This is a genomic window from Arthrobacter ipis, from assembly GCF_014694315.1.
GTDB lineage: Bacteria > Actinomycetota > Actinomycetes > Actinomycetales > Micrococcaceae > Arthrobacter > Arthrobacter ipis.
Genome location: NZ_JAAOXD010000003.1, coordinates 356,222 through 468,377, shown reverse-complemented (window position 1 = coordinate 468,377; position 112,156 = coordinate 356,222). Strand labels below are relative to the sequence as shown.

Annotated in this window: 114 protein-coding genes, 1 tRNA gene, 1 pseudogene and 1 riboswitch (1 of these 117 only partly in view); of the genes and pseudogenes, 70 read left to right on the top strand and 46 right to left on the bottom strand. The window is 66.7% G+C overall.

What is annotated here, in order from left to right; all coding sequences use genetic code 11:
- The 4 genes from G9E11_RS09225 to G9E11_RS09210 form a co-directional block, all read left to right on the top strand.
- On the top strand, positions 1–336 hold the end of the coding sequence (locus G9E11_RS09225; RefSeq protein WP_311764328.1) for an acyltransferase family protein. It extends 1,725 nt beyond the left edge of the window; 336 of the gene's 2,061 nt are visible here — the last part of the coding sequence; its start codon lies beyond the left edge, outside the window; the stop codon is at positions 334–336.
- A 165-nt stretch (positions 337–501) separates the two neighbouring features.
- Positions 502–2,013: an IMP dehydrogenase gene (gene guaB / locus G9E11_RS09220; protein ID WP_190604970.1), complete on the top strand. Its 1,512-nt coding sequence runs from the start codon at positions 502–504 to the stop codon at positions 2,011–2,013.
- 78 nt (positions 2,014–2,091) lie between these two features.
- Positions 2,092–2,340 carry a hypothetical protein gene (locus G9E11_RS09215; RefSeq protein WP_190604968.1) on the top strand — a complete coding sequence of 83 codons (249 nt, stop codon included), beginning with the start codon at positions 2,092–2,094 and terminating at the stop codon, positions 2,338–2,340.
- A gap of 37 nt (positions 2,341–2,377) precedes the next feature.
- Positions 2,378–4,237 carry an ABC transporter ATP-binding protein gene (locus tag G9E11_RS09210; protein WP_190604966.1) on the top strand — a complete coding sequence of 620 codons (1,860 nt, stop codon included), beginning with the start codon at positions 2,378–2,380 and terminating at the stop codon, positions 4,235–4,237.
- Between the two features lie 18 nt (positions 4,238–4,255).
- Here the strand turns inward: G9E11_RS09210 and G9E11_RS09205 are convergent, their stop codons facing one another.
- From G9E11_RS09205 to G9E11_RS09190, 4 genes are all read right to left on the bottom strand, one after another.
- A complete protein-coding gene (locus G9E11_RS09205) occupies positions 4,256–4,762 on the bottom strand; it encodes a hypothetical protein (RefSeq protein ID WP_190604964.1) in 507 nt (168 codons plus the stop codon).
- A complete protein-coding gene (locus G9E11_RS09200) occupies positions 4,759–5,409 on the bottom strand; it encodes a hypothetical protein (RefSeq protein ID WP_190604962.1) in 651 nt (216 codons plus the stop codon). Before G9E11_RS09200 ends, G9E11_RS09205 begins: the two co-directional genes overlap by 4 nt.
- Positions 5,410–5,461: 52 nt before the next feature.
- On the bottom strand, positions 5,462–6,388 hold the full coding sequence (locus G9E11_RS09195) for a WXG100 family type VII secretion target (protein ID WP_190604960.1): 927 nt from the start codon (positions 6,386–6,388) through the stop codon (positions 5,462–5,464).
- Between the two features lie 69 nt (positions 6,389–6,457).
- Complete coding sequence (locus G9E11_RS09190; RefSeq protein WP_190604958.1) at positions 6,458–7,102, bottom strand: hypothetical protein; 645 nt, start codon at positions 7,100–7,102, stop codon at positions 6,458–6,460.
- A 31-nt stretch (positions 7,103–7,133) separates the two neighbouring features.
- Here G9E11_RS09190 and G9E11_RS09185 point away from each other — a divergent pair, with 31 nt between their 5' ends.
- The 8 genes from G9E11_RS09185 (at position 7,134) to G9E11_RS09150 (ending at position 18,270) form a co-directional block, all read left to right on the top strand.
- Positions 7,134–8,270, top strand: a complete 1,137-nt coding sequence (locus tag G9E11_RS09185) for a GuaB3 family IMP dehydrogenase-related protein (protein WP_190604956.1) — start codon at positions 7,134–7,136, stop codon at positions 8,268–8,270.
- Positions 8,271–8,367: 97 nt separating this feature from the next.
- Positions 8,368–10,119, top strand: a complete 1,752-nt coding sequence (locus G9E11_RS09180; RefSeq protein ID WP_190604954.1) for a glycerol-3-phosphate dehydrogenase/oxidase — start codon at positions 8,368–8,370, stop codon at positions 10,117–10,119.
- A 50-nt stretch (positions 10,120–10,169) separates the two neighbouring features.
- On the top strand, positions 10,170–10,658 hold the full coding sequence (locus G9E11_RS09175) for a PTS sugar transporter subunit IIA (RefSeq protein ID WP_190604952.1): 489 nt from the start codon (positions 10,170–10,172) through the stop codon (positions 10,656–10,658).
- Positions 10,659–10,731: 73 nt separating this feature from the next.
- Entirely contained in the window at positions 10,732–11,595 is an 864-nt protein-coding gene (locus G9E11_RS09170; protein ID WP_190604950.1) for an SURF1 family protein, read from the top strand.
- Positions 11,592–12,092 (top strand): DUF3817 domain-containing protein, encoded by a 501-nt coding sequence (locus G9E11_RS09165; protein ID WP_190604948.1) that lies wholly within the window; start codon positions 11,592–11,594, stop codon positions 12,090–12,092. The genes G9E11_RS09170 and G9E11_RS09165 overlap by 4 nt, the downstream gene beginning before the upstream one ends.
- A 69-nt stretch (positions 12,093–12,161) precedes the next feature.
- Positions 12,162–13,751 (top strand): glutamine-hydrolyzing GMP synthase, encoded by a 1,590-nt coding sequence (gene guaA, locus G9E11_RS09160; protein ID WP_190604946.1) that lies wholly within the window; start codon positions 12,162–12,164, stop codon positions 13,749–13,751.
- A 158-nt stretch (positions 13,752–13,909) separates the two neighbouring features.
- Positions 13,910–18,040 (top strand): AAA family ATPase, encoded by a 4,131-nt coding sequence (locus G9E11_RS09155; protein WP_194717991.1) that lies wholly within the window; start codon positions 13,910–13,912, stop codon positions 18,038–18,040.
- Positions 18,037–18,270 carry a hypothetical protein gene (locus G9E11_RS09150; protein ID WP_190604942.1) on the top strand — a complete coding sequence of 78 codons (234 nt, stop codon included), beginning with the start codon at positions 18,037–18,039 and terminating at the stop codon, positions 18,268–18,270. Before G9E11_RS09155 ends, G9E11_RS09150 begins: the two co-directional genes overlap by 4 nt.
- A 72-nt stretch (positions 18,271–18,342) precedes the next feature.
- Here the strand turns inward: G9E11_RS09150 and cpaB are convergent, their stop codons facing one another.
- The 3 genes from cpaB to G9E11_RS09135 all read right to left on the bottom strand — a co-directional run bounded on the left by cpaB (position 18,343) and on the right by G9E11_RS09135 (position 20,342).
- Complete coding sequence (gene cpaB, locus G9E11_RS09145; protein WP_246468880.1) at positions 18,343–18,936, bottom strand: Flp pilus assembly protein CpaB; 594 nt, start codon at positions 18,934–18,936, stop codon at positions 18,343–18,345.
- A gap of 360 nt (positions 18,937–19,296) precedes the next feature.
- The gene (locus tag G9E11_RS09140; protein WP_102973764.1) at positions 19,297–19,584 is read right to left on the bottom strand and encodes an FmdB family zinc ribbon protein; all 288 of its coding nucleotides are present in this window, start codon (positions 19,582–19,584) and stop codon (positions 19,297–19,299) included.
- 146 nt (positions 19,585–19,730) lie between these two features.
- Positions 19,731–20,342: a 5-formyltetrahydrofolate cyclo-ligase gene (locus G9E11_RS09135; RefSeq protein WP_190604938.1), complete on the bottom strand. Its 612-nt coding sequence runs from the start codon at positions 20,340–20,342 to the stop codon at positions 19,731–19,733.
- Positions 20,343–20,429: 87 nt separating this feature from the next.
- Here G9E11_RS09135 and galU point away from each other — a divergent pair, with 87 nt between their 5' ends.
- From galU to G9E11_RS21070, 8 genes and pseudogenes are all read left to right on the top strand, one after another.
- Entirely contained in the window at positions 20,430–21,335 is a 906-nt protein-coding gene (galU, locus tag G9E11_RS09130) for a UTP--glucose-1-phosphate uridylyltransferase GalU (protein ID WP_190604935.1), read from the top strand.
- A 5-nt stretch (positions 21,336–21,340) separates the two neighbouring features.
- Positions 21,341–21,961: a GNAT family N-acetyltransferase gene (locus G9E11_RS09125; RefSeq protein WP_190604933.1), complete on the top strand. Its 621-nt coding sequence runs from the start codon at positions 21,341–21,343 to the stop codon at positions 21,959–21,961.
- 126 nt (positions 21,962–22,087) lie between these two features.
- A complete protein-coding gene (locus G9E11_RS09120; RefSeq protein ID WP_190604932.1) occupies positions 22,088–23,077 on the top strand; it encodes a hypothetical protein in 990 nt (329 codons plus the stop codon).
- 33 nt (positions 23,078–23,110) lie between these two features.
- On the top strand, positions 23,111–23,911 hold the full coding sequence (locus G9E11_RS09115) for an SDR family oxidoreductase (protein ID WP_190604930.1): 801 nt from the start codon (positions 23,111–23,113) through the stop codon (positions 23,909–23,911).
- 44 nt (positions 23,912–23,955) lie between these two features.
- A tRNA-Ala gene (locus tag G9E11_RS09110) sits at positions 23,956–24,028 on the top strand.
- 203 nt (positions 24,029–24,231) lie between these two features.
- The gene (locus G9E11_RS09105; RefSeq protein ID WP_190604929.1) at positions 24,232–24,429 is read left to right on the top strand and encodes a helix-turn-helix transcriptional regulator; all 198 of its coding nucleotides are present in this window, start codon (positions 24,232–24,234) and stop codon (positions 24,427–24,429) included.
- A 93-nt stretch (positions 24,430–24,522) separates the two neighbouring features.
- Positions 24,523–24,699, top strand: a pseudogene (locus tag G9E11_RS21075) (HipA N-terminal domain-containing protein); the annotation flags it as partial.
- Between the two features lie 100 nt (positions 24,700–24,799).
- Positions 24,800–25,039 carry a HipA domain-containing protein gene (locus tag G9E11_RS21070; RefSeq protein WP_246468834.1) on the top strand — a complete coding sequence of 80 codons (240 nt, stop codon included), beginning with the start codon at positions 24,800–24,802 and terminating at the stop codon, positions 25,037–25,039.
- A 357-nt stretch (positions 25,040–25,396) separates the two neighbouring features.
- Here the strand turns inward: G9E11_RS21070 and G9E11_RS09095 are convergent, their stop codons facing one another.
- The 6 genes from G9E11_RS09095 to G9E11_RS09070 form a co-directional block, all read right to left on the bottom strand.
- Positions 25,397–25,798 (bottom strand): Hpt domain-containing protein, encoded by a 402-nt coding sequence (locus G9E11_RS09095; RefSeq protein ID WP_190604927.1) that lies wholly within the window; start codon positions 25,796–25,798, stop codon positions 25,397–25,399.
- A gap of 632 nt (positions 25,799–26,430) precedes the next feature.
- Positions 26,431–26,772, bottom strand: coding sequence for a hypothetical protein (locus G9E11_RS09090; protein WP_102973772.1), 342 nt, complete (start codon positions 26,770–26,772; stop codon positions 26,431–26,433).
- A gap of 75 nt (positions 26,773–26,847) precedes the next feature.
- The gene (zapE, locus tag G9E11_RS09085; protein WP_190604925.1) at positions 26,848–27,354 is read right to left on the bottom strand and encodes an AFG1/ZapE family ATPase; all 507 of its coding nucleotides are present in this window, start codon (positions 27,352–27,354) and stop codon (positions 26,848–26,850) included.
- Complete coding sequence (gene corA, locus G9E11_RS09080) at positions 27,354–28,349, bottom strand: magnesium/cobalt transporter CorA (RefSeq protein WP_190604923.1); 996 nt, start codon at positions 28,347–28,349, stop codon at positions 27,354–27,356. The genes zapE and corA overlap by 1 nt, the downstream gene beginning before the upstream one ends.
- A 25-nt stretch (positions 28,350–28,374) precedes the next feature.
- On the bottom strand, positions 28,375–28,800 hold the full coding sequence (locus G9E11_RS09075; RefSeq protein ID WP_190604921.1) for a DUF1761 domain-containing protein: 426 nt from the start codon (positions 28,798–28,800) through the stop codon (positions 28,375–28,377).
- A 9-nt stretch (positions 28,801–28,809) separates the two neighbouring features.
- Positions 28,810–29,316, bottom strand: coding sequence for an Lrp/AsnC family transcriptional regulator (locus G9E11_RS09070; RefSeq protein ID WP_190604919.1), 507 nt, complete (start codon positions 29,314–29,316; stop codon positions 28,810–28,812).
- 156 nt (positions 29,317–29,472) lie between these two features.
- Here G9E11_RS09070 and G9E11_RS09065 point away from each other — a divergent pair, with 156 nt between their 5' ends.
- The 3 genes from G9E11_RS09065 (at position 29,473) to G9E11_RS09055 (ending at position 31,804) form a co-directional block, all read left to right on the top strand.
- Positions 29,473–30,708 (top strand): MFS transporter, encoded by a 1,236-nt coding sequence (locus tag G9E11_RS09065; protein WP_190604917.1) that lies wholly within the window; start codon positions 29,473–29,475, stop codon positions 30,706–30,708.
- 134 nt (positions 30,709–30,842) lie between these two features.
- On the top strand, positions 30,843–31,571 hold the full coding sequence (locus G9E11_RS09060; protein WP_190604915.1) for an ArsR/SmtB family transcription factor: 729 nt from the start codon (positions 30,843–30,845) through the stop codon (positions 31,569–31,571).
- Entirely contained in the window at positions 31,568–31,804 is a 237-nt protein-coding gene (locus G9E11_RS09055) for a 2-nitropropane dioxygenase (protein ID WP_190604913.1), read from the top strand. Before G9E11_RS09060 ends, G9E11_RS09055 begins: the two co-directional genes overlap by 4 nt.
- Positions 31,805–31,852: 48 nt before the next feature.
- Here G9E11_RS09055 and G9E11_RS09050 read toward each other — a convergent pair whose 3' ends face one another.
- Complete coding sequence (locus tag G9E11_RS09050; RefSeq protein ID WP_190604910.1) at positions 31,853–32,362, bottom strand: Lrp/AsnC family transcriptional regulator; 510 nt, start codon at positions 32,360–32,362, stop codon at positions 31,853–31,855.
- Between the two features lie 118 nt (positions 32,363–32,480).
- Positions 32,481–33,761 carry an MFS transporter gene (locus tag G9E11_RS09045; RefSeq protein ID WP_246468832.1) on the bottom strand — a complete coding sequence of 427 codons (1,281 nt, stop codon included), beginning with the start codon at positions 33,759–33,761 and terminating at the stop codon, positions 32,481–32,483.
- Between the two features lie 90 nt (positions 33,762–33,851).
- Here G9E11_RS09045 and G9E11_RS09040 point away from each other — a divergent pair, with 90 nt between their 5' ends.
- Entirely contained in the window at positions 33,852–34,838 is a 987-nt protein-coding gene (locus G9E11_RS09040) for a LysR substrate-binding domain-containing protein (RefSeq protein ID WP_190604908.1), read from the top strand.
- Positions 34,839–34,879: 41 nt separating this feature from the next.
- Here G9E11_RS09040 and G9E11_RS09035 read toward each other — a convergent pair whose 3' ends face one another.
- On the bottom strand, positions 34,880–35,911 hold the full coding sequence (locus G9E11_RS09035; protein WP_190604906.1) for a nitronate monooxygenase: 1,032 nt from the start codon (positions 35,909–35,911) through the stop codon (positions 34,880–34,882).
- 135 nt (positions 35,912–36,046) lie between these two features.
- Here G9E11_RS09035 and G9E11_RS09030 point away from each other — a divergent pair, with 135 nt between their 5' ends.
- Entirely contained in the window at positions 36,047–36,979 is a 933-nt protein-coding gene (locus tag G9E11_RS09030) for an N-acetylglucosamine kinase (protein WP_194718068.1), read from the top strand.
- 36 nt (positions 36,980–37,015) lie between these two features.
- On the opposite strand, the gene G9E11_RS09025 is transcribed toward G9E11_RS09030, so the two are convergent.
- A complete protein-coding gene (locus G9E11_RS09025; RefSeq protein WP_190604902.1) occupies positions 37,016–38,062 on the bottom strand; it encodes a pirin family protein in 1,047 nt (348 codons plus the stop codon).
- A 56-nt stretch (positions 38,063–38,118) separates the two neighbouring features.
- Here G9E11_RS09025 and G9E11_RS09020 point away from each other — a divergent pair, with 56 nt between their 5' ends.
- The 8 genes from G9E11_RS09020 (at position 38,119) to G9E11_RS08985 (ending at position 46,065) form a co-directional block, all read left to right on the top strand.
- On the top strand, positions 38,119–38,580 hold the full coding sequence (locus G9E11_RS09020) for an NUDIX hydrolase (protein ID WP_190604900.1): 462 nt from the start codon (positions 38,119–38,121) through the stop codon (positions 38,578–38,580).
- A gap of 379 nt (positions 38,581–38,959) precedes the next feature.
- Entirely contained in the window at positions 38,960–40,021 is a 1,062-nt protein-coding gene (rsgA, locus tag G9E11_RS09015; RefSeq protein WP_190605931.1) for a ribosome small subunit-dependent GTPase A, read from the top strand.
- Between the two features lie 268 nt (positions 40,022–40,289).
- On the top strand, positions 40,290–41,378 hold the full coding sequence (locus G9E11_RS09010; protein ID WP_284691171.1) for an ABC transporter ATP-binding protein: 1,089 nt from the start codon (positions 40,290–40,292) through the stop codon (positions 41,376–41,378).
- The gene (locus G9E11_RS09005; protein ID WP_190604898.1) at positions 41,378–42,091 is read left to right on the top strand and encodes an ABC transporter permease; all 714 of its coding nucleotides are present in this window, start codon (positions 41,378–41,380) and stop codon (positions 42,089–42,091) included. The genes G9E11_RS09010 and G9E11_RS09005 overlap by 1 nt, the downstream gene beginning before the upstream one ends.
- Positions 42,088–42,831 carry an ABC transporter permease gene (locus G9E11_RS09000; RefSeq protein WP_190604896.1) on the top strand — a complete coding sequence of 248 codons (744 nt, stop codon included), beginning with the start codon at positions 42,088–42,090 and terminating at the stop codon, positions 42,829–42,831. The genes G9E11_RS09005 and G9E11_RS09000 overlap by 4 nt, the downstream gene beginning before the upstream one ends.
- The gene (locus tag G9E11_RS08995; protein WP_190604894.1) at positions 42,828–43,790 is read left to right on the top strand and encodes an ABC transporter substrate-binding protein; all 963 of its coding nucleotides are present in this window, start codon (positions 42,828–42,830) and stop codon (positions 43,788–43,790) included. Before G9E11_RS09000 ends, G9E11_RS08995 begins: the two co-directional genes overlap by 4 nt.
- 164 nt (positions 43,791–43,954) lie before the next feature.
- The gene (locus G9E11_RS08990) at positions 43,955–45,175 is read left to right on the top strand and encodes a pyridoxal phosphate-dependent aminotransferase (RefSeq protein WP_190604892.1); all 1,221 of its coding nucleotides are present in this window, start codon (positions 43,955–43,957) and stop codon (positions 45,173–45,175) included.
- A gap of 35 nt (positions 45,176–45,210) precedes the next feature.
- Positions 45,211–46,065: a PPK2 family polyphosphate kinase gene (locus tag G9E11_RS08985; RefSeq protein ID WP_190604890.1), complete on the top strand. Its 855-nt coding sequence runs from the start codon at positions 45,211–45,213 to the stop codon at positions 46,063–46,065.
- A 54-nt stretch (positions 46,066–46,119) separates the two neighbouring features.
- Here G9E11_RS08985 and G9E11_RS08980 read toward each other — a convergent pair whose 3' ends face one another.
- Positions 46,120–46,395: an exodeoxyribonuclease VII small subunit gene (locus tag G9E11_RS08980; RefSeq protein WP_194717988.1), complete on the bottom strand. Its 276-nt coding sequence runs from the start codon at positions 46,393–46,395 to the stop codon at positions 46,120–46,122.
- Positions 46,396–46,475: 80 nt separating this feature from the next.
- The gene (gene xseA, locus G9E11_RS08975) at positions 46,476–47,774 is read right to left on the bottom strand and encodes an exodeoxyribonuclease VII large subunit (RefSeq protein ID WP_190604888.1); all 1,299 of its coding nucleotides are present in this window, start codon (positions 47,772–47,774) and stop codon (positions 46,476–46,478) included.
- Between the two features lie 294 nt (positions 47,775–48,068).
- On the opposite strand from xseA, the gene G9E11_RS08970 reads away from it, so the two are divergent.
- Positions 48,069–48,917, top strand: a complete 849-nt coding sequence (locus tag G9E11_RS08970) for a hypothetical protein (RefSeq protein WP_190604886.1) — start codon at positions 48,069–48,071, stop codon at positions 48,915–48,917.
- Between the two features lie 41 nt (positions 48,918–48,958).
- Complete coding sequence (locus G9E11_RS08965; RefSeq protein ID WP_102973795.1) at positions 48,959–50,035, top strand: 4-hydroxy-3-methylbut-2-enyl diphosphate reductase; 1,077 nt, start codon at positions 48,959–48,961, stop codon at positions 50,033–50,035.
- Positions 50,036–50,094: 59 nt separating this feature from the next.
- Here G9E11_RS08965 and G9E11_RS08960 read toward each other — a convergent pair whose 3' ends face one another.
- Complete coding sequence (locus G9E11_RS08960; RefSeq protein ID WP_190604884.1) at positions 50,095–51,348, bottom strand: DNA recombination protein RmuC; 1,254 nt, start codon at positions 51,346–51,348, stop codon at positions 50,095–50,097.
- A 90-nt stretch (positions 51,349–51,438) separates the two neighbouring features.
- On the opposite strand from G9E11_RS08960, the gene ychF reads away from it, so the two are divergent.
- From ychF to G9E11_RS08940, 4 genes are all read left to right on the top strand, one after another.
- Positions 51,439–52,524 carry a redox-regulated ATPase YchF gene (gene ychF, locus G9E11_RS08955; RefSeq protein ID WP_190604882.1) on the top strand — a complete coding sequence of 362 codons (1,086 nt, stop codon included), beginning with the start codon at positions 51,439–51,441 and terminating at the stop codon, positions 52,522–52,524.
- Positions 52,525–52,850: 326 nt separating this feature from the next.
- Positions 52,851–54,629 (top strand): ABC transporter family substrate-binding protein, encoded by a 1,779-nt coding sequence (locus G9E11_RS08950; RefSeq protein ID WP_190604880.1) that lies wholly within the window; start codon positions 52,851–52,853, stop codon positions 54,627–54,629.
- 178 nt (positions 54,630–54,807) lie between these two features.
- Positions 54,808–56,349 (top strand): ABC transporter permease, encoded by a 1,542-nt coding sequence (locus tag G9E11_RS08945; protein ID WP_190604878.1) that lies wholly within the window; start codon positions 54,808–54,810, stop codon positions 56,347–56,349.
- The gene (locus G9E11_RS08940; protein ID WP_414635180.1) at positions 56,346–57,479 is read left to right on the top strand and encodes an ABC transporter permease; all 1,134 of its coding nucleotides are present in this window, start codon (positions 56,346–56,348) and stop codon (positions 57,477–57,479) included. The genes G9E11_RS08945 and G9E11_RS08940 overlap by 4 nt, the downstream gene beginning before the upstream one ends.
- A gap of 43 nt (positions 57,480–57,522) precedes the next feature.
- Here G9E11_RS08940 and G9E11_RS08935 read toward each other — a convergent pair whose 3' ends face one another.
- Complete coding sequence (locus G9E11_RS08935) at positions 57,523–58,152, bottom strand: PH domain-containing protein (protein ID WP_190604876.1); 630 nt, start codon at positions 58,150–58,152, stop codon at positions 57,523–57,525.
- A 79-nt stretch (positions 58,153–58,231) separates the two neighbouring features.
- Here G9E11_RS08935 and G9E11_RS08930 point away from each other — a divergent pair, with 79 nt between their 5' ends.
- On the top strand, positions 58,232–60,103 hold the full coding sequence (locus G9E11_RS08930; RefSeq protein WP_190604873.1) for an ABC transporter ATP-binding protein: 1,872 nt from the start codon (positions 58,232–58,234) through the stop codon (positions 60,101–60,103).
- Positions 60,104–60,179: 76 nt separating this feature from the next.
- On the opposite strand, the gene G9E11_RS08925 is transcribed toward G9E11_RS08930, so the two are convergent.
- Positions 60,180–61,022: an SGNH/GDSL hydrolase family protein gene (locus G9E11_RS08925; RefSeq protein ID WP_190604871.1), complete on the bottom strand. Its 843-nt coding sequence runs from the start codon at positions 61,020–61,022 to the stop codon at positions 60,180–60,182.
- A gap of 271 nt (positions 61,023–61,293) precedes the next feature.
- On the opposite strand from G9E11_RS08925, the gene typA reads away from it, so the two are divergent.
- Together typA and G9E11_RS08915 are read left to right on the top strand one after the other, a co-directional pair.
- Positions 61,294–63,222: a translational GTPase TypA gene (typA, locus tag G9E11_RS08920; protein ID WP_111905723.1), complete on the top strand. Its 1,929-nt coding sequence runs from the start codon at positions 61,294–61,296 to the stop codon at positions 63,220–63,222.
- 28 nt (positions 63,223–63,250) lie between these two features.
- Positions 63,251–63,679 carry a hypothetical protein gene (locus G9E11_RS08915; protein WP_311764327.1) on the top strand — a complete coding sequence of 143 codons (429 nt, stop codon included), beginning with the start codon at positions 63,251–63,253 and terminating at the stop codon, positions 63,677–63,679.
- Here G9E11_RS08915 and G9E11_RS08910 read toward each other — a convergent pair.
- Together G9E11_RS08910 and G9E11_RS08905 are read right to left on the bottom strand one after the other, a co-directional pair.
- Positions 63,642–64,151, bottom strand: a complete 510-nt coding sequence (locus G9E11_RS08910; protein WP_190604869.1) for a helix-turn-helix domain-containing protein — start codon at positions 64,149–64,151, stop codon at positions 63,642–63,644. The two genes, G9E11_RS08915 and G9E11_RS08910, sit on opposite strands and share 38 nt — an antisense overlap.
- A gap of 79 nt (positions 64,152–64,230) precedes the next feature.
- A complete protein-coding gene (locus G9E11_RS08905) occupies positions 64,231–64,488 on the bottom strand; it encodes a putative acetyltransferase (RefSeq protein WP_190604867.1) in 258 nt (85 codons plus the stop codon).
- A gap of 154 nt (positions 64,489–64,642) precedes the next feature.
- Here G9E11_RS08905 and fdxA point away from each other — a divergent pair, with 154 nt between their 5' ends.
- From fdxA to G9E11_RS08880, 5 genes are all read left to right on the top strand, one after another.
- Complete coding sequence (gene fdxA, locus G9E11_RS08900) at positions 64,643–64,969, top strand: ferredoxin (protein WP_102973806.1); 327 nt, start codon at positions 64,643–64,645, stop codon at positions 64,967–64,969.
- A 13-nt stretch (positions 64,970–64,982) separates the two neighbouring features.
- On the top strand, positions 64,983–66,122 hold the full coding sequence (dapC, locus tag G9E11_RS08895; protein ID WP_190604865.1) for a succinyldiaminopimelate transaminase: 1,140 nt from the start codon (positions 64,983–64,985) through the stop codon (positions 66,120–66,122).
- Positions 66,123–66,363: 241 nt separating this feature from the next.
- The gene (locus tag G9E11_RS08890; RefSeq protein WP_111905727.1) at positions 66,364–67,665 is read left to right on the top strand and encodes a citrate synthase; all 1,302 of its coding nucleotides are present in this window, start codon (positions 66,364–66,366) and stop codon (positions 67,663–67,665) included.
- Between the two features lie 124 nt (positions 67,666–67,789).
- Positions 67,790–68,443 carry a TetR/AcrR family transcriptional regulator gene (locus G9E11_RS08885; protein ID WP_190604863.1) on the top strand — a complete coding sequence of 218 codons (654 nt, stop codon included), beginning with the start codon at positions 67,790–67,792 and terminating at the stop codon, positions 68,441–68,443.
- Positions 68,444–68,532: 89 nt separating this feature from the next.
- Positions 68,533–69,144 (top strand): hypothetical protein, encoded by a 612-nt coding sequence (locus tag G9E11_RS08880; protein WP_190604861.1) that lies wholly within the window; start codon positions 68,533–68,535, stop codon positions 69,142–69,144.
- 78 nt (positions 69,145–69,222) lie between these two features.
- Here G9E11_RS08880 and G9E11_RS08875 read toward each other — a convergent pair whose 3' ends face one another.
- Together G9E11_RS08875 and dapD are read right to left on the bottom strand one after the other, a co-directional pair.
- Positions 69,223–70,074, bottom strand: coding sequence for a transglycosylase SLT domain-containing protein (locus tag G9E11_RS08875; RefSeq protein WP_190604859.1), 852 nt, complete (start codon positions 70,072–70,074; stop codon positions 69,223–69,225).
- A gap of 78 nt (positions 70,075–70,152) precedes the next feature.
- Positions 70,153–71,181, bottom strand: coding sequence for a 2,3,4,5-tetrahydropyridine-2,6-dicarboxylate N-succinyltransferase (gene dapD / locus G9E11_RS08870; protein WP_190604858.1), 1,029 nt, complete (start codon positions 71,179–71,181; stop codon positions 70,153–70,155).
- 137 nt (positions 71,182–71,318) lie between these two features.
- Here dapD and dapE point away from each other — a divergent pair, with 137 nt between their 5' ends.
- Complete coding sequence (gene dapE, locus G9E11_RS08865; protein ID WP_190604856.1) at positions 71,319–72,443, top strand: succinyl-diaminopimelate desuccinylase; 1,125 nt, start codon at positions 71,319–71,321, stop codon at positions 72,441–72,443.
- A 71-nt stretch (positions 72,444–72,514) separates the two neighbouring features.
- On the opposite strand, the gene G9E11_RS08860 is transcribed toward dapE, so the two are convergent.
- The 4 genes from G9E11_RS08860 to G9E11_RS08845 form a co-directional block, all read right to left on the bottom strand.
- Complete coding sequence (locus tag G9E11_RS08860; protein ID WP_190604854.1) at positions 72,515–73,354, bottom strand: amino acid ABC transporter permease; 840 nt, start codon at positions 73,352–73,354, stop codon at positions 72,515–72,517.
- Entirely contained in the window at positions 73,351–74,001 is a 651-nt protein-coding gene (locus tag G9E11_RS08855; protein ID WP_190604852.1) for an amino acid ABC transporter permease, read from the bottom strand. The genes G9E11_RS08860 and G9E11_RS08855 overlap by 4 nt, the downstream gene beginning before the upstream one ends.
- A 100-nt stretch (positions 74,002–74,101) precedes the next feature.
- A complete protein-coding gene (locus G9E11_RS08850; RefSeq protein ID WP_190604850.1) occupies positions 74,102–74,989 on the bottom strand; it encodes a glutamate ABC transporter substrate-binding protein in 888 nt (295 codons plus the stop codon).
- Positions 74,990–75,077: 88 nt separating this feature from the next.
- On the bottom strand, positions 75,078–75,833 hold the full coding sequence (locus tag G9E11_RS08845; protein WP_190604848.1) for an amino acid ABC transporter ATP-binding protein: 756 nt from the start codon (positions 75,831–75,833) through the stop codon (positions 75,078–75,080).
- A 106-nt stretch (positions 75,834–75,939) separates the two neighbouring features.
- Between G9E11_RS08845 and G9E11_RS08840 the strand changes: the two genes are divergently transcribed.
- The 4 genes from G9E11_RS08840 (at position 75,940) to G9E11_RS08825 (ending at position 79,062) form a co-directional block, all read left to right on the top strand.
- Positions 75,940–76,725 (top strand): LOG family protein, encoded by a 786-nt coding sequence (locus G9E11_RS08840; protein WP_190604845.1) that lies wholly within the window; start codon positions 75,940–75,942, stop codon positions 76,723–76,725.
- A gap of 80 nt (positions 76,726–76,805) precedes the next feature.
- On the top strand, positions 76,806–77,276 hold the full coding sequence (locus G9E11_RS08835) for a DivIVA domain-containing protein (protein ID WP_190604843.1): 471 nt from the start codon (positions 76,806–76,808) through the stop codon (positions 77,274–77,276).
- Positions 77,273–78,637: a hypothetical protein gene (locus tag G9E11_RS08830; RefSeq protein WP_311764326.1), complete on the top strand. Its 1,365-nt coding sequence runs from the start codon at positions 77,273–77,275 to the stop codon at positions 78,635–78,637. The genes G9E11_RS08835 and G9E11_RS08830 overlap by 4 nt, the downstream gene beginning before the upstream one ends.
- 257 nt (positions 78,638–78,894) lie before the next feature.
- Positions 78,895–79,062 carry a DUF3117 domain-containing protein gene (locus G9E11_RS08825; protein WP_102973820.1) on the top strand — a complete coding sequence of 56 codons (168 nt, stop codon included), beginning with the start codon at positions 78,895–78,897 and terminating at the stop codon, positions 79,060–79,062.
- Positions 79,063–79,148: 86 nt separating this feature from the next.
- Here the strand turns inward: G9E11_RS08825 and G9E11_RS08820 are convergent, their stop codons facing one another.
- Positions 79,149–79,781, bottom strand: coding sequence for an O-methyltransferase (locus tag G9E11_RS08820; RefSeq protein WP_102973821.1), 633 nt, complete (start codon positions 79,779–79,781; stop codon positions 79,149–79,151).
- Positions 79,782–80,099: 318 nt separating this feature from the next.
- Here G9E11_RS08820 and sigE point away from each other — a divergent pair, with 318 nt between their 5' ends.
- The 3 genes from sigE to G9E11_RS08805 all read left to right on the top strand — a co-directional run bounded on the left by sigE (position 80,100) and on the right by G9E11_RS08805 (position 82,147).
- Complete coding sequence (gene sigE / locus G9E11_RS08815) at positions 80,100–80,717, top strand: RNA polymerase sigma factor SigE (RefSeq protein WP_190604841.1); 618 nt, start codon at positions 80,100–80,102, stop codon at positions 80,715–80,717.
- 56 nt (positions 80,718–80,773) lie between these two features.
- The gene (locus G9E11_RS08810) at positions 80,774–81,658 is read left to right on the top strand and encodes an anti-sigma factor (protein WP_190604839.1); all 885 of its coding nucleotides are present in this window, start codon (positions 80,774–80,776) and stop codon (positions 81,656–81,658) included.
- Between the two features lie 90 nt (positions 81,659–81,748).
- Positions 81,749–82,147, top strand: coding sequence for a twin-arginine translocase TatA/TatE family subunit (locus G9E11_RS08805; protein ID WP_190604837.1), 399 nt, complete (start codon positions 81,749–81,751; stop codon positions 82,145–82,147).
- Between the two features lie 20 nt (positions 82,148–82,167).
- Here the strand turns inward: G9E11_RS08805 and G9E11_RS08800 are convergent, their stop codons facing one another.
- The 3 genes from G9E11_RS08800 to G9E11_RS08790 are packed head-to-tail and all read right to left on the bottom strand — an operon-like array spanning position 82,168 to position 85,292.
- Positions 82,168–83,295: an Mrp/NBP35 family ATP-binding protein gene (locus tag G9E11_RS08800; protein WP_190604835.1), complete on the bottom strand. Its 1,128-nt coding sequence runs from the start codon at positions 83,293–83,295 to the stop codon at positions 82,168–82,170.
- A 10-nt stretch (positions 83,296–83,305) separates the two neighbouring features.
- Positions 83,306–84,025: a DUF1003 domain-containing protein gene (locus tag G9E11_RS08795; RefSeq protein WP_190604832.1), complete on the bottom strand. Its 720-nt coding sequence runs from the start codon at positions 84,023–84,025 to the stop codon at positions 83,306–83,308.
- Positions 84,009–85,292 (bottom strand): magnesium transporter MgtE N-terminal domain-containing protein, encoded by a 1,284-nt coding sequence (locus G9E11_RS08790; RefSeq protein ID WP_003805129.1) that lies wholly within the window; start codon positions 85,290–85,292, stop codon positions 84,009–84,011. The genes G9E11_RS08795 and G9E11_RS08790 overlap by 17 nt, the downstream gene beginning before the upstream one ends.
- 77 nt (positions 85,293–85,369) lie before the next feature.
- Between G9E11_RS08790 and G9E11_RS08785 the strand changes: the two genes are divergently transcribed.
- Positions 85,370–86,368 (top strand): general stress protein, encoded by a 999-nt coding sequence (locus G9E11_RS08785; protein WP_190604829.1) that lies wholly within the window; start codon positions 85,370–85,372, stop codon positions 86,366–86,368.
- 148 nt (positions 86,369–86,516) lie between these two features.
- Here G9E11_RS08785 and G9E11_RS08780 read toward each other — a convergent pair whose 3' ends face one another.
- Positions 86,517–88,106: an aminopeptidase P family protein gene (locus G9E11_RS08780; protein ID WP_190604827.1), complete on the bottom strand. Its 1,590-nt coding sequence runs from the start codon at positions 88,104–88,106 to the stop codon at positions 86,517–86,519.
- A 105-nt stretch (positions 88,107–88,211) separates the two neighbouring features.
- Here G9E11_RS08780 and G9E11_RS08775 point away from each other — a divergent pair, with 105 nt between their 5' ends.
- The gene (locus G9E11_RS08775; protein ID WP_190604825.1) at positions 88,212–89,057 is read left to right on the top strand and encodes a PHP domain-containing protein; all 846 of its coding nucleotides are present in this window, start codon (positions 88,212–88,214) and stop codon (positions 89,055–89,057) included.
- Between the two features lie 73 nt (positions 89,058–89,130).
- On the opposite strand, the gene G9E11_RS08770 is transcribed toward G9E11_RS08775, so the two are convergent.
- From G9E11_RS08770 to G9E11_RS08760, 3 genes are all read right to left on the bottom strand, one after another.
- Positions 89,131–90,003 carry a DNA-methyltransferase gene (locus G9E11_RS08770; RefSeq protein WP_190604823.1) on the bottom strand — a complete coding sequence of 291 codons (873 nt, stop codon included), beginning with the start codon at positions 90,001–90,003 and terminating at the stop codon, positions 89,131–89,133.
- Positions 90,004–90,008: 5 nt separating this feature from the next.
- A complete protein-coding gene (locus G9E11_RS08765; protein WP_190604821.1) occupies positions 90,009–91,685 on the bottom strand; it encodes a DEAD/DEAH box helicase in 1,677 nt (558 codons plus the stop codon).
- 303 nt (positions 91,686–91,988) lie between these two features.
- Positions 91,989–93,494, bottom strand: a complete 1,506-nt coding sequence (locus G9E11_RS08760; protein WP_190604819.1) for an RNB domain-containing ribonuclease — start codon at positions 93,492–93,494, stop codon at positions 91,989–91,991.
- Positions 93,495–93,535: 41 nt separating this feature from the next.
- Here G9E11_RS08760 and G9E11_RS08755 point away from each other — a divergent pair, with 41 nt between their 5' ends.
- The gene (locus G9E11_RS08755) at positions 93,536–94,222 is read left to right on the top strand and encodes a ferritin-like fold-containing protein (RefSeq protein ID WP_190604817.1); all 687 of its coding nucleotides are present in this window, start codon (positions 93,536–93,538) and stop codon (positions 94,220–94,222) included.
- Positions 94,223–94,259: 37 nt separating this feature from the next.
- Here the strand turns inward: G9E11_RS08755 and thiE are convergent, their stop codons facing one another.
- A complete protein-coding gene (thiE, locus tag G9E11_RS08750; RefSeq protein ID WP_190604815.1) occupies positions 94,260–94,961 on the bottom strand; it encodes a thiamine phosphate synthase in 702 nt (233 codons plus the stop codon).
- Positions 94,962–94,987: 26 nt separating this feature from the next.
- Positions 94,988–95,108, top strand: a riboswitch (TPP riboswitch).
- Here thiE and thiO point away from each other — a divergent pair.
- From thiO to G9E11_RS21475, 4 genes are all read left to right on the top strand, one after another.
- Complete coding sequence (thiO, locus tag G9E11_RS08745; protein ID WP_190604813.1) at positions 95,100–96,374, top strand: glycine oxidase ThiO; 1,275 nt, start codon at positions 95,100–95,102, stop codon at positions 96,372–96,374. Its footprint overlaps the riboswitch before it by 9 nt.
- Positions 96,375–96,452: 78 nt before the next feature.
- Positions 96,453–96,689 (top strand): sulfur carrier protein ThiS, encoded by a 237-nt coding sequence (gene thiS, locus G9E11_RS08740; protein WP_190604811.1) that lies wholly within the window; start codon positions 96,453–96,455, stop codon positions 96,687–96,689.
- A 5-nt stretch (positions 96,690–96,694) separates the two neighbouring features.
- Positions 96,695–97,489, top strand: a complete 795-nt coding sequence (locus G9E11_RS08735; protein ID WP_190604809.1) for a thiazole synthase — start codon at positions 96,695–96,697, stop codon at positions 97,487–97,489.
- A gap of 63 nt (positions 97,490–97,552) precedes the next feature.
- Positions 97,553–98,230 carry a 4a-hydroxytetrahydrobiopterin dehydratase gene (locus G9E11_RS21475; protein WP_190604807.1) on the top strand — a complete coding sequence of 226 codons (678 nt, stop codon included), beginning with the start codon at positions 97,553–97,555 and terminating at the stop codon, positions 98,228–98,230.
- Here G9E11_RS21475 and G9E11_RS08725 read toward each other — a convergent pair.
- From G9E11_RS08725 to G9E11_RS08705, 5 genes are all read right to left on the bottom strand, one after another.
- Positions 98,227–98,988 (bottom strand): cation efflux transmembrane domain-containing protein, encoded by a 762-nt coding sequence (locus G9E11_RS08725; protein ID WP_190604805.1) that lies wholly within the window; start codon positions 98,986–98,988, stop codon positions 98,227–98,229. The genes G9E11_RS21475 and G9E11_RS08725 overlap by 4 nt on opposite strands.
- Positions 98,985–99,311, bottom strand: a complete 327-nt coding sequence (locus G9E11_RS08720) for an ArsR/SmtB family transcription factor (protein ID WP_190604803.1) — start codon at positions 99,309–99,311, stop codon at positions 98,985–98,987. Before G9E11_RS08720 ends, G9E11_RS08725 begins: the two co-directional genes overlap by 4 nt.
- A 205-nt stretch (positions 99,312–99,516) precedes the next feature.
- Entirely contained in the window at positions 99,517–99,819 is a 303-nt protein-coding gene (locus G9E11_RS08715) for a hypothetical protein (protein ID WP_190604801.1), read from the bottom strand.
- Between the two features lie 8 nt (positions 99,820–99,827).
- Complete coding sequence (locus G9E11_RS08710) at positions 99,828–100,052, bottom strand: DUF3107 domain-containing protein (protein WP_003805104.1); 225 nt, start codon at positions 100,050–100,052, stop codon at positions 99,828–99,830.
- A gap of 56 nt (positions 100,053–100,108) precedes the next feature.
- Positions 100,109–100,777: a TetR/AcrR family transcriptional regulator gene (locus G9E11_RS08705; RefSeq protein WP_190604799.1), complete on the bottom strand. Its 669-nt coding sequence runs from the start codon at positions 100,775–100,777 to the stop codon at positions 100,109–100,111.
- An 84-nt stretch (positions 100,778–100,861) separates the two neighbouring features.
- Between G9E11_RS08705 and moeB the strand changes: the two genes are divergently transcribed.
- Positions 100,862–102,061, top strand: coding sequence for a molybdopterin-synthase adenylyltransferase MoeB (gene moeB, locus G9E11_RS08700; RefSeq protein WP_190604797.1), 1,200 nt, complete (start codon positions 100,862–100,864; stop codon positions 102,059–102,061).
- Positions 102,062–102,125: 64 nt separating this feature from the next.
- Here moeB and G9E11_RS08695 read toward each other — a convergent pair whose 3' ends face one another.
- Together G9E11_RS08695 and G9E11_RS08690 are read right to left on the bottom strand one after the other, a co-directional pair.
- Positions 102,126–102,812 (bottom strand): hypothetical protein, encoded by a 687-nt coding sequence (locus tag G9E11_RS08695; RefSeq protein WP_190604795.1) that lies wholly within the window; start codon positions 102,810–102,812, stop codon positions 102,126–102,128.
- A gap of 96 nt (positions 102,813–102,908) precedes the next feature.
- Positions 102,909–104,294: a glutamyl-tRNA reductase gene (locus G9E11_RS08690; protein ID WP_311764325.1), complete on the bottom strand. Its 1,386-nt coding sequence runs from the start codon at positions 104,292–104,294 to the stop codon at positions 102,909–102,911.
- A gap of 157 nt (positions 104,295–104,451) precedes the next feature.
- On the opposite strand from G9E11_RS08690, the gene hemE reads away from it, so the two are divergent.
- From hemE to G9E11_RS08655, 7 genes are all read left to right on the top strand, one after another.
- Positions 104,452–105,546: a uroporphyrinogen decarboxylase gene (gene hemE, locus G9E11_RS08685; RefSeq protein WP_190604793.1), complete on the top strand. Its 1,095-nt coding sequence runs from the start codon at positions 104,452–104,454 to the stop codon at positions 105,544–105,546.
- A 6-nt stretch (positions 105,547–105,552) separates the two neighbouring features.
- Positions 105,553–107,037 carry a protoporphyrinogen oxidase gene (gene hemG / locus G9E11_RS08680; protein ID WP_190604791.1) on the top strand — a complete coding sequence of 495 codons (1,485 nt, stop codon included), beginning with the start codon at positions 105,553–105,555 and terminating at the stop codon, positions 107,035–107,037.
- A 118-nt stretch (positions 107,038–107,155) separates the two neighbouring features.
- Complete coding sequence (locus tag G9E11_RS08675) at positions 107,156–108,340, top strand: hypothetical protein (protein WP_194717982.1); 1,185 nt, start codon at positions 107,156–107,158, stop codon at positions 108,338–108,340.
- Positions 108,341–108,414: 74 nt separating this feature from the next.
- On the top strand, positions 108,415–109,116 hold the full coding sequence (hemQ, locus tag G9E11_RS08670; protein ID WP_111905764.1) for a hydrogen peroxide-dependent heme synthase: 702 nt from the start codon (positions 108,415–108,417) through the stop codon (positions 109,114–109,116).
- A complete protein-coding gene (locus tag G9E11_RS08665; RefSeq protein WP_190604787.1) occupies positions 109,113–110,348 on the top strand; it encodes a ferrochelatase in 1,236 nt (411 codons plus the stop codon). Before hemQ ends, G9E11_RS08665 begins: the two co-directional genes overlap by 4 nt.
- Positions 110,345–111,343, top strand: a complete 999-nt coding sequence (hemC, locus tag G9E11_RS08660; RefSeq protein WP_190604785.1) for a hydroxymethylbilane synthase — start codon at positions 110,345–110,347, stop codon at positions 111,341–111,343. Before G9E11_RS08665 ends, hemC begins: the two co-directional genes overlap by 4 nt.
- Before the next feature lie 26 nt (positions 111,344–111,369).
- A partial coding sequence (locus G9E11_RS08655) for a uroporphyrinogen-III synthase (protein ID WP_246468830.1) occupies positions 111,370–112,156 on the top strand: 787 nt, incomplete at its 3' end.

Genomic DNA, 112,156 nt, shown 5'->3' with positions numbered 1-112,156 from the left:
GACGCCGGGATTGACGTGGTGGGGGTCCGGGACAACCCCCGCTTCGCAATCAACATGCCCGAATGCGTGCAGAAGTACGGCACCGAGGCTCCCGAGTGCAACCCGCCGCTCGGCGAATCACTTGCCGCCAAATCGCCGCTGGACGCATACCGGGGCAAGGTGGACGGGCTGCGCCTGATGGACATGAGTGACTTCATCTGCGCGGGCGGCATCTGCCCGGCGGTGGTGGGCAACGTATATGTCTACAAGGACGACAACCACCTCACCAAGACCTACGTCCAGTCCATGATTCCGATGTTCGAGAAACGGCTGCTGAAGGCCACCGGCTGGAAATAGCCTCGGTCGTGCCTTTGCTCACAATGCCGTCCCGGAATATGGGGATCGCCGCAGAGGTTCTAGAATTTATTCAATACTTCTGCACAGGCCAGTCCCGTAATGACGGGCTGGTCATCGGCTGCAACCCCTACCCGTGAACCTGTAACCAAGGTAAGAGGCGCACTCATGACCCAGCCCGAGCACGACCCCTTCGGCTTCATCGGCCTGACGTACGACGACGTCCTGCTGCTTCCCGGCCACACCGACGTGATCCCCTCCGAGGCCGACACGTCCTCCCGGATCTCCAAGCGCATCACCGTCCAGACGCCGCTGCTTTCCGCGGCCATGGACACCGTCACCGAGTCCCGGATGGCCATCGCCATGGCACGCCAGGGCGGCCTCGGCGTCGTCCACCGCAACCTCGCGATCGATGACCAGGCCGACCAGGTGGACCGCGTCAAGCGCAGCGAGTCGGGCATGATCACCAACCCGCTCACCATCGGCCCCGAGGCCACACTGCTCGAACTCGACGAGCTGTGCGCCCGTTACCGCGTCTCCGGCCTTCCCGTGGTCGACGACGGCAACCGGCTCCTCGGCATCGTCACCAACCGCGACACCCGCTTCGTGCCGGAATCCGACTTCCCGATCCGCCTGGTCAGCGACGTCATGACCAAGATGCCGCTGGTCACCGGCCATGTCGGCATCAGCCGCGAGGAAGCCTCGCACAAGCTGGCCACAAACAAGATCGAGAAGCTCCCGCTGGTGGACGAGCAGGGGCGCCTGAAGGGCCTCATCACCACCAAGGACTTCACGAAGGCCGAGCAGTACCCGCTGGCCACCAAGGACGACGAGGGCCGGCTGCGTGTCGGTGCCGCCATCGGCTTCTTCGGTGACGGCTGGGAGCGCGCCATGAAGCTGGTGGACGCCGGCGTCGACGCCCTCTTCGTGGACACCGCGAACGGCCACTCGCAGGGTGTGCTGGACATGATCCGCCGCCTGAAGTCCGATCCGGTTGCCGCGCACGTGGACATCATCGGCGGCCAGGCCGCCACTCGCGAAGGCGCCCAGGCGCTGATCGACGCCGGTGCCGACGGCATCAAGGTGGGCGTCGGCCCGGGCTCCATCTGCACCACCCGCGTGGTGGCCGGCGTGGGCGTCCCGCAGATCACCGCCATCTACGAATCGGCGAAGGCTGCCATTCCGGCCGGCGTTCCGCTGATCGCCGACGGCGGCCTCCAGTACTCGGGCGACATCGGCAAGGCGCTGGTCGCCGGTGCTGACACCGTGATGCTCGGCTCCCTGCTGGCCGGCTGTGACGAGTCCCCGGGCGAGCTCATCTTCGTCAACGGCAAGCAGTTCAAGAGCTACCGCGGCATGGGCTCCCTCGGCGCAATGCAGTCGCGCGGCAAGAACACGTCCTACTCGAAGGACCGCTACTTCCAGGCTGACGTCTCCGGCGATGACAAGCTCATCCCTGAGGGCATCGAAGGCCGCGTGGCCTACCGCGGGCCGCTGGCCTCGGTGGCGTACCAGCTGGTGGGCGGCCTCCGCCAGACCATGTTCTACACCGGTGCTCCCACGGTGCCCGAGCTGAAGGCCCGCGGCAAGTTCGTCCGCATCACCCCGGCCGGGCTGAAGGAATCGCACCCGCACGACATCCAGATGACCGTCGAGGCGCCGAACTACGGTTCCCGCTAGTCCCTACGAAGGCCGGGATGGGCAGTTCTGCCCATCCCGGCCTTTTGTCTGTCTAAAGTACAATCGATGGATAAATAGGTGCCGGCTTGGGGGACTCCCAGGCACGGGCGGACGGGGACCGCTTCCGCCAGGACTGGTCATTCGGGCCAGGGCGGCTGGAACGCCAGCGACAGCACCGACAAGGATGGCGCGCGTGTCGTCGAACTGCTTCACGACGACGGCACACATTTGATCGTGGGGATCTGGGACGGGCCGGAGAGTCTGCAGATCGACAGCTTCAGTGCCTGCTTCGATTTCCCGGAGTACGAGTACGGCGAAAAGTATTGACGGCTTGCTGGCCGGGAAGCGGCACTAGGCTGGAGCCATGTCCCAACCACGCCATCCCGCTGAACTGAACCCCAAAAGGGAACCTCAGCGGCGGCTGGCACTGAAGCCCTATGCCCGTGCCGTGGCCCAGGTCCTGCGCGTCAGTTTCCGCGCGTCGCCGGGTGCCGTGCTCATGAAAGTGGCCGGATCGCTGATCTCGGCGGTGCTGCCACTGGTCACCACGTACTTCGCCGGCCTGACCACCACCGCGCTGGCTGCAGCCTACAGCGGGGACGCCGCAGCGGGGCAGCAGGCCATCGTGTATGTCATCATCACTGCCGCCCTCGGCCTGTTCTGGGGCGCGTTCGGCAGCGTGGACCGCTACATCCAGCAGCTGATGAGCTTCCGGGTTGGGGCCATTGTGGGGGACCTGATGTACGAGCGGTTCCTTGCGCTGGATTTCTGGCGGTACGACGACAAGGAGACGGTGGACCTCTACGACCGCGCCAAGCGGTTCTCCGACTCCTATGCGAGGGTCCTGGACAGGATCGCGGCCATCTTCACGCAGCTGGTGTCGGTGATCCTTGCCATCGGCGCGCTCCTGCTGGTGAGCTGGTGGATCGCCGTGATCGTGCTCGTCGCGATCGTCCCCAGCGTCTACCTGCAGTTCAAGCTGTCCCGCGAGCAGATCGCGCACTGGAACACCCAGGTGGATTCGCGCCGTCAGCGGCGGATGATCGAGACCAACCTGCTCCGGCCCCAGCACATTGCCGAGATGCGTCTGTACGGGATCGTCGGGTACCTCATGGGGCTGCGCTCCCGGCTCAGGGACGCCGACGAGAAGCGCCGGCTGGACTTCCAGAAGCGCTACATCCCCAAGCAGTTGGCCGCCGACGCCCTGCAGTACGCCGCAGAGGTTGTCTCTCTCATCTGGGTGGTTGGCCAGATCATCGCCCGTGCCCAGCCCGTGGGACAGTTCCTCTACGTGCAGCAGATCGTCAGCCGGGCTCTGTCCACCGCGAACAGCCTGGTGTCCTCGCTCAGCTCGATCGATGAGGACCTCGCCAACCTCAAGGACTACGAGCTGTTCATGGCACTGCCCGTGCACTCCAGCCACGCACCGCCGCTGCTGGAGGCGCCGAAGACGGTCGAGCTGCGGGACATCCGCTTCACGTACACCGGCAGCGACATCGAAGTGATCCGCGGCGTCAGCATGACCATCCGCGAGGGCCAGCACATCGCCATCGTGGGGGAGAACGGCGCCGGAAAATCCACGCTGATCCGTATCCTGGCCGGGCTTTACCGCCCGAATTCCGGCCAGGTGATGCTCGACGGCGTGGACCTCGCCGCCGTCGACGTCACCTCCTGGCACCGCCACCTGGCGGTGCTGAGCCAGGAATTCCTCAAGTACGAGTTCGCCACCGCAGCCGAAAACATCCTCTTCGGCGACGTCGACTCACCCCGCGACGACGAGCGGATCAGCCGAGCGGCCGCCGATGCAGAGGCGCTGGACTTCATCAACAAACTGCCTAACGGCCTGGACAACCACGTCAGCAACTGGATGGAGGATCCGCGCGGCCGGAAGGGGAGCGGACTGAGCGGCGGGCAGTGGCAGCGGCTGGCCATGGCACGGAACTTTTACCGGAACGCCTCGTTCATGGTCATGGACGAGCCCACGTCCGCCATCGACGCGCTGGCGGAGCACCGCATCTTCACCCGGCTGTTCGCGGAGCGCAGCAGCACCATCATCGCCATCAGCCACCGGCTCGCCACGATCGAGAAGGCGGACATCGTGTACATGCTGGAGGACGGCCGGATCGTGGAGCAGGGCACGCACCGGGAACTGGTGGCGCTCCGCGGCCGCTACTTCCGGATGTTCGAGTCCCAGCTCAGTGTTGAGGAGGCTGGCGGGATCTGACCGAGTCAGGGGGCGCCCTCAGCGGCGTTTGAGCCATCTCGCATAAAGTTCGGCGCTGTTCATCATGAGCCGGCGTATGTAGGCCAACCCCGCGCACATGCCCAGTATCAATGTGACGAGCAGTCCGAATAACGGCAGGGCATCCACGGAAGCACCACCAGGGGTGAACAGCATCAGGGCCGCAAGGGCCAGTGCGCCCGCGATTAGGAGTGTTCGGATCGTAATGGGAGTTGTCCGGATCCCTTGCTCCACTCGAGGGATGTCGGAAGCAGGTCGGGGACGCTTGCGGGTAAAACGCGGTGCTATGGTCAGCGCCCAACCAAGGGCCGACAGCGCTGTCCCGAGTATTGCCATGACTACGCCGGTTTCCGGGCTTTGTCCCAACAACAGTGCGAACACGCCATATACTGCCCCGGAGAGCGCCAGAATCCCGGGGTACCACCAGGCGGAAAACACCCAAGCTTTGCGCTGAGCGAATCCATAGCCGGCCTCGGGGGTCATAACACTCGGATCAATGCCCGTCATGCCTGGGCCTCAAACAGGGAACGCACTACGTGGCCCGGTCGCTCGGTGGGCTGCAGATCCCGGACTGTCAGTTGGCCGCTCTCATCGAGTGGTGCCGAGGCCAGTTTCATCACGCCGTCGTTCAGCACTTTGACGTTTGCAACAATCGGTTCGCCGTCCATGTCGTATCGCCGGATGCTGACAATGCCTCCGGACGGAGCCCGCGCCGCACTGACGGCGTCGTCCACAGTGGCCTCTAGCATGTCCGACGTAGCGGGATCTTCGCTCATCGGGAGGCATACGTATTCACTCAAGGGTCGAAGAAAAAGCGCTACCCGGCCCGCTGGAGACTCTGCGATGTAGGCGGGCGCCACGGCATCAGAACCCACCCTGGTGATGTCGAACCAAAGAGTCGCGGTGCCGAAGACCCTGGCCAGAAAGGCTGCCGGGCCGTGCAGGCTGACCTGCTCACCGTCGACCGTCGCCGCGTCCCTGACGTTTAGCGTGCCAATGCCGGCCCTAACCAGGTCGTGATCGTCCGGCAGGTCTGACAGTCCCAGGGCTCGGCGGGTTAGCGAGGTACCCGGCCCTGGCTCGAACGCGAGCAGGGCCAGTATTTCGTGGCTCGTGACGCGGTACGCCGTATCCGGCAGGTGCTGCTTAGTCATGTGTTCCTATGATCCGCTGATGGTCGTTCTCTGCAGGGTGTTGTCACCTCTATTAGCCGAATGCGAGCTTACCGCCGACCCGGCCTAAGGCATCTCCAGCGCCGTCGGCGAGGTTCTTGACGCCGTTTGCTGTCCCCTTTGCAAGGTCTCTGACCCCGCCGACCACTCCGGATCCGAAATCCCAGATACGTTTTGTGACCGGAGTGTCACCGGAAGCAATGGACGCGAGTCCCCACAGGAGACCGGCACCGCCGATGGCGGCCGCCACGGGCAGCCCGACACCGGTTGCTGCTGCGATTCCTGCGGCAATAGCTAGGCCTCCGCCAACAACTCCGTCAGCAATTCGGAACGGATCACGATGCTCGATGCCTGATGCGATATCCAGGCCACCCAGAACTATGCCCAGCCCCACAAGGCCCTTGCTGGCGCCCTTCATAAAGTCAAAGAACTTGCTAACTCCCTTTTCGACTTGTGCAAGGTCTATGTTCCAGCTGAACTTGTCCGCGACCAACTGCAGTGCGCTCGCGATGTCGGAAGCCTCATTTCCGTCCTCGGCTCCCAGTTTTTCCAATAGCCATTCCAGACCTGAGGGTGCAGGTTTATAGTTCGGGTCGGTAAAGGCGTCGTCCCAGTTCCTGCCTTCACCCGGGGACGAGGTGAGCATCGCCGCCGTCGTTCCAGTCCTAGCCGTCGAGGAAGCACTCGTGCCGCCTTCATTGCTGGCTTTTTCCTGTTCGGTCGCTTGGGTCAGCAGCGACTTGGATTGGTGCTGCAGGGACTCCGCCGCCTTGTTCAGCATCGGACGCAGGGACGAGGTCCAAGCATTTCGGAAGTTATCCCCGTCAGCGCCCTTCCACGCGGCTGAATGCACCAGGGAATTAACGGTGGATTCCACGTTCTCAAGACGCAGCTTGGACTGGCCCATCGATTTGGACAGGGCGCGAAGCTGCTCGATGTCAGCACCGTAAATTCCAGGCACCACTGATTCCCCCAATATGTTGTTCTCTAGTCACGGCCTGGCATCAGGACAGTGCACAAAACTATCGCATCACGGAGCCGGCTTCGATGGGGAGTTGTCCCCAGCCCTGCGGCTTTCCGCCACGGTGGTCCGGACCCGGGCGAGGCTGGGCCGCGGCGGGACGCTGCTGAATCCGAAGGTGACGGGTGGGCTGATGGGGGATAGCGGTCCGGCGTCCCTACCCTCCCAGCCGACGACGGCGGAGCTGACATGATGCAGGTCGCTCACCCCGTAATACTCCAGCCTGCCGTTCCCCGCCGTACCGAAGGTCCGGGTTCCGGGGCTGGCTGCAGCCACGAGCGGGCTCACTGCGGTCAGCCAGCGGGTGTGGACGGCAAGCGGGCGGGGTACCGTGCGCAGCAGCGAACCCAGGAGGGCCCTGCCGCCGATGCCTGCCCGGATCACCAGGGGTCCGGCGTCGACCGCCAACGACTGCCCGGCCAGCATGGCAGCGACGTCCAGGACGCGGACCTCCTCGAAACTGTAGGTGGCGGCGATAAACTCAGCCACCTCCTCAGCGGGAGCCAGGAGTATCCGCCGCCCCGACGGCAGCTGGACCATCACGTCCGCGAACGGACCGAAGGGCGATTCCTGCCAGATCCCCACTACCGCGCGCAGGCCGGAGCCGGTCCCGATGCCTGCGATGTGGCCGTCGAAGACCCAGCGTCCGCCCATTCCGCCACTGTAGCTGGGATAACCTAGAGCAGTGACTTACGAGATTGAGATTGGCCGTGGCAAGCGTGGGCGTCGTGCCTACTCCCTGGATGACATTGCGATCGTCCCCAACCGACGCACCCGTGACCCCAAGGACGTCTCCGTCTCGTGGCAGATCGATGCCTACAAGTTCGACATGCCGGTTATCGCGGCCCCTATGGATTCCGCCATGTCCCCGGCGACGGCCATCGCGCTCGGCAAGCTCGGCGGTCTGGGCGTTCTGGACCTCGAGGGCCTCTGGACCCGGTACGAGGACCCGCAGTCCGTGCTGGACGAGATCGGCGCGCTTGCGGACGAAACCAACAGCCCCGCCGTCACGCGCAGGATGCAGGAGCTCTACCAGGCACCCATCCAGCCTGAGCTGATCACCTCGCGCCTGGCCGAAATCCGCGCCGCAGGCATCACCGTGGCCGGGTCCCTGACCCCGCAGCGCACCCAGGAACACTACAAGACCGTGGTGGCCGCCGGCGTCGACATCTTCGTCATCCGCGGAACCACTGTGTCCGCCGAGCACGTCTCGAAGGACCACGAACCGCTGAACCTGAAGCAGTTCATCTACGAACTCGACGTCCCCGTCATCGTGGGCGGCGCCGCGGGCTACACGCCAGCACTGCACCTCATGCGCACCGGCGCGGCCGGCGTCCTGGTCGGGTTCGGCGGCGGTGCCACCACCACCACGCGCCGCGCCCTGGGCATCCACTCGCCCATGGCCTCCGCCATCTCCGATGTGACCGCCGCCCGCCGCGACTACATGGATGAGTCCGGCGGACGCTACGTCCACGTGATTGCCGACGGCGGCATGGGCACCTCGGGGGACATCGTCAAGGCCATCGCCATGGGCGCCGACGCCGTCATGCTCGGTACCGCCCTCGCCCGGGCGGAAGAGGCCCCCGGGAAGGGCTGGCACTGGGGCCAGGAGGCGCACCACCTGGAGCTGCCCCGCGGCGACAGGGTCAACATCGGAACTGTGGGTCCGCTGGAAGAGGTGCTCTTCGGGCCGGGGCACCACACCAACGGGACCTCCAACCTGATCGGCGCGCTCCGCCGCTCCATGGCCACTACGGGCTACTCAGACCTCAAGGAGTTCCAGCGGGTCGACGTCGTAGTTTCGCCCTACGCCGGAAACTGATCCGCGGCCCTCGGCAACACAGTCTGCACCCTGCCCATCGGCAGGCGTACGAAGTACTCTGGTGAACTACAACGTTCGATGAGGATGGAGGCCTGTCATGACCGGTTTCGGTGAACGTCCGGCGGCTGCCAGCGGAGCCCTGGGCCCCGAGGCGCGGGAGTCCGCGCTGGCCGCGCTCAAGGCTTCAACGGAGCCGGGCAAGGAACTGGACATCCTCATCGTCGGCGGCGGCATCGTCGGCACCGGGGTGGCTCTCGACGCCGTCACCCGCGGCCTGAGCGTCGGCATCGTGGAAGCCAGCGACTGGGCTGCCGGGACCTCATCGCGGTCCTCCAAGCTCATCCACGGCGGCCTCCGTTACCTCGAAATGCTCGACTTCGCACTGGTGAAGGAGGCGCTGCAGGAACGGGGGCTGCTGCTCTCCGAGCTGGCGCCGCACCTGGCCCGGCCGGTGCCCTTCCTGTACCCGCTGACTAAACACTTCGTCGAGCGGCCGTACATTGGTGCAGGCATCGCGCTGTACGACGCCATGTCCATTTCCGGCGGGCACAAGCGGGGCGTGCCGTTCCACAAGCACCTGTCGCGCCGGGGCACCCTGCGCGCGGCCCCGAGCCTGAAGGATGACGCCTTCGTCGGCTCGATCCGCTACTACGACGGCCAGGTGGACGACGCCAAGTACGTGGCAAACCTGGTGCGGACCGCCGCCTACTACGGCGCGCACGCGGTCAACCAGACCGCCGTCGTCGATTTCCTGCGTGAAGGCGAGCGGGTGGTGGGAGCCAAGGTGGTGAACCGCGAAGACGGCTCCAACTTCAACATCCGCGCCAAGCAGGTCATCAACGCCACCGGGGTCTGGACGGACGAAACCCAGGCCATGGTCACCGACCGCGGCCAGCTGAAGGTGCGCGCGTCCAAGGGCATCCACCTGGTGGTGCCGCGCGACCGCTTCCAGTCGACGGTCGGGCTGATCCTGCGGACCGAGAAGTCCGTGCTGTTCGTCATCCCGTGGGGGCGGCACTGGATCATCGGCACCACGGACACCGACTGGCACCTGGACAAGGCCCACCCCGCGGCGTCCAGCAAGGACATCGATTACATCCTGGAGCACGTGAACAAAGTCCTCAAGCGGCCCCTGACCCGGGAGGACGTGGAGGGTGTCTACGCCGGGCTGCGGCCGCTGCTGGCCGGAGAAAGCGACTCCACGGCAAAGCTCTCCCGCGAGCACATCGTGGCCCACCCCGTGCCCGGCCTGGTGGTGGTGGCCGGCGGCAAATGGACCACGTACCGCGTCATGGCCAAGGACGCCGTGGACGAAGCCGTCCGCAGCATGGACGAGCGCGTGCCGCCGAGCTGCACTGAGACCATTCCGCTGCTCGGAGCCAGCGGGTTCAGGGCCGCCTGGAACCGCCGGAACCGGACCGCCGAGGAATCAGGGGTGCACGTAGCACGCGTGGAGCACCTACTGAACCGCTACGGATCCATGACGTCTGAGGTGCTGGCCATCATCCAGGACCGGCCCGAACTGGCCGAACCGCTGCCCGGCGCCGACGACTACCTGCAGGCCGAGGCAGTCTACGCCGCAACCCATGAGGGTGCCCGGCATGTGCATGACGTCCTGACCCGGCGCACCCGGATTTCCATCGAGGCGTGGGACCGCGGTGTGTCTGCCGTCCCGGTAGTCGCTAAGCTTATGGGAGAAATTCTTGGCTGGAGCGATGCGCAGCGGGAAAGCGAAATCAAGCATTACCTTGCGCGGGTGGAAGCCGAACGGCTCAGTCAGCAGCAGCCCGATGATGAATCGGCCGATGCTGCCCGGCTGGGCGCGGAGGACATCGTCCCGCTGCGCTGAGATCGCAGACCGCCGCCGGACGGGCCCCGGCCTCACTGAAGGGACACCACTTGGCGGAACCACTGGACCGTTACGATGCCGAGCTCACCACACCCGACATGGTGATCCTCGAAATGGACGCCGCGGACAAGGTGGACGCAGCCGGCCAGCTGGCCCGGAAGCTGTTCGACGCCGGCCGCGTCTCAGACCTTGAGGGTTTCCTGGCACACGTCAACGCCCGTGAGCACCAGCTGGCCACCGGCTTGCCCGGGGGAGTGGGCCTGCCCCACGCCCGCAGCGAGTTTGTCTCCGAGACCTCGATCGCCGTGGGAATCACCAAGTACGGCAAGGCCCTGGACTTTGGGGCCGCGGACGGCCCCGCCACTGTGGTCCTGCTCATCGCCACGCCGGCCAGCTCATTCTCCGACCACCTCGAGGTCCTCGCCACCCTGGCGCGGTCCCTGTCCAAGGAATCCTTCCGTGAGTCGCTGCGCCGGGCCTACGACGCCGACATCATTGCAGAGCTCATCAACTCAAGCCTGGTCTTCTTCGACCACTAGCGTTGCCCACTCGTTGGCACGCTCCTGGGCAGGCGTTTCGTTGTTCTACACACGGACGAAGTAACGTTAAGGGGTGTGGAAAACAGCCCTCCAGCCCCGGTGGATCGCAGGCCTGGTCTTTGCGATCGCCGTTTCGGGTGTCTTTGTGCTCCTGAGTCAATGGCAGTTCGGCCGTTCCACGCAGCCCGAAGTGCCGGTCAGCCCCACCACGGAGCAGGTCCAGGCCCTGACGAAAACCCTGCAGCCCGGCGACTTCTTCCGCGGCTCGGTGGCGGACCAGATGGTCACAGCATCCGGTACCTACGATCCGGCCAAACAGGTCCTGGTTCCGGGCCGGCTCAAGGACGGTAAGACCGGATACTGGGTGGTCACGGCCTTCGCGGTGGCAGACGCCCCGGTGCTCAAGGGCGCGGCTGCCTCACCGAAAACCTACATACCGGTGGCCCGCGGCTGGATCGCTGATCCCGCCGACGCCAGCGCCCCGCCGTCGGGCGTCATCCGGCTGACCGGACGGCTCCTGCCGTCCGAGGCCCCGGTGCCGGGCACGGCCCCTGAACCCGGCCGGGCGACGGCGGTGTCCGTGGCTGAACTCATCAACGCCTGGAACGTCAGCAGCTACCCCGCCTTCGTTTCCGCCACCGCGGAAAAGTCGGGAACGGCCGACGTCGGTGCAGCCGCCGGCAGCCGTCTGGTGCCGCTCGGCGTCGCCGCCCAGCCCCCGGCCGCGAAGGTCAACTGGCTGAACCTGTTCTACTCCGTGGAGTGGATCGTTTTCGCCGGCTTCGCCCTGTTCATCTGGTGGCGGCTGGTCAAGGACGACTACCGCAGGAGCCTCGAGGACGCCGAGGATTACGGCAGCGGGGACCACGCCGCCGGTGGCAGCGGCGGACCAGAACCTACCCAACCCAACGAGATCCAACAAAAGGTACAGCCATGATCGAACCCAAGCCGGCCATCCAGCCCTCCAACCCGACCGGGGCGGCGAAGAAGCGACGCTTTGGCGGCACGGAGGCGCAGATCCGCTCCGCCCTGAAGTTCTACAAGGTCATGGCCTACCTCACGGGTGCCATGCTGCTGCTGCTGTGCGCGGAGCTCGTTGCCCGCTACGCCTTCGGCCAGTACCTCTTCGCCGGCGGAACGGACGCCCTGACCGGCCAGCCGTTCGGCTTCGGCTTCGCACAGGCGGAACCGAAGGGCGTCCTCGGCGGATTCAACGTGTCCGTGACCGTGCTCATCGTCCACGGCTGGATGTACGTCGTGTACCTGATGTCCAACTTCCGCCTGTGGACACTGATGCGGTGGCCGTTCGGCAAGATGATCCTGCTGGCACTCGGCGGCGTGGTCCCGTTGCTGTCCTTCATCGTGGAGAAGAAGTTCCACGCCGAGGTCGAGGCTGAACTCGCTGCCAACCCCCAGGCCGCCAGCCGTTACTGATCCGTTCCGTGCGTCACAGCGGGCCCGCTCAAGATGCGTCGGGGCAAGCGCGCAAAGTAGGCTAGTACGGTGACTACTCCCACTGCATCCCAGACTTCCCAGAAGCCGGTGCTGGTTGTTGACTACGGTGCCCAGTACGCGCAGCTGATTGCCCGCCGCGTCCGGGAAGCGAATGTGTATTCGGAAGTGGTTCCGCATACCCACAGCACTGAGCAGCTCCTGGCCAAGAACCCTGCCGCCATCATCCTCTCCGGCGGCCCCGCCAGCGTGTACGCGGACGGCGCCCCGAGCGTTGGCGCCGACCTTTTTGACGCCGGCGTCCCGGTCTTCGGCATCTGCTACGGCTTCCAGGCCATGGCCAACGCCCTCGGCGGCAAGGTCGACAAGACCGGCCTGCGGGAGTACGGCTCCACCCAGACCACCATCCTCGGCGAAGGCCGTTCCGTCCTCGAGGGAATGCCCCAGCACCAGAACACCTGGATGAGCCACGGCGACTCCGTCCACGAGGCTCCCGAGGGCTTCGAGGTGCTGGCCACCACGGCGGGCGCGGAAGTTGCCGCATTCGCCAACGAGGAGAAGTGCCTGTACGGCGTGCAGTGGCACCCCGAGGTGAAGCACTCCGCCTACGGTCAGCAGGTGCTGGAAAACTTCCTCTTCAAGGGCGCCAAGCTGGAACCGAACTGGACCACGGGCAACATCCTCGAGGAGCAGGTGGATCGCATCCGCAAGCAAATCGGTGATGCCCGTGTCATCTGCGGCCTCTCCGGCGGCGTGGACTCGGCCGTTGCCGCAGCCCTCGTCCAGCGTGCCGTCGGCGACCAGCTGACCTGTGTCTTCGTCGACCACGGGCTGCTGCGCGAAGGCGAGGCCGAGCAGGTGGAGCGCGACTTCGTTGCCGCCACCGGAGTGAACCTCTACGTGGCCAACGAGCAGGAGCGTTTCCAGTCGGCGCTGGCCGGCGTCAGCGACCCCGAAACCAAGCGCAAGATCATCGGCCGTGAGTTCATCCGGGCCTTCGAAGAGGCCGAGCGTGCCATCATCGCCGACGCCGCAGCGCATGGCGAAAAGATCAAGTTCCTCGTGCAGGGCACCCTGTACCCGGACGTCGTCGAATCCGGTGGCGGCGAGGGCGCAGCCAACATCAAGAGCCACCACAACGTGGGCGGGCTGCCGGAGGACCTGCAGTTCGAGCTGGTCGAGCCGCTGCGTGCCCTGTTCAAGGACGAGGTGCGTGCCGTGGGTGCCCAGCTCGGCCTGCCGCAGGAAATCGTCGGGCGCCAGCCCTTCCCCGGCCCCGGCCTGGGGATCCGCATCGTCGGCGAAGTCACCAAGGAACGTCTGGACCTGCTGCGCAAGGCAGACGCCATCGCCCGCGCCGAACTGACCGCTGCCGGACTCGACAACGACGTCTGGCAGATGCCTGTGGTGCTGCTGGCGGACGTCCGCAGCGTCGGCGTCCAGGGCGACGGCCGCACGTACGGCCACCCGATCGTGCTGCGCCCCGTCTCCTCCGAGGACGCCATGACGGCCGACTGGTCGCGGCTTCCGTACGATTTGCTGGCACGGATCTCCAACCGGATCACCAACGAGGTGGACGGCGTCAACCGGGTGGTGCTTGACGTCACCAGCAAGCCGCCGGGAACCATCGAGTGGGAATAGCGTTGTAGAAATGGCCGGCCTCCTCAGGGAGGCCGGCCATTTTGCTTACCCCGGTATGGCATCCGGCATGCCGGCAGCGGTGCGAAATGCGCCGCAACTTGGGCCGTCCCAGTGTTGCGGTCTCTCAACCGGGGCGGTTTCCGGCTACGCTCGAAACTATGCCCGTATGGTCCAAGGTGTCACGCGCAAGCACAGAAAAGAAGGCAGCAGTGTCAGTAGGTCAGGTCGACTCCGAGGGTTCGGAGGAGCTCAGGAAGTGGCTGTCCGGGCTCAAGCCCGTTACGGGGGCAGACACCATGCTGCGCTTCACCAAGACGCCCGAGGGTTCCATCGACCTTACGCACGCGCATCCTTCGGGCCTGGCGCAGCTCATGGCCGGGCGCCGCACAAGGCTTTCCACCCTGATCCGGGACCAGCAGCAGTACGTCGTGGCTGCGCGGGCCTGCCGGAACCTGCGCTCCAAGATCTTCGAACTGGCCAATGACCGCGGCATCGAGGCCGGATACTTCTCGGCCGGCACCGTGGCGTGGACCTCCGCCGTCGGCGGCAAACCGCAGCGCGTCTCGGCGCCGGTGATGCTGACTGCCATGTCGCTCACCATCCGCCCCGGGGAAGATGACTACGAACTGCAGCTCACGGAACAGGCACGCATCAACCCCGCCCTGATCCGTCACCTGAAAACCATCCACGGGATCGTGTTCGACGTCAACGCGGTGACACGGATGGCGTACAGCACCGCGCGGTTCGACCCCCTGCCAGTGCTGGACCGGATCAGCACCCTGGTCAAGCCGATCCACGGCGCCGACGTGGAGCACAACCTGCTCGTCTCGACCTTCGCGGACCTTTCCGGGAACCTCGACGATCCGTGGATCAACGGTCAGAACGAACTGGTGGCCTCGCTGGCTAAGACGTCGTCGGGTGAGATCGTCGACGTGCCCGCGCTCCAGCCCGGGCGCTTCCCCAGCGTGGACGAGCGGGACCCGGCGGAAGAGCTGCTGCTCCTCGACGCCGACGCCGACCAGCAGTATGTGATTGACGCCGTCCGGGCAGGCGACTCGCTGGTGGTGAGCAGCCCGCCCGGCACCGGCCAGACCCAGACGGCCATCAACACCATCGGTGCACTCGTGGACGAAGGCAAGACCGTCCTGGTGGTGGGGGACCGGCGTGCCAGCCTTAATGAGGTGGCCGGGCGCCTCGAGGGCCTGGGCCTGGACTCCATCCTTTTCCAGTTGTCCGGAAATGCAACACCGCAGCAGCTCAAAGGCCAGTTGGTGCGCGCCATTGTGCGCAACGAGAAGGCCCAGGAGCCGCAGCTTGGCGGCCTGCACAAGACCCTCACCGAGCACCGCCATGCCCTACTGGACCACGTTGCGTCGCTGCACAATGTCCGCCAGCGGTGGGGCTGCTCGCCCTATCAGGCGATGCAGTCGCTCGCGGAACTCACCTCCATCCAGCCCGCCCCGGCCACCACCGTCCGCCTGAAGCGCAGCGTCCTGGACAGCATCCGGGACCGCGAGGAGCTGGCCGGCCGTCTGAAGCGCGCCGCCGAACTCGGTGCGTTCAGCAGGGCGTCGACCACCAGCCCCTGGCACGGTGCGCGGCTGGTCACGCGCAAGGAAACCGAGGAAGCGCAGGAGCTTGCGCGTGCGGTGGCCAAAAAGCTGCCGCTGCTTCAGGAACGGATGAAGGAGGTGGCCAGCCACGCAGAAATCCGGCTGGGCACCACCTTCGCCGAATGGGGCTCCCAGCTCAAGCTCCTCGTGGCCGTCCGTGAAAGCCTGGACAAGTTCACCCCCGATATTTTTGACCGGCCCGTGACCGACCTGATTTCCGCCACGGCGTCCTCGTCCTGGCGCAGGGAGCGAGGCATCGACATGGCCTCGATGCAGCGGTCCCGCCTGCGACGGGTGGCCAAGGAGTACGTCCGGCCCGGAGTGCATATCGCCGATCTGCACAGTTCGCTGGTACTGGTCCAGGAACAGCGTTCCCAGTGGGCCGGGTACGCCACCACGCAGCGGCATCCGGCGGTGCCGTCCGGCCTGGCCGAGATCAGCATCATGCACCGCGGACTGACCCGCGAGATGAAGATGCTGGGAGACGCCCTGCGGCATACGGCCGCCGGCGGTTCGCTTGAAAACATTCCGTACCCGGAGCTCATGGAGCGACTGGAACGGCTGGTCGCGGACACGCAGACGCTGCAGACCTTGCCCGAGCGCACGCTGCTCATCGAGAACATGCGCGAGCACGGGCTGGGGGAGCTGCTGGCGGATCTCTCGGAACGCGAGGTCGGGGCCGGGTCTGTCGCTGCCGAACTTGACCTGGCCTGGTGGCAGTCGGCGCTCGAAGCGATGATCAGCGGAGACGACTACCTTGCCATGTCCGACGGCGACGCGCTGCGCCAGCTTGAGGCGGAGTACCGGCTCGCAGACAACGCGCACATCGCCAGCGGCGCGGGACGGCTGCGATGGAAGCTGGCCGGGCGCTGGCGCGCGGGCATCGAGGAGCACGCCCGCCAGGCGGACCTGCTCCGAAGCCTGCTCAAGGACGGGCGCGTCACGCTGGCTGCGCTGACGGCGCAGGCGCCCGGGCTGGTTCCCATGCTGGTGCCCGTCTGGTCGGTCAGCCCTTACCTCATGACCGGACTCCTCCCGGCCGAGCAGAAGTTTGACGCCGTAGTGATCCTGGACGCCGAGGCGACGTCGCTGCAGGCGGTGCTTCCCGCCGTCGCCCGCGCCCGGCAGGTGATCGCCTTCGGCGATGACAGGATCGCCAGCCCCCGGACCTTCACGGTCGCAGTGGAACGGCTCGCCGCTGGCGAACAGTCGCACCAGAGTGTCGAAAGCGCGTTCACCGCACTTTCGGCGGTGCTCCCGACGGCGCCGCTGCGCTCTGTCTACCGCGCGGTGGACGAGGACCTGGTGCTGCAGCTGAGCAAGAACTTCTACGACGGTGGCCTCCGCCGCCTGCCGGAGGGCCAGTCGGCAACCGGGCTGGACCGTGCTCTGACGGTCGAGTATCTGCCCGACGGCACCGGCCTGCCCAGCGCGGACCATGAGGGCGTCGAATCGGTGGTGGCCGAGGTCAACCGGGTGGTTGAACTCGTGTTCGAACACGCACGGCTCCGGCCGCGGACCTCGCTGGCTGTGGTGACCGCAAGCCTCCGGCACGCGGCACGCATCGGCGAGTCCATCCGGCTGCAGCTGCCCAACCATCCCTCACTGTCCGGATTCTTCACGGCAGGTGAAGAATCCTTCAGGGTTGTGGACCTGGAACGCGCCCAGGGGCTGGTGCGCGACCGTGTAATCTTCTCGCCGGGCTACGGGCGGACGCCGCACGGCCGGGCCCTGCACAGCTTCGGTCCGCTTTCCGCCGAGGGGGGCCGGGCCAAGTTCGCCCTGGCCATGACCCGGGCACGGCAGTCGCTGCACGTCCTGACGTGCTTCAAGCCGGAGGACCTTGACCGGACGCGGCTGGCCCACGGCGCCGTCGACCTCTTCGAACTTCTGGACCGTGAGATCTCCGGCAACACCGATCTGGGGACCCCTGCCTCCCGGGCAGCGGCAAGTGAACAGGCGCTGGGGGCCGATCCTCTGGTTGCTGATCTCGGCGACCGGCTGCGGGCCCGCGGTGCCCGCGTATGGCACCAGTACGACGGCGCCATCGATGTGGTGGCGGCGGCGGATCCGCTCAGCACCATGGGCCAGGACGACGCCGACATTCCGCGGCCGGTAGCCATAGAATCGGACGGCACCGAGCAGTACCGGCAGATGACAGTCCGGGAACGCAGCCGGCTGCGCCCCCAGTTGCTGGAGCGGCTCGGATGGCGGTACATGCCGCTGTGGACCATCGAGGTCTTCACCGATCCCTCGGCGTGCGCAGACAGGATCGGAGGATACCTCGGACTCGAGAAGCCTTCGCCTTCGGTGCGCTCGGTTGGCGCACCGGGATTCTTCCTGGATGACGACGTCAGTACCCTCGCGGTGGGTGACCTCGAGCAGCCGGGACAGGAGACCGCGTACGAGAACCCGGATGACCGTTTCGGCGACGAGCTGACCCGTGACGATGATGCGAACGAGCGGGACGCTGATCAGACTGACATTGGCCAAATTGAGATTGATCAGACCGGCACCGATCAGGCGGACGTTTACCAAGCGAACGCTGATGAAACGAACGTTGATCAAACGGATCACGACCTTTCCGATTCCGACGCCGCGGGCGCCGGAGTAGGCTTCGGTGCTGAGGCCAGCCCGGACGGGCCGGCCACGGAACGGAAGGAGGGCCCGCTGTGACATCCGACGGCGGGGCCGAACACAAAGACCGAACCGAGCGCAATGATGAGCAGGCCGCGGCAGGGGAGAAGGCCGCAAAGGCGCGCCGCGCCAAAACCGGCGCGCAGCAGCGGACAGGTGTCGTTCCCAAGAGGGCTGCCGAGGACGATCCGCGCACCTGGGGCGACGCCGAATCCGGCAATGACCACGACGATTGGCTGAAGGAGCAGAAGCCCCCGCACTGGGGCTGAGTAACCGGTCAACACACGGCGGGGTTCGCGCGGAGCCAAGGCGCCTGGGGCCGAGGATGCGCTCACGCGGGCTCACCGGGCGCCGGATCCCACCAGAACGAAAAACAGCTTTCCCTGGGTTGACGCCCCTGCCAGGGCACTGGCCTGGGCAGGGGTGGCGGCCACAACAAGCAGGCCGTCCGAATCCCCGGCAGCAAGCCACTGGCCGCTTTGGCCTTCCTGACCGGAGGTCCACAGGACCGGCACTGACTTGGCGAGTACCTTCGAGGCTGATGCCTGCTCATAGCCGTTGCCGCTTGTCAGGACCACGTTCACGAGTTGTCCGGGGGATACCAGCTGGATGGATGACGGGTCTGCCATCCGCAGCGGCACCGCAGCGGACCCGGGTGGCGCTCCCGTCAGCAGGCCTGGACCCACCAACTGCGCATCGGTAAGGAGCTGGCCCTTGCGGAGCGGCGCTGCCAGTTGTTTGCCGTCCAACCCGGAGCTGTCAGCGAAAGTCCCGTCCGGCATCACGGCCGGCGGTACGCTGACGCTCCTTACATCACTCCCGTTAAGGTTGGCTCCGGCCGGAAGGTCACGGGCAGCGGCCAGGACGCTTACGGTATGGGCAGGGGCAGGAGTCAGCTGGTGAACTGCGATCCCCGCGGCCGCGCAGAGGAGCATTGCCACGGCAAGGCGCCTGTTACGGTTCAGCCATCCCGCAAAGCGCCGTCCGCGCCGGCGCGGACGGGCGGCGGAACCGGGCAGTGCGTTGCGGCGCCCTGGACGGACGGCCGGGCGGGATGCCCTTGCGGGGAAAATTCCGGTAGCTGGCATGCCGCCACGCTACGGGCACCCGCTGGCCGCCGACAGGCACCGGAAGCCTTATGTGGATAAGCCAGCCCCAAACGCATTTAAGGACTGCCCTGCAAGGATGAACGGACACCTGAGGCCCAAGGAGTACCCGTGCGAAGCAAGAGTCCGGCCGGGTAAACCCGGCCGGACTCTCGTAGTTTGAAGGCGGCACGTGCCGCGGGAACTCGCCTAGCTCGCGGCTGCAGCTGCCGGGGCAGCGGATGATGCAGACGATGAGGTGGCGGCGGGGGCAGCCGGGGCTGACGCAGCGGGGGAGGGTGAGACCGTGCTTCCCTTGGAATCGCGCGAATCAGTCCGGTAAAAGCCGGAGCCCTTGAAGACCACGCCGACGCTGTTGAACTTCTTACGAAGCGTGCCCTGGCATTCGGGGCAGGACGTCAGAGTGCTGTCGGTGAAAGACTGCACGATGTCGAAGGCATGGCTGCAATCTTTGCAGGCATAGGCATACGTGGGCACTGTAGATCCTCCTCTTGGACAAACGACAGGTCCCGTGCTGCCTGGCTTCATTGCCGGGTTCTCCTTGACGGATCACCGCGGCGGAAATGACTCCATTAGCAGTCGCAGGGCCTGAGTGCCAATTCTATCACCCCGCCCCGGCGAGGTCACGCGAAGGCTACCAGCCCGGAGGGCGTGAGCACTGCCTCGACGGGGCGGTCGAAGTCTTCAGCCGGAATGGTCTGTGCGGGAAGGAGCTCGGCGTCGTAGATGATAGCGGCCTTCGGAAGGTGCAGGCCGCCGGCGTTGGCTGCAGCCAGGAACTTGTCGTAGTAGCCACCGCCCTGTCCGATCCTGTTGCCGCTGCGGTCCACGGCCGTGGCCGGCATGAACATCCCGGCCGCAGTCCGAACCGTGTCCAGGCCGTGGCGCTCACCGGCCGGCTCCTGAATGGGCGCATACCGGCTGCGGACGAACTCGCTGTCCGGCGTCCAGAAGACCCAGCTGAGCTCGCGGTCAGGCTCGCAGACCGGGAGCAGGATACTGTGGCCAGCCTCATGCAGGGCGTGCAGAAGCGGAAGGGTTGGCGGTTCGAAATCGACGCCGAGGTAGGCGGTGAACGTCGCCGGGTTGCCCGCGGCGACAGCCTCGGCCCAGGGCAGGCCATGGGAGGCGATGCCGTCACCGGCGTTTGCGAGGTCCGCGGCCGTCATCGTTGCCCGGAGTTGCCGGTGCCGGGAGCGGATAGCGTCCTTCGAAGGCATGGTCCCTGTTGGCATGGGTGTCTTCCTTTGTCGCAGCGGCAGGCGGCCGGCCGCTGCCGGAAGCATTTACCGTATGAATGTTCCCTCGGATAGATTAGACCAGTGACTTCCACTAATTGTTCAGTCCGCAAGGCCGTAATCCCCGCTGCTGGGCTCGGCACCAGGTTCCTGCCTGCCACCAAGGCCATGCCCAAGGAGATGCTGCCGGTGGTCGACAAACCGGCCATCCAGTACGTCGTCGAGGAAGCCGTCAAGGTAGGCCTGAGCGACGTCCTGATGATCACCGGCCGCAACAAGCGCGCGCTCGAGGACCACTTCGACCGCGTTCCAACCCTGGAAGCAACGCTGGAGGCCAAGGGCGACACCGCCAAGCTGGAGTCGATCCAGGCCGCAAGCAACCTGGGTGACATCCACTACGTCCGCCAGGGTGATCCGAAGGGCCTTGGCCACGCGGTGTTGCGTGCACGCCAGCACGTGGGCCATGAGCCGTTTGCCGTTCTCCTCGGCGACGACCTCATCGATGCCCGCGATGATCTCCTCAGCATCATGATCGACGTGCAGGCGAAGACCGGCGGTTCGGTCGTGGCCCTTATCGAGGTGGAACCGTCCCAGATCAGTGCCTATGGGTGTGCGGACATCTCTGATATTGAAGGCGAAGGCTTCGTCAAGATCAACAAGCTGGTGGAGAAGCCGGACGTCGCCGACGCGCCCTCCAACCTGGCCGTCATCGGCCGCTACGTGCTCCACCCCGATGTCTTCGATGTGCTGGAAAAGACCGAACCCGGCCGCGGCGGCGAAATCCAGCTGACTGACGCCCTGCAGGAACTGGCCAGCAGGGACGGTGAAGGCGGCGGCGTGTACGGCGTGGTCTTCCGTGGCCGCCGTTACGACACCGGGGACAAGCTCAGCTACCTCAAGGCCTGTGTGGAGCTCGCCATCGACAGCGACGACCTCGGGCCTGGTCTGCGTGAGTGGCTTCCCCAGGTTGCCGCCCGTTTGTCCGAGTAACCTTCATGAGGGTCAGCCACATCTGGCCGGTCACGCTGGAGTGCGGGGACATTGTCCTGCGGCCCATCAGGTACCGGGACCGGAAGGAATGGACCGAGGTCCGTTCGCGCAACAGCGACTGGCTGGCGCCCTGGGAGGCCTCCAACCCGATCCCGGGCGGGGCACTGCCCGATTACCGGCAGATGGTCAGGTCCCTGAACAACCAGGCGGCCCAGGCCACGGCGCTGCCGTTTGTGATCGCGGAGTGGACACCCGGATTCCGTGACCCGGTCATCGTGGGGCAGCTGACCGTCTCCTCCATCGTGTGGGGATCCGCCCTGATGGCGACCCTCGGCTACTGGGTGGACCAGGCCCGGGCTGGACATGGGATCGCTCCGACAGCGGTGGCAATGGCAACCGACCATTGTTTCCGGACCCTTGGCCTGCACCGAATGGAAATCAACATCCGTCCGGAAAACGGTCCAAGCCTGCGCGTCGTGGAAAAGCTCGGATTCAGGGACGAGGGCTACCGCCCGCGTTACCTGCACATCAACGGGGAATGGGCCGACCACCGCTCGTTCGCACTGACGTCAGAGGAAATTCCCGAAGGACTGCTCAGCCGCTGGCTGCGGGTCAGGCCCGCTTGACCGCAGATCGGCAGAGCCGCTGGTCAGAACCGGGTTCCACGCATAAGTCCATTGATTTGAAGCTCGGTCGCGACACACCGAGACGAATGCCACAAGAGCCCTAACATTCCTCATACGGTTTTGTGTGTGGACTTCCCCCTTAGCAGCTCAGTCATCCTTGTGGCTGCTGTTGCGCTCTGGATCGTTTGGGTTGCCCCTTACGTGCTCCGCAACGGCCGGCACCAGTTCCAGACGGCCGGTGACCTGACGCTGGAGAGCGTCGACGCCGAAACTGCAAACCCGCAAGCCGGGACGGTTGTGTATATGGCCGCCCAGCAGGAGAAACGCATGGACACCAGGAAGAGCAGCGAACCAGCAACAGGCCTTACCCCGGCTCCGTCCGGCGGCAGGCCTTCCACCAAGGGGACCGGCGCTTTTCGGATCCGGTACGGGCGGACGGCAATCGCGTTCGTTGGGCTGCTGTCCTTTCTGACGGCGATCATTGCCGGTCTCTTGCGTCTCTTCGCGATTGGCAACCCCTGGGTTCCGGTTGTGGCCCTCCTGACCGGTGTTGCCGCCGTCGTGGTTTTGCGGCGGCTAGCCGTCCATGACCGGCGCAGGAAAGTCAGCGCTGCCTTCAGGGCAGCTATGGGCTCGCCCTCCGACCTGACGCACCGCCGGGCGCCAGTCGCCGAGCGGCTAGCGGAGGCGGCACCTCCTGGGGAGCCCGAGAAGCCCCGTGAAAGCGCACTCTTCGATGCCGAGGCGGAAGCGGCGCAGCCCAAGCCCCTCACCGCAGGCGAACTTCGCGAGGCTGCACTGGCGGTTGCCCTTGCGGCCGGCGATGAAAGCGCCGCTGCCCCGGTGCAGGGGCCAGCGGCCCCGCCTGAATCCAGCTGGGAGCCGGTGGAAGTTCCCAAGCCGACATACATCGAAGCGCCCAAAGCCGAGCGTCCGGCGCCCGAGCCGCTGGCGCTACCCGAGGCTCCGAAGTCCGCGGGCAAGCCTTCACTCAAGCAGGGTCCGGCCGCCGCGCCTCCTGTAGCCTCCCCGAATGCCACGCCCGCTAAGCCGCTGACCAAGGCCCAGAGCGCGCTGAGCAACCTTGATGACGTCCTGCAGCGCCGGCGCGCGTAGCCGGGCGTCCGGGCAGCATCAGGCGTCACAGTAGTGGTCCGCATCTGCGTTGCCGGCGGCACGGGCGAGGCCGGCCGTGAAGTGGTGCGCCAGGCACTTGGCCTGGGGCACGCCGTCGCCGTTTTGACCCGGAACCCGCCGCTACCGGGTGCCCGGGAGTATTACGACGGCGCCTCCTACTTCCGTGCGGACGTCACCACCGGAGAAGGGTTGCCGGAAGCGCTGGCGGGCGCCGAAGCCGTCGTCGATTGCCTCGAAGCGCGGACCGGCAAGGCACTCAGGCACTATGCAGTCGGCGGCGCCCTGCTGCTGGGCGAAGCCGCCGCGGCGGGCGTGGCCCGGGCCGTGCAGCTTTCCATCGTCAACTGCGACCAGAGCACCCTCGCGTATTACCGGTCCAAGGCGGACAAGGAGCGCGTGTACGAGAGATCGCCTCTCGAAACCCACACGGTGCGGGCAACGCAGTTCCACAGCCTGGTGGCGGGGATTTTCGCTGCGGGTTCCCGGCTTGGCCTGGTGCCGGTGATCAAGGGTGCCCGGTTCCAGACGATCTCGCCGGCCGACGTGGCGTCGGCGCTGCTGGAAACTGCGCTGGGACCCCCGTCAGGTGATTCCCACGCGGTGCAGACAGTCGGAGGCCCCGAGGTGCTGGGCATGGGCTCGCTGGCCGGCGCCTGGAAGCGGATAACCGGAGCCAAGGGCCTGGTGACCGAACTGCCGCTGCCTGGATCGGCAGGCAAGTTTCTGCGCGCGGGAAAGAACCTGGCGCCCGAACAGCGTTACGGACACGTGACATTTGAGGCCTGGTTGGCAAACCGGCAGGAAAATTTGTAGCCTAGGGAAACCGGCGTTGGAGTTCCTCCGGGAAACGGCGCCACGGGGTTATAGCTCAGTTGGTAGAGCGCTTCGTTCGCATCGAAGAGGTCAGGGGTTCGAATCCCCTTAGCTCCACAGCTGCACCCCGGTCTTCGGACCGGGGTGTTTTTGTTGGGTCGTGGTGCAGGATGTAGGGAAGATATTACCGATTTCCGTCGTCGGTCTCCCAAGCGCTGCCAATGAAGGCCAGATCAGAAATATATCGCTGATGAACCTCAAGTGAGGCAAATTGGGAGTGATCAACGCATTATCAGCAATATATTTCGAATGGCCGGCCTATGGATGACATCAAGAGCATTGGGGCGAGCATCATTCAGGCCCGGAAGGCTGCCGGCATCACGCAGGGCTCGCTGGCGGACTTAATAGGCACCTCCTCGCGCACGGTCCACGCCATCGAAAACGGGACCGGCAATCCGTCACTGGGGACGGTGACCGCGGCAGCGAACGCCGTCGGACTGCACGTCAGGGCTGGATGAGTGAGGAGCTCCGGCGGCTGATTCGTCCGGAGCGCCGACGTCTAGAAGTCCGGTGTCCTGGGAGGGCGGCTGGACCGCACCGACCACGGCAGTGTGGTTTTTGCATACACCCCGGATTATCCTGCGTCCGGGGGCAGCCCGGTGGCCAGCTCCCTTGCCTTCGCCCCTGAACCGGTAGAGTCGCCGAACGGGGCCCTGCCGGCCTTCTTCGCCGGCCTCCTGCCCGAAGGCCATCGCCTGACCGTGCTCAAGGATGCGGTCAAGACGAGCCTGGCCGACGAACTCAGCCTGCTGGTCTCTATCGCTGCCGACGTCCCGCGCGATGTCCAGGTGGTTCCCGGCGGGGGAGCCTCCCGTAGAACCGGTGCCCATGGCCGATACGTCCAGGCCCGAGGACCTGGACTTCACGGCACTGGCCGGCCGGCGGTACCTGCTGAAGCTGGACCCGCCTCTTCACCAGCATCTGGTGGTCAACGAGGCTGCGCATCTGGCAGGGGCGCGGACGCTGAAGATACCCGTCGCCGCGCACACCGTGGTGGGGGACCGGACAGGCCTGCCCGGGCTCCTCGTTGAACGCTTCGACCGCGTCGGCGGAGCGGCGGCCCGCTGAGGTTGCCGCTGGAGGACGCAGCGCAGGTCTTGAACCTTCCACGGGCGTCCAAATATGTCATCAGCTCCGAGGAGGCGGTGCTTGCCTTGGCGGGGCTTTGCGGGGCCAGGCCTGTGGCAGTGCGGAACCTGTACCTTCAGTTCCTCTTCGCCTGGCTCATGGGAGCGGGGACCTGCACGCGAAATATGTGGCGGTCCTGGGTGGCCGCGGGGGGTGGGTGGTTTCGCCGGTCTACGACATCCCCTGCACACTGCTGTATGGCGATGACACCATGGCCCTCACGGTTGCGGGCCGGGTCGAGGGCTGAGGGCCAGGCGCCGTGCCGAGTTGGTCCCGTGACGGCGGTGCGGTAGAAAGTCACGACTCTGCGGAACCGTGGGATTTGGGCGGGAGGTGGCCGCGCCGGGACGCTTCACGGACTACCTGGCGGATGTTCGCGAACAGCACGGCCTTCACTGCTGTCATGTCAGGAGTATGGCCGTGCTTCAGTGCGCTCTCGAGACTGCCGCAGTAGGATTCAAGGCGCCGCGCGCCGGCCATCCCGGAGCTGACCCTCAGGCTGATGATCGCCTCCAGGGTCGTCTCGGTATCGCCGCGGGTGAGGCCCTTGAAGATTTTGGCGGCCCGCACGGGGAGCATCACCAGGTACTCCTCCATGAACTTCTGCGCCGCGTCCTCGCCGGCTTCGTCTCTGAGGTCCTGCAGCGCCGCGTCATCCAGGACCGGAAGGTCCTGGCCCGCGTCCGGGTCCTCCGCCATGCAGCCACCTCATCCAGTTGTCCACGCCGTCCTGCGATTCTCAATGAAATGGTGCCGGACGCAGCTCAAGAACCTGCCACCGTCATCGCAGGTTCGGATCAAGAGTTCACCGGCATTAATCAAGGGAGCGGCGTTCGGCCCCGCAGGCAGCAAGCTCCAGCGGCCCCTTGGCCGCCTCATGTGATTGTCCGCCGGGTCCGGGGTACATCGGGGGAATGCATTCCGGACCCGGCGTTCTGAAGCAACGGTTCGCGGCGACCTTTAGCTTCAGGGACAGGAACAGTCTGCGGCCTGCGCATTATGAAATGCGGGTGCTACCTGATAGTCGGGCTTCGTTTTCACCCCCTGCGTGGGGGGTTGGAGGCCGTATGCCCGAGGTTTTCCCAAGCTTCGCCTAGTATCGCCCTCATGAAGAGATGGGCCGAAGAGCACTGCTTCCAGGCAGCCGTCATGACTGTCGTGCTCCAGACCATTCGGGAGACTGTCTTGACGAATCCCGGCTAATGAAGCGCGGGACGAAACTCGCGTCTGCCCCTCGTGAGCGCAGGGCGCCTGTTTTGCCAGCGCGAAAAGCGGCCACGGGCAGGATTGGTGCCCTGCCCGTGGCCGCCAGACGTGTCAGAGGATGCGGGCTACTGGCCGCCGCAGAACCTGCTGTAGGTGCTGCCGGCCTGCTCGTAGCCGGTCTTCAGGCCGGTGAGCTTCGCCTCGTCCGGGGTTTCCTTCGCGGACTCGTCCGTGTATTCAAGGATGGCCTGCAGCGCGGGCCGCAGCTCGTCCGAGGACACTGCCTCGATGGGACGGATCTGGTTGGCCAGGCGGGTCATGCCGGTCTTGCCGACGGAGTTCGCAGGATTCGAGACAACCGTCCGGATCCGGTCGCACGTCTGTGCGGTGGTGAGCTGCGGTGCGGCGCAGGCGGAAGCGGAGAGGACGAACCCGGCGGCAAGCAGGGCGGTGGTGAGTTTCTTCATGTTTCCCTCAGTAGTTGATGTCAATCGATTGTAAGCAGACGCAACCGGCTACGGACGGACGGGTCACGGCTGTTGCTAGCAGCCGCCGGACTGTTCATCCGCCAACTGTTCGTCCGACTCGATCCGGCGAAGCTCGGAGAGCCGCTCTGCGATGCGTGACAGGACGGCGGCAAGTTCATCAGGAGCGTTGCCCTGCGGCGCATCAAGCGGATGGCCAAGCGGGGCCGGGGCGATGAGGAACGGAGTGATGTCGCGCTCGTGGAGGACGTCCAGCAACGCCATGAACCGCTGCCAGTCGGCCGGGTCGGCTGCGGACTCCGCCGAAGGCGAAGGGATGCCGTCCACCACCCACGCGGGAAACCTTCCGGCCAGCAGAACATAGTCCGCCGTCGCCCGGCCCCCGCCGCACAGCTCGGCGAAGCTGGCCCACAGGATGTCCGGGTCCGCACCCTTGACTGGCAGCGGACCGGTGGGCAGCGCCAGGACGTCCCGCTGGGAAGCGGAGGGCCGGAACAGCCCGTAGGCGCCCAGCTGCCGTTCCGTGCCGGGCGTGATGACCAGACCCTGATCAAAACCGGCCACTAGAGCCAGCCCTTCCGCTTGAAGATGAGATACATCAGCGCGGCGGTGGCGGCCATCAGCAGCATGGCCATGGGATAGCCGTAGGCCCAGTGCAGCTCCGGCATATGGTCAAAGTTCATGCCGTACACGCCGGCCACAAAGGACGGGGCGAAGAAGATGGCCGCCCAGGACGAGATCTTCTTTACCTGCTCGTTCTGCTGTGCGCTGGCCTCGTTCTGCCGGTTGGCCGTGAGCGTGCCGTCCAGGGTCAACGCGTTCTGCAGGAGGTCACGGAAGGAATCGGCCCGCGAAATTACGCGCTCCACGTGGTCCTCGACGTCCCGAAGATTGTGCTGGAGCTCAGCGTCGGCTGCGAAGTCGTCAAATCCCTCGTTGAGCTGCTGCATGATGGCCGGCAGCGGATGGATGGCCCGCTGGAACTGGATGACCTCGCGCGCGAGTTCATAGATGCGGCGGGACACCGCGGAGTCGCCGGAGAAGAGCTGGTCTTCGATTTCGTCGATGTCGTTCTCCAGCCCGGCCACCACCGGAGCGTAATCGTCCACCACCTGGTCCAGGAGCCCGTACAGCACTGCCGGCGGTCCGTGGCGCAGAAGGTCCGGCCGCGACTCCAGGCGGCGGCGTACCTGTCCCACACCGGACATCTCCGCATGCCGGACGGTCACCACGAAGTTCCTTCCAACGAAAATATGGAGCTCGCCGAATTCCACGGTTTCTGTGTCGTCGCGGTACCGGGCCGGCCGCAGAACAGTGAAGAGGCTGTCGCCGTAGCGCTCCAGCTTTGGCCGTTGGTGGGCCGAGATGGCGTCCTCGACGGCCAGGTCGTGCAGCCCGAACTCCTCGGCGACGGCGGCCATTTCGGCTTTCGAGGGACGGTACAGGCCTATCCAGGCCATGCCGCCATGGCTGTCGAGCGTCTCAAACGTTTGCTCCAGGTTTTCAGGCTCCGCGGTACGGACCCCGTCGACGTAGACGGCGTTGTCAATGATGGTCACAGTCTGCAGGTCTCCGTCTGTTGGGTCAGGACATCGCGCCGATGATCACTCCCGCTGCGGTCACAGCGAGGACATCATGGCCGGAGTCGATGAGCGTCACGGCAACAGGACGTCCGGCGAAACCGTTGTGGATTACGTGGCCTCCCACCCGGAACACCACTGCGAGCACAAAAGCGAACCATCCGCCGGCCGGTGCGTTGTCGAGTCCAAGCTTGCTGATCAGCACTGCGAGGAGGATGGCTGTCAGGGCTGCGGCCGCCATCATGGGAACCCAGACTGCGGCGCCGCCCTCCGAGTTCCTGAGGTCCTCTTCCGTCTTGCGCACGGCCTCCATCCAGCGCCTGCCGAGCACGGCGGGCAAATACCAGACGAAGCCGATGGCCATGCTCGCGATGAAAGCAAGAAGTACCGCAAGCCAGTTGACCTGAAAGAAGTAAGAGAGCCAATCCATCCTCGAATCCTATTCCGACTGAGTCCCCGCAGACTGCACGAGGCGGCTGATCAGCGGCTCGGTCCGGTACGGGATGTGCGTGTGGAGGGCCAGCACGGTTTCGGTGCGGATCACACCCTTGATACGCAGGATCGAGCGCAGCGCGGCCTGGAGATTCTGCGTGTCCGTGGCCACCACCCGGCACCAGACATCGCCCCGGCCGGAGATCTCGTGCACTTCGAGGACCTGGGGTATCAGCCGCAACGCGGCGATCACGCCGTCGAGCTCCCGGTGGGTCACTTCAATCGTCACAAAGGCGACGACGTCGTATCCCACCGCCTCGAGGTCGATCTCCCGGCCGCCGTCGTGCAGGATGCCAGAGCGCAGCATCCGGCGCACGCGGGACTGGGCAGTGTTCCTCGCAATGCCGAGTTTTTCGCTCAGCTCGCCGATCTGGACGCGTGGGTCGCGGATCAGCTCGAGCAGGATCTTCAGATCCGTGGGGTCCAAGGTGTTCAAAACGTCACTCCGGTTCATTAATCCAGCCCAAGATTGATGGTTTTGCCCAATATTCCCACAGAACGACGTACCGGGTACGCACTCCTGCCGCATTCTTTAGGTACCAAGATTCCATCCATACGAGCAGCCCCCACAAGGGGCCGGTTCCATGGACACACAGGCAAGGGCACAGGCATGACCGTCTTTAGCGAACTTCGAATGCGTCCGGCTTCAGCTACCCGCTGGGGCTGGGATGCGTCCACCACCTCACGGCTGGCCATGGCCGGCGTCGTCATTTTCACTCTCCTGGTGGGAGCAAACCTGGCGACCCCGCTGTACCCGCTGCTGCAGGCGCGGCTCGGCATCAGTTCCCTGGGCATCACCGTCGCGTTCGCCGCTTACGTCCTGGCGCTCGTGGCAACGCTCATGCTCGCCGGGCACTGGTCCGACCACATCGGGCGCCGTGCGGCCCTCCTCCTTGCCGTGCTGACGGGGCTCGCTGGTGGCCTGCTCTTTGCGAACGCGGACACTCTTGCCGGGCTGTGCGGCGGCCGGGCACTGCAGGGCGTTGCCGTTGCACTGGCCACGGGGGCCAGCTCGGCAGCACTGCGCGAGCTGCTGCCGGAGCGCCCGGAGTGGGCCTCCCGTTTCACGCTGCTGGCCTCGGCGGGGGGAGTGGCGGCGGGACCCGCCATCGGCGGGATTCTGTCCCTCCTGCCCGGCGCCACCACCGCGCCGTATCTCATCCATTCGCTCGTCCTGGCCGCCCTGCTGATTCCGCTGTACCTGCTGCGCGCCCGTCCCGCCATCAAACCTGCTGCCGGCCCCCGCCCGCTGAAGGCCCTGGCGCCGCGCCGGCCGACGGTGTCCCGGGAGGCCCGTGGGGCATTCTGGCTGGCCGCGGCCGTCGGCTTCCTCAGCTTTGCCGTTTTCGGCTTCTGCCTGTCCCTCGCGCCAAGTTACTTCGCGAAGATTCTCGGCACCGATTCGCGGCCACTGATCGGCCTGCTGGCCGGGCTCACCCTGGGCGCTTCCGCCCTGAGCCAGCTGATCGCCGTCCGCAGCAGGTTCGCAGTGCCGGCGGGGCTGGCGGTGCTGGGCGGCGCGGTGGCGCTCCTCGCTGCGGCGGCTGCCGCCGGCAACCCGTGGCTGCTGGTTGCTGCGAGCCTGGCCGCAGGCGCCGGGCAGGGCGTCGCTTTCCGGACGGTCTTCAATGACGTGGCGGGCAAGGTGGAGGCGTCCCGGCATGCACAGATCGTCAGCACCGTGTATGTGATCACCTACCTCGGAAGTGCCGTGCCGGTGGTGGGGCTGGGGCTCGCGACGGCGACCTACGGCCTCGACGCGGCCGTCGCCGGATTCGTGACTGCGTGCGCCTGCGCGGCGGGACTGCTGGCCGCGATCACCTGGCACCACAGCCTACGCCGGTAGCAGCGCCGCAGCTTCCGCCGGTAGCAGCGGCGGGAGCACCGCCGTCGTACGCGAGGACTGCAAAGAGACAGTTGCAAAGAAATGATTGCAAAATAATCATTGCAAAGAAACATTTGCAAAAGTAACCTTGCCATATGGCCACTAAGCCGAACACTGAAACCGCCGACCTGCAGGATTTGCCGTACCCCGTCCGGAAGATGGACCCGGCCTCCCTCAAGGCCCTTGCGCATCCGCTGCGCGTCCAGATCCTGGAGATGCTGTCCCGCTACGGGGCACAGACGGCGTGCAGCCTCGGCGAGCTGCTGGGGGAGTCCAGCGGTTCCACGAGCTATCACCTGCGCCAGCTAGCCAAGCACGACTTCGTTCGGGAAGTGGAGGGAAAAGGCACGGCACGTGAGCGGTGGTGGGAGCGGCCGCGCGGCGCCATTGAGGTCTCGTCACCTGAGCTTGCCAGTTCTCCTGCCACCCAGGAAGCGTCGCGGCTGGTCAACCGGGAGTTTGAACACCGCCGCCAGGCCGTGCTGGCCGATTTCATGGCCCACGGGGCGGACACCCTGGACCGCGGGTGGCTGGAAGCGGCCATCGTCAGCACCGCCAACGTGCGGATGAACGAAGAGCAGTTGGCCGCCTATACACGGGCGATGGACGCCTACTCCTACCGCCTCCTGGAGGAGATCCGGAGTGAAGATGAGCAGGAAGGCGCCCGGCCGGTCCAGATCCACTTCAACGCCTTCCCCATCCTCGGTGTCCCCGCGTCCGCCGGCAGCCGAGGCCAGCGTAAAGCGCAGCCCGCAGAGCACACCGCCAAAGCGGAATCCATCACCACCCAACAGTCAATGAGCCCCGAAAGGAAAGAGCCATGAGTGCTCTGTCGGTCAACCAGTCCATCCCCGGCTACCGCCGTGCCTCCGTGCTGGAAGCCGTGGCCGTCCGTATCGGCGCCGGCCTGGTGGAATGGGCAGAGCGGCGCCGGGCTGTTCCGGAGGAAGCCGTCCGGTTGCAGCGGGACGCCGCGCGGCGCCGGGATGAACTGAGCCTTCTCCGCGGCGACGTTCTCGGCGCAGCCCACTCGGGCCTGCTGCCTTCGCGCCGCTAGGCAGCATCGGACGGGCTGTCCCGGTGAGGGCTCAGTCCCGGTGCCGGCTCAGTCCTCGTCCGGCAGCGGCCCGTGGTTGCCTGGCATGTGCTCAAACACCAGCGTGGTTTCGGTGTGGCCCACCACGGGGTCGGTTGCGAGGTTGTCCAGAACCCAGTCCCGCAGGTCCTCGGTGGTGGCGACGGCGATGTGCAGCAGATAGTCAACCGAGCCCGACGTATGGAAAGTCGACAGCACGGCAGGCAGCTTGGGGACCCTGGAGGTGAACCGGTCGATCTGCTCCCGGTCGTGGGCGCGGAGCCGGACGGCGATGAGGGCCTGCACTGACCGGCCAATCGCGGAAAGGCTCAGTTTCGCCTCAAACCCCTGGATGATGCCCCGGTCCGAGAGCGCGCGGGTGCGCATGAGGGCGGTTGAGGGGGCGATGCCCACCAGTTCAGCCAGTTGCTTGTTGGATATCCGGGCGTCGTCCACGAGGGCCGCCAGCAGCCGCTCGTCGATAGCGTCGAGGGGTTCGTGCCCCGCCGCCGGGCGAATATTCTTCGCGTTGCTGCTCACGGATCCTCCTGAAGTGTTCTCCGTTCATCTTAGCGGCGCGAATGTTGCCAAGACATTCACCTGCGGGCGGCACGCCCGAACATCTGCAGGTTTCGTGCCCCGTTGGGCGGCGCATTATTCAGGGATGCTGCAGGCTCGCCTCATCCTGCGGTAGCCGCTGCTGCTGCCGCCGCTGCCGCCCGGAGGTGGGGTGTACGACGGCGGTGATCACCGCCGTCGTACACCCCAGAATGATGACGGCAGCAGCCAGCGCCTGCCAGCCGAGCGACTGGAACAACAGTCCTCCTGCCCAGCCCAGGATGCTGGAGCCGAGGTAGTACGCGAGGTTGTACAGCGATGCCGCCTGTGCCCGGCCTGTCTGGGCAATCGCTCCGGTCCAGCCCGCGCCGATGCTGTGGGCCGCGAAGAAGCCGCCGGTGAAGATGACGAGCCCGGCCAATATTAGGGCCAATACCTGGGTGAGGGTGAGGGCCAGGCCCGCCGCCATGACCGCAATGCCGGCCAGCAGCACCGTGCGCCGGCCGAAGCGCTGCGTCAGGGCTCCGGCCCAGCGCGAGGTCGCAGTGCCCGACAGGTAGGCCAGGAAGATGAAGCTGATGAGCGTGGCGGGGAGGCTGAACGGTTCGCCGGAGAGCCGGAACCCGAGATAGTTGTAGACAGCCACGAAGCCGCCCATCAGCAGGAAAGCCTGCACGTAAAGTGCCAGCAGCCTCGGGTTGGCCAGATGGCCGGACAGGGTCCTGGCCGCACCGCGAAGGCCTGTGCCCCGGGCCGGGCTGAAGCCGCGGGCCTTGGGGATCAGGACCAGGAAGAGCACGGCGGCCACGGTGGCCAGGATGGAGACCGCGAGCGCGGCGGCGCGCCATCCCCATAATTCCCCTGCTGGTCCGGCGACGAGCCTTCCCGCCAGGCCGCCCAGTGTGGTGCCCGCGACGTAGCTGCCCGCGGCCACGGCGGCGTGTGCCCGGTCGATTTCCTCGTTGAGGTAGGCGATGGCGATGGCAGGAATGCCACCCAACGCCATGCCCTCCAGCATCCGGAGGCCCAGCAGGACGGGGAAGGACGTGGCCAGCGGCACCAGCAGGCCCAGCGCCGTGGCCAGGCAGATTCCCCAGGTCATGGCCTTCACTCGCCCGATCCGGTCCGCGAGGAACGACCAGGGGATGACGGTGACGGCGAGGCCGACGGTGGCCAGCGAAATGGTCAGCGCGGCTTCAGCCGCGGTCACCCGAAGCTCGGCGGCCATTACGGGGAGCACGGCCTGGGTGGAATAGAGCTGCGCGAAGGTGGCCACGCCGGCGAACGCGAGGCCGGCCAGGATCCTGCCGTAGGCCTGTGAACCCTTCGGGTGCCCGTTCCACTGCAGGCTTCCGGGGGCGTGCTGGTGGGGCATTGGCATGCCTTCAGCGTAGATCTATGCTGACCTAGTATCCAATGCATGATTCATTGGTAATTCATGCTGAAACGGATTGAATGACGGAGGAAGGCAATGGATGTCGAGCACAGGCAGCTGGTGCAGCTGCTTCCGATTCTGCCGCTGCTGGCGGAGCTTGGGCGGACGCAGCACATCACCGAAACCGCCGAGCTGCTCGGCGTTCCGCAGTCGACGGTCAGCCGTGCGCTGGCGCGCGCCAGCGCCGTGGTGGGAACCGAGCTGCTGGTCAGGGACGGAAGGGGAGTCCGGCTGACACCTGCCGCCACGACGTTGCTGCCCTACGTGGAATCGGCGCTCGCCGAGTTCCGTGCCGGTCTGGACCTCGTCCGGCATGAATCGGAGGTGGTGCGCGGCCGGGTCGCCGTGACCTTTCAGCACACGTTCGGCGAGGCGACGCTGCCGCTGCTCATCAGCGCATTCCGGAGCCGCTATCCGCAGACGGAGTTCCATCTCCACCAGGGCTCCCGCGACAGCTGCCTGGCGGAACTCTCCTCCGGCGCCGCGGATCTCGCGCTGACCGCACCCGTGGCGCCAGCCAGCAGGACCATCGGCTCAGCCGCGCTGTACCGGGAACCGCTGCGGCTCGTGCTGCACCACCGGCACCCGCTGGCGGACCGGAAGTCGGTGGCCATGGCCGAGATCTGGAAAGACCAGTTCGTGGCGCTCGGATCCGGCTACGGGCTGCGCTCACTTACGGATGCCCTGTTCAGGGAGGCGGGCTTCAGGCCGCGGATCGCCTTTGAAAGCCAGGATTCACACACCGCGCGGGGTCTGGTGTCCGCCGGGCTGGGTGTGAGCATCCTCCCCCCGGAGGGAGGCAGCGGGCCGGGCCTCGGCGTTACGGCGGACACCGGCGACCTGCGCTGGGTCGAAGTTGCGCTGGAATCTGAACTGGCGTACCGCGAGATCGGTCTGGCCTGGCGGGAGCGCCGCAGCGTGCGGGAGAGCGAGCCCGACGCCGTCAGGCTCTTCCGGGAGCTTGTGCTGGAGGAGGGGCCCGGGCTGCTGGCGGGGCTGGTCCGGGCCCGCTCAGGCGCCTGACCGGACTCCCTGGCGCAGGGGCTCAAACCCGGCGCCGGGCGCTAATCGTCCAGGAGCGCGCCCACGGCCTCGGCCAAGGGTCCCGTCCTGGCTGAGCGCCAGCCTTTGCCTGCCCAGAGGTTCAGCCGTTGCTGGTCACCGGCAGCGGCTGCTGCCGCCCGGATGGGCGCGGTCAGATGGTGGATGGCGGGGTAGCCCTCGGGGGCGTCCCCGTGGTCGCGGACGAAGTCATTGACCAGCGCGCGCGCGTAACGGCCGGTAAACGCGCGGGTGGGTGTTGTCTCGGTGAAGAGGTCACCGCCCAGGGCGTCCTTGTGTAGCTGCCGCGCGCCGCTTTCGTCCGTCCGCAGCAGCGCCGTTCCCACCTGCGCGGCCACCGCCCCGGCGGCAATGACCGACCTGACGGCGGCGGCGTCGGACACCGCACCGGCGGCGATGAGCGGCAGGTCGACGGCGGCCGCCACCTCCCGGATCAGGTCGGCCGTCGACGGCGGCATGCTGCCAGTTTTCGTCTCAGCCAGGAACGCGCCGGAGTGGGCGCCGGCGCTGCTGTGCTGGACGACGAGGGCGTCGACTCCGCGGTCCGCTGCCAGCCCGGCCTCGGCGCGGCTGGTGACCGTGGCGATGACCGTCGACCCCGCCTTCCGAAGCGCCTGGACAACTGCGGAGTCGGGCAGCCCGAACGCGAAGCTGACCAGTTCAACCGGGTGCTGCAACAGGAGGTCGATTTTCGCCTGCCAGGCGTCGTCGTCGTCAAGCACCAGGGGCGGCACGGCCACGCCGTAGCGCCCGGCATCCTGGCTGAGGCTGCTCCTGTACTCCTCCAGCCTTGCCACGGCGTCGGGGGAGGGGTTCAGCTGTGCATGGTCAGGCACAAAAACGTTGACCCCGAACCGGACTCCGGCGTCCCGGCAGGCGCGGATCTCAGCACTGACCGCGTCCGCACTCTTGTAGCCCGCGGCGAGAAAGCCCAGTCCTCCGGCGCGGTGGACGGCCTGGACGAAGCCCGGCGTGGACGTCCCGCCTGCCATGGGCGCTGCAATGATGCGGGAATCAATCTCGGCGTGGGGCATGGCCGGCTCCTTGGGGCTAATTAGTAATCTGTTCAGGTGACTAACTCTGACAACCTATCCGGTGCGGCCCCTGCTTCGTCCAGCGCAGCCGCGTCCAATGCTGGTTCGCCCAGCACAGTCCTGCCCAGCACAGTCCTGTCCAGCGAAGTCCCGGCAGACGCTCCCGGTTCCAGCAGGGCGGGCGCCAACGACGTCGTGATCGGCCTCGACATCGGCGGCACCAAGACGCGGGGAGTCCGCTTCGAGCACGGGGAACCGGTGGCCGACCAGAGCGTGGGAAGCGCGAACGTCCAGAACGTCAGCCGTGCGGAAGCCGCGGCGCACCTCGCGGAGCTTTTCGCCAAAATCGGCCGGGGGCCGGTGGCACAGGTCTACGCCGGCGCCGGCGGGATCGACACCGATGAGGACGCTGCCGCTCTGGCCGCCCTCATCGAGCCGCACGCCCCGGGGGCACGGATTACCGTGGTCCACGACTCCCGGCTCTTGCTCGCGGCCGGTGGCGCCAGCACCGGCGTCGCAGTCATCGCGGGCACCGGATCGGCGGCCTGGGGCGCGAACGGCGACGGCGACGAGGCACGGGCGGGCGGCTGGGGCTACCTTCTGGGCGACGAAGGCAGCGGTTACTGGCTGGGCCGCGAGGCGGTCCGGCACAGCCTGCGGCGCATGAACCAGGGGCAGGAACCGGACGAGCTGACGCGGGCACTCCTGGATTCCTGCAACACCGATGACCCGAACAGACTGATCGCGCTGTTCCACTCCCCGGACACCGGGCGGCGCTTCTGGGCGCAGCAGGCCCGGCTGGTGGTGGAGGCGGCCGACGCCGGCCACAGCGTCAGCCGCGGTCTGATCGAGCAGGCGGGCAAAGACCTGGCGGAGATGGCCGCCCAGGTTTTGCAGCAGCTGGGGCTGGACGGTCCGGTCATTCTGGGCAGCGGCCTGGGCATGAACGTTGTCCGGCTGCAGGAATCATTCCGGAAGCACCTGGCCGCAGTCGGAGTCAGCGACGTGCGGATCCTGGTGCAGGACCCCGTTTTCGGTGTCCCGCTGCTGGTCCGCGGCCAGCCCTGACACCCAGGCCCTGGGACCGGGTCCTGACACCGGGCCCTAGGACCGGGTCCGCGGCCTGAGCTTCACTCCGGGCAAGGGCGGCGCGGGGATCCTGCCTGCCTCCCGGCCCGCATCCGGTCCGTGGCCGCGGACCAGCCCGAAGCGGGCAGCCTCCGCCGCTGTGCCGGGCATTTCGGCCTGCGCCTCCCAGTCCGCCCGCGCCTGGGCCACCTCCTCATGGGTCCTGCCAACGAAGTTCCACCACATCAGCAGCTCCTCCTGGAGCGGCTCGCCACCGATCAGTACGAAGCGGGTCTCCGGCAGGGCGTCCACGGCCAGGACTTCGCGCCCGGCACCCAGGTAGCCCAGCGGCCCCGGGCCGATCTCCTGCCCGTCCACCGTCAGGCCGCCGTCGAGCACCAGGACGGCGTGCTCGAACGCCGGGTCAAGCGGGAAGGAGGCGGCACCGCCGCAGCTGATGTCCGCGCCGACGATCGGCGTGTACATCGTGGCCGGCGAGGAAGCGCCGGCGAAGGTTCCCACCATCACCGCGGCGGTGAAGCCCGGGCCATGAACCGTGGGCAGGTCGCGGTGCTGCTCGAAGGCCGGAGGCCTGTCCCGCTCCCCGTCCGGCAAGGCGACCCACAGCTGCAGCCCGCGCTGCAGCGGAAGCCCTGCGCCGCCGTCGTCCGTGCCACCGCCGTCGTCCGTTGCCGGCAGCACGGCAAACTCGGAGTGCGAGACGCCACGGCCCGCGGTCATGATGTTCAGCTCGCCCGGGCGGACAATGACGTCGCTGCCAACGCTGTCCCGGTGCCTGATCTGCCCGGCCAGCGGCCACGTCACGGTCTGCAGCCCGGTATGCGGGTGCGGCAGCACGGACATCGCCGTCCGGTCAGGGCCGAAGCTGTCCAGAAAGCACCAGGCACCCACCGTCGGCAGGCCGCGCTGGGGCAGGGTGCGGAGCACCGACATCGCGCGGACCCCGCCGAGCGGCACTTCGCGTGCCGGCCACAGCTGCAGGCACGGCCCGCCTCCCGTTCCTGTGTCCGGGCCGGCGGGTGGGCAGGTTTCCTCCTGCGGGAGAAGCTCCAGATTCGTCACAGTCCCACTCTAGGACGGCTCCCTGCACGCGGATAGCGCGGGGCTACGCTGGAGCCATGAGCGTTCTCTTCGACACCCGCCCTGCCGCCTACGCGGTCATCATCCGCGACGGCGCTATCCTCCTGGCGTACTGGAAGCAGGACGGCAAGGAAGGCTGGACACTGCCCGGCGGCGGCCTGGACCTGGCCGAGCACCCCGTGGACGGCTGCATCCGTGAGGTCTTCGAGGAGACGGGCTACCACGCCGAGATCGGCGAGATGCTCGGTATCGACGTCGGCCATTGGCCGGCGGACTCGCGGCTGGACGGGGCAGACCGCGACTTCCAGGCGCTCCGCTTGGTCTATGAGGCGAGGGTGACGGGCGGCGAGCTCACCCACGAAACGGACGGCACCACCACACATGCCGCCTGGATTCCCCTGCAGGACGTCGGTTCGCTGAACAGGGTGTCCCTGGTTGACGCCGCGCTTCGGCTGTTCTCGGAGCGGCCGGTCAACGGCAAGCTGGATTCACTGGACTGATTTCCCTGCCGCCGCCTGGTTGCCCTAGCCAGCCGGCGCCCCGCTGGCTATTCTGGGGGAGTCCCCGGACCTTCTTGTCCGGCGGCGGCCAGTCCGGCATGAACTTCGTACGGGGGAGGTGGACCTGATGATTGCAGATTTCGTGCGCGCTCCGCGCCTTCTCGAAAAGTCCTTCATTACTCCTGCCCCCGCTGCTGCCCACTCTTAGCCAGCCCAGCGCGCACTACACACAGCGCACTGCTTTGCCGGTCGGCGGCGCTTCGGGGCCAACCCGAGGTTCACAGTGAAAAATTCTTCCGGCACTCGTGCCAACCAGCTTCAACCCCACATCCACAACCCAACCCCATTCATACACACTGATTTCAAAAACACTGAGCCCCTGCCCGGCCCAAGCCAGTACGGCTTCACGGAGGCCCAGGCGCAGCACTTCGCTGCCCATCCGGCCGGCGGTGCCGAGGCTGCCGCCCGCGTCGTCCGGGTGGACCGGAACCGGATCGTGGCAGCCACGGCCGACGGACTGGTGCACCTGCCGTATCCGCCCGGTACCGTGCCGGCCACCGGCGACTGGGTCTGGCTCGGCCGCAACCGGGCTGCGGAACCGGCCGTCGTCGGGGTGCTTCCGCGCACGTCCGAGCTGAGCCGTAAACGTGCCTTCGACCCGTCCACGGAGGGGCAGGTCCTCGCCGCGAACATCGACATGGTGGGCGTGGTTGTTCCCGTCGACCGTCCGCTGAGCCACAACAGGCTCGAACGGACGCTGGTGGCCGTCTGGGATTCCGGCGCCACCCCGTTGGTGATCATCACGAAGGCGGACCTGGCGGACATCGCCGACGACGTCGTCGGGAAGGTGATCCTGCAGGCCGCCGGCGTGGACGTGGTGACCACATCCGCGGAGCAGGGGGACGGCATCGACGAGCTGCTCGCCAGGGTGCGGCCGGGGTGGACGCTCGCCCTGCTGGGCCCTTCCGGCGCCGGGAAGTCCACCCTCATCAACGCGCTCGTGGGGCACCACGTCCAGTCCACCGGGGATGTGCGCGCCACCGACGGCAGGGGGCGGCACACCACGACGTCGCGTGAACTGGTGCCGCTGCCTAACGGCGCCGTGCTGATGGACACTCCCGGTGTCCGCGGCTTCGGCCTGTTCGACGCCGAGGACGGCATGGAGGAGATGTTCGGCGACCTGCAGGTGCTCTTCGAGCAGTGCCGCTTCTCCGACTGCGCCCACGACCGGGAACCCGGGTGCGCCGTCCGCGCGGCCCTCGACGACGGATTCCTCGAGGAGAGGCGGTGGGCCAGCTACGTCAAGCTCCAGCGCGAGCTCGCGGCCCTGGAACGGCGCCACGATGCTGCGGCAAGAAGGGCGTACCAGCGGGAATGGCACCAGAAGGTGGTGGTGGCCGGGCGGAGCCAGCGGGCCGCCGAACGCTACCGCCATTCCTGAAGCTGGAGTTTTGGTCCGGATAATGGCTCGAAAAGCCCTCGGAGCGCCCCTTATCTGGACAAAAACGCCTCCACCCATCCGGGCAGGGGAGGACGCCGAATCAATCGTGTTTGTCTCCGAATGATTACGGTATCCGTGCCTGCGGCGGTTTTGCTTCAGGCACTGGTTACGCTGGGTCAAGGTGCGCTTTACAGCCAAAAAACAGCGTGCTTATGATCGATTCGCTTTACCGTCCGATGTTGCCGCCCAACAGTTAGGTAAGCCGGGTATGGCCGAAGCCATGATCGAGTTCCAGAGCGTCACCAAGCAGTACCAGAGCGGGCAACCGGCGGTGGACCAGCTGAGCATGTCCATTGACCGTGGCTCCATCACGGTGTTCGTAGGACCATCAGGCTGCGGCAAGACCACCTCTCTGCGCATGATCAACCGGATGGTGGAGCCCACCTCCGGGACCATCACGGTGGGCGGGCGCGATGTCACTTCCGTGCCCGCAGCGGAGCTCCGGCGCTCCATGGGCTACGTGATGCAGTCCTCCGGCCTGATGCCGCACCGCTCCGTGGTGGACAACATCGCCACTGTGCCGAGGCTGAACGGCGTGCCAAAAGCCGACGCCCGCAAGCGCGCGGAGGAACTGCTCGACGTCGTGGGGCTGGCCCCCTCACTGGGCAAGCGGTACCCGTCGCAGCTCTCGGGCGGCCAGCAGCAGCGCGTTGGCGTGGCCCGGGCGCTCGCCGCCGATCCGCCGGTCCTGCTGATGGACGAGCCCTTCAGCGCCGTGGATCCCGTGGTCCGCGACGAACTCCAGCAGGAACTCCTGCGCCTGCAGCGGGACCTGGCCAAGACCATCGTGTTTGTCACCCATGACATCGACGAGGCCACCGTGCTGGGCGACAAGGTGGCTGTCTTCGCCGTCGGCGGCAAGCTGGCGCAGTACGCCACACCTGAGGAGATCCTCCGGGCACCGGCCAACGAGTTCGTGGCTTCCTTTGTGGGCAGGGACCGCGGGTTCCGGCACCTCGCCTTCACCACGGCCGACGGCGTCGCGGTCCATCCCGTGGACGCGGTCACCCGGGGCGGGGACGCCAGGGCCAATGCCGACGACTGGCGCCTGGTGGTGGATGACCAGCAGCGCCCGCTGGGCTGGGAAGGCCCCGGCCTCGACTCCCAGCTCATCCCGGGCGGCTCCCTGTTCCGGCCGGGCGACACCCTGCGGCGCGCCCTCGACGCCGCGCTGTCGTCGCCTTCGGGGCTCGGCGTCGCGGTCGACGGCGACGGCAAGGTTGCCGGCGTCGTCAAGGGGGCGGAGGTTCTCGCCGTCATCGAATCCGCACGCCAGGTCCGGCAGGGCGCCCTCTGATGGAGTGGTTCCTGGCGAACAGCCCCATGGTCTTTGAACGGGCTGGCCAGCACCTGGTCCTGGCCCTGGTTCCGATGGTCCTGGGCCTGCTGATTTCCATCCCGCTGGCACAGTTCTCGCGGCGGCACAGCGCACTGCGGCAGCTCGTGGCTACAGTGAGCTCGCTGCTCTACACCATTCCGTCGCTGGCGCTGTTCATCATTCTCCCGCCGCTGCTGGGGACCCGGATCCTCGACCCGCTGAACGTCATCGTCGCCCTGACCATCTACGCCGTGGCGCTGCTGGTGCGGGCCGCCATGGACGCCTTCGATTCCGTCGATGACGACCTCCGGCAGGCGGCAGTGGCCATGGGCTACAAGCCGGCCGCGCGGTTCCTGCAGATCGACCTGCCGCTGTCCCTGCCCGTGATGTTCGCAGGCCTCCGCGTGGTGTCGGTAAGTAACATTTCGCTGGTTAGCGTCGCCGCCCTGCTGGGCGTGGGAAATCTCGGGATGCTGTTCACGGACGGACTGCAGCGGAACTTCGTCACCGAAGTGGTGGTGGGGATTATCGCCATCCTGCTGCTTGCAGTGGTGATGGACGCGCTGCTGGTGATCCTGGAACGGGTCCTCACGCCGTGGACCAGGGCCGGCTCCGTAAAGCCAGACGCGCACGCGCAGTCCGGCGCTGCATTCATCGCGGACGCCAAAGTCCACGCGGGGGCCGGCTCATGAACATCTTCACCGAAACGTTCGCGTGGCTGGCAGATCCCTTGCATTGGTCCGGTCCGGGCGGCATACCCGTCCGCCTGCTGGAGCACCTGCAGTACAGCGGCCTGGTCCTCATCATCGCCGCCGCCATCGCTGTCCCGGTTGGCCTCTACATCGGGCACACCGGCAGGGGCCGCGTTGTAGCCGTGGCCGTGGCGGGCGCCCTCCGCGCGCTGCCCACGCTCGGGCTCCTGGTGCTGTTCGCCCTCGTCGCCGGAAGCGGCCTCATGCCGCCGGTGTGGGCCCTGGTCATTCTTACGGTGCCGCCGCTGCTGGCCGGCACCTACGCAGGCATTTCCAGCGTGGACTCAAACGTGGTGGACGCTGCCCGCGCAATGGGCATGAAAGAGCTGCAGGTCCTGTTCGGCGTGGAGGTTCCCAACGGGCTCCTGGTGATGTTCGGCGGCATCCGCACCGCCGTGCTGCAGGTGATCGCCACGGTGTCGGTGGTGGCCTACCTTCCGCTCGGCGGCCTGGGGCGCTACCTGTTCGACGGGCTGGTGCTCCAGGACTTCCCGAGGATGCTCGCAGGCTCGCTCCTCATCGCGGCGCTGGCGATGGTCGTCGACCTTGTCCTGGCCGCCGTGCAGCGGCTGGTCGTTTCACCGGGACTTTCCGCACGTTCCAAAGGCGGCCGAAAGGCCGCCACCGATTTCTCGGCTGCCGCGCCCGCGGCCGCCGCTGTTCAAGGAGGCACCGCATGAAGCACCCCGTCCGCACGACTCTTACCCGCCGTGGCCTGGGCGGCCTCGCCGCCGGTGTCGGCGTCGCCCTCGCCCTGTCCGCCTGCAGCAGCGGCAATCCGCTGTCATCTCCCTCCACGAGTGCAACCGGGGGCGCCACCTCCGGCGGTTCCCTCGTCGTCGGCTCCGCGGACTTCCCGGAGAGCCAGATCATCGCCGAGATCTACGCCGGTGCCCTGAGCGCGGCCGGAGTCACGGTCACCACCAAGCCGAACATCGGCTCGCGGGAGATCTACTTCAAAGCCCTCCAAGACGGCTCCATAGACGTGATCCCGGAATACAGTGGAAACCTCCTGACCGTGGCCCTGAACCCTGAAGCGACTGAAGTTGCGGCGGACGACGTATACAAGGCCGTCGTTGACAAGCTGCCGAAGGGCCTCGGCGTGCTTGAGCCGTCAAAGGCCGAGGACAAGGATGCCATGGTGGTTACCAAGGCCACGGCGGAAAAGTACCAGCTGAAGTCCATTGAGGACCTTGCCAAGGTCTGCAAGGACTTCACCATGGCCGCCCCCGCTACCTTCGAAATCCGGTCCTACGGCTTGAAGGGGCTCAAGAAGAACTATGGCTGCGAGCTCAAGGGGCTGAAGCCGTTCAGCGACAACGGCGGCAACCTCACCCTGCAGGCGCTCCTGACTGATGAGGTCCAGGTGGCCGACATCTTCACCACCACGCCGTCCATCGCCGACAACGACCTCGTTGTGCTGGAGGACCCGAAGAACAACTTCGCGGCACAGCAAGTGCTCCCGCTCTACAACGAGGCCAAGATGACGGACAAGGCCAAGGAGGCGCTCAACAACGTCTCCAAGACCCTCACCACTGAGGACCTGATCAACCTCAATCGTGCGGTGAGCGGAAGCCAGAAGCAGAACGCCAAGGACGCGGCCGCTGCGTGGCTCAAGGACAAGGGCATCGTCAAGTAGCCCTGTGGCTCACTAGGAAAGTACGACGGCGGCTGCCGGTTCCGCGGGGAACGGCAGCCGCCGTCGTACTTAAGTGGGGGACGGGGCGGGTGGGCGCCGTCCGGTCAACAGCGTGTGAGGCACGTCTCCCCGGAAGTACATCCCGCTTGTGGCATATTTGATGAATGGCAGAATTCAAGCAGTCCACCAAGCTTCATAATGTCCTTTACGACATCCGTGGACCGATTCTTCAGGCCGCCCAGCAGATGGAGGCAGAGGGTCACCGCATCCTCAAACTGAACATCGGCAACCCCGCACCCTTCGGGTTTGAAGCGCCGGACGCGATCCTGGTGGACATGATTCGCCACCTGCCCCACGCCCAGGGATACAGCGATTCCCGCGGCATCTTCTCGGCCCGCACCGCCGTCTCGCAGTACTACCAGACACGCGGCATCCAGAGCATCCACGTGGACGACATCTACCTCGGCAACGGCGTCAGCGAACTCATCACGATGTCGCTGATGGCGCTGCTCGAAGAGGGCGACGAGATCCTGATCCCCACCCCGGACTACCCGCTGTGGACCGCCTCGGTGGCGCTGGCCGGCGGCCGTCCGGTGCACTACCTCTGCGACGAGGAGTCCGGCTGGCAGCCCGACCTGGAGGACCTCGAGGCCAAGATTACGCCCCGTACCAAGGGCATCGTGGTGATCAACCCGAACAACCCCACCGGCGCCGTCTACCCGGAAAGCACGCTGCGCAAGATCGTGGCGCTGGCGGAGAAGCACGGGCTGGCGATTTTCGCCGACGAGATTTACGAGAAGATCCTCTACGAGGACGCCGTGCACGTGAACATGGCCGCGCTCACCGGCGACGACGTGCTGTGCCTGACGTTCAGCGGGTTGTCCAAGGCCTACCGCGTCTGCGGCTACCGGGCGGGTTGGATGGCCATCTCCGGGCCCAAGAAGGAGGCCGCGGACTACCTCGAAGGCATCAATCTGCTGGCCAACATGAGGCTCTGCGCCAACGTCCCGGCCCAGCACGCCATCCAGACTGCCCTGGGTGGATACCAGAGCATCAACGACCTCATCCTTCCCGGCGGGCGGCTGCTGGAACAGCGCAACAAGGCCTACGACATGCTCAACGCCATCCCCGGCGTCAGCACCCAGCAGGCGCGGGGAGCCCTCTACCTGTTCCCCAAGCTGGACCCGGAGGTCTACGACATCCGGGATGACGAAAAGTTTGTCCTGGACCTGCTCAAGGAACAGAAGATCCTGGTTTCCCACGGCCGGGCGTTCAACTGGGTCCGGCCCGATCACTTCCGTATGGTGACCCTGCCCAACGTCAAGGATATCGAGGAGGCAATTGGCCGGATGGGAGACTTCCTCAGCAGGTATCAGGGGAACTAGCCTTTACCCACAGACAACCGTGGAAAGAGGACCCGATGGCCGGCGCTGTGGAATTCACGAAGCTTCCCTCAGAAACTTTGAAAGTGGGAAAGGGCTTCAAGCTGGCAGACGTTGACCCTGACGCCACCCACGGTTACCCGGGGAACAAGGCCGACGGCGAGGCGCTCCTCGAGGAGCTGGACGCAAAGCTCGCTGAGCTTCAGGAGAAGCTGTTTGCCGAGTCCAAGTTTGGCGGCACCAAGCGTGTCCTCCTGATCCTGCAGGGAATGGACACCGCCGGTAAGGGCGGAATCGTGAAGCACGTGCTGGGCGCCATGGACCCGCAGGGTGTCCAGTTCAAGTCCTTCAAGGCGCCCACGCCCGAGGAACGTGCCTACGACTTTCTGTGGCGCATCGAAAGGGAAGTCCCCGGCGCTGGCATGCTGGGTGTCTTTGACCGGTCCCACTACGAGGACGTCCTGATCCACCGGGTTCACCGCTGGGCTGACCCGAAGGAGCTTGAACGCCGCTACCGGGCGATCAACGAGTTCGAGGCCAGGCAGGCGGCGGTGGGCACGAAGGTGCTCAAGGTCATGCTGCACATCAGCAATGACGAGCAAAAAGAACGGCTGCTGGCCCGGCTGGACAATCCCGCCAAGCACTGGAAGTACAACACCGAGGATCTGAAACAGCGCGCCTTCTGGGACGACTACATGGCCGCCTACCAGGCTGCCTTCGACGAAACCAACTCGGACCATGCGCCCTGGTATGTCGTGCCAGCAAGCAAGAAGTGGTATGCGCGCATCGCCGTGCAGCAACTGTTGCTGGAGGGGCTCGGCGAGCTCGACCTGGAGTGGCCCAAGGCCGAGTTCGACGTGGAAGCTGAGCGCCGCCTCGTCGAGCGGTCCTGACCAGGCCGGGCCGTCCTGAGGGCGCTTAACCTCCGGCTGGATCTCCGCTGGCGGTCAGCTGTCCTTGCGGGCAGCCGCGAGCCTCTTTCTGGCGCCCTCCAGCCAGTCTTCGCAGCGGCGTGCCAAGGCCTCGCCCCGCTCCCACAGCGCCAGGGAATCCTCAAGGCTGGTCCCGCCGGCCTCAAGCTTGGAAACGACGGCGACCAGCTGTTCCCGTGCTTCCTCATAGCTGAGGGCATCGATGTCCGGAGGAAGTGCGGGGCCGGGCCGGGCTGCCGCATTTTGCTCCGTGCTGTGCTGCTGATCTGTATTGATGGTCGGTTCTGTCATGGTTCCTGGCCTGTCATGTCGGTGGTGCTGTGATTCGGTGCTGGCGTCAATTGAGGTGCTGGCTTCATATGCGTCCCGGCCTATGGGGCGCCCGTGGATTCCGCGCCGAACCGCCCGCCGGCCACCCTGACCGCGAGTGGTGTCCCCGCAGGGGCCTGGGACGGCTGGCGGACAACTGCACCGCCGGGCCCGGAAAGCTGCACCACGGCATAGCCGCGGTCCAGGGTCTGCTGCGGTGACAATGCCCGGACCTGCGCCTGGAGGTGGACCAGCTGGTCGGAAGCCCTCGTCACGGCGGCACTGATGGCCGCCGTGGACCGGCGGGCCAGCCGTTCCACATCGTCCGCGCGCGCCGTGATCATGCTCTCCGGGGCCGCGAGGACCGGACGGGACCGGATTGCCGCCAGACGGTCCGTTTCCCGGGCCACCAGCATGGTGACGGAGCGGCGCAGCTGGGCTTCAGCCTGCCGGACCCGGGCAAGTTCCTCTGAAACTTCGGGCACGATCCTTTTGGCTGCGTCCGTGGGGGTGGAGGCCCGGAGGTCGGCGACGTCGTCCAGGATGGGCCGGTCCGCCTCGTGCCCGATTGCGCTGACCACCGGAGTCACCGCGGCCGCCACGGCGCGGATGAGTTCCTCGCTGCTGAAGGGCAGGAGGTCTTCCAGCGCGCCGCCGCCGCGAGCGATGACGATCACGTCGACCTCGGGACGCGCATCGAGTTCGCGCAGCGCCTTGACCATCTGGGATACGGCGGTGTTGCCCTGCACCGCGACCTCGCGGATCTCGAATTCGACCGCCGGCCAGCGCAGGGCAGCGTTGCGCAGGACGTCCTTCTTCGCATCGGAATCGCGGCCGGTGATGAGCCCGATCCGGTGGGGGAGCAGGGGCAGACGCTTTTTCCGCGACTCGGCGAACAGTCCTTCAGCTGCCAGGGCATGGCGCAGCCGTTCGATCCGTGCGAGGAGATCGCCCAGTCCCACAGGGCGGATGTCCTTCACGGACATGTTCAGGCGCCCGGTCTTCAGCCAGAACTCGGCCTTGAGCAGGGCCACCACCCGGCTTCCGCGCTCGAGCGGCGTCTCCTGCCGGTCGAGCAGTTTGGACCAGATGGAAGCGGGCAGGGAGATTTCGGCGTCCACGTCCCGGAGGGTGAGGAACGCACTGCCGCCGCGCCGGTTGAGTTCGATGACCTGCCCTTCAACCCAGGCTGCCGGAGCCCGCTCGATGTGGGTCTTGAGCTTCTGTGAGAGCAACTGCAGCGGCCAGGGGTTGTCCGGGCTTGTCTCGGCGGCGGTGGCCGGCACCGTGCTCGGGCGGGTGGCAGCGGTGCCCGCTGCCGGGGCCGTGCCGGGTACAGGGACGGTGGCGTTTTCAGCCATGTGCAGCCCCGGTGGCGGCGAATGCCAGTTGCATGGTCGCGGTCCTTTGCCTGTGGATGGTGCGTGCGCGTGGGTCAATCAACTCTATCCATAGCTGTATCACCGGGCCCCGACATTGTTGATGATGCCGGGACTGCTGATGACCCAGCAGGCTGGGTGGTCCGGCATTTTTGGTCGCTGGCATCTTTGATCGCCCTACTTTTTTCGATAGCGGGACGGCGCGCCTAGGATGGCAGTGTCGTGCTGACCAGCCAGGCACCCGACCAGCCGAGAAACCCGACCAGCTAGGAACCCTTGCGCTCATTTCTTGCGGCCTTGGCCGTCATCCTTGGTCTTCTCCTCTCCGCCGCCGCCGTTCCGGCCATCTGGGTGGACCGCAACATCGTGCAGGAAGGTGGCTTCGTAGCACTGGCGGCACCGCTGGGCAAGGATCCGGATTTCCAGAAGCGCCTGGCGACCGCCGCCGTCAACAGCATTGATACCGGCGGCACCATCCCGGCGCAGGCGGCCGAACTGGTCCGTCCGGTGCTGGAGAAGGCGGCAACCTCCCTCACCGGCCTGCCCGAGTACCCGGCTGCCTGGGAACAGACGCTGCGAAAGAGCCACCGGCTCAACTTCGCCGACCCGGCATCCCTTCCCCCCGAAGCGGATTCGAGCACCTCGCTGACCCTGGATGTGGCCCCGCTCGTCGCCCTCGCGGCCAAGCAGATTTCCAGCCAGGTTGGAGTACAGCTGGAAGCCCCGGGCCAGACCCTGGTGAGAATCGGCCAGACGAACCAGCGCCAGCTCGTTGAACGGGTTTCGGCTTACTCTCCGCTGGGATACAGCCTTGCCGCCGGCGCCGGGGTGGCGTTCCTCCTGGCGCTCGTGACCGCCCGCCGGCGGTGGAAAGTCCTGGCCGGGATCGGAGTGGGCGCACTGGTGCTTTCCGGACTGTGGACGCTGGCCTCCCGCTGGGCCGCCGACGCCGTGATGGGCACCGCGAGCGGAAACGAAATGGCAGACCTGTTCAAGCGGGAGTTCGTTGCGGCTTCCGCTTCCGGGTTTGCGTCCTGGACGCTGGCGGCGGCGATCGCCGGTGTGGTCCTGGTGGCGGCAGGCCTGCTACTCAGGCTGGTCGGCGGTCCTGCCCGCGGACGGTGAGCATGCCTGGATGCCCGCGGCCCAGCCGGTAGCATGGAGCAATGACTTCCTCTGCAGTTTCCCTTTCGATGCCAACCGTCCCGCGCCGGCGGCGTTCGCCGGAGGAAGTGCTCGCGGCGGCACCGGTCCCGGGCCCGAAGAGAGTTCTGCTGGCGGCTCCCCGCGGATACTGCGCGGGCGTGGACCGGGCGGTCATCGCCGTTGAAAAGGCCCTGCAGCACTACGGACCGCCGGTTTACGTCCGGAAACAGATTGTCCATAACGTGCACGTGGTCAGCTCCCTTGAGGAGCAGGGCGCCATCTTCGTGGACGAAACTGACGAAGTGCCTGAGGGCGCCCTGGTCATCTTCTCCGCCCACGGGGTGTCCCCGGCCGTGGTCCAGTCCGCAGAGGACCGCGGACTGCGCACCATCGATGCCACCTGCCCCCTTGTAACCAAGGTCCATAAGGAAGCCGTCCGCTTCGCCAAGGACGACTTCGATATCCTCCTGATCGGCCACGACGGCCACGAAGAGGTTGAAGGAACGGCCGGCGAAGCTCCCGAACACATCCAGATCATCAACGGCCCCCATGAGGTGGACAAGGTGACGGTACGGGACCCGGAAAAGGTCATCTGGCTTTCGCAGACCACGCTCAGCGTGGACGAGACCATGGAGACCGTCCGGCTGCTTAAGGACCGGTTCCCCACGCTCCAGGATCCGCCCAGCGATGACATCTGCTACGCCACAACCAACCGCCAGGTGGCCATCAAGAAGATCGCGCCCCAGGCCGATCTGGTGATCGTGGTCGGTTCGGCCAACTCCTCCAACTCCGTCCGACTCGTCGAGGTGGCGCTCGAGTACGGCGCCAAGGCATCGTACCGGGTGGACTTCGCCAACGAAGTGGACGAGTCCTGGTTCGAGGGTGTTGCCACGGTGGGCGTCACCTCGGGCGCGTCCGTTCCGGAGGTCCTGGTCAAGGACGTGCTCCGCCTCCTGGCTGATTACGGATACGACGCCGTCGAGGAAATTGTGACTGCGGAGGAAGACCTGCTCTTCTCCCTGCCGAAGGAGCTCCGCGCCACGCTCAAGGAAGCGGGGGACGTATCCCGCGCCCTCGGCGGGCGCCGCTCGCGGTAGCAGCGAAACGCACGACGCCGGAACTCACCTTGAGTTCCGGCGTCGTGCGTTTCGGCGCTTTAAGCGGCGTCCTCTTCCTCCACGGCCGCCCGCAGCTCGCCGCCAGCTCCCGGCTCCGTGCCCTGCAGCTCAGGGGCTGCAAGGGAACGCGGCGTGACCTGCACAGCCGGGGGCGTGACCAGTCCGCTGGTGTCCAGGGCGTTCAGTTTCCGCGCGGTGGGAAGCACCCGTGCCTCCAGCGTGCCGACCATCGCGTTGTAGCGGTCCACAGAGCTCTTCAGCGAGGATCCAAGCTTGCCGACGTTGTCCCCGAGCGTGCCCATCCGCTCGTACAGCTGCCGGGCAAGTTCGAAGAGCTCCCGCGCACTGTCCGTGAGAACGTCCTGGCGCCACGTGAACGCCACGGATTTGAGCACCGCGAGCAGCGTGCCGGGGGAGGCAAGCACCACATTCCTGGACAGGGCGTGATCCAGGAGCGCGGGATCGGCCGAGAGAGCGGAGGCGAGGATGGATTCGGCCGGGACGAAACAGATCACCAGCTCCGGAGAGTTCCCCGAAATGTCCCAGTACTTCTTGGTGCTGAGGGCGTCCACGTGCGATTTCAGCGCCTTGGCGTGTGCCGCCATCAGGTTTTGCAAAGCCGCCTCGCTGAGCCCGGGCTTGTCACCGGCCGACTGCCCCAGCTCCTGCGCCTCAAGGTAGGCGGACAGGGGAACCTTGGCGTCGACAACGAGCTGCTTGTCGCCCGGCAGCTGGACCACAAGGTCCGGGCGGACGGCGGCCTCGGCGCCTGACGTGCCGTGCTGCTGCTCATGGAAATCGACGTGCCGCATCATGCCGGCCGCCTCCACAACACGGCGCAGCTGCACTTCGCCCCACTGGCCGCGCGCGCTGTTCGACCGGAGCGCCGACTCAAGGGCATGCGTGGACCGCATCAGCTGCTCGTCCGTCAGGCGGGCTTCCTGCAGCTGCTGGGCCAGCTGCCCGTACTGTTCGAGCCGGTCCCGTTCCAGCAGGGATACCTGCTGCTGCACCGCCGTCAGCTTCTCGGCCACCGGCGCCAGGGCCCGCAGTACGCTTCCATCCTGCTCACGCGACATGCCCAGCTCGCGGTTCTGGGCCGACAGGAGCCTCCGCTCGGCATCCGCGGCAGCAAACTGGGCGCTGACTTCCGAAAGCCGCGCCGAAACGCCGTCGAAATCCGCTTCCACGGCGGCGCTCCGCCGGCGCAACACCACGTATACCGCGCCCGCGCCGGACACGGCGCCCAGCAACAGCATCAAAAGGGCCAGAATGACTGCAAAAGGTTCCATGCCTTCACTGTGGCACGGGGCTGTGACATTTATGGGAAGGGCAACAGCCCGGCAGGGGATGCGGGGGCCGAACAGGTAGAATCAATGTCCGTGGCTCTTACTATTGGCATCGTCGGACTGCCCAACGTCGGCAAATCAACTCTTTTCAACGCACTGACCCGTAACCAGGTCCTGGCCGCGAACTACCCGTTCGCCACCATCGAACCCAATGTCGGCGTCGTGAACCTGCCCGACCCCAGGCTCCAGCAGCTCGCCGGGATCTTCGGCTCGCAGCGCGTACTGCCCGCGGCTGTCTCCTTCGTCGACATCGCCGGCATCGTCAAGGGCGCCTCCGAAGGGGAAGGCCTGGGCAACCAGTTCCTCGCCAACATCCGTGAGGCGGAAGCCATCGCCGAGGTGGTGCGCGTCTTCGACGACCCCGACGTCATCCACGTCGACGGCAAGGTCGACCCCCGCTCGGACATGGAAACCATCAACACCGAGCTGATCCTCGCCGATCTGCAGACCATCGAGAAGGCCATTCCCCGGATCGAAAAAGAGGTCAAGATCAAGAAGCGGGAGGCCGCGGAGCTCGCTGCCATCAAGGCCGCGCAGGTAGTTCTGGAGCGCGGTGACACCATCTATTCCTCCGTCACGAGTGACAAGCTGGAGATGGAGCACCTCAAGGAGCTCAGCCTTTTGACGGCCAAGCCCTTCATCTACGTCTTCAACGCGGACGAAGGAATTCTCGGCAGCGAGGAGAAGCAGGCCGAGCTGCGCGCGATGGTTGCGCCGGCCGACTGCATCTTCCTTGACGCCAAGCTCGAGTCCGATCTCGTGGAACTGGACGAGGCCGAGGCGCGCGAAATGCTCGAAATGAATGGGCAGGACGAATCCGGGCTGGACCAGCTGGCCCGCGTCGGGTTCCACACGCTGGGGCTGCAGACCTACCTCACGGCCGGGCCCAAGGAGGCGCGCGCGTGGACCATCCACCAGGGCGACACCGCCCCGCAGGCAGCCGGCGTCATCCACTCGGACTTCCAGCGCGGCTTCATCAAGGCGGAGGTTGTCTCCTTCGAGGACCTCATCGACGCCGGTTCCATGGCGGAGGCCAAGTCGCGCGGCAAGGTCCGCATTGAAGGCAAGGAATACGTCATGTCCGACGGCGACGTGGTGGAATTCCGCTTCAACGTGTGAGTCTGCGCTGAGCTGCTCAGTGATTGAGTATTAACGGCAAAAAGCCCCGGTCCTATGGACCGGGGCTTTTTCTGTGATTGGCTCCACTACCCTCCGTGCAACATGGCGTCAAGGAAAAAGGGCGCGAACTTTTCGCACGGCAACAGCTTGGTTGCATCTCGGTAACAACCTTTACTGAGGGACAACTTTCGGACCGCGGGTGGCGGGTTCGGGTCTAGGCTACTTGTCATGTGAGACTCGCCACATCTCACTGGGGGGATGTAGCGGGTCTGGCCGGCGCCCACAGCGAAGGTCTTTTCCACACTCACAGAAACATAGGAGGCGGAATGCGATTCAGTCGTATTTCCAAAGCAGTAGGCGTTGCAGCCGCGGCTGCACTGGCGCTCAGCGCCTGCGCGAGCACCAATGGCGGGACAACCCCGTCCAGTAATGCGGCCGGCAAGCAGGGGGGAACAGCCACTGTCGTTGAGGTCAACGCGTTCAACACCTTCAACCCGAACACGGCCGACGGCAACACTGACATCAACTCGAAGGTCAGCTACGCCACACACTCCGGCTTTTACTACATCGACAACCAGCTGAACATCGTCCACAACGACAAGTTCGGCAAGATGGAAAAGACGTCCGACGATCCGCTGACCGTCAAGTACACCATCAACGAAGGTGTGAAGTGGTCGGACGGCACGCCCGTCACCGCAGCTGACCTCCTCCTGCAGTGGGCAGCCTTCTCCGGGTACTACAACGACGCCGACGCCGACGGCAAGGCCGGAACGTCCTACTTCTCCTACGCCGGCGACCCCACTGGTCTGGCGCTCACCGATTTCCCCGAAATCGGCGACAACAACCGCTCCATGACCATCAAGTACTCCAAGCCGTTCGCTGACTGGGAGATCGCACTGGGCGGGCCCGGCATTGACATCCCGGCCCACGTCCTGGCCAAGAAGGCTGGCCTGGCCGACACGCAGGCCTTCATCGACCACCTCAAGAGCATGCCCCGCGGCGACGCCAAAGCGCCCAAGACCGCTGACGCCAAGCTCAAGGCCATGTCCGACATGTGGAACACCGGCTTCGACTCCAAGACCCTGCCGAGCGATCCGAGCCTGTTCCTCTCCAACGGCCCGTTCGTTGTCCAGAGCATCAACCAGGACCAGTCCCTGACCATGGTCCGCAACAAGGATTACAACTGGGGCCCCGAGGCCAAGCTGGACGAGATCACCGTCCGCTACATCGGTTCCTCCCCGGCCCAGGTCCAGGCGCTGAAGAACGGCGAAGCCGACATCATCGCCCCGCAGGCTTCGGCTGACACCCTCGATCAGCTCAAGGCACTCGAGAGCCAGGGCGTCACGGTCGAACAGGGCAACCAGCTCTCCTACGACCACATCGACCTGAACTACTCAGGACCCTTCGCCGACAAGAATGTCCGTGAGGCATTCATGAAGACGGTTCCGCGCAAGGACATCGTCGACAAGATCATCAAGAAGCTCGACCCCGAGGCAAAGCCCCTGGATTCGCAGCTGTTTGTTCCCGCGCAGCCGGCCTACGACGCCTCCGCGCAGGCCAACGGATCCTCGGCCTACGCAGATGCTGACGTTGACGGCGCCAAGAAGCTGCTCAACGGTGCGACCCCCGAGGTCCGCATTATGTACAACAAGGACAACCCCAACCGTGTTGACGCGTTCTCGCTCATCCGCGAGTCCGCAACCAAGGCCGGCTTCAAGATCGTCGACGGCGGACTTGGCGCCTCTGACTGGGGCAAGGCCCTCGGTAAGGGCGGCTACGACGCCACAATCTTCGGCTGGATCAACCCGGGCGTCGGAGTCTCCGGCGTGCCGCAGATCTTCCGCACCGGCAACGGTTCCAACTTCAACAAGTTCAGCGATCCTGAAGCCGACAAGCTCATGGACGAACTCATTGTGACGACTGACCGCAGCAAGCAGGACGACCTGTCCAAGCAGATCGACAAGAAGATCTGGGACTCGGCCTACGGCCTCCCGCTGTTCCAGTCCGTTGGTGTTGACGCCTACAGCGACCGCATCACCGGCGTGAAGTTCATGCCCAACCAGACCGGCGTCTGGTGGAACTTCTGGGAGTGGGCCGAGAAGTAAGCCCGTGACACGAAGTGCTACTAGCTAGATGAGGCGCCGGGACCATGCACCACGGTCCCGGCGCCTTGCAGCGCCATCTCCCGGCAGTGCCTGTGTTGGCAGCACAAGCAGTAAGGCGCCGCCAAACCTGCGACCGGTCCGGGCAATCCCCGGGCCCGAATCCTGAGGTTCTATCACAATGGTGACCTACATAGTCCGGCGGCTTGTCACCGCCGCACTCATCCTTTTGGGCGCGTCCTTCCTGGTGTATCTGCTGACCGCCGCATCAGGCGACCCGCTCGCAGAGTTCCGTGCCAGCAGTGCGCCGAACAAGCAGCAGCTCATGGACTCGAGATCCGCGCTGCTGGACCTCGATACGCCCGCGCCCGTGCGGTATTTCAAATGGCTCGGCGGCGCGGCCCAGTGCCTGGTGCCCTTCACCGGATCCTGCAATCTCGGCAAGAACATCGCGGGCCAGCCCATTACGGACGCCCTCGGCCATGCACTCATCCAGACCCTGACGCTTGTCACCGGGGCCGCCGTCCTGGCCATCCTTGTGGGTATCACTCTGGGCATCATCACCGCCCTGCGGCAGTACAGCACGCTGGATTACGGCGTGACCTTCATGGCCTTCCTGTTCTTCTCCCTGCCGATCTTCTGGGTCGCCGTCCTGCTCAAGGAATTCGGCGCCATCGGCTTCAACAACTTCCTCCGCAACCCGGAGATTCCGCTGCCGGTCTCTCTCGGCGTCGGCGCCGTGCTGGGGGCCGTGGCCGTGATCGTGGCCGGCGGTGATGCCAGACGCAAGGCACTGACCGGTGCCATCGTCTTCGCCGCTGTCGCCGCAGTCCTCATCTACTTCTCGGTGACCCAGTGGTTCAAGACACCCGGCCTGGGCCCGGTGGTCATCGCCATTGCCGGGGTGGGCATCGCCTTCGCCGTGACTCTGCTGACCGCCGGCCTGCGGAACCGCAAGGCGCTGCAGTCCGCCCTGATTGCCGTCGGCGTGGGGCTTGTCCTCTACTTCGTGGTCCAGCCTCTGCTGAACCAGGCCACGTTCCTGATGGTCGTGCTGCTGGCGGTTGCCGCGGTCCTCATCGGCATGGTCATCGGCTACTTCATGGGCGGCTATGACCGCGGACAGTCTATGCGCGCGGCGGCCATCACATCCTTCCTGGTGGGCTTCCTCATCGTGCTGGACCGTTTCATGCAGGCCTGGCCCGCGTACTTCAACAACAGCAGGGTCCGGGGACGGCCGATCGCCACCATCGGCGCCGGCACACCGAACATCGAAGGCGACTTCTGGATCCTCGGCCTGGATTCCTTCACGCACCTGATCCTCCCCACCACGGCGCTCATCCTCATCTCACTCGCCGGATACACGAGGTTCACCCGTGCTTCCATGCTGGAAATCATGAACATGGACTACATCCGGACGGCGCGGGCCAAGGGCCTTACCGAACGCACCGTCGTCATGCGCCATGCCTTCCGCAACGCCCTGATCCCGGTGGCCACCATCGTCGCATTCGACATCGGCGGCCTGATCGGCGGTGCCGTGATCACCGAGACGGTGTTCTCCGTCCGGGGCATGGGGTTCCTGTTCCTGGACGGCATCCTGCATGTTGACCCCAACCCCGTCATGGGCGTCTTCATTTGCGTCGCCATCACGGCCATGGCGTTCAACCTCATCGCGGACCTCGCCTACTCCGCACTGGATCCACGAGTAAGGGTGAAAGCATGAGCCAGCCCAGCCAGCAGGACGAAATCATGGCGGAGGAGGCCGGCCTGCGGCAGGAAGCTGCCGGGATCGAGCCTGTCTCCGAAGCCCGGGGCCTGAGCCAGGGCCAGATTGTCCGCAAAAGGTTTCTTGGCCATTCCGGCGCCATCGTCGGCCTTGTGGTCTTCGCCGTCATCTTCGTCATGGCCTTCACGTCCGTGGGGTATGCCGGGATCCCGGGCTGGTGGAAGTACACCCACGAGGCTGTCTCGCCGCTGGTCAACGACGGCGCTCCCACGGCGTCGCTGTGGCCCCTGGCCTGGGGGGAGCATCCCTTCGGCCAGGACCGGATCGGGCGCGACCTCTTCGCCATGACCATGCGCGGTGCCCAGCAGTCCATCACCATCATGGTGGTCATCGGCCTCATCGCCGGCCTGGTCGGTGTGGTCGTCGGAGCGTTGTCCGGCTACTTCCGTGGCTGGATGGAAGCCGTCCTGATGCGGCTCACCGACGTCATCATCATTGTCCCCGCACTCCTCCTCGCCGCCGTCATGGCGCAGCTGGCAGGACGCCGGGATGAAGGCAGCTGGTTTGCGTCTTTCGCCAGCAGCAACGGTGTCCTCGCGCTCGGCATCTTCCTGGGGCTGATCAGCTGGGTGGGCCTGGCGAGGCTCATGCGCGGCGAGTTCCTCACCCTGCGTGAGCGCGAGTTCGTCGACGCGGCGCGGATTTCCGGGGCCAGCAACGCCCGGATCATCTTCAAGCACATCCTGCCCAACGCAGTGGGCGTGCTGATCGTCAACGTCACCCTCACCATGTCAGCGGCGATCCTTACCGAAACGGCCCTCAGCTACCTCGGCGTCGGCGTCAAGTCCCCGGACACCTCGCTCGGCCTGCTCATCTCGCAGAACCAGGAAGCCTTCGCCACCCGACCCTGGCTGTTCTGGTTCCCCGGCCTGTTCATCGTCCTCATCTGCCTCAGCATCAACTTCATCGGCGACGGCCTGCGGGACGCCTTCGACCCGCGGCAAAAGAAGTTCAACGCCAAGAAGGCCAAGGACGCGGACGCCGCCATTCCCGAGAAGACGCCCGTGGCGGCCCTGGACAGCAGGGCTGACGACGGCCGGACCGCCGGCGGGGACAGGGGAGCCTGACATGCTGCTGCGACGCCGCGGGCGGGTGCAGCGGGCTGCCTGCCTACAGGGCAGCCACGCTCCAGTAGCTGAGCACGAGAAGGACCAAGGTCGCAGCAGCTTCTGGCCAGCGGAACTTCACGCTGACCGGAGTGGCCTCGGCTGCTCCGGCATCAAGGAGCCCCGATTCGACCAGCTGCTGCCAGCGTCCGCGGACCAGCTGCGCGGCCTGCCCCGAGTCGGTGCTCTTGAGGTCGCCGGGGCGCACGGAGTTCCCCGGCCCGTACGTGCTGTCCGGCAATCCCCTGAGGTCCTCCGGGCGGGCGTTGCGTCCGCCCCAGATGCCGGGTGCGGGAGCCGCCCAGGCCCCGTAGCTTTGGCTGGGGGTGACGAGGGTCAGTGCGTACCGGGTGTCCACCTGCACCAGCGCTGCCCAGGGCACCGTGATGGCGCGGAATGGATTCTCTATGGTGACGCCGGCGTCGTGGACAACCACGGCGGGACGCCAGAACAGCAGCCAACCCAGGTACGCGATGAGCAGCAGCGGCGCGGCACCGGCCAGGGCGGGGACTCCGCCAGCCACCACCAGGCCGGCCAGCCCGGCGGCCGCCACAAGCCACGAGAAACCGGCAAACCATTTGTTGGTGCGCGCCTTGAAGATCGCGGCGTTTCCGGCATGCGGCACAGTGCTCATGCCCCCAATAATTCAGTATTCCCGGCCGCAGCACTAATCTCAGCTGCTCCGCTGGCCCGGGTGGAAGGAAAACCCCAACATGTCTGACTACATCAGCCCTGACCGCCCGTCGACGGACCCGCTGGAGCGTGACTCCATTGAGCCCGGCGCCGGACGGCGCAGGGCAGACGGGAAGGGTTCCGTCGTCCTGGAAGTCCGCGACCTCAGCGTCGACTTCGGTGTGGAAAAGAAGTGGGTGCCGGCCGCCGTCGGGCTTAACTATGAGGTACGCGCCGGCGAGGTCCTGGCCATCGTGGGGGAGTCCGGCTCGGGCAAGAGCGCCAGCTCCATGGCGTTGCTCGGCCTGCTGCCCAGCAACAGCAGGGTGTCCGGGAGCGTCAGGCTTTCCGGCAGGGAACTGCTGGGCGCGGACGCGGCCAACCTCCGCAGTGTCCGCGGCAAGGACGTGGCCGTCATCTTCCAGGAGCCCATGACCGCGCTGAACCCGGTCTACACGGTGGGTGCGCAGATCGTTGAGACGGTGCGGCTTCACAACGAAGTCTCCCCGGACCAGGCCAAGGAGCGCGCGCTGCGGATGCTGGAGCTGGTGGAGCTGCCCGACCCGGTAAAGGCGTTCAGGTCCTACCCACACCAGCTTTCCGGAGGCCAGCGGCAGCGTGCCATGATCGCCCAGTCGCTGTCCTGCGATCCCAAGCTGCTGATCGCCGATGAGCCCACCACGGCCCTGGACGTCACGGTGCAGGCGGAGATCCTGGACCTGATGAGAAACCTGCGCAACAAGCTGGACAGCGCCATCGTCCTGATCACCCATGACATGGGTGTCGTGGCGGACCTGGCAGACCGGATCGCCGTCATGCGCAGGGGCCGGATCGTGGAGACGGGCACCGCCGAGCAGATCTTTCACAACCCCCAGCATCCCTACACGCAGGCGCTGCTGGCGGCCGTGCCGCACCTCGGCCAGGGCGGAACGGACACTGCGCCGGACGTTGACGTGACGGCGGCGCTGGCAGCGGCCACCCATGCCGAGCTTGACTCCGTTGACCACGACGAACTGGTCCGGCGCGAGCGGGAGAACGCGGCAGCCCTGGCAGCCGCCGAATCCAGGGGACCGGTGGGGGAACCCGTCCTGGAGCTGACCGACGTCGCCATCGAGTACCCGAAGCAGGGCCGCGTGCCGGCCTTCCGCGCCGTCGAGGGGGCCAATCTGACCATCCATCCGGGGCAGGTGGTGGGCCTCGTGGGGGAGTCGGGATCGGGCAAGACCACCATCGGGCGCGCCGCCGTCGGACTGCTGCCGGTGGCTGCGGGAACCATGCGTGTTGTGGGGGAGGACATCTCCGCTGCGAAGAAGAACGGCAAGCAGCTGCACCAGGTGCGGCGCCACATCGGCATGGTGTTCCAGGACCCGTCCTCATCCCTGAACCCGCGTCTGCCCATCGGCGAAAGCATCGGCGAGCCGATGTACCTTGCCGGCGTGGCGAAGGGCGCCGACCTGCAGAAGCGCATCGAGGCGCTGCTGGACCAGGTGGAGCTGCCACGGAACTACCGGAATAGGTACCCGCATGAGCTGTCCGGCGGGCAGAAACAGCGCGTCGGCATCGCCCGGGCACTCTCGCTCAAGCCGAAGCTCATGGTTGCCGACGAGCCGACGTCTGCGCTTGACGTGTCCGTGCAGGCCAAGGTCCTGGAGCTGTTCCAGAACCTCCAGCGTGAGCTCGGGTTCGCCTGCCTGTTCGTCACCCACGACCTCGCCGTCGTGGACGTGCTGGCTGACCGCATCTGCGTCATGCAGCGCGGCCGCATCGTGGAGCAGGGCTCCCGCGACCAGATCCTGCGCAACCCTCAGGAGGCGTACACTCAGCGGCTGCTTGCCGCCGTGCCGCTGCCGGACCCGGAAAAGCAGCGCGAGCGCCGGGAACTGCGGGCACGGCTGGCCACCGGAACGGAGTAGCCGGGGCAACAAAAAACAGGAGCCGGTATCCACTCAAGGCGGATACCGGCTTCTGTCTGAGTTATAGGTGCGGGCCCTACGACAGCGCCAGCCCCAGCTTCGCGAGCCTGTCACCCAGCAGCGCACCCAGTGCGCGGTGACCGTCGCCGTTCATGTGGACACTGTCCTTGAGCTGCGCCTCCAGCCCGTAGCGGGAGAGCCAGTCCCCGACACCGACGAACGGAATGCCGTGGTCCGCGGCGACGGTCCCCAGCAGCGCGTCCACCTCGGCGCGCCGGACGCCGCCGTGATCCGCTCCCTTGCCCAGGGTTCCCACCATGGCAAGCTTCGCCCCCGGGTAGCGCTGCTTGATCGTCGTAATAAGCCGGGCTGCGTTGGCCGAGATCTGCTCGTCGCTCGCGCCTTGCTTCGCGTCGTTTCCGCCGCCCTCGATCACCACCAGCGGGGGGAAACCGTAGGGAAGGTGCCAGTCGCCTCGCTGCAAAGCATCGACGTAATTGCCGATGGTGCCGTTGGAGGCGACATAGCCGGTGCCGCCCTTGCCGCAGAAGAAGACGTCGTAGCCCAGCCCTGCCAAGGCCCGGCGCGGCCAGCTGGCCTGCGGCTCGGACTGCGAGTCGCCGATCAGCAGCGCGGTGTGGGCGATGTTGCCCACGATTACCTCATCGCGCCCGTTGGCCGGATTGCGGTACAGCGCTCCGGCCGGAAGGCTGGCTGGGTTCACGGCAGTCCGCAAATCGCTCACGACCGCCGAACCGGCGGCCACGGCCTCACCCGGGGCGGCCACCGGTGCGGCGGCGCGCGGCGCCGCCGGCCCGGCACCGGACGACGGTTCCATTGCTGCGCCGCAACCCGTCAAAATCAGGCTGGCGGCGATGACCGGACCAATCAGGAGGGCCCGCGTCGAGGCTTGTAACATCCGTGGACTCCTGGCCTGTTCGTAAGTGGTCTAGCAATAGTGGTGGATCACTTTTCGAAAAGCCAGTGATTTTGCTCACATGACGTGCCGCTGGATTCACGATTTGGTAACGGGGCGGGCGTGTGCGCCTGCGCCCGTTTTAGGCCAATAAATGGCTCAGCGTTTAGACTGGAGGCAGGTGCCCTGTGTTAAGGGTCTGATCCGTCGTGCGTTCCGGTTGGAAATGTCGCGATACAACAGCTGACTTCACCACTGAATCGAGCAATAACGCATGTCTGAAACCACCACCAACACCGCGGTAGCAACTGCAGTTCGCAGTGACCTGCGCAACGTCGCGATTGTGGCCCACGTTGACCACGGCAAGACCACCCTTGTGGACGCCATGCTCAAGCAGACCAACTCCTTTGCCGAGCACAACCACCTCGAAGACCGCGTCATGGACTCCGGTGACCTGGAGCGCGAAAAGGGCATCACTATCCTGGCCAAGAACACCACGGTGGCCTACAACGGACCGTCCTCCAACGGCGAAACCATCACCATTAACGTCATCGACACCCCCGGCCACGCCGACTTCGGCGGCGAAGTGGAGCGCGGGCTGTCCATGGTGGACGGCGTCGTTCTCCTCGTGGATGCCTCTGAGGGCCCGCTGCCCCAGACCCGCTTCGTCCTCCGCAAGGCCCTCGCCGCGCACCTGCCGGTGATCCTCCTGGTCAACAAGACCGACCGCCCCGACGCCCGCATCGAAGAGGTCGTCCACGAGTCCATGGACCTGCTCCTGGGCCTGGCCTCCGACCTTGCCGATGAGGTTCCGGACCTTGACCTGGACAAGATCCTCAACGTCCCGGTGGTTTACGCCGCCGCCAAGGTTGGCCGCGCCTCCCTCGAGCAGCCCGCTGATGGCACCGCCCCGGAGAACGAGGACCTCGAGCCGCTCTTCAGCGCGATCATCGAGCACATCCCCGCCCCGACCTACAACCCGGAAGGTGTCCTGCAGGCTCACGTCACCAACCTTGACGCCTCCCCGTTCCTGGGCCGTCTCGCCCTGCTGCGCATCTACAACGGCACCCTCCGCAAGGGCCAGCAGGTTGCCTGGGCCCGCGCAAACGGTGAGCTGAAGACCGTCAAGATTACTGAACTCCTCGCCACCAAGGCGCTCGAGCGCGTTCCGGCCGAGTCCGCCGGCCCCGGCGAGATCGTCGCCGTCGCCGGCATCGAGGAGATCACCATCGGTGAGACCCTGACCGACGTCGAGAACCCGCAGCCGCTGCCCCTGATCACCGTTGACGATCCCGCGATCTCGATGACCATCGGTATCAACACCTCCCCGCTGGCCGGCAAGGTCAAGGGCGCCAAGGTCACGGCCCGCCAGGTGAAGGACCGCTTGGACAAGGAACTGATCGGTAACGTCTCCATCAAGGTTCTCCCCACCGAGCGCCCGGATGCCTGGGAAGTCCAGGGCCGCGGCGAGCTCGCGCTGGCCATCCTCGTGGAGCAGATGCGCCGCGAAGGCTTCGAGCTGACCGTGGGCAAGCCCCAGGTTGTCACCCGGACAGTCGACGGCAAGATCCACGAGCCGATGGAACACATGACCATCGACGTGCCGGAAGAGTACCTCGGCGCCGTCACCCAGCTCATGGCCGCCCGCAAGGGCCGCATGACCAACATGGCCAACCATGGCACCGGCTGGTGCCGCATGGAGTTCATCGTTCCCGCCCGTGGCCTGATCGGCTTCCGCACCAAGTTCCTCACGGACACCCGCGGCGCCGGCATCGCAGCCTCCATCTCCGAGGGCTACGAGCCCTGGGCCGGCCCGATTGAATACCGCACCAACGGTTCCATGGTGGCCGACCGTGCAGGCGTCGTGACCCCGTTCGCCATGATCAACCTGCAGGAACGCGGCTCCTTCTTCGTCAAGCCCACCTCCGAGGTGTACGAAGGCATGATCGTGGGCGAGAACTCCCGCGCCGACGACATGGACGTGAACATCACGAAGGAAAAGAAGCTCACCAACATGCGTGCGGCTTCCTCGGACACCTTCGAGAACCTGACGCCGCCGCGCGACCTGACCCTCGAAGAGTCTCTCGAGTTCGCCCGCGAGGACGAGTGCGTTGAGGTTACCCCGGACGCCATCCGCATCCGCAAGGTCATCCTTGACACCAACGAGCGCGCCAAGGCCAACCGCGCCCGCGCGAAGGCATAACGGCACCCTCCCGCCGGGAACTGAAATCGTGAATAGAAGAGCTGCCGGCATGGCAGGCGGCCTGGCCGCCGCCGTGCCGGCAGCTCTTTTTGCTGCCCTCGCCGGAACCGCGCTGCATGGCCAGGCGTTTGCCGCCGCCGGTTCCGCTCTGCCGGTGGGTGCCGTGGCGGCGCTGCTGCTCCTGGCGTCGCTTCAGCTGTTCCTCGGGGCGGCGTTCCGGACGCTGATTCCGACGGCGGTGTGCGGCGCGGTCTGTTATGCCCTGGCCGGCTGGTGGTCAGGGATGGAGCCGGGCAAGCGGCTGATTGCCGGTGACCTGGCCGGCGGCATCTGGGTCTACGGGATCGTGGTGGTCACCGTCGCGATGCTGGCCTGGTGCCGGCGGTACAGCCGCTCGTCAGCCGGCCGGGGCAACGCGGCTAATCTGCCGCCGGGTCCCGGTGGTGCGCAATCATGAGTGAGGTGGCCTCGCCGTCGTCGTCTGCGGGAAGTGCCACGTACTCCTCCATGACGGCGCGGAGCTTGGCCAGCATTTCCTCCCGCCTGGCGGCGTTGAACTTCACCCCGAGGCGCCACACCTCGATGTCCTCGGGCGGAAGGTCCCGGGTTTCCAGCAGGAACGTTTCAATGAGGATGGGCGCAACATTGTCCACGGGAGTGCTCCACGACTTTCGGCTGGCAATGTAGGGCACCTCCGTCGCGCCCCGCCGCCCCTTCCGGCGCTCCTCCGCCACCAGGAACCCGGTCCGCACCAGGGTGCGGACGTGGTGAAGGCTGGACGCGGGATTGAGGCCGAGCAGCTCGGCGATCTCCTTGTTGGTACGTGACTGGTGAAGGCATAAACGAAGAATCCTCAGCCGTAGCGGAGAACTTAGGGCGCGGCCCTTTGCCACCAGATCTGCATCATCGCTTTCCGGCGGGGATGTCATAGACGCCAGTGTAACGAGCACCGAATGATTGACATATGCCAGTCACTGCCCGGAACTGAAGCCGTGCGCGCGAGGTTGTTCAGTCCGCGGCGGGCGGGGCCAGGCGCGAACCCCGCCGCGGAGGTGCCGGCGGCACCTGTTTGGCGGCCACCACGCTGTCCAGAGGAATGCCGACGTCGGACCTGCGGGTCCGCACGGTGCACTCACTTTCGTCGCACTCCACGAGGTCTCCCAGCGCATCCGTAAAGCCGCCGTCGATCCTGTACCGCACCACCACGCGTGTTCCGGCAGGGGCCGCGGCCAGGAACTGCCGGGGCGTTGGTGTTGTCTGACTCACCGGTCCATCGTATGACGCGTCCGGAGTGTGACGCGCCCGCTTCGTTCGCGGGAAGGGCCTGGGAGATAATAGGCTCTGAAGTGGACAGCCCGGCATGCAGGCCGGATGCAGCAACCGGCCAGTCGCCGGGAATCAACGTGGAGAGGCAAGGGACGTGACGTACGTAATCGCGCAGCCGTGTGTAGATGTCAAGGACAAGGCATGCATTGAGGAGTGCCCCGTCGATTGCATCTACGAAGGCGATCGCTCCCTCTATATCCATCCCGATGAGTGCGTCGACTGCGGTGCATGCGAGCCCGTCTGCCCGGTGGAAGCCATCTACTACGAGGATGACACCCCCGAGGAATGGGCAGACTACTACAAGGCGAACGTCGAGTTCTTTGACGACCTCGGCTCCCCGGGCGGCGCCGCCAAGGTGGGCAATACCGGCAAGGACCACCCGATGATTGCAGCGCTCCCGCCGCAGAACCAGGACCACTGAGGCGGACCCCTTCGTGACTACAGCTGTGCGCAGTTTCGGCCTTAGCCTGCCCGACTACCCGTGGGAAGCCATGGCGCCGTACCTCGCCAAAGCGGCTGAACACCCGGGCGGTGCGGTCAACCTGTCCATCGGCACGCCCGTGGACCCGACGCCGGCGATCATCCAGGACGCCCTGAAGGCTGCCGCGGATGCGCCCGGTTACCCCACCGTGCATGGCACGCCCGCGCTCCGGGAGGCCATTGGCGGGTGGTTCGCCCGCCGCCGCGGCGTCGAGGGGCTGGACCCCCGCGCCGTCATGCCGACGGTGGGCTCCAAGGAACTCGTGGCGTGGCTGCCATTTCTGCTGGGCCTCAAGCCGGGCGACGTCGTCGTCCGGCCCACGGTCGCCTACCCCACCTACGACATCGGGGCCACGTTCGCCGGGGCGACAGCGGTGGCGGCTGATGACCTCGACGAACTGGACGCGGCCACCCGGGCGAAGGTCCGGCTGGTCTGGGTCAACTCGCCGGGCAACCCCACCGGCAGTGTCCGGGACGCGGCGTCGCTGAAGAAGATCGTGGACCAGGCCCGCGATATCGGCGCCGTCGTGGCCTCCGATGAGTGCTATGCCGAGCTCGGCTGGGGCGAGTGGGACCTGCAGCGCGGGGGACAGGCCGTTCCGAGCATCCTGGATCCGCGCGTCGCCGGTACGTCCCACGACGGGCTCCTGGCCGTGTACTCGCTGAGCAAGCAGTCCAACCTGGCCGGCTACCGGGCCGCCTTCGTCGCCGGTGATGCGGCCCTCATGGCCAACCTCGTCAACAGCCGCAAGCACGCCGGCATGATCGTGCCGTACCCGGTGCAGGAAGCCATGCGCGTGGCCTTGGGCGACGACGCACACGTCCTGGAGCAGAAGGACCTGTACCGCGGGCGGCGGGAGCGGCTCCTGCCGGCGCTGGAGTCCTTCGGGCTGACGCTGCACGAGTCCGCCGCCGGCCTTTACCTGTGGTGCACGGCTGGCGAAGCAACCTGGGACACCGTGGCACGCCTCGCCGAGCGGGGGATTGTGGTGGGTCCGGGGGTGTTCTACGGCGACGCGGGGCACGGCTATGTTCGCGTGGCCCTCACCGGAACCGACGAACGGATCGACGCCGCGGTGTCCCGCCTGGCGTAGCGGTTAGGCCGTAACAATGATGTGACTCGCGCCACAACTTGCCCGTTTTCGGGATAATTTGGCGCTTCCGGATTAGTGGCAGCCCGCAAGTGGCGGTAGTTTTTAACTGACTATCAATGGTGGCTTTCTACAAGAAGGCAGCACGGCCGTTGGATGTCCCGCCGTGCGGGATCCCGTGCGGCTCACCTGATGTTGGATCAAGCTTTCTAGCGAGGCCAAGCGGCCTCATGAAGGGGACTCCATGACTGAGACCACCAGCGCAACTGAGACCACCAGTGCGATCTTGCGCCACGCAGGCGGCGAACTCGAACTTCCGCGCATCAAGGTTGTTGAGGGAAACGAAGGCTACGACGTTTCCAAGCTACTGAAGCAGACCGGCGCCGTTGCCTTTGACCCTGGCTTCATGAACACGGCCGCCACAACGTCGGCCATCACCTACATCGACGGCGACGCAGGCATTCTGCGGTACCGCGGTTACCCGATCGAGCAGCTTGCCCAGCACTCCAGCTTCCTGGAAGTCTCGTACCTGCTGATCTACGGCAACCTCCCGACGCCGGCCGAACTGGAGGACTTCGACCAGAAGATCCGCCGCCACACCCTGCTTCACGAGGAGCTCAAAGGCTTCTTCGGCGGCTTCCCCCGGGATGCGCACCCGATGCCCGTGCTGTCCTCGGCTGTGTCCGCGCTGTCCACGTTCTACCAGGACTCGCTGGACCCGTTCAATGACGAGCAGGTGGAGGTTTCCACCATCCGCCTGATGGCGAAGCTGCCGGTCATTGCGGCCTACGCCCACAAGAAGTCGATCGGGCAGCCGATGCTGTACCCGGACAACTCGCACAACCTGGTGGAGAACTTCCTGCGCCTGAGCTTCGGCCTGCCGGCCGAGCAGTACGAGGTGGACCCGGTGGTCGCCAAGGCGCTGGACCTGCTCCTCATCCTGCACGCGGACCACGAGCAGAACTGCTCGACCTCCACGGTGCGGCTGGTGGGCTCCTCGAACGCCAACCTCTTCGCCTCCGTGTCCGCAGGCATCAACGCGCTCTTCGGCCCCGCCCACGGTGGTGCCAACGAGGCCGTACTGAAGATGCTCCGCCAGATCCAGGCCGACGGCACCAAGCCCGAGGACTACATGGAGAAGGTCAAGAATAAGGAAGACGGCGTCCGCCTCATGGGCTTCGGCCACCGGGTCTACAAGAACTACGACCCGCGCGCCAAGATCGTCAAGGCAACCGCGCACGAGATCCTGAGCAAGCTCGGCGGCCACGACGAACTCCTGGAGATCGCCCTGCGCCTCGAAGAGAAGGCCCTGAATGATGACTACTTCATCCAGCGCAAGCTGTACCCGAACGTGGACTTCTACACCGGCCTGATCTACAAGGCCATGGGCTTCCCGGAGAAGATGTTCACCGTGCTGTTCGCCATCGGCCGCCTGCCGGGCTGGATTGCCCAGTGGCGCGAAATGATCAACGATCCGAATACCAAGATCGGCCGTCCGCGGCAGCTCTACACAGGGGAGCCCGAGCGGCAGTACCCCGCCCGCTGAAATCACGACGGCGGCCGTCCACCTTAGGTGGGCGGCCGCCGTCGCGCTTTAACCACGAACCAAACCGCTGACCATATGTGGGGAGTTGCCGAGGTTTGGGGGCACACCCGTGCTAAAAACAAGAGTGCCGAAAATCGTGGACGCCGTGCAGCGCCGGCAGGAGATCGTGGGCGCCGTGTGCAGGATCATCGCCACAGACGGGCTGGAAGGAGCGTCACTGCGGGAAGTGGCGGATGAGGCGGGCCTCGCCGTGGGCTCGGTGCGGCACTACTTCGACAGCAGCGATGACCTGCTGGCCTACTCCTTTACAGCTGTTTCCGACCGTATCCTGACGCGCCTCAACAAAGCGCTGATAGGGCTGGAGCCCGCAGCCGGTGATCCGGACAGGCGCCGCGCTGTATTAACACTCCTGGGCGAATTCCTGCCCCTGGACGAAGAACGCGCCCTGGATGCGTGCGCCTGGCTGGCGTTCCGGAACGCGGCGAGGATCCGGCCCTTCCTGGCCGCCGAGGCGGACAGAAGTCACCGGGCCGTGGCTGCCGTCGTCGGCCAGGTGATCACCCGGCTCCTGCGCGATGACGGTGGCGCCGGGCCCGATGCCACGGCGGACGATGCCGGACCGCAGCTGGTGACTGCCGCCGAACACCTGCTGGCCACCCTGGATGGTCTGGCCATGCATGCCCTGCTGCAGCCCGGCTGGATGTCCCCGGAAATGTGCCGTGACGTGCTGGAATCCCACGTCGAGGGCCTTCGCAGGAGGGTCGGTGCGAGCCATTAACCTCCCCGGGCTGGGGGAATAGACTGAAAGCCGGAGAGCGGGTTGCCGGCACAACGGGGTGGAAATCGAGATGCCAAGGAGGCATACGCATGCAGCACACAGGCGGTCCAGGCTGGCGAATCACTATGGACACGTCGAGTCCCATGCTTATTGCCCTTTATATACGTGATGTTGCCGGGCTCGACGGTGCGGGCTTTCCGCCGCTTTCGCATGCCGCACCCAAGGTCCGCCACGTGGACCATTCCCACCTCACCGCCGAAGTAGGCGGCATCAGCGCCCTGAAAACCGAGTGGGAAGCCTGGTGGGAGCAGCTCCTCAAGGCACACCCGCAGATGTCCCCTGAACTGTCGCCCCCGGGATTCCGATCCTTTGCCAACTCGCCGGCTTTGCGCAAGGTCCTTCAGGCGCACTTCGGCGCAGCCCTGACGTGGGCCAGGGAGCGGCGCGCGGAGTATGCCGAACTGGAGGCCGAACGCGTGGCCGGAGGCTCTGCGCACCTCATCGAGGACATCGTGGAGGACCGGCTGCTGGAGGTGGGCCGCGATTCGCGGGACTTTGCGCTGACGATTATCGAGCTGCCGCTCGATGAGCAGCGGGCGTGGTACCTGGAGCCGGACAAGATCATCATGAGCCACGAGCTGCTGTCGCAGCCCGAAGTGTTCCGCAGCTACGTGCAACCGGTAGTGGAGATCCTCGTCTAAGTCCGAGGATTCAGGACGTCCGCGGATTCAGGACGTCAGCGGATTGAGGACGTCAGCGGATTCAGGACGTCCTCAGATTCAGGACCCGGCGGCAGCAAGCGTGACCACCACCCGGCCACCGGCGTCGGGTGTATCCTGCCACCCGTTGCGGGCTTTCCTGTCCCACCGCTTTCCGTCCACGTCCACGCGTTCCACCGCATATTCTTTGGCGTTTGCCACCGCCCAGTGGGCCACGGACCAGGCATAGCTGTCGGCGACGTCCACCTCCAGCGTTTGGCCGGAGGCCGCCGTGGGGATAGTTCCGTAGGCGGCTTCCAGCTCACTGAGCAAGGTGGCGGGGTTGCCGGCGGTTTCCGGTGGGCGGAGCGTGCAGTTCAGGGCAGCGGGCGTTTCACCCGTCAATGCCGAGGCGAAAGACCGTCCCATAGCCTCGTGTTCGGCGTAGGCCGTCGGGTAGGCGGAGCGCTGGACGCGCTGGGCGGCGTCGGTGATGTCCAGGGTGGCGTAGCCGGGCACCTTCACGAGGGCGTCGTAGAAGGCGTTCGTGGCGTAGACCGGGTCCATGACCTGGTCCTGGGTGCCCCAGCCCTGGGACGGGCGCTGCTGGAAGAGGCCCCTGGAGTCCGGACCAGCAAGGTCGCCGTGGCCGATGTTCCGAAGCTTGGATTCCTGCATGGCGGTGGCCAGGGCAATGCTGGCCGCCCGCGGAGGGAGCCCGCGGCGCACCGCGACAGCCGTGATCAGCGCCGCATTTGCGGCCTGGTCGGTGGCCAGGTCGGCGCGCTGTGAGCCGACGGCAGCGGTGCATTCCTCGGTGATCAGCTGCTCGGAGCGCTGCAGCAAAGTGGCCGCGGTGTAGATGCCGCCAGCGACCAGTACGAGGGAGAGGCCGCCGATGACAGCCCCGCGCAGCCTGCGTCTGCGTGTCACGTTGTTACTCCAGCAATCCGCCGGCACGCCCGTCTGGGTGGCGTGCCGGCTTTGTCCTCACGGTCGGTTCGCGTGCCGTCAGTTGGCGTGCAGGGCGTCGTTCAGTTCCACGGTCTGGCCCTGGCGGGGCAGGACTTCGACTTCACCCGTGGTGGAGTTGCGGCGGAAGAGCAGGTTCGGCAGGCCGGACAGCTCCACGGCCTTGACGATCTTGCTGGTGTCCTCGCCGTCGGCGTCCTTGGGCCCGGCAAGACGGACGCGGGTGCCTGCCGTGACGTACAGCCCGGCCTCCACCACGGAGTCGTCCCCGATGCTGATGCCCACGCCGGAGTTGGCACCCAGCAGGACGCGCTGGCCCAGGGACACCTTCTCCTTGCCGCCGCCGGAGAGGGTGCCCATGATCGAGGCACCGCCGCCGACGTCGGTGCCGTCGCCGGCCACCACGCCGGCGGAAATGCGGCCCTCCACCATGGAGGTTCCCAGCGTGCCGGCGTTGAAGTTCACGAAGCCTTCGTGCATGACGGTGGTGCCTTCGGCGAGGTGGGCACCCAGGCGCACGCGGTCGGCGTCGGCAATGCGGACGCCCGCCGGCACGACGTAGTCCACCATGCGCGGGAACTTGTCCACGCCGTAGACGGTGACCGCGCCGCGCTTGCGCAGCTTGGCGCGGGTCAGTTCGAACCCGTCCACGGCGCACGGGCCGAAGTTGGTCCAGACGACGTTCGGGAGCTTGCCGAAGATGCCGTCGAGGTTGATGCTGTTGGGCCGGACCAGGCGGTGCGAGAGCAGGTGCAGGCGCAGGTAGGCATCGGCGGTGTCCGCCGGGGCCTCGTCCAGGTTGATCTGGACGAACACCACCTTCTGCTCGGTGCCGCGGTCAGCGTCAGTGCCGGCGGCGGCGATGTCCGTCAGGTTTTCGTCGGCGTTTTCCACGGCGCGGAGGCTTTCGGCGGCTACACCGAGGGCGGGGGCGGGGAACCAGGCATCCAGCACCGTGGCTTCGCCGTTCCGCGTGGCGATGGTGGCTACGCCGAATCCATAGGCCGAACGGGTCCCGTCGGGCGGTGTCTGAGCAGCGGGCACGGCGGAAGAAGCGGTTTCAGTCATGCGCCAAGTCTATCGAGACGACATGCACGCGCCGAAACCGGTCCGCACATATCTGAGTCGCATGTGACGGCGTTCCCGGCGCTGGGAACGCCCTGGCTGCTACCCGGTTGGGACGGGCAGGGGCGGGATACAGTGGGATGGTGATTGCCGAAACAGCCCCCGTAACCCTTGACCTGCGCCAGGACGTGGCACTGCTGACCGCCGCGCTCATCGACATCGACAGCGTCTCCGGCAACGAGCGCCAGCTTGCGGACGCCGTCGAGTCGGCACTCCGCCGGCTCCCCGGCTTGGAGCTGGTACGTGACGGCGACTCCATCATCGCCCGGACCAACCTCGGCCGCAGCGAACGGGTCATCCTGGCAGGCCACCTGGACACCGTGCCGCTGCCGGTCACGGAGGACTCGCTGGGAACGGTGCCGTCCACCTGGCCGTCCGGGGTCCCCGGCGACGGCGTTCTGTACGGCCGCGGCGCCACGGACATGAAGGGCGGCGTTGCGGTCCAGCTTGCGCTGGCAGCTTCAATGTTCGACGGCGGGGCGGAACCGGGCAAGGACGTCACCTTCGTGTTCTACGACCATGAGGAGGTGGAGGCCGTCAAGAGCGGGCTCGGCCGGCTGGTGCGGAACCACGGCGGGCTCCTCGGCGGCGACTTTGCCATCCTCCTCGAACCGACCGACGGCACCGTCGAGGGCGGCTGCAACGGCACCATGCGGTTCCACGCCACCACCTCCGGTGAGGCTGCGCACTCCGCCCGGGCCTGGATGGGCCGCAACGCCATCCACGCCGCCGCGCCCATCCTGGAACGCCTCGCGGCGTACAGCCCGCAGACCGTGACTGTTGACGGGCTGGACTACCGCGAAAGCCTGAACGCGGTGAAGATCCACGGCGGCACCGCCGGCAACGTTATCCCGGACCGCTGCGTCGTGGAGATCAACTACCGCTTCGCCCCGGACAAGACCCCCGACCAGGCTGAAGAGCACGTGCGCGCGCTGCTGGACGGGTTCGACGTGGTCCGTACTGACAGCGCCGCCGGCGCGCGCCCGGGACTGAACCACCCTGCCGCCGCGTCCTTCGTTGCGGCCGTGGGCGGCGATCCGAAACCCAAATACGGCTGGACCGACGTCGCCCGCTTCAGCGAACTGGGCATCCCCGCCGTGAACTTCGGGCCCGGCGACGCGCTGCTGGCCCACAAGGACAACGAACATGTGGAGGCCGAAGCCGTCCGCACCTGCCTGCGCGCGCTGCAGACGTGGCTGTCCTGAGTATCGGCCGATAGACACGAAGGGTCCGCAGCCGGTTGGCTGCGGACCCTTCGCTGTAGGTGCCTGCCGTTTTACTTCACCACGGTGGACACGCCGGCCGTGGGGGCCTTCGCCACTCCGCCGGCGGCCTTCTTGGACCCACGCCGCTCGATCCAGATGGCCAGCCGTGACACAGCCAGGTTGATGGCGATGTAGATGGCCGCGGCCACGAAGAAGACCGGGAACAGGAACTGCGGGCCCAGGAAGTCCGCCATCACCTGCACAGCGCGCAGCAGTTCACCGTAGGCAACGATGTACCCCAGCGACGTGTCCTTCAGCAGGACCACCAGCTGGGCCACGAGGGACGGCAGCATGCGTCGAACCGCCTGGGGCAGTTCGATGGTCAGCCGGGACTGGAAGCTGGTCAGGCCGATCGCCAATCCCGCTTCGCGCTGGCCGCGGGGGAGGGACTGGATGCCTGCGCGGATGATCTCCGCGAAGATCGCGGCGTTGTAGAGGACCAGGCCGGCCACCACGGCAATGAACGAGCTGGTGGCGAAGACCAGCAGCACGAACAGCATCATCAGGACCACAGGCATGCCGCGCAGGAACTCGAGCACGATCCTGGTGGGAATCCTGACCCAGGCGACGTCGGAGATGCGCATCAGGCACAGCAGAAGCCCCAGCGGAAAGGCGATGACCGCTGCGATGGCCGCCGCGGCCAGCGTCGCGCCGATGCCGTTGGCGATCAGCGACCAGACATCAGCCTGGCCGAAGATCGCCCAGCGCTGTGCCTGGAAGATCCCCTGTTGGGCCAGGGTCATGATGGCCCAGGCCAGCAGGGCAGCGATCAGCACGACGCCGATCACGGACCCGATCAGCGAGACGCGGCGGGCCTTGGGGCCGGGGACGTCGTAGAGAACCGAACTCATCGTGCGATCGCCACCTTTCGTTCGACCTGGTGGGCGAGGTAGCCCAGCGGCACGGTGATCAGGAGATAGAAGAAGGCAACGCCCACCAGCACCCACATGACGGCGTCACCATGGTCGTTGGCCAGCTGCTTGCCGTAGCCGAACAGCTCCAGCACGTAAAAGGCGCCGGCAACCGAAGAGTTCTTGACGAGCGCAATGAGGATGTTGATCATCGGCGGGATCACGGTGCGGAGCGCCTGCGGAAGGATGATGAGGGAGAGCACCTGGCCGAACTTCATGCCTATGCTGCGGGCTGCCTCGGCCTGGCCGACCGGAACGCTGTTCACGCCCGAGCGCACAGCCTCGGCAATGAAGGCGGAAGTGTAGGCGCTCAGGGCGATAATGGCCGCGATTTCGAACTGCTGGAAGGTCACGCCCAGGCGGGGAAGGACCACCGCCGCGAAAAAGAAGGCAATGGTCAGCGGGGTGTTACGAACCACCTCCACGTACGCCATGCTGAAGCCGCGGAGTGCTGCAACAGGGGAGACGCGGGCGGCGGCCAGCAGCGTGCCTGCCACCAAGGCGATGATGCCGGAAACGGCGGCCAGGAACAGGGTTCTGAGAAAGCCGTCCCAGTATTGGGGCAGGCTCTCAATGATGACGTCCATAGGGTCCTTTAGCTGCGTTCAGGGGAATGTGCGGAAAACGGAAGCGGCGGTTACCGGCAGGCTGTGGCATGCACAGCCGCCGGTAACCGCCACGATCGTCTTAGTAGCGGTCGATGGCCGGAAGTTCCGGTGCCGTCTTGATGACCGCGCCGGCCGTGTCTTCCCAGGCCTTCTTGTAGGAGCCGTCCTTGGAGAAGCTTTCCAGCTGGTCGTTGATCCAGTTGCGGAACTCGGTGTCGCCCTTCTTCAGGCCGATGCCGTAAGGCTCCTTGGTGAAGGTCTCGTCGGAAGCCAGCTTGAACGCGTCCGGTTCCTTGTTGACGAAGCCCGCCAGGATGACGTTGTCCGTGGTGACGGCTTCAACCTGCTTGTTGCGGAGCGGCTCGAGGCACGCCGAGTAAGTCGCGGCCGGAACGAGGACTGCGCCGTACTTCTCCACGATGGTGGAAGCCGGGGTGGAGCCCGTCACGGAGCAGACGTTCTTGCCCTTGACGTCCTCGGGCTTGGTGATGGACGTGTTGTCCTTGTTCACCATCAGCGCCTGGCCGGCTTCGTAGTACGGGCCGGCGAAGTCGACTTCGGTCTTGCGCTTGTCATTGATGGTGTAGGTGGCCACGATCAGATCCACCTTGCCCTGCTTGATGAATTGCTCGCGGTTGGCGGAGACGGTCTCGACCCATTCGATCTTGTCCGCGGGAACGCCCAGCTTGGCGGCGAGCAACTTGCCGATTTCGACGTCGAAACCGACAGGCTTGCCGTCCAGGCCCTTCTGGCCGAACAGCGGCTGGTCGAACTTGGTGCCGATGGTCACCTTGCCGGCCGAGGCGATCTTTTCCATGGTGGTGCCTGCAGCGAAGCTGGGCTTTTCGACCGGCGTGGGGTTGGACCCGGTCCCGGTGCCGCCGCCGCCGCAAGCGCTCAGTGTAAGAGCGATGGCCGCGGATGCTGCTGCCAGAAGGGATTTCCTTCGGGTCAAAAATGCCTTCATGACATTCCTTTCATTGGGCGGCCGCCGGTGACGGCCTGGGTGCGAAATCGGGTGGTCTTGAAGTTGGTGGGGACTGCTGGAGCGGTTGTCAGTGCGTGAGCAGCTTGGACAGGAAGTCCTTGGCACGGCTGCTCTGGGGATTGGTGAAGAACTCTTCCGGAGTGGCGTCCTCCACGATTTGTCCGTCAGCCATGAACACCACACGGTCGGCGGCCTTGCGGGCGAAGCCCATCTCGTGGGTCACCACGATCATGGTCATGCCCTCCTTGGCCAGCTGGATCATGACGTCCAGGACCTCGTTGATCATCTCGGGGTCGAGCGCAGAAGTGGGCTCGTCGAACAGCATGACCTTGGGCTTCATGGCGAGGGCACGTGCGATGGCCACACGCTGCTGCTGGCCGCCGGAGAGCTGAGCCGGGAGCTTGGGCGCCTGGTGGCCCACGCCAACGCGCTCGAGCAGGGCCATGGCCTCCTTGTCAGCCTCCGCCTTGGATACGCCCTTGACCTTGATGGGGCCAAGCGTCACGTTCTCCAGGATGGTCTTGTGCGCGAACAGGTTGAACGACTGGAACACCATGCCGACGTCGGCGCGCAGCCGGGCGAGCTCCTTGCCCTCCTCGGGCAGCTGCTTGCCGTCAATGGCGATGTCGCCGTCGTCGATGGTTTCCAGCCGGTTGATCGCCCGGCACAGCGTGGACTTCCCCGAACCTGACGGGCCGATGACCACAACCACCTCGCCCTTGCGGACCTGGAGGTTGATGTCCTTCAGAACGTGCAGCTGACCGTAATGCTTGTTGACGGCATTCAGAGAGACGAGTGCATCGCCGGGCAGTTGAGTAGTCATAAGTAAGAATCTAGCGAACATTGCCCGGTTATGACCGGAATCACCCCAACTTCCCGCCGATCGTAATTCAAGAGATACCTGCAGGTCAGCAGGTTAGCCTTGGGGGATGAGCATCAACGCAGATCCGTCAAAATCAGTACAGCCCCGCCGGAAAGGGCCCCTAGAACTGCGCCGCAAGCAGGCTGCCGTGGAGATGTCGGATCAGCGGCTCCTCGACACCAAGGGCCCCGGCCACTTCATCCACACCGATCCCTGGCGGGTCATGCGGATCCAGAGCGAGTTCGTGGAAGGTTTCGGTGCCCTCTCCGACCTGGGCCAGGCGGTCAGCGTCTTCGGCTCCGCGCGGACCAAGCCCGGCAGCGCGTTCTACGACATGGGCGTCGACGTGGGGCGCAAACTGGCCGAAGCCGGCGTGGCCGTCATCACCGGCGGCGGACCGGGCTCGATGGAAGCCGCCAACAGGGGAGCGGTGGAAGGCAACGGCGTTTCCGTTGGCCTCGGCATCGAGCTGCCGTTCGAGCAGGGCCTGAACCAGTGGGTGGACCTCGGCATCAACTTCCGCTATTTCTTCGCGCGGAAGACCATGTTCGTGAAGTACGCCCAGGGCTTCATTGTTCTTCCCGGCGGCCTCGGTACCCTTGACGAGCTCTTCGAAGCCATGGTCCTCGTCCAGACGCAAAAGGTGACTTCGTTCCCCATCGTCCTGCTGGGCGCGTCATTCTGGGGTCCGATGATCGAATGGATCAGGGGAACCCTGGTGGCTGAGGGAATGGTCTCGGAAAAGGACCTGGACCTCATCCAGGTGGTGGACACACCCGAGGAAGCCGTGAATTTTGTCCTCCATGGCCATGTCCGGGCGCCGTCCTCCGACGAGGACCAGCGCCCCGAGTAGCAGCAGCCCGGGCGGGCGGCCCGGGCAGCGGCCGCTTGGGTAAGGCGGCCGGCGGGGCTGCGTCTGGCACGATTAGTGGTGTGAGTTTCTTCCTGGTTTTCCTCGCCATCGTCCTGATTGGAGCCACCGCCCTCATCGGGACCGACCTCGGGGCGGGCATGCTGCGGAGGAAACGCGCCCGCACGCCTCTCGAAAGAGACGGCTTCAAGGACGGATTCGATGAACCCGTGGCGTCCCTGCCGCCCGTGCTGCTCCCCGACAACGCAAAACCGGCCGACGTCGACCAGGTCCGGTTTGCGCTGGGATTGCGGGGTTACCGGATGGACCAGGTGGACCAGGTGCTGGACGACCTGCGCGACCAGCTGGCTGCCAGGAACGCCGAAATAGAAAGCCTCCGCGAGCAGCTGCGTGCCTCTGCCGCACCACTGGCCGCTGGCGAACAGCCGGCCGCCCAATTGGCCCCCGCAGAACAATTGGCCCCCGCCGAACAGGTGGCCCCGGGACAACAATCGGCCCCCGCCGCACGCGCGGCCGCCGAGGACCGGACGTGAGCTCCCCAATGCCGCCCCCGGGCCCCTTGCCGCCAGCAAAAGCCGAACCCCCGTCGCCGAATCACGGGACGCGGGCGGACGGGACACGGCTGGACGGGACACGACTGGACGGGACACGACTGGACAAGGCGTTCCGGACCGCCGCGACACAGCTCGGCGGCCGCCTGGCCCGCTGGCCGTGGTGGGCCCAAGTGGCCGCGGTGTACGTGGCCGCGCGGCTGGTCAGTGCCTCCATCTTCATGTCGGCCGCCCTGCACCAGGGATTCAACCCCTGGTTCCCGGCCAAGCCCGACTACTGGAACTTCATCAACATCTGGGACGCGCGGTGGTACGAATCCGTCATGACCGGCGGGTACCCCAACGAACTGCCGGTGGATGCGGCCGGCAACGTGCAGGAGAACACCTGGGCGTTCTATCCGCTGTTTCCAACGCTGGGGCGGATGCTCTCCACTGCCACGGGCATGGGCCCCGCCGCCGCCCTCATCCTGATTGCGATGCTCGCCGGACTGGCGGCCTCGCTGGTGGTCTACCTGCTGTTCCGCACCAAGGCAGCCCACGTTCCGGCCCTGTGGGGCGCCGCGTTCTTCTCCACCTTTCCCGTCTCGCCGGTGCTACAGGTGCCTTACGCGGAATCCCTGAACCTCCTGCTGCTGGCCGCTGCGCTGCTGCTGGTGGTCCGCCGGCGGTACCTGTGGGCCATTCCCGTGGTCATGGCCATGTGCCTTTCCCGGCCCACGGGTGTTCCGTTTGCGGCGACCATCGGCATCCTGTTCCTGTTCCGCGCCGGTGAGGCCTGGTTCGAGGCGCGGAACCACGGACTGGCCGCCAAGGGGCGCCGGGTCCACGGCCGGAACGAACTGTGGTCCCTCGCCGGGCTGACCGCCGTCAGCGGTGCAGGTGCCCTCGCGTGGCCCGCCATCGCATGGGCTGCCACCGGCGACATCGCGGCGTACACGAAGACCGAGACCGTCTGGCGCGGACACGACCTGGTGCCCTTCATACCCTGGTTCGACACCGGCATCCAGCTGTTCGGTCCGGTGCTGGGGCTCGTGGCACCGTTCGTCTTCGTAGCGGTGTTCGGGCTCCTGATGGCCTCGCAGCCGGTGCGCCGGCTGGGCACAGAACTCCGGCTGTGGTGCGTGTGCTACATGGGGTACCTCGTGGTGTTCCTGCATCCACAGACCAGCACCTTCCGCATGCTGCTGCCACTGTTTCCGCTGGCCCTGGCTGCCGCACTCGTTTCCCGGTCGCGGGCCTACCGTGGCACGGTGATCACGATGTTTGTCCTGCTGCAGATCGTGTGGGTGGTGTGGCTCTGGGCGTGGGCGCAACTGCCGGGCGGAGGGGACTATCCGCCGTGACGGGCCGGAGGTACCCAGATGGGTTTGCCCAGATCAGCCGCAGAAGGGCGCAGGAATCCGCATCTGAACGGATTGTCCATCGATTAGCTACAGACGGGTAATTACAGGATAATAGGTAATAAGCAAGGACAAAAAGCAATCGCATTGTTCAGCCATGGCGGCTGCCCAAAGGGCCGCCACAGCGGCATTGTTTTGACCACGCGGACTCAGCCCGGCCGGGCTGCTCGGTCCTGGGACTACTGGAGGGGATATTCCTCATGGCGGCTATGAAACCACGCACCGGCGACGGCCCTATGGAAGTAACCAAGGAGGGCCGCAGCCTGATTATGCGTGTGCCGCTCGAAGGCGGGGGCCGGCTCGTGGTTGAACTTAATGCCGCAGAGGCGGCCAACCTCAAGGACTGCCTCGTCGGCGTCACCGAATAAGAGTAAAGGCAGGGCCCGCAGCGAGAAAGCTGCGGGCCCTGCCTTTTTGGTCTTCCGGGCTTGCCTGGACCGGCCGGTCGGTCGGCCTATTTCTTGACCGCTACCAGCAGCCCGTCACCGGTGGGGAGCATGGCGGAAGCCAGCCGGTCGTCGTCGCGCACTGCCCTGCCCACCTGGCGCAGCACAACGGTGGTTGCGTCGCGGGCTGCAGGGTTGGATACCCGGTCCTTGTCCAAAGCGTCATTGACGATCAGCAGGCCGCCGGTCTTGAGCAGGCGTACGGCCTGCTCCACGTAGCGGGGAAAGTTGGGCTTGTCGCCGTCGATGAAGACGAGGTCATAGGCGGCGTCGGTGAGCCTCGGCAGGACGTCACCGGCGCGGCCGGAAATGGTGCGCGTGCGGTTGGCCGGGCTGCCTGACTCCTGGAACGCTTCCCGGGCGGCCTTCAGGTGCTCGACGTCCACGTCAATAGTGGTGAGCACGGCCTGCGGACCGAGGCCGCGGAGCAGGCAGACGCCCGAGACGCCGGCGCCGGTACCGATCTCGACGGCGGTCTGCGCCTTGGATGCCGCTGCCAGTACAGTCAGTACGGCGCCAACGCCACGGCCGATGGGTGTCACGCCAAGTTCGAACGAACGCTCCCGGGCGCGCAGCAGGACCTCATCCTCGGCAGGCAGATCTTCTGCATAGGACCAGCTCGTGGACTTATCGGCGCTCATGGATTTCGCTTTCTGGGCGGCAGGGGGCATGTTATTACAGCGTACTTGGTTGGACGGCGCCCGAGGGGCAAGTGACAGCGGGCACGCCTGTGATGGCGGATACTGTTCTGCTGCCCGGCAGAGGGTGACGAAGATTTACGGAATGCCGGCAGGAAATGCGGTCCAAAAGTTGCGCCTATAGCAAAGAGGGGCCCCGCAGTCAGGAAATTCCCAGCCAACTTTGACATGATAATAATCCGCTCATCCAAGTGGTGATCGGCGCCGAACCAATGATGTAAAGCACGTCAGGCGTTATTACATCCACGAGGGGAGTGGACGATGTCAGCATCCGTTGCGGCACCTGTCCCTGCAACTGAAGAGCAAGCTGCCGAGTGGGCCATGCCCACGTGGGAAGAAGTGGTCACCAACCACTCCGCCAAGGTGTACAGGCTCGCGTACCGGCTAACCGGTAACAAGTACGACGCCGAGGACCTCACCCAGGAGGTGTTCGTCCGCGTCTTCCGCTCCCTGGAGAACTTCAAGCCAGGAACTCTGGACGGTTGGCTGCACCGGATCACCACCAACCTCTTCCTGGACCAGGCGCGGCGCAAGAGCCGGATCCGGTTTGACGCGCTGGCCGAGGACGCCGAATCGCGGCTGCCAGGCCGTGAACCGGGCCCCGAGCAAAGCTTCGAACTCAACAACCTGGACCTCGACGTCCAGGCCGCCCTTGAGGAACTCCCGCCGGACTTCCGCGCCGCCGTCGTCCTGTGCGACCTTGAGGGACTGTCGTACGACGAAGTTGCCGAGGCCCTGGGCGTTAAGCTGGGCACGGTGCGTTCACGCATTCACCGCGGCCGGACCATGCTCCGCGAAAAGCTTGCCCACCGGGATCCGCGCCCGCAGCAGGCGCGCAAGCCGCGACTGAAGCTGCCCCGCATCGCCGGCGTTCTCTGATCGGCGACATGCGTCGGCTACATCGCTTGCTGGAGGGGCTTAGACAGAACACAGGGTTGCCGCCGCTTGCCAGCGGACGGCACCCGCAGACAGCGGACCACATCCGTGCGTGCGCCGAATGCGCCAGCGCGCTGCACCGGCAGCGCCAGTACATTGAGCGGCTCCGTACTGCCGCAGTCCCGGCCGCCAGTGACGAACTGACAGCGCGGCTCCTGCTCCGCACCCAGCAATTAGCCATGGCGCCGGCCCCCGTTGCCCGGCCCAGCCGGATGAGGCTGGCGGGGCTGGCCGGCGGGGTAGCCGTGGTGGCGGCCGGGGCCGTCGCCGCCGGAGCCTACACGGTCGCCGGTGAACCCGGGCAGTACGCCGCGGGCACGGCCTCGCTCTATGGCCAGTCCGGGCATTCCGCGGGAACAGACAGCCGCCTCGCCGCGCTGCGGTCCTCCGGCTGGACCTGCCCTGAACTGCGTGCCATGGGTTTCCGCCTCGTATCTGCCAGCACGACGGTACTGGCAGGCAGGCCCACCGTGGAGCTGCGCCTCACTGACGGGCAGCATACGGCGAGGATTCTGGAACAGCACCAGGGGTCGCCGGGTGCGCCGTCTCCGGTCAACCCGCTGACAGGCCACCCGGCGGGACGCGACGGTTTCGTAGCCGCTGACCTGCCGGGAGCGATGGCGGACGGCCGGGTCTGGGTCAAGGCGGGGCCACCATGGAGCGCGATCTACCAGACACCACGGAGCACCTTCACTTACGTGTCGGACCTGCCCGCCACCTCGGCCGACGATGCTTTGCCGATGCTCGCAGCGCCCGGAAGCATGGCCGGTCCGGGCCTGGCCGCCGGGGCCGACACGGCCGGAGGCAGTACCGCGGCGCAGGAAACTGTCGTCGACCGGGTCGAACGCGGCCTGCGTAAAATAGCCCGCCAGTTGGGGCTTTGAGACGCTTCCCTGTCCCTGCGGCATGCCTTCAGGGGGCGCGGGCCGGGTCGAAATCGTCACTGCCTCCCCGGAAAGGGTAATCTTCCTAAAGTGTTTGGAATCAACGGCCCGGAGTTTATCCTTCTGCTGCTCATCGGCATTCTGGTGATCGGCCCCCAGCGGCTGCCCGAATACACCCAGAAACTGGCAAACCTGGTCCGCGAAGTGCGCCGGATGGCTTCCGGTGCGCGGGAGCAGATCAAGGAAGAAGTCGGCATCGACATCGATGACGTCGACTGGAAGAAGTATGACCCCCGCCAGTACGATCCGCGGCGCATCATCAAGGAAGCTCTCCTCGAGGACGACACCAAGCCGGTCAGCGCCGGCGGTCCGGCGGCAGTAGCCGCTGCGGCATCAGCCGCCGCTTCCTCCACTGAGGAGCGGCCGACGCGCACCATCGAGCAGTTGCCCTACGGAGAAGCGGCCCCCTTCGATTCCGAGGCAACGTAGCCTGGTTTCGGCAGGCTCAATCACCGGGGCTGGACGTCCAGCTTCATCCCGGCCAGTCCGCGCGGCCTGGCCGCAAGTTTCCCGGCGATGCCGGACAGCACCGCTGCGGCCGGAGTGTCCGGGCCGCCCAGGACGATGGGCTTGCCCGAGTCGCCGCCTTCCCGCAGGAGAATGTCCAACGGAATCTGGCCCAACAGCGGCACGTCCGTGCCGGTCGACCCGCTGAGCCTCTCGGCGAGCACCTCCCCGCCGCCGGTCCCGAACAGGTCCATCCGGCCGCCGTCGGGCATTTCCAGGAAGGACATGTTCTCGATGACCCCGGCCACCGTCTGCCCGGTCTGGGTGGCGATGGCGCCGGCGCGCTCTGCGACGTCCGCCGCTGCGGCCTGGGGGGTGGTGACCACCAGGATCTCGGCCTTGGGCAGCAGCTGCGCCACCGAGATGGCGATGTCACCAGTGCCCGGCGGGAGGTCCAGGAACAGCACATCAAGGTCGCCGAAGTAGACATCGGTGAGGAACTGTTCGAGGGCCCGGTGCAGCATGGGTCCGCGCCAGGCCACGGGCTGGTTGCCGGTGACGAACATGCCGATGGAAATGACTTTCACGCCGTACGCCACGGGAGGGAGGATCATGTCGTCCACGCGGGTGGGGGCCTGGGTGATTCCCATCAGGGCCGGCACTGAGAAACCGTACACGTCGGCGTCCACGATGCCCACGCGCAGCCCCTGTGCCCCGAGGGAACAGGCGAGGTTCACCGTCACCGAGGACTTTCCCACTCCGCCCTTGCCGCTGGCCACCGCAAATACCTTGGTGAGGGACCCGGGCTGGTTGAAAGGGATGCCCCGCTCGCCGCCGGGGCCGCGGAGCTGCTCCTTCAGGGCGTCGCGCTGCGCCTGGGTCATGACCCTCAAATCCACCTCGACGGCGGTGACGCCTGGCACTTCCAGCAGCGCCGCCTCGGAGTCCCTGGTGATGGTGTCGCGCAGGGGGCAGCCGGCGATGGTGAGCAGCACCGCCAGACGGACGGTCCCGTCGTCGGTGATCTCCACCGAATCAACCATGCCCAGCTCGGTGATGGGGCGCCGGAGTTCCGGATCGATGACGGTTGCCAGGGCAGCGTTGACTGCCTGGAGGAGGGTGGTGCTCATGCCGTGGTGCTCAGCTTTCGGGAGAGGTGGGTCGGTGGGCTGCCCGGCCCTGCCGCGTTTTTTCAGGCTTGACCTTGGGGATCTGCTGCGTGCGGGGGTTGCGTTGCTTCTCCCGCTTCTCCTTCAGCTTTTCCCGGACCAGTTCGCGCGGCGATTCATGGCTTCCGGGCCCGGAGGGCTCGTGTGTGCGGAGCTCCTCCTGGGCCTCCAGCAGGTCCTCCAGGAGGCTGCGAAGTTCCGCCCGGACGTAGTCGCGGGTGGCCACTTCACGCAGCGCGATCCGCAGTGAGGCCAGTTCCCGCGTGAGGTATTCGGTGTCCGACAGGTTGCGCTCCGCCCGCTGGCGGTCCTGCTGGAGGGACACGCGGTCACGGTCGTCCTGGCGGTTCTGCGCGAGGAGCAGCAGCGGCGCGGCGTAGGAGGCCTGCAGGGACAGCATCAGGGTCAGGAGCGTGAACCCGAGTTCCACCTTGTCGAACTGCCAGGCCGTGGGCGCGAAGGTATTCCATGCCAGCCAGAAGACACAGAACACTGTCATGTACAGCAGGAACTGCGGCGTGCCCATGAAGCGGGCGAAACCCTCCGTCGCATGGCCAAAGGCATCAGGGTTCGGCGAGAACTTGGGGAGGATGCGCTGGCGGCCGCTCAGCGGCGTGTCCAGGCTTCCCTGGGCTGCCGGCTTTCCGCCGGGTCGCGCTGCCTTTGCCGTGTTTTCAGCCAATGCGGCCACCAAGCTTCCTGACCGGGGCCTCGCCGTCGTTGGCCCGCCAGTCGTCGGGCAGCAGATGGTCCAGGACGTCGTCAACTGTTACTGCGCCCACCAGCCGGCCGGCCTGGTTGACCACCGGAAGGGAGTTCAGGTTGTACGTGGCGAGGGTGCGCGCGACTTCGCTGATGTGGGCCAGGTCCGAGAGTGGCTCCAGGTTCTTGTCCACGAGGTTGCCCAGCGACTCGAACGGCGGGAAGCGCAGCAGCTGTTGGATGTGCACCACACCGAGGAACCGGCCGGTGGGGGTTTCCAGCGGAGGACGGGCGATGAAGATGGACGAGGCGAGGGCGGGGGAGAGTTCCTCGCGCCGGACGTGGGCGAGGGCCTCCGCCACCGTGGCTTCGGGCGGCAGAATGACCGGGACGGGGGTCATGAGGCCGCCGGCGGTGTCCTCGTCGTATTCGAGGAGGCGCCGGACGTCCTCGGCGCCTTCGGGCTCCATCAGCTGAAGGAGTTCCTCCGCCTGGGCGGATGGCAGCTCACCGAGGAGGTCGGCGGCGTCGTCGGGGTCCATCTCCTCCAGGACGTCCGCGGCGCGCTGGACGTCGAGGGCGGAGAGGATTTCCACCTGGTCGTCCTCTGGCAGCTCCTGCAGGACGTCCGCCAGCCGCTCGTCCTGCAGTTCGCTTGCGACCTCGAAGCGCCGCTTGTCGCTCATTTCCTGCAGTGCCTCGGCGAAGTCCGCGGGCTTGAGGTCCTCGTGGTTGGCCACGAACTGGGTGGCTGCCTGCGGTTCTGTCTTGGCTCCCTGGTGCGCGTCGGCCCAGTCGATGATCATGGTTTCGTTGCGGCGCAGCCTGCTCAGCGGCGCCAGGGAGTGCCCGCGCCGGACGAACAGCTTGCTCACGAACCAGTCGCCCGAGCGGTGCTGGTCCATGGCGATGTCCTCGATGGTGGCGTCACCGCTGCCGTCCGTCAGGGTCACGCGGCGGTCGAACATCTCGGCCACCACCAGGGTCTCGGCGCCGCGCTGTTCGAAGCGCCGTAGGTTGACCAGGCCGGTGCAGATGACCTGCGTCTGGTCGATGGAGGTGATGCGGGTCATGGGGACGAAGACGCGCTTCTTGCCGGGAACTTCGACGACGATACCCACCACGTGCGGGGCGCCCCGGGTTCCGCGGGAGAGCACGACGACGTCACGCAGCCGGCCCAGACGGTCGCCCAGCGGGTCGAAGACGTCCAGTCCCAAGAGGCGCGCGACAAAGACGCGGGTAGGATTCGTGCTCACCTCTACAGGCTACCGAGTCTGCTCTCTTTTAGCTGAATTTTCAGCTTTCACCCATCCTTATGGGCAAGAATGGGGGTATGGCTAACATTTTTGGTGCTCCGAAGGCTGCGCCCAACGGCTCGGACGAGTCGAAGACTGTCCCCACGGGGGACACCGTCGGCTCGTATACCTCTTACCTGGACGCCCAAAAGGCCGTGGACTACCTCGCCGACCAGCAGTTTCCGGTGCATCTGGTGTCCATCGTGGGGAACGACCTCAAGATGGTGGAGCGGGTGACGGGCCGGCTCAGCTACCCGCGTGTGGCGCTCTCCGGTGCCCTGAGCGGCATGTGGTTCGGCCTCTTCGTCGGCGTCATGCTGTCCTTCTTCACGCCAGCGGGCGGGACGTTCTCGATCATCAGCTCGGTGCTGATGGGTGCGGCGTTCTTTATGCTGTTCGGGATCGTCACCTATGCCATGCAGCGCGGCAAGCGCGACTTCACGTCCACCAGCCAGGTGGTTGCCACCAATTACGACGTCGTCGTGGCCTTCGAGGCGGCCCATGAGGCGCGCCGTCTGCTCCAGCAGCTCCCGATGACGCCGTCCGACGCCACCCCGGGTGCGCGCCCGGCGCCGCACACCCAGCACGACTATCAGAACCAGCACGACTACCAGAACCAGCCGTACCAGCAGCCGGGCCGGCACCAGGGACCGCCGCAGGGACCCCTGCAGGGCCCGTCCCAGGGACAGGCGCCGCAGCGGCCGGCGGGCTGGAACGATCCCTATGGCCAGCGCGGCCAGGACGCCAGCGGGCAGCACGGCACAGGCCAGCCCGCACAGGGCGGGCAGCCGCAGGACCCCAACCAGCAATATGGCACAGGCCAGCAGGCCCAGCAGTATGACGGGGAGCAGCCGCACGGGGACGGCCAGCAGTACGGTGCCACTCAGCAGAGCCAGAACGCAGAGGGCGGGCAGGCAACCGGCCAGCGCCCGGCGTCGGCAGTCCGCTACCCGGACCTGCCGGACGGCCGCCCGCAGTACGGCGTACGGGTGGATCCGAACCAGGCCGACCAGGGCCGGGACGGACAGCAGCAGTAGCCAGGGGACAGCAGAACCAGGTACAGCAGAACCCGGGACAGCAGAACCAGGTACAGCAGAACCCGGGACAGCAGAAAAGGGACGGCCACCGGATCATCCGGTGGCCGTCTCTTTTTGCATCGTGCGCCGGTTGCCTGGAACCGAACCCTTAAGCCTTGGCGTCGATCTCCTGGTAGATGCCTGCCATCCAGGCCTCGACGTCGTCCGCTGTGCGGGGGAGCGCCGCGCTGAGATTCACGGGGCCCTCAGCCGTCATCAGGATGTCGTCCTCGATGCGCACGCCAATGCCGCGGTACTCCTCGGGAATGGCGAGGTCTTCCTGCTTGAAGTACAGGCCCGGTTCGATGGTGAAGACCATTCCTTCCCGCAGCACGCCGTCCAGGTAGAGTTCCCGCTTGGCCTGGGCGCAGTCGTGGACGTCGAGGCCGAGGTGGTGGCTGGTGCCGTGCGGCATCCAGCGCCGGTGCTGCTGGCCGTCCTCGCCGAGGGCCTCCTCGACGGAGACGGGGAGCAGGCCCCATTCCGCAAGCCGCTCCGCGAGGACGGTGGTGGCGGCGGTGTGGATGTCGCGGAACTTCACGCCGATCCGGGCGGCCGCGAAGCCGGCGTCGGCCGCGTCCAGGACCGCTTCGTAGATTTTGCGCTGCACGTCAGAGAACGTGCCGTTGGCCGGAAGTGTGCGGGTGATGTCCGCGGTGTAGAGCGAATCGGCCTCGACGCCGGCGTCCAGCAGGAGGAGCTCCCCGGCGTTGACCTTGCCCGTGTTGCGGGTCCAGTGGAGCACGGTGGCGTTGTTGCCGGCGGCGGCGATGGTGTCGTAGCCGAGTTCGTTGCCCACCTCGCGGGCGCGGGCAAAGAAGGCGCCTTCCACCACGCGTTCGCCACGGAAGTGCGTCAGGGCGCGGGGCAGGGCCTTGACCACTTCGGTGAAGCCTTCCACGGTGGCGGCCACCGCGGTCTTCATCTGCTCGATTTCCCACTCGTCCTTGGTCAGCCGCAGCTCGGAGAGTGCCTCGGACAGCTTCTCGTCGAGGGCGTCCAGCACGCCAAGGTCCAGGTTGTCCGGATCCTTGGCGGTGTTGTAGCGGGCGGTGTCCACGAGCGCGTCGATGTTTTCGTCCACCTTGCGCACCAGACGGACGGAGATGCCGCCGATTTCGGGGGCGCCGACGTTCTTGGTGACGGCCATCTCGAGTTCGTCGATGTGGGCAGTGGGGATTCCGAGCCGGGCCTCAAATTCGGCCAGCGTGGGCCGCGGCCCAATCCAGAACTCGCCCGACCGCGAGTCGGCGTAGAACTGTTCGGTGTCCCGCCCGGCCAGCGGCCGGAAGTAAAGCGTGGCGCGGTGGTTGCCGCCGTCGTCGCCCTTTCCTTCCCCTACTGGTTCGAAGATGAGCACGGCGTCGGGCTCATGGTCCAGGCCGAGGCCGGTGAGGTGGGCGAAGCCCGAGTGCGGCCGGAAACGGTAGTCGCAGTCGTTGGAGCGCACCTTCAGGGGCCCGGCCGGAAGCACCAGGCGTTCACCCTTGAACTGGTCGGAGATGGCACGGCGCCTCCTCGCGGCGTGGCTGGCGACGGCGTCCCGTTCAGGGGTCACCTGCGGCGCGGGCGCCCAGTTGCTGGCCATGAAGGCCTTAAAAGCGGCGGAACTGGGCCGCTGGGAGCGGTTGTTGACGCGCTCTTCCAGGGGCTGGGAACCTGTGTTTTCACCATTGTGGGTGTTGTCTGCATCGTTCACCGTCCAATAGTCTCACCAGCCGAGCGGCTTAGGCCAACACCGGCGCGGGAGGGAGAATCACGCCCATCCCGGCCACAGCGGCGCCCCATCTACTAGGCTGGGCTGGTGAGGATAGATCTGCACGCCCACTCGAACATTTCCGACGGCACGGAGTCACCGGCGGAGGTCATGGCGGCCGCGGCGGCGGCAGGGCTGAACATCATAGCGCTGACGGACCACGACTCGACGGACGGCTGGGCGGAAGCGTCGCGGGCGGCGATTGACAACGGCGTGGCACTGGTGCCCGGCATGGAGATTTCCTGCCGGACGGAGAAGGGGATCAGCGTCCACCTCCTGAGCTACCTCCACGACCCCGCGCACCCGGGCCTGCTCGAGGAAATCACGAAGGCCAGGGACGCCCGCCTGACCCGGGCCGAACGCATGGTCACGCTGCTCGCCGAGGACTACCCCCTGACCTGGGACGACGTGATCCACCATGTAGCGCCGGGGGCCACGCTGGGACGCCCGCACATCGCCGACGCCCTGGTGGCGGCGGGAGTGGTCGCGGACCGTTCCGAGGCCTTCACCTCGATCCTTACCTCCCATTCGCGCTATTTTGTGCAGCACTACGCGCCGGAGCCGGCCCTCGCCGTCGAACTGGTCCGCGACGCCGGCGGCGTTCCCGTCTTTGCCCACCCTGTCGCCTCCGCACGCGGGCGGGTGGTGGGCGAAAGCACGTACCACGACATGATCGACGCCGGCCTGGCCGGCCTGGAGGTCAACCACCGGGACAACCCCGAGGAGGGCCGGGAGTTCCTTCGGAAGCTGGCCGCCCAGCACGGTCTGGTGGTGACCGGATCCTCGGACTATCACGGCCTCGGCAAGCCGAACAGGCTGGGCGAGAACCTGACCGCCCCGGACGTCCTCGACCGGATCGAGGAGCTGGGCACGGGCACCGCCGTCGTCCGCTAACCCAAGTAAGTAGCACTTCAGGGCGTTCCCAGCGCTGGGAACGCGCTGAGCTGCTACCCACTTGGGCCGGTATCTAAACGGGCGGGTAGGAGGCGATCTCGGCGTGCGCCCCGAGCCGCTTGGCCATGACGTCGATGGCAGGCTGGTTCTGGTCCACGCAGACGAACCTGCGCCCCATCTTGGCCGCAACGGCGCCGAGTGTGCCGGAACCGGCGAAGAAATCGAGGCACCAGTCACCCGGGCGGCTGGACGCGGCCACCACGCGGCGCACCAGGCCCTCGGGTTTCTGCGTGGGATACCCGGTCTTTTCCTTGCCCGTGGGGGAGACGATGGTGTGCCACCAGACGTCCGTGGGCAGTTTGCCCAGTTCACGCTTGGCCGGAGTCACGAGCCCGGGAGCCATGTAGGGCTCCCGGTCCACCTCGGCGCTGTCGAAGTGGTACTTGGCCGGGTTTTTGACGTAGACGAGAATGTTGTCGTGCTTGGTGGGCCAGCGGTATTTCGCGCGGGCCCCATAGTCGTACGCCCAGATGATCTCGTTGAGGAAGCATTCACGCCCAAAGATGGCGTCCAGCATCACCTTGGCGTAGTGCACCTCGCGGTAGTCAAGGTGCAGGTACAGGGTGCCGTCGTCGGCCAGGAGCCGCCAGGCCTCCACCAGGCGCGGCTCGAGGAAGGACCAGTAGTCGCTGAAAGCGTCGTCGTAGCGGTGCAGGGCGCCCTTGATCGTGTCATAGGAGCGGCCCTTGAAGCCCACCCGGTCGCCGTCGCCGTCGGCGTTGAGCACCATCCTTGTTTCCTGGCGCTGCTGGGCCCGGCCGGTGTTAAAGGGCGGGTCCACGTAAATGAGTGTGAAGGCGCCGTCCGGCAGCGTAGGGAGGAAGTCCGCGTTATCCGCGTGCACCACCAGGTTGCTGCCGTCCGGCGCCCAGACAGTTTCAGTCATTGAGGCTATGGGGCCTCGGTGCCGGCCTGCGAGCCGGCTGCGGCGGATTCGCCGCCAGAGACCACTTCGCCGTTGCGGCGGCGCGTGCGGGTGCGGTTGCGGCGCGGGCGCGCCGGCTGCTCGCCTTCAACAGTCGCAGTCGCAGCGGAAGCGGCGGCGGGGCCGGTCCCGGCATCTGCCGCTGATTCTGAAGAACGACGGCGGCGCTCGCCCGAACGCTTGCCCGCGTCACCGCCGCGGCGGCTGTCTTCCCTGCTGCCGGAGCGGCCGGAATCGCGGCCGGCGGAGCGGCTGTTCTTCTTGCCGGTCTCGCCCAGGTCCTCCAGGACCTCGGCGTCGACGCCGGCGAGGGTGCGCTTGCTGCGCGGGAGCCGGCCCTTGGTGCCCTCGGGGATGTCCAAGTCCTCGTACAGGTGGGCTGAGGAGGAGTAGGTTTCGACGGGCTCGGGAACGCTCAGCCCCAGAGCCTTGTTGATGAGGCCCCAGCGCGGCATGTCGTCCCAGTCCACGAACGTGACGGCGGTGCCCTTGTTGCCGGCGCGGCCGGTGCGGCCCACGCGGTGCAGGTAGATCTTCTCGTCCTCGACGCACTGGTAGTTGATGACGTGCGTGACGTCGTCGACGTCGATGCCGCGGGCTGCGACGTCGGTGGCCACCAGGACGTCCACCTTGTTGTTGCGGAAGGCCCGGAGCGCCTGCTCGCGGGCTCCCTGGCCCAGGTCGCCGTGGATGGCGGCGGCGGCGAACCCGCGGTCCACGAGTTCCTCGGCTACCTTTGCGGCGGTGCGCTTGGTCTTGGTGAAGATGATGGTGCGGCCGCGGCCGCGGGCCTGCAGGATACGGGCGACCACCTCGGTCTTATCCATGCTGTGGGCGCGGTAGATGAGCTGACGGATGTCGCGCTTGGTCAGGCCCTCGTCGTCCGGATCCGCGGCGCGGATGTGGGTGGGCTGCGTCATGTACCGGCGGGCCATGGCAATGACCGGGCCCGGCATCGTGGCCGAGAACAGGAGCGTCTGGCGAACCGGCGGGGTGCCGGCGATCAGGGTCTCGACGTCGGGCAGGAAGCCGAGGTCCAGCATCTCGTCAGCTTCGTCCAGCACGACGATCTTGACGTTCTTCAGGACCAGGTGCTTCTGCTTGTAGAGGTCGATCAGGCGGCCGGGCGTGCCGACTACCACCTCGACGCCCTTCTGCAGCGCGTCGATCTGCGGCTCGTAGGCGCGTCCGCCGTAGATCGTGGCGATCCGGGCGTTTCGCTTGCGGGATGCCGTCTGCAGGTCGTTGGCAACCTGCACTGCGAGCTCACGCGTGGGAACGATCACCATGGCCTGCGGTGCACCGGGTGCGGGCAGCTTGTCGAAGCCGGCGTCGTCGCGGCCCACCACGCGCTGCAGCGCAGGAATGCCGAAGCCGAGGGTCTTGCCCGTGCCGGTCTTGGCCTGGCCAATGATGTCGTGGCCGGACAGCGCCACCGGCAGCGTCATGGCCTGGATGGGGAAGGGGTGCGTGATGCCGGCGTCGGCAAGGGATTCGACGATGTCGGCGCGGACGTCGAGGTCCGCAAACGACTTTTCGGCTATTTCGTGCGGCTTCTCATCCGAGATGATGGTTTCTTCCGGCTCGATGGTCTCGGTGCCGGTATCGTCGGAAAGAAGCTGGTGGGTATGCAATTCACTCACAGGGGAGTTTCCTTATTCATTTGGGCATTGGCGCCGCCTGCTCAACGGGCCGGCCGCGGGGGCCGTTCCGGAGCACGCTCAGGCGCGCAAGCAATTCCAGTGGAAGCCGATCGCGGGCTATCTAGTTGCCGGCACTGGGGACCGGCGGGTGTTACTCAAGATCGCGTAGGGGCGGGCTTGTTGAATTCAAATTTACGGAAATCAACGACCGGGCATCCATTACTACCTAGCCAGTCTACTGGCAAACCCGTGTTTTCCTTGACTCGGGCCGCCGCGGGGGACAGGTGCGGCCGCGGGAGCGGATCAGTCGACGAGCTCGAGGTGGATCTCGCGGGTGGCGATGTCGGAGGAGATGAGCCGGACGCGGACCCTCGTGCCGGGCTCCATTTCGCCGGCACACCTGGCCGTTACCGCCGGTTCGGCGATCTGGACCACACCGGACGGGCCGGATCCGTTGGTCCCTTTCCCGTTTCCGTTCCCGGTGCCTGCTCCGTTTCCGTTGCCGTTCCCGTTCTTGGCCGGCTTTGACCCGGAGATCACCACGGCATCGAACTCCTGCCCGATGTGGTTGATCAGCAGCGCCGCTTCCACCGTGTCCAGGGCCAGCCGTTCCATTCTTCCCGCCAGTTGGTCCGAGTACGCCATGATTTCGGGCAGTGAGGGGAGCGCCGCCCGGGCCCAGGCCGGCACGGGCCGGTTGTTGCTCAGTGCCTCGCAAATGACCAGGACGAACCTGTCCACGAGGCGCCGCAGCGGAGCGGTGGTGTGGGCGTAGGCCGTGCCGATGGCTGACTGGACCGCGTCCTCCGGGACGGTTCCGTCGAAGTGTGTGTACCCCGCTCCGCGGAAGAGCATTCCGGCCGCATGGAGGATTGCCAGTTGCCGGTGGTCAGTGGGGTCGAGGGTGCGCAGGTACTCGCCGTAGCTTTCCTGCCCGTCCCACGGTTTGCCCAGAGCGTGGGTCTGCCGCTTGAAGTGGCTGAGCGAGCGTTCATCCGGGGCCGGCATGGTGCGCAGGATCCCCACTTTGCCGTTGAGCATCAGGGAAGCGGCGGCCATCCCGGTCATGAGCGAGATCTGGGCGTTCCAGTCCTCCACCGGAAGCTGGGGCACCGCCACGATCCGGTAGCCGCCGTCGGGAAGCTGAACGATTTCCTGCTCCGGCATGTTCAGGCTTGCCCCGCCGTGGGCGCGCTCCAGCTCCACCCGCTTGCGCCCGACCTCGCGCAGGAGCTGCAACATGGGAGGGGCCGTGCCGGCATCCAGTTCTGCCTGGACCCCCTTGTAGTTAAGCTTGGCGCGGCTGCGAACCATCGCCCGGCGCACCAGCACGGACGCCACCTCGGCGGCGGCGTCGAGCTCGAATTCCCAGACGAAAGCGGAGCACAGCTGCCCAGCCAGAAGACTGCCCGCGTTCTCACTGATCACCTCCGGATGCAGCGGAATGCGGCCGTCGGGGGCGTAGAAAGTCTGCCCCCGGCGGCGGGTCTCGGCGTCGAGCGCGCCGCCCGGCTGCACGAAAGACGGAACGTCTGCAATGGCATAGAGGATCCGGTATCCCTCGCCGAGGCGTTCGATGAAGAGCGCCTGGTCAAGGTCGGTGGACGACGGCGGATCGATGGTCAGGAAGTCCACCCCGGTCAGGTCAAGGGCCGGAAACTGCCGGTCCGCAATGGCTGCTTCAGCTTCCTTGAGCACATCCTCGGGGAATTCCCCCGGAAGCTCCAGCTCCGTCCGCAGCGCGCTCAATGCCTCCTCGAGCGCGTTGGTCTGCTCGTGGACGCTGGGCGACAGACGATGATGTGACACGAAAATCAGGTTAGCCCGAATTGCGCCGTTAGTCTTGGATTATGGGCACATCCTCCGCTGACACCGCTCGCTACGACCGCTTCGTCGCGGACCTGTTCGGCGTGATGGCGTACGGCGAACTGTCCGCTTTCGAACGGCTCTCGTCCGACGCCCGCTACTCACCCACGCTGCACGACCGCGCCGTGCTTGGCAGGATCGCCGTCATCGAATTCCAGCATTACGAACTGGTGAGCGCGAAGCTCGCCGGGATGGGCGTCGACGTCGAACACGCGATGCTGCCGTTCCAGTCCGCCGTGGACCACTTCCACGAGCGGACCCGCCCGGCGGACTGGTACGAATCCCTGATGAAGGCCTATGTGGTGGACACAGTTTCCGCGGATTTCTACCGGGCGGTGGCCCGGTTTGTGGATCCCGGAACGCGGGATGTCATCCAGCAGATCCAGTCGTCGGAAGAGGCCACGGCCGTGCTCCGGGAACGGCTCAGCGGGGCGCTGGCGGACGACCCCCGGCTCGCGTCCAGGCTGGCGCTGTGGGGCCGCCGCCTCCTCGGCGAAGCGATCACGCAGGCGCAGCGCGTGGGCCACGACCACGCCTTCCTGGGCGAGCTGTTCGTCGAGGCGGAACCCGGGGCCACGGACGCCACCGCCCGCGAGCTGGTGCAGGCTATCACCGCCGAAGTCGCAGAGAACCATTCCCGGCGGATGGTCCAGCTGGGCCTGAGCGGGTAGGTACAGGACTCTCCGCCCGCGTGCCGGGCCGCTCCGATTAAGAGACGGCGGCCGGGGACGTTGCGTCGAGGGCGTCGAGCAGTTCCGCCGCAGCTGCTGCCGGGTCTGGCGCCTCGGTGATCGCTCGCACGACGACGATGCGGCTGGCTCCGGCCGTCAGGACCTGCTCCACGTTCGTGCGGTCGATCCCGCCAATCGCGAACCAGGGCAGCAGCAGGCCGCCGACCCGTTCCTCGTTTGCGGTGCGGACGGCCTCCGCCGCGTAGCGCACCAGGTCGAGCCCGACGGCGGCGCGCCCGGGCTTGGTGGGGGTGGCCCATAGCGGGCCCACGCAGAAATAGTCCAGGCCGCTGCGCCCGTGGGCGGCGCCGATGGCGGCATCCACCTGTTCCGTGCTGTGGGTGGACAGCCCAATGACCGTTGAATCGTGCAGCAGCTTCCGGGCGGCGCGCAGGGGCAGGTCCTTCTGGCCGATGTGGAATACCGGTGCGCCGGCGATGGACGCGATGTCGGCGCGGTCATTCACGGCCCAGAGCCGGCCGTGCCTGCGGGCGGCGGCATGGACTACTTCCAGCAGTTCGAGTTCCTCGGCTGCCTCGATGCTCTTGTCCCGCAGCTGGATGATGTCCACGCCGCCGGCGAACGCCGCGTCCACGAAGTCCGCAAAGTCCCCGCGGTCCTTGCGGGCGTCGGTGCAGAGGTACAGGCGGGCGGCGGTGTGGGCAGAGTGCACGGTCATGGCAACACCTTAGTTCCTCTAAACTGGGCAGGTACCGCGGGAGCCCGTTACTGCTGTCATAAAGACGCAGGGCTGAGAGGGCGTCAGAGCCGACCGCTTGACCTGATCCGGTTAGTACCGGCGTAGGGAAGGAATTGCATGACCCCTGAAATAAGCGGCGAAGATCGCTCCGCGGGAGCCTCGGAGTCCGGCGCGCTTGAGGCCGATGTAGCAGTCATTGGCGGCGGCGTGGTGGGCCACGGCATCGCCTGGGAGGCACGGCGCTCCGGGCGTTCAGTGGTGCTCATCGATGAAGCCCCGGGCAGCGGTGCAAGCTGGGCTGCGGCCGGCATGCTCGCCCCGGTCAGCGAACTGCATTACCAGGAGGAAGGGCTCCTGGAACTGATGCTGGAATCCTCCGCACGATGGCCCGAGTTTGCCGCCACACTCACCGCCGGCGAAGACGCCGGTTACCTGACGACGCCGACCCTGGCGGTGGGTGCCGATCCGGCGGACCGCCGGGCCCTGATGGACCTGCGGGACGTGCAGCGTGCCCACGGCCTGAATGTTGAACCGCTGACCATCCGTGAGGCACGTTCCCGGGAGCCGCTGCTCAGCCCCGCGATCTCCTGCGCCCTCGACATCCCGGCGGACCACCAGGTGGATCCGCGGAAGCTCGTACGGGCGGTTGCTGCCGAGCTGGCCGGCCATGGCCAGGAGATTGCGGCAGCGGAGGGATACGCGGTGCGCGAGCACGCCGCCGGCCTGCTCTGGGACGGCGCGCGGGTCTGCGGGGTTCGGCTGGCGGGCGGCGGAACCGTCAGGACGGCCGAGACGGTGGTGGCCAGCGGCCTGGCCGCGGCGCACCTGCAGAACCTCCCGGAAGGCCTGCTGCTGCCGCTGCGTCCCGTCTACGGGGACATCCTCAGGCTCGGGGTCCCCGCGCACCTGCAGCCTCTGCTCACCGCAACGGTGCGCGGCATGGTGCGGGGCGTGCCGGTGTACGTGGTGCCCCGCCGGGACGGCACGGTGGTGATCGGTGCCACCCAGCGTGAGGACGGTGTGCCGGGCACCAGCGCCGGGGGTGTCTACCAGCTGCTGCGCGACGCCCAGGCGCTGCTGCCGGCAGTCGCCGAACTGGAGCTGCTCGAAGCCACCGCCCGGGCACGGCCCGGCACGCCGGACAACGCCCCGCTGCTGGGCCGGGTGCCGGCACACGGGCAAGGGGGCGGCACGGACGTGGCCGGCCTCATCATCGCCACCGGCTTCTTCCGCCACGGCGTCCTGCTGACCCCGGCCGCCGCGGCCATCTGCCGCCAGCTCATGGACGGCATTACCGATCCGCGCTGGGCCGCCTTCCGGCCGGGCCGGTTTTCACCCGGGCTCCCGGACCCTCTGGGACCTGCCGCTGCACTCAGCCCAATCCTGGGCTAACCACCCCAAGGGACACCGCCCCGCCGCGGGCACTGCCACGTTGACCCGCGTCACATTTGACCAGAACAAGGAACCAGCATGAACATCACACTGAACGGCATCGAACAGGAAGTCAGCGAGGGCGCCTCCGTCACCTCACTCGTCAGCCAGGTCACGGGACGTCAACTGTCCGCCGGCGGGCAGGCCGCCGACGGCCAGCGGCTGGGTGTGGCGGTGGCCCGCAACTCGGCCGTCGTGCCGCGCAGCCAGTGGTACGCCACCGCCCTCGCCGAAGGCGACGAAATCGAACTTGTCACGGCAGTCCAGGGAGGATGAAGACGATGGCAGAAACAGTGATTGAAACAGCAGACAGCCTGGTCATTGACGGGATGGAGCTGACCTCGCGGCTCATCATGGGCACCGGAGGCGCTCCAAGCCTGGACGGTCTCGGCGCCGCGCTGCTCGCGTCCGGCACCCAGCTGACAACAGTTGCAATGCGGCGCTACTCGCCTGCCGAGACCGGCTCGCTGTTCCAGCTGCTGGTGGACCACAACATCCGCGTGCTCCCCAACACCGCCGGCTGCTTCACGGCCCGGGACGCTGTCATGACGGCGGAGCTGGCCCGTGAAGCGTTGGAGACCGACTGGGTCAAGCTCGAGGTCATCGCCGATGAGCACACGCTCCTGCCTGATGCCGTGGAGCTGGTGGACGCCACCGAGCAGCTGGTCAACCGCGGCTTCAAGGTCTTCGCGTACACCAATGACGATCCGGTTTTGGCGCTTCGGCTGGAGAACCTGGGTGCATCGGCCGTCATGCCGCTGGGAGCGCCGATCGGCACGGGCCTGGGCATCCTCAATCCGCACAACATCGAGCTGATCGTGTCACGGGCCTCCGTTCCGGTGGTCCTGGACGCAGGGATCGGCACGGCCTCCGACGCGGCCCTGGCCATGGAACTGGGTTGCGACGCCGTGCTGCTGGCCACCGCCGTCACCCGCGCGCAGAACCCCGCACTCATGGGCGAGGCCTTCAAACACGCCGTCATCGCCGGTAGGCTGGCGCGTGCGGCCGGGCGGATCCCGCGCCGCGAGCATGCCTTGGCGTCGTCAGCCATGGAGGGCCGGGCGGAGTTCCTCTAAGTCCGGCCAATCCCTGCCGCTCCGGCGTGGGGCGGCTCAGCCGGTACTGCCAAGGAGTCAGTTGTGGCCGCCAGGGACGACATCCTCACCCGAGCCCAGATCGACGAAGCGCTCGCCGGCCTTCCCGACTGGCGCTACCGCCTCGGCGGGCTTGTCACTGTCTATAAGACGCCGACGGCGGCGGCCGCACTGGAGCTGATTGCCGCCGTCGGACGCGTGGCAGAGGACACGGACCACCACCCGGACCTTGACTGGCGCTATAACCGGGTGTTCATCCGGTTCAGTTCCCACGACGTCGGCGGGGAGGTGTCCAGGCGGGACACCCGCGCTGCCGCCTCCGTCAGCGATGCCGCCTCAGCGGCAGGGGCCGAGGCCCAGCCCGGCCTGTACCGGTCGGTGGACATCGGCATCGACACGGCTGACGCGGCGGAAATTTCCGAGGTCTGGCGGGTAGCTCTCGGCTACCGGAAGGGCCGGTCCGGGGACCTGGTTGACCCCTACGGGCGCGGCCCCGGCCTCTGGTTCCAGGAGACGCCGACGCCAAACGACAACCGTCTCCATCTGGACATCCACCGCTCCAAGGCCGAGTCGGCACCCGTACTGGAGAAGACCGCGGCAACGGGGGCGCAGATGAACAGTGGCCACGCACCCAACTGGGTGGTGGTCACTGATGCCCAGGGGAACCGGCTCTGCCTGCACACCGAGGAAGGCCAGGGCCCGAGCCCTGAATCCGGTCCTTAGTGGTCCCAGCGGGTCAGCGGCAGGCCCAGTACCTGCGGTGCAGGCGCCGGTTCTGATGCTGTGCAGCCGTCGCAGCAGCCGTCCGCGGCAGGCCCAAACGATGCTTCCTGGTGTTCACCGCGCACCGCCTCGGGGACCGTGCAGCACACATCCCCGCGCCACGCGTTGACACCCTCACGGACGGCGATCGCCGCGATCACAAGGGCGGCGCCGGCGTCGGCCCACCACCAGCTCAGCGTGCTGTTCAGGACGAGACCGACCAAAAGGACGGCGGAGAGGTAGGTGCACAGCAGCGTCTGCTTGGAGTCGGCAACAGCAGTCTTGGAGCCCAGTTCACGGCCGGCCCGGCGCTGCAGCCAGGACAGAACAGGCATGATGGCCAGGCTCAGCGCGGCGATCACTATCCCGGGGGTCGAGTGCTGGGCCTCCCCGCCGCCTGTGAGGGAGTGGATGGCGTCAATGGACACGAAGGCTGCCAGCGCGAAGAAGGACAGGGCGATGATCCGCAGGGTGAGGTGTTCTCGGCGCTCCGGGTCCTTGGAGGAGAACTGCCATGACAGGGCAAGGGCGGAGGTGACCTCGATTACCGAGTCCAGCCCGAACCCGATAAGTGCCGATGAGTCCGCGACGCCGCCGGCCCACAGGGCCACCGCGGCTTCAATCACGTTGTAGGTGATCGTCGCCGCCGCGAAGAGGCGGATACGGCGGTTCAGGACCGCCCGCCGCGCCGGCGCCAGTGACAGCTGCACAGCGCTCATGCCAGGCACGTCCCGTCAGGAGCGCAGCACGCCGGATCCACAGCAAGCACCACTCCGACCAAATCCCGGATGGCATGGCCCAGCCGGGCGTCGGCGAGCTCATACCGCACCCGCCTGCCGTCCGGGACCGCCACCACCAGGCCGCAGCCGCGCAAACAGGTCAAATGGTTGGACATGCTCTGGCGCGACACCGCCAGGGCATCAGCCAGGTCGGAAGGGTAGGCTGGCGCATCGGCCAATGCCAGCAGGATCCGGGCACGCGTCGGGTCAGAGACCGCGTACCCGAACCGGGCCAGCACCGGAGCATGTGTCAGAGTCTGCATAAGCCCAACGGTACATCCGCCGATGTACTGAGCAAACGTCGTGCCACCGGCCCCAGCACGCGGTCACCAGCACACCAGGCCAACCCGATTCAGGAATTTAGAAGCAGGTTAAAGGACAAGCAGGTTAAAGGACAGTGACCACGCACCCGCTTGGGTGGTGGTCACTGATGTCCAGGGGCGTTGCGCCGGCTTGGTCCTGCCGTGGTTAGATTTTCAGCGCTGCCGTCAGCCGCTGGGTGTCCTGCCTGGCGCGTGCTCTGCCCAGGTAGACCGCCACTGCCAGGGCGGCAACCGTTCCGGCCGCCATGGGAAGGACCCACGATAGCCACGTCAGGCCCGGCTGGTAGCCCAGCCCCGCCCAGATGCACATGATCCAGGCGAGCACGCCCACCGAAACAGCGGTGCCTGCCGGCACGAGGATGCCGTACTTGGTGTGGCGCCGGTCGTTGGCCCAGACGATGAACCCGGCAGCAGCGGTCACCAGGACCACGATCACAAGGGACAGCACTGCTCGGCCTACAGTGCGCCGAAGCCGACCCGGCGCACTTCCTCTGCGCCGATTTCGACGTAGCCGAGGACGTTAGCCGGGATGATGATCTGGCGGCCCTTCTCGTCGTTCAGGCGCAGCTCGCTGCCCTTGGCGATGGCTTCGGCCACTACTTTGGCCACAGCGTCAGCATCCTGAGCCGATTCCAGCACAATTTCACGGCCGACGTTCTGAATGCCGATCTTTACTTCCACAGCAAGGCCTCCCAGCCAGTCAAGGTTGAAATTTCAAAGGTAGTTTCAGTTGTAGTCTAGGTCTCTTTGGGGAAGCGAGAGATTCCACGCCAAGCTAAACGGTAAATCAGGTCGCTGGCGACATCGAGGTCGAGGTTTCCGTCCGTTTCGAGCCAATAGCGCGCGCTGACCTGGGCCATGCCCGCAAGCCCGCGTCCCAGCAGCTGGGCCTCCATCAGGGGGAGCTTGGTGTCCTCTGCGATGATCCGCGCTATGGCCTCGGCGAAGGTCTTGTTGAACGTCTCCAGGCGCGAACTGACATCGGCGTCGTTGATCAGGTCGGACTCGAAGACCAGCCGGTGCGCCTGGTCGTCGCTGTCAATGAAACGGAAATAGGCACGCATGACGGCCTGCACGCGTTCCTTGTTGTCCGTGGTGGAGCTCATTGCCCCGAGCATGAGTTCGGTGAGTGCCTCGAGATGGCTGTCCAGCAGGGCAAGGTACAGCTCACGCTTCGACGGGAAGTGCTGGTAGAGCACAGGCTTGCTGACGTGGGCCGTTTCCGCGATCTCGTCCATTGCGGCGCCGTGGTACCCGTTGGCGACAAAAACTTCCTGGGCTGCGGCCAGCAGCTGGGCCCGGCGCTCGTCGCGCGGCAGCCTCGCGGAACGCTGGCCGGCGGCGCGGCCCGGGCCGGCATTGGATTGCGCGGCCTGAGTTCGATCAACCGGTGCATGATGAACCACTGTTGGCCTTCTTTCCTTTGCAGTTAACTTCACTTTACCCGGGGGTAATATGACCGCGCGGTATCTTCAGGCATACATTGAAGTATGGCTTCTCCGTCCACGGCAAATACAGTCCGCACGCTCCCGGGCCCCCTCGTCGATCCCGCGGCCGGGCTCTCCACCGAAGAGGTGGAGCGGTATTCCCGGCACCTCATCATTCCCGAAATCGGCGCACTCGGCCAACGCCGGCTGAAGAACGCGCGAGTACTGGTCATCGGCGCGGGCGGCCTGGGCTCGCCGGCGCTGCTCTACCTCGCGGCCGCCGGCGTGGGAACCATCGGAATCATCGACGACGACGCCGTGGACCTGAGCAACCTGCAGCGGCAGATCATCCACGGTGTGCGGGACGTGGGCCGGCCCAAGATCGAATCCGCCCGGGACGCCATTGCGGAGCTGAACCCGCTGGTGGACGTCCGGCTGCACAACGTCAGGCTTGATGCCACCAACGCCCTGGAGCTTTTCGCCGGCTACGACCTCATCCTGGACGGGGCGGACAACTTCGCCACGCGCTACCTGGTGAACGACGCCGCCGCCATCCTCGGCAAGCCGTACGTGTGGGGGTCCATCTTCCGCTTTGACGGGCAGGTCAGCGTCTTCTGGGAGCAGCACGGGCCCACGTACCGGGACCTGTATCCGGAGGCCCCGCCGGCCGGCTCCGTGCCGTCCTGCGGGGAGGGGGGCGTGTTCGGAATGCTGTGTGCGGCCGTCGGATCGTTGATGGTGACGGAGGCTGTCAAGCTGATTACCGGCGTCGGGCGCTCCTTGCTGGGCAGGGTGGCGCTGTACGACGCCCTGGGCGGCAGCTGGCGCGAGATCAGGGTGTCCAAGGACCCGGACGCCCCGCGTATCACGGAACTCACCGACTACGAGGCCTTCTGTGGCGTCGCCCCGGCGGAGACAGCCGACTCCGGGCACACCGTGACGGCAACGCAGCTGGCCACGATGCTCGCCTCGCGGCAGGCCGGGCTGAAGGACTTCGACCTGGTGGACGTGCGCGAATCGGGGGAGTACGACATTGTCCGGATCGACGGGTCCGTCCTGATCCCGCAGGGGCGGATTCTGGCCGGCGAGGCGTGGAGCGAGCTGCCGCAGGACAGGGACATCGTGTTCCACTGCAAGGCCGGGACGCGCTCGGCTGCCGTGCTGGCAGCGGCCCGGAAGGCGGGCTACCAGCGCGTCAGCCATCTCGACGGCGGCATCCTCGCCTGGGTGCGCGACGTGGAGCCGCAGAAGCCGGTCTACTGACCCAGCCTCCCTCACTGCTGTTTATGGAGGCTGGCACGCACGGCAGGCGAGCCGGTGCCGCGTTTCATGAGAGTACCTTGGCGACCGTCAGCAGCGGGAGCGCAAGGGCCTGCGGAGCATCGTCCTCCAGTCCCGTGTACTCGATTTCCATGGCGACAGAATCGTGAGGGGCCAGGTAACTGATCCACACCTTCTCAGTGGCGCCGGCGGCAATCGTGCCGGGGCCGCGGTCGGCGTCCTGCGGGGCTACCGTGATGCCGGAGGGCAGCAGCTTGAGGCGCAGCTGTCCCGGGCTAAACAGGACAGGCTCGGGCCGGACATTGGTGAGTGCCACTTCGAGCACGACGACGTCGCCCCACGTGAAGTTGCCGGGCTGCGGCCAGTCAGAGTCCAGGAGGGGGTCGCCGTGGTGGTCGTCCACCGCGGCACCCTGACGGCTGGAGACGCGCTGGATTCCGGGCTGGCTTGCTGCAGCGGCCCTGCGCGTTCCGTCCGTGACCTGCGATACGGCCGAGGCGAGCGGCGTGGCGGCAGGGCGCCCCTGCGCATCAAGCCTGGCCAGGCGTCCGGCGTCGACGAGCGAAAGTGTGCCGAAGGTTGTGGAGAGTCCGGCTCCGCCACCGGGTCTGGCGCGGGACACGATGCCGTATGTCCCGCCTCCTACCAGCAAGAGAGCTCCACTGCCCACGATAAGTCCGAATTGCCGGCGGCTCAGGGACGGCACGGCAGACGCCGGCGAAGAAAAATTCATGATGGCTCCCCAATATGGTTTTCACGGGCAACTTCAATGCTGCGCGGGGAACCTATGGAAAGCTTGTGGGGTCCAGTTTGTCAGAACATATGCATGCTAGGCGGAGTTCCTGCGTGGCTCATTTTCCTGCGGGATTGTGGAGTCCTGCAGGGGCCCTGTATTCGACAGGCTGCCTGCAGCGAGTGCGCTGTGGTCCACAGGGCACTCGGCCTTTGACGCGGCGGCCGGCTGCTCCACGGTGATGCCGTACAGGGTTTCCAGCGCAGCGACGTAGTCATCCTGCTGGCCGTTGGACGCCAGCTCGCGGGCGCGCACGGTGGGGACATGGAGCAGCTGCTTCACCATGCGGCGCAGCGCAAACTCAACTTCTTCGGCGGCGGCGGTGCAGCCGTGGCGGGCGCGGACCTTTTCCATTTCCGCGTCGAGCACGCTCATGGTGTGACGGCGGAGGGCCACAATGGCCGAATCCACGGAGCGTGCCTCACGTTCCTGTTCAAACGCCTGGGCCGCGCCGGTAACCATGCTGCTGGCCTGCGCGAGTGACTCCGCCTGCTCCTGGGGCGCCGCGAGCCGCACGGACTCCAGCGTCAGCAGCTCCACGCCGTCGAGCTCTCCGACCGCGGGATCAAAATCGTGGGTGAGCGCCAGGTCGATGGCGATCAGCGGCTGGGCGGATCCGGCGCGGACCTGGGCGAGCTCGGCGGCTTCCACCCTCGTGTCAGAGCCGCTGCAGCCGATCATGACGTCGGCGGCAGCGACGGCCGCGTGCAGGGTGTCGCCGTCGAGGGCGGTCCCGCCGCGCGTTGCCACGAAGGTGGCCGCGCGTCCTGACGACGAGAACACCGCGATGTCGCGGCAGCCGCGTTCGCGGAGCAGCGCCATGGTGGCTCCGGCGTAGGCGCCGGTGCCAAACACCACAACCTTCTTCTTCGACCAGTCGGTCTCTTCGGAAAGGTCGGTGGCGAGGTCGAGTGCGACCGAGACGATGGACAGGCCGCGGGAGCCGAGGGCCGTCTGCGCGCCGACATCCTTGGCGGTCTTGGAAGCGGCCTGGAACAGGCGGACCAACCCGGCGCTGGCGGTGCCCTCATGCTGGGCAGTGATCAGGGCCCGGCGCACCTGCCCGGCAATTTCCCGCTCGCCGACGACGGCGGAGTCGAGTCCGGAGCTCACAGCAAAAAGGTGCTCGGTGACCTCGGGGCCGGTGCGGGTGCTGAATGACCTGGACACCAGCTGCTCGCTGAGCCCGCTCGAATCGCTGATCTGGCCGACAAGCGCGGCGCGTGCGGCCTCGACGTCGTCGGCGTGCGGCGCCTCGCCGTAGATTTCGTAGCGGTTGCAGGTGGCAAGGACGACCGCACCCTTGACCGCCGGCGAACCGGCGAGGGCGGACGTGGCAATGCCAGAAGAACCGTTGCTTAGCTGAGCAACGGTTTCGAGGTCGATGTCGGCGTGTGTAGCCACCAATGAGAAAAGAACCACAGCACGACAATCATAGCTTTTTCGTAGGCGCGTAGAACAACCCTTTGTCCGGATCCCTTGTTTCCGGGCCTGTGATTCCTGCCACCCGTTGAGGGGACTGCCGCGGGTGACAGGCTGTCGTTATCTTTTGGGGGCGAATTTGGGCACAATCAAAGGCATGACTTCTAGCGCTGTAACCCCCGCCGGTACCGGACTCGACGCAGGCCATCCGCTTCGCGACGGACGCACCGCTGACTCTCCGCTTATTACGGCGTACCGCGGCGGCAAGCCCAGCCGCCGCCCTGTGTGGTTCATGCGCCAGGCGGGGCGTTCCCTGCCGGAATACCTGAAGCTCCGCGAGGGCGTCGCCATGCTGGACTCCTGCCTGCGCCCCGAGCTTGCCTCGGAAATCACCCTGCAGCCGGTGCGCCGGCACGACGTTGACGCGGGCATCTTCTTCTCCGACATTGTCATTCCCCTGAAGCTGGCCGGCGTCGGCGTCGACATCGTGCCCGGCGTGGGACCGGTCCTGGATAAGCCCGTGCGGACCGCCGCCGACGTCGCCGCCCTGCCGCGCCTCACTGAGGAGTCGCTGGAACCCATCCGGGAAGCCGTCCGGCTGACCGTGGATCAGCTCGGCAAGACCCCGCTCATCGGCTTCGCCGGCGCGCCTTTTACACTGGCCGCCTACATGGTGGAGGGCCGGCCCTCCCGGGACCACCTTGGCCCGCGCACCATGATGCACGCCGACCCCGAGACCTGGACGGCGCTGGCCAACTGGGCCGCGGATGCCTCCGGCCTGTTCCTGCGCGCCCAGCTGGAGGCGGGCGCCTCCGCGGGCCAGCTGTTTGACTCGTGGGCAGGCTCCCTGGGCCTCGCCGACTACACCCGTTTCGTTGCCGCAGCCTCGTCCCGCGCCCTGGACCACGTCCGTGACCTGGGCGCGCCGCTGATCCACTTCGGCACCGGCACCTCCGAGCTTCTGGTGGCCATGCGCGACGTCGGCGTTGACGTCGTCGGCGTGGACTACCGGCTGCCGCTGGATGAGGCCAACCGCAGGCTGGGCGGCACCGTCCCGCTGCAGGGCAACATCGATCCTGCGCTGCTGTCCGCCCCGTGGGAGGTCCTTGAGGCGCACGTCCGCGAGGTCATCGCGTCGGGCGCGGCGGCACCCGGCCACGTGCTGAACCTCGGCCACGGCGTGCCGCCGGAAACGGACCCCGACGTCCTGACGCGCGTCGTCGAACTCATCCACTCCGTCTCCCCGGAGTAAAGGGCTGTGGCTGCGGGCAGTCCTCCGGTCGCCGGACGCACGGCACTGGTGGTCGGCGGCGGCATCTCCGGGCTCCTGGCCGCCCGGGAACTGGCACGGGCGGGCCTCCACACCACCGTGCTGGAAGCTGCCGAAGCCTGGGGAGGCTGCGTCGGCAGGCATGACGTCGCCGGGCTGACCCTGGACAGCGGGGCAGAGTCCTTCGCCACCCGCTCCTCCGCGGTGGCCGACCTCGCCGCTGAACTCGGGCTGGGCGGACATATCGTTGCCCCGCGGCCCGGCGGCGCATGGGTGCAGCTGCCGGGCGGACCGCGCGAACTTCCCAAGACCGGCGTGCTGGGCATCCCCGCCAATCCATGGGACCCGGAGGTCCGCCGCTCGCTGGGCCTGGGCGGCTCCCTGCGCGCCTCGCTGGACAAACTGCTGCCCGCCTCCGTGGGAACCACTGCCGAGGTTTCCAGCGTCTCCGCGCTGGTGCGGGCCCGGATGGGACGCCGCGTCCTGGAACGGCTGGTCGAACCCGTAGTGGGCGGCGTGCATTCGGCTGACCCCGGTCTGCTCGACGTGGACATGGTGGCGCCGGGGTTGCGCGCGGGCGTCGCCCGGCACGGCTCGCTGGCCGCCGCCGTGGCTGCCCAGCGCAAGGGGACAGGAACGCAAACCACGCCAACGCAGGGCGCACCAACGGAAGCCACGCCTGCCAAGGCGGGCTCCGCCGTCGCCGGCCTGAAGGGCGGCATGCACACCCTCGTCACGGAGCTTGTGGCGGACCTCCGCGCACGCGGCGTGCAGCTGATGCCAGGGACAGTGGCGACCGACGCTGCACGGACCCCGCAGGGCTGGGAGGTGGCGGCGGGGGAGGGCAGCTATAAGGCCGACGTCCTGGTGGTTGCCCTGGACGGACCATCCGCTGTGCGGCTCCTCGGAAAAGCGGTCCCGGCGCTCGCCGCGCATCAGCCCGGGCCCGGGCCTGCGGTCAAGCTTGTGACACTCGTTGTTGACCTCCCCGCGCTGGACCGTCGTCCGCGCGGAACGGGAATCCTGGTGGCGCCCCAAACGGAGGGAATCCGGGCGAAGGCCCTCACCCATGCCACCGGCAAATGGGACTGGGTGGCGGAGGCAGCCGGTCGCGGCAGGCACGTGCTGCGGCTCTCCTACGGACGCAGCGAGGGTGCGTCAGCCGCTGCGACTGCCGCCGAACCGGGGCCGGAATCGGCGTCGGAAGAGGCATTGCTTGACATGGCTTTGCAGGATGCGTCAGCGCTGCTGACCGTGCCCGTCACACGGGAGGCGCTGGTGGACTGGGACGTCGTCAGCTGGGCTGGAGCGCTGCCTTTTGCCGCTGTGGGGCACCGGCGACGGGTCGCCGAAGTCCGGCAGATCTGCGCCGGCACGGACGGACTGCTGATGGTCGGCGGCTGGCTGGCCGGCAACGGGCTGGCGGCTGTGGTGGCGGACACGAAAACACAGGTCACGGCCTTCGTGGCGTAGGCGTCCCCGCTCTCCCGGACGGCTGCGGGGAGGCAGCTTACCTGCCGCCCGCGATACATTCCGGGAGGACCTTCCGCAAGTTTTCCCCGGCGCGAAATTGTGTCTAGGGTCGATGACTATGGTCAATCAGAAGTCCGATGGTTTTCGTTCGCTGACTGGTTTCCATGGGGGACTTCGGCGCGGCACAGCAGCGGCAGCGTTCGGAGCGGTACTGGTCTTGTCCGCAGGGGTTCCTGCATCCAACGCTGCTGCGTCCGACGCTGCTGAATCCAACGCTGCTGCATCCGACCTGCTGGCGGAGCCCGACCAGGGCGGTGCTGCTGCCGGAACGGGGCTTGGTGCCACTGTCGATAACGCGGGCCTCGAGGCCTGGGCGGCGGCGGCTCTGTCCAATCACGGCAAGAGAGAAGGCAAGCCGAACCGCGGGAAGTCGGACGGCAGAGCAGCCGGCCGCACCGACCCCTCGCCGACGGACGACCCCTCGCCAACGGACGAGCCATCGCCCTCGGAAGCGCCGTCTAAATCGCTGCCGCCGTCGCTGGCGCCGCTGGTCCCGGCTCCGGTTCCATCTGTGACACTCACAGCCCGCCCGACGCCTGACCCGTCGGTTACTGCCTCGGCCACGCCCACGCAGGCCGCTCCGGCACCGTCCGGTCCAGGTCACACCGAGCCGTCGCCGTCGCCCGCTCCGACCTCCTCGGAAGCCCCGACCTCTTCCGGAACGGCGACGCCCTCCCGGCCAGCTCGGCCATCAGGGACTCCGGAAGCCCCTGAACCGTACGAAACACAGCCCTCGGGCACGCAGTCCTCATCGCGAACCTCAGCGCCGTCGCAGTCGGGAACCCCGACGCCGTCGGGCAGTTTGTCAGGACCGTCAGCCGGAGCCGGCGGCTCTTCCCCGGCCGGATCAGCACCCGCTGGATCCGCCCCCGGCTCCCCGGCGACCGGAACCGCAGGATCCCCGACTCCGGCCGCCGGCAGTTCGCAAAGCGCAGCGGCCACCGAAACCCCCTCCGCGGACGCCAGCCCGTTCGAGGAGATCACGGGCCTGTCGGACGGGTCCGGCCTGCGGGGACGCTCGGCCGCGGGCGTTGCCGGCGGAGTCTGGGGCTCGGCGCAGCTCGCGGGTCCCAACAACATGGCCACGATCGGCTCGCCCTACACGCGCGGCCCGGCAGAGAGTGCCGTCATGGGCGTGTCACGGAGCGGAACCATTGAGCCGCAGGTGTGGTGGGGTGCAGGGCTCCTCGCGCTTGCCGGGGCGGCGGGTGTGGCCGCAGTACGGATCCGTCGGTCGCTGTGAAATTAGCCACTTCTACACAGCGTAGAAGTTGAGTTTTTCGACTTAGGCCGCATGGAAGGGGCAGGATAGTAACCATGAGCCACACTCCTGCCGAATCTGTCACCAAAACCGAAGAATCAGCCGAGCAGTTCTTCACCCTCTGGACCGTTTTCAAGCGCTCCGCCGAGGCCCTCCGCAGCGCCGATGCCGCAGAGGATTTCGACGCCCTGGTGGCGCGCCTGGCCGAGGGCGGGGTCACCCACCGCGGAAGCTACGACGTTTCCGCCATGCGGGCCGACGCCGACGTCATGGTCTGGCTGCACGGCCCCAAGCCTGAGGCGCTGCAGCAGGCCATCCGTGACATCCGCCGCAGCAAGCTGTTCGCGGGAACCGAAATCGTCTGGTCCGCCATGGGCGTGCACCGTGAAGCGGAGTTCGCCAAGAACCACACCCCGGCGTACTCACGCGGCGTGGCACCGGCCGAGTGGCTGTGCGTGTACCCGTTCGTCCGCTCCTACGAGTGGTACCTGCTGCCGGAGAACGAGCGCGGCCAGATGCTGCGCGACCACGGCCTGCTGGGCCGCGACTTCCCGCAGGTCATTTCGAACACCGTGTCATCCTTCGCGCTCGGCGACTGGGAATGGATCCTCGGCCTGGAGGCACCCGAGCTTGTGGACCTCGTTGACCTGATGCGCCACCTGCGCTCCACCGAAGCGCGCAACCACGTGCGCGAGGAGATCCCCTTCTACACCGGGCGGCGGATCACCGCGGGCGAGATCGCCGAGGTCCTAGCATGAGTCTGTTGGACCCGCAGGAAGACGCCGCGAACCCTGTCACCGAGACCGGCAGGCTGGCCCCCAAGGAATACGACGGCGTCCTCCTCGCCTCCTTCGGCGGCCCCGAAGGCCAGGACGACGTCATTCCGTTCCTCCGCAACGTCACCCGCGGCCGGGGTATCCCCGATGAGCGACTCGAAGAGGTATCCCACCACTACCGCGCCAACGGCGGCATCAGTCCGATCAACCAGCAGAACCGCGAGCTGAAAGCCGCCCTCGAGGCTGAGCTGGCCGCGCGCGGCATCGACCTGCCCGTGCTGTGGGGCAACCGCAACTGGGACCCCTACATCCCGCAGACCCTCCAGGACGCGTACGACGCCGGCCACCGCCGGCTGCTCATGCTCACCACGAGCGCGTACTCCTGCTACTCCAGCTGCCGCCAGTACCGCGAGGACATCGGCATGGCCCTGACCGAAACCGGGCTCGACGGCAGGCTGGAAGTGGACAAGGTCCGCCAGTACTTCGACCACCCCGGCTTCGTGGAACCCTTCATTGCGGGTACCGCCGAGGGAGTCGCCGAGGTGCGCGCGCAGCTTGCCGCAGCCGGCAAGCCCGACGCCCCCATCCACGTTCTCTTCGCCACCCACTCCATCCCCACCCGGGATGCCGTGGCCGCCGGCCGTTCCGAGGATGAGCCCCGTGAGTTCGCGGAGGATTCCGCCTACGTGGCCCAGCACCTCGCCAACGGCGCGGAGATCATGCGCCGCGTGGAAGCCGATTCCGGCCTGTCCGCCGCCTGGTCCCTCGTCTACCAGTCGCGGTCCGGCGCCCCGCATATCCCGTGGCTGGAGCCGGACATCAACGATGCCATCGAGGACCTCGCCAAGCAGGGCGTCGCGGGCATCGTCATCGTGCCCCTGGGCTTTGTCAGCGACCACATGGAGGTGGTCTGGGACCTCGACACCGAAGCCCTGCAGACCTGCCGCGACCTCGGCCTCGCCGCCACCCGTGTGCCCACGCCGGGAACGCACCGCCGCTTTGTCGAAGGTCTCGTCGAACTGATCTGCGAACGCATGGTAGCCAACAACATCGCGGACCGCCAGGCCGTTACCGGCCTCGGGCCATGGTACGACGTGTGCCGCCCCGGGTGCTGCGAAAACTTCCGCGGCGAAAAGCCCACGATTGCCGGTGCCGACACCACCGTCGGCCAGGGGCACGACCCCTACCCGGCTGCCGGGCAGGACTCGAAGTGACGGTACGGATCGGCACCAGGGCGAGCAAGCTCGCCCTGACCCAGACCCAGCAGACGGCCGACCGGCTGGCCGCCGTCGGAGGTTTCGACGTCGAACTCGTCCATGTCCGGACCGACGGCGACGTGCTCACCGGCTCGCTGTCCCAGATGGGCGGCACCGGCGTCTTCGTGGCCGCGCTGCGCGACGCGCTGCTGCGGAACGAGTGCGACGTTGCCGTGCACTCCCTGAAGGACCTGCCCACCGGCTCCGCCCCGGGCCTGACGCTGGCCGCCACCCCGCCGCGTGTGGACGTCCGCGACGTCCTCTGCGCCCGCGACGGGCTCAAGCTGGCCGACCTTCGCAAGGGCGCCCGCGTCGGCACCGGTTCCCCCCGCCGGGCAGCGCAGCTGCGCGCCGTCCGCCCTGACCTGGACATCGTGGACATCCGCGGCAACGTGGACACGCGGCTGGGCCGGGTGCCCGGGCTGCCCGGCAACGCCACCGACGCAGTGGTTGACGGGAAGTCGTGCGACCTCGACGCCGTCGTCCTCGCCGCCGCCGGACTGGAACGGATTGGCCGCCTGGACACCGTCACCGAATACCTGGAGACGGACATCATGCTCCCGGCAGCCGGCCAGGGATCGCTGGCCATCGAATGCCGTACCGCCGAGGCGCCGCCCCGGGCCGGCTCCACCGAGGGGTCGCAGGGCGTGCTCGCCCAGGCTCTGGCCGCCCTTGACGACGCCGACACCAGGCTTGCGGTCACGGCCGAACGCGCGCTGCTTGCCCGGCTCGAGGCAGGCTGCGCCGCCCCTGTGGGCGCGTACGCCTACCGGAAGGGCAGCATGCTCCACCTGGAAGCCGTGGTCTGCGCCGTGGACGGCACCGCCTCGGTGCGGGACAAGCGGGCTACCGACGGACTCACCGAGGTGGGCGCCACCCTGCTCGGAATCGAACTGGCCGAGGTCCTGCTGGCAGCTGGGGCTGCGGACATCGCGGACCTGACGGCTTCCTGACCGCAGCCGGCCAGCGGATGGGAATGATGAGCGGGGAGCACCGCGGGGGCGAGCGTTCGCTGGAAGAACGGCCCCTGAAAGAACGCCCCCTGGAAGAACGTCCGCTGGACGGGCGCCGCGTCCTGGTGACGCGGAGCCCCGAGCGGTCCGGGCCCCTCGCGGAGGCACTGCGGCTGGCCGGCGCCGTTCCCCTCCTGCTGCCGCTGACGGCCGCCGAACGCGCGCCGGACCAGGCAGCGCTTGACGACGCCTTTGAGGCGCTGGGTGCGGGCAGCTTTGAGTGGCTCGTGGTCAGCAGTGCCACCACCGTCCTGGCATTGCAGGAAAAGGCGGCAGAGCGCGCCGTGCAACTGGGCGACTGGCTTCCGGCCGGAACCCTGGTTGCCGCGGTGGGTCCCGCGAGCCGGAGGGCGCTTGAGGCTGCCGGGATTGCCGTGCACTTTGAGCCGGAGCAGGAACATTCAGCCGCCGGGATCGTCAATGGGTGGCCCGGCGGTCCTGCTGCCGTGCTGCTGCCACAGGCCGATATCGCGGCACCTGCGCTGGCCCAGGGGCTTGCGGCGAAAGGTGCCCGGGTGCGCACTGTGGTGGCCTATTCCACCGTGGACTTCCCGGCCGAGCCGGCGCGCCGCCTTGGCGCAGGACTGGACGGAACCCGCAGTGAGGGCACCGCCCCGCTGCCGCTGCTGACGCCCGCAGAGGCGAAAGCCGAGGTCGACGACGGCGCCCTGGCCGCCGTCGTCGCCGCCTCGCCCAGCGCGGTGCGGCGCATCGGCGCCACGCTGGCGCCGCTCGGCTCGTGCCGCCTCGTGG

Coding starts and splice junctions, on each gene's coding strand:
- guaB (WP_190604970.1), top strand. CDS start 502: ATGACCCAGCCCGAGCACGACCCCTTCGGCTTCATCGGCCTGACGTAC.
- G9E11_RS09210 (WP_190604966.1), top strand. CDS start 2,378: ATGTCCCAACCACGCCATCCCGCTGAACTGAACCCCAAAAGGGAACCT.
- G9E11_RS09205 (WP_190604964.1), bottom strand. CDS start 4,762: ATGACGGGCATTGATCCGAGTGTTATGACCCCCGAGGCCGGCTATGGA.
- G9E11_RS09200 (WP_190604962.1), bottom strand. CDS start 5,409: ATGACTAAGCAGCACCTGCCGGATACGGCGTACCGCGTCACGAGCCAC.
- G9E11_RS09190 (WP_190604958.1), bottom strand. CDS start 7,102: ATGGGCGGACGCTGGGTCTTCGACGGCCACATCGCAGGCATCGGGACC.
- G9E11_RS09180 (WP_190604954.1), top strand. CDS start 8,368: ATGACCGGTTTCGGTGAACGTCCGGCGGCTGCCAGCGGAGCCCTGGGC.
- G9E11_RS09165 (WP_190604948.1), top strand. CDS start 11,592: ATGATCGAACCCAAGCCGGCCATCCAGCCCTCCAACCCGACCGGGGCG.
- G9E11_RS09155 (WP_194717991.1), top strand. CDS start 13,910: ATGCCCGTATGGTCCAAGGTGTCACGCGCAAGCACAGAAAAGAAGGCA.
- cpaB (WP_246468880.1), bottom strand. CDS start 18,936: ATGCTCCTCTGCGCGGCCGCGGGGATCGCAGTTCACCAGCTGACTCCT.
- G9E11_RS09135 (WP_190604938.1), bottom strand. CDS start 20,342: ATGCCAACAGGGACCATGCCTTCGAAGGACGCTATCCGCTCCCGGCAC.
- G9E11_RS09125 (WP_190604933.1), top strand. CDS start 21,341: ATGAGGGTCAGCCACATCTGGCCGGTCACGCTGGAGTGCGGGGACATT.
- G9E11_RS09105 (WP_190604929.1), top strand. CDS start 24,232: ATGGATGACATCAAGAGCATTGGGGCGAGCATCATTCAGGCCCGGAAG.
- G9E11_RS21070 (WP_246468834.1), top strand. CDS start 24,800: ATGGCCGATACGTCCAGGCCCGAGGACCTGGACTTCACGGCACTGGCC.
- G9E11_RS09095 (WP_190604927.1), bottom strand. CDS start 25,798: ATGGCGGAGGACCCGGACGCGGGCCAGGACCTTCCGGTCCTGGATGAC.
- G9E11_RS09090 (WP_102973772.1), bottom strand. CDS start 26,772: ATGAAGAAACTCACCACCGCCCTGCTTGCCGCCGGGTTCGTCCTCTCC.
- G9E11_RS09075 (WP_190604921.1), bottom strand. CDS start 28,800: ATGGATTGGCTCTCTTACTTCTTTCAGGTCAACTGGCTTGCGGTACTT.
- G9E11_RS09070 (WP_190604919.1), bottom strand. CDS start 29,316: ATGAACCGGAGTGACGTTTTGAACACCTTGGACCCCACGGATCTGAAG.
- G9E11_RS09065 (WP_190604917.1), top strand. CDS start 29,473: ATGACCGTCTTTAGCGAACTTCGAATGCGTCCGGCTTCAGCTACCCGC.
- G9E11_RS09060 (WP_190604915.1), top strand. CDS start 30,843: ATGGCCACTAAGCCGAACACTGAAACCGCCGACCTGCAGGATTTGCCG.
- G9E11_RS09055 (WP_190604913.1), top strand. CDS start 31,568: ATGAGTGCTCTGTCGGTCAACCAGTCCATCCCCGGCTACCGCCGTGCC.
- G9E11_RS09045 (WP_246468832.1), bottom strand. CDS start 33,761: ATGCCAATGCCCCACCAGCACGCCCCCGGAAGCCTGCAGTGGAACGGG.
- G9E11_RS09040 (WP_190604908.1), top strand. CDS start 33,852: ATGGATGTCGAGCACAGGCAGCTGGTGCAGCTGCTTCCGATTCTGCCG.
- G9E11_RS09035 (WP_190604906.1), bottom strand. CDS start 35,911: ATGCCCCACGCCGAGATTGATTCCCGCATCATTGCAGCGCCCATGGCA.
- G9E11_RS09020 (WP_190604900.1), top strand. CDS start 38,119: ATGAGCGTTCTCTTCGACACCCGCCCTGCCGCCTACGCGGTCATCATC.
- G9E11_RS09010 (WP_284691171.1), top strand. CDS start 40,290: ATGGCCGAAGCCATGATCGAGTTCCAGAGCGTCACCAAGCAGTACCAG.
- G9E11_RS09005 (WP_190604898.1), top strand. CDS start 41,378: ATGGAGTGGTTCCTGGCGAACAGCCCCATGGTCTTTGAACGGGCTGGC.
- G9E11_RS09000 (WP_190604896.1), top strand. CDS start 42,088: ATGAACATCTTCACCGAAACGTTCGCGTGGCTGGCAGATCCCTTGCAT.
- G9E11_RS08995 (WP_190604894.1), top strand. CDS start 42,828: ATGAAGCACCCCGTCCGCACGACTCTTACCCGCCGTGGCCTGGGCGGC.
- G9E11_RS08990 (WP_190604892.1), top strand. CDS start 43,955: ATGGCAGAATTCAAGCAGTCCACCAAGCTTCATAATGTCCTTTACGAC.
- G9E11_RS08985 (WP_190604890.1), top strand. CDS start 45,211: ATGGCCGGCGCTGTGGAATTCACGAAGCTTCCCTCAGAAACTTTGAAA.
- G9E11_RS08980 (WP_194717988.1), bottom strand. CDS start 46,395: ATGACAGAACCGACCATCAATACAGATCAGCAGCACAGCACGGAGCAA.
- xseA (WP_190604888.1), bottom strand. CDS start 47,774: ATGGCTGAAAACGCCACCGTCCCTGTACCCGGCACGGCCCCGGCAGCG.
- G9E11_RS08965 (WP_102973795.1), top strand. CDS start 48,959: ATGACTTCCTCTGCAGTTTCCCTTTCGATGCCAACCGTCCCGCGCCGG.
- G9E11_RS08960 (WP_190604884.1), bottom strand. CDS start 51,348: ATGGAACCTTTTGCAGTCATTCTGGCCCTTTTGATGCTGTTGCTGGGC.
- G9E11_RS08950 (WP_190604880.1), top strand. CDS start 52,851: ATGCGATTCAGTCGTATTTCCAAAGCAGTAGGCGTTGCAGCCGCGGCT.
- G9E11_RS08945 (WP_190604878.1), top strand. CDS start 54,808: ATGGTGACCTACATAGTCCGGCGGCTTGTCACCGCCGCACTCATCCTT.
- G9E11_RS08940 (WP_414635180.1), top strand. CDS start 56,346: ATGAGCCAGCCCAGCCAGCAGGACGAAATCATGGCGGAGGAGGCCGGC.
- G9E11_RS08935 (WP_190604876.1), bottom strand. CDS start 58,152: ATGAGCACTGTGCCGCATGCCGGAAACGCCGCGATCTTCAAGGCGCGC.
- G9E11_RS08930 (WP_190604873.1), top strand. CDS start 58,232: ATGTCTGACTACATCAGCCCTGACCGCCCGTCGACGGACCCGCTGGAG.
- G9E11_RS08925 (WP_190604871.1), bottom strand. CDS start 61,022: ATGTTACAAGCCTCGACGCGGGCCCTCCTGATTGGTCCGGTCATCGCC.
- typA (WP_111905723.1), top strand. CDS start 61,294: ATGTCTGAAACCACCACCAACACCGCGGTAGCAACTGCAGTTCGCAGT.
- G9E11_RS08910 (WP_190604869.1), bottom strand. CDS start 64,151: ATGACATCCCCGCCGGAAAGCGATGATGCAGATCTGGTGGCAAAGGGC.
- G9E11_RS08890 (WP_111905727.1), top strand. CDS start 66,364: ATGACTGAGACCACCAGCGCAACTGAGACCACCAGTGCGATCTTGCGC.
- G9E11_RS08880 (WP_190604861.1), top strand. CDS start 68,533: ATGCAGCACACAGGCGGTCCAGGCTGGCGAATCACTATGGACACGTCG.
- dapD (WP_190604858.1), bottom strand. CDS start 71,181: ATGACTGAAACCGCTTCTTCCGCCGTGCCCGCTGCTCAGACACCGCCC.
- dapE (WP_190604856.1), top strand. CDS start 71,319: ATGGTGATTGCCGAAACAGCCCCCGTAACCCTTGACCTGCGCCAGGAC.
- G9E11_RS08860 (WP_190604854.1), bottom strand. CDS start 73,354: ATGAGTTCGGTTCTCTACGACGTCCCCGGCCCCAAGGCCCGCCGCGTC.
- G9E11_RS08855 (WP_190604852.1), bottom strand. CDS start 74,001: ATGGACGTCATCATTGAGAGCCTGCCCCAATACTGGGACGGCTTTCTC.
- G9E11_RS08850 (WP_190604850.1), bottom strand. CDS start 74,989: ATGAAGGCATTTTTGACCCGAAGGAAATCCCTTCTGGCAGCAGCATCC.
- G9E11_RS08845 (WP_190604848.1), bottom strand. CDS start 75,833: ATGACTACTCAACTGCCCGGCGATGCACTCGTCTCTCTGAATGCCGTC.
- G9E11_RS08840 (WP_190604845.1), top strand. CDS start 75,940: ATGAGCATCAACGCAGATCCGTCAAAATCAGTACAGCCCCGCCGGAAA.
- G9E11_RS08825 (WP_102973820.1), top strand. CDS start 78,895: ATGGCGGCTATGAAACCACGCACCGGCGACGGCCCTATGGAAGTAACC.
- G9E11_RS08820 (WP_102973821.1), bottom strand. CDS start 79,781: ATGAGCGCCGATAAGTCCACGAGCTGGTCCTATGCAGAAGATCTGCCT.
- sigE (WP_190604841.1), top strand. CDS start 80,100: ATGTCAGCATCCGTTGCGGCACCTGTCCCTGCAACTGAAGAGCAAGCT.
- G9E11_RS08800 (WP_190604835.1), bottom strand. CDS start 83,295: ATGAGCACCACCCTCCTCCAGGCAGTCAACGCTGCCCTGGCAACCGTC.
- G9E11_RS08785 (WP_190604829.1), top strand. CDS start 85,370: ATGGCTAACATTTTTGGTGCTCCGAAGGCTGCGCCCAACGGCTCGGAC.
- G9E11_RS08770 (WP_190604823.1), bottom strand. CDS start 90,003: ATGACTGAAACTGTCTGGGCGCCGGACGGCAGCAACCTGGTGGTGCAC.
- G9E11_RS08755 (WP_190604817.1), top strand. CDS start 93,536: ATGGGCACATCCTCCGCTGACACCGCTCGCTACGACCGCTTCGTCGCG.
- thiE (WP_190604815.1), bottom strand. CDS start 94,961: ATGACCGTGCACTCTGCCCACACCGCCGCCCGCCTGTACCTCTGCACC.
- thiO (WP_190604813.1), top strand. CDS start 95,100: ATGACCCCTGAAATAAGCGGCGAAGATCGCTCCGCGGGAGCCTCGGAG.
- thiS (WP_190604811.1), top strand. CDS start 96,453: ATGAACATCACACTGAACGGCATCGAACAGGAAGTCAGCGAGGGCGCC.
- G9E11_RS08735 (WP_190604809.1), top strand. CDS start 96,695: ATGGCAGAAACAGTGATTGAAACAGCAGACAGCCTGGTCATTGACGGG.
- G9E11_RS08725 (WP_190604805.1), bottom strand. CDS start 98,988: ATGAGCGCTGTGCAGCTGTCACTGGCGCCGGCGCGGCGGGCGGTCCTG.
- G9E11_RS08720 (WP_190604803.1), bottom strand. CDS start 99,311: ATGCAGACTCTGACACATGCTCCGGTGCTGGCCCGGTTCGGGTACGCG.
- moeB (WP_190604797.1), top strand. CDS start 100,862: ATGGCTTCTCCGTCCACGGCAAATACAGTCCGCACGCTCCCGGGCCCC.
- G9E11_RS08695 (WP_190604795.1), bottom strand. CDS start 102,812: ATGAATTTTTCTTCGCCGGCGTCTGCCGTGCCGTCCCTGAGCCGCCGG.
- hemE (WP_190604793.1), top strand. CDS start 104,452: ATGACTTCTAGCGCTGTAACCCCCGCCGGTACCGGACTCGACGCAGGC.
- G9E11_RS08675 (WP_194717982.1), top strand. CDS start 107,156: ATGGTCAATCAGAAGTCCGATGGTTTTCGTTCGCTGACTGGTTTCCAT.
- hemQ (WP_111905764.1), top strand. CDS start 108,415: ATGAGCCACACTCCTGCCGAATCTGTCACCAAAACCGAAGAATCAGCC.
- G9E11_RS08665 (WP_190604787.1), top strand. CDS start 109,113: ATGAGTCTGTTGGACCCGCAGGAAGACGCCGCGAACCCTGTCACCGAG.